Below are 111,017 nucleotides of genomic sequence, written 5' to 3'. Positions count from 1 at the left end.
TCGACATCGCCGTGGGGTTCGATAACTTTGAAGCGGCGCGTCAGATGACGGCGGCGATCATCGCCCGCGGTCATCGCCATGTGGCCTATCTGGGTGCGCGTCTGGATGAACGTACTATCATCAAACAGAAGGGATACGAGCAGGCGATGCTCGACGCCGGTTTAACCCCGTACAGCGTGATGGTGGAGCAATCTTCCTCTTATACGTCGGGTATTGAGCTGATGCGTCAGGCGCGACGCGAGTATCCGCAACTGGACGGTATTTTCTGTACCAACGATGACCTTGCGGTCGGCGCCGCGTTTGAATGTCAGCGTCTGGGTTTAAAAATCCCGGATGATATGGCGATTGCCGGCTTCCACGGCCACGATATTGGCCAGGTGATGGAGCCGCGTCTGGCAAGCGTCCTGACCCCGCGTGAACGCATGGGCCGCATTGGTGCAGAACGCCTGCTGGCGCGCATTCGTGGTGAGGCAGTTACCCCTAAAATGTTAGATTTAGGTTTCACCTTGTCACCGGGTGGATCTATTTAATCCGACAAATTTGAAGTAGCTCACACTTATTCACTTCACGCACGTTTGGATATTGCTTCTCTTATGCCCCGGCAGGACAATGTTACCGATAACTGTTACCCGTAACAATTGACTGAGGGACACCCTTTGAGCACGACTAATCACGATCACCACGTTTACGTCCTGATGGGCGTGTCCGGTAGCGGTAAATCTGCCGTGGCGAGCGAAGTGGCGCATCAACTCCAGGCTGCGTTTCTTGATGGTGACTTCCTCCATCCGCGCAGCAACATCATGAAAATGGCTTCCGGCGAGCCGCTGAATGACGACGACCGCAAACCCTGGTTGCAGGCGCTGAATGATGCCGCGTTCGCGATGCAGCGCACCAATAAAGTCTCCCTGATAGTCTGTTCCGCGCTGAAAAAAACCTATCGCGACCTGCTGCGCGATGGCAACCCGAACCTCTCTTTCATCTACCTGAAAGGCGATTTCGGGGTAATTGAAAGCCGCCTGAAGGCGCGTAAAGGCCACTTCTTCAAAACCCAGATGCTGGTAACGCAGTTCGAAGCGTTGCAGGAGCCGGGGGCTGACGAACAGGATGTCTTAGTGGTTGATATCGATCAGCCGCTGGAAGGTGTTGTTGCCAGCACCATCGAGGTTATTAATAAAAGGCAGTAAGTTTTGAGTACATTAACGCTAGTTTTGACAGCAGTGGGTTCCGTATTGCTGCTGCTGTTTTTAGTGATGAAGGCACGTATGCACGCCTTCGTTGCTTTGATGGTGGTTTCTATTGGTGCCGGTCTCTTTTCCGGAATGCCGCTCGACAAAATTGCGGCGACGATGGAAAAAGGGATGGGCGGCACGCTCGGCTTCCTGGCCATCGTAGTCGCGCTCGGCGCGATGTTTGGCAAGATTTTGCACGAGACGGGCGCGGTCGATCAGATTGCCGTCAAGATGCTGAAATCCTTCGGACACAGCCGTGCGCACTACGCGATTGGTCTGGCTGGTCTGATTTGCGCGCTGCCGCTGTTCTTTGAAGTGGCGGTGGTGCTGCTGATTAGCGTGGCGTTCTCCATGGCACGCCATACCGGTACCAACCTCGTGAAGCTGGTCATTCCGCTGTTTGCGGGCGTGGCGGCGGCGGCGGCGTTTCTGCTGCCGGGGCCTGCGCCGATGCTGCTGGCCTCCCAGATGCATGCTGACTTTGGCTGGATGATCCTGATTGGCCTGTGTGCGGCGATCCCGGGGATGATTATCGCCGGTCCGCTGTGGGGCAACTTCATTAGCCGTTACGTTGAGCTGCACATTCCGGATGACATCTCCGAGCCGCACCTGGGCGAGGGCAAAATGCCGTCCTTCGGCTTCAGTCTGTCGCTGATCCTGCTGCCGCTGGTGCTGGTGGGCCTGAAAACCATCGCTGCCCGCTTTGTGCCGGTGGGGTCAACCGCTTACGAATGGTTCGAATTTATTGGCCATCCGTTCACTGCGATCCTGGTGGCGTGTCTGGTCGCGATTTACGGGCTGGCGATGCGTCAGGGCATGCCAAAAGATCGCGTGATGGAGATATGCGGTGCCGCGCTACAACCGGCGGGGATTATTCTGCTGGTGATCGGGGCGGGCGGCGTGTTCAAGCAGGTGCTGGTGGATTCCGGCGTTGGCCCGGCGCTGGGCGAAGCGCTGACCGGGATGGGCCTGCCGATTGCGGTCACCTGCTTCGTGCTGGCCGCGGCGGTGCGTATCATTCAGGGCTCCGCGACCGTGGCGTGCTTAACCGCGGTGGGGCTGGTGATGCCGGTGATTGAACAGCTGAACTACTCCGGCGCGCAGATGGCGGCGCTCTCTATCTGTATCGCGGGCGGCTCGATTGTGGTATCTCACGTGAACGACGCAGGCTTCTGGCTGTTCGGTAAATTTACCGGCGCAACCGAAGCGCAAACCCTGAAAACCTGGACGCTGATGGAAACCATCCTTGGCACGACGGGTGCGGTTGTCGGGATGATTGCGTTTACGCTGCTGAGCTAACGAGACCGTATTTTGTCGGGTGGCGGCTTCGCCTTACCCGACCTACAAAAAAATCAGGTCCCGTAGGCCGGGTAAGCGTAAGCGCCACCCGGCTTTTTTACATCTTCACCCTTTCATCCATGCCCGGATCCCATCCAGGAACATCTGCGTCGCCATCATCACCAGAATCAGCCCCATCAGGCGCTCGAGGGCGTTCACCCCTTTCTCGCCCAGCAGGCGCAGGAACAGCGACGACTGCAACAGGATAATAAATGTCCCGCCCCAGGCGATCAGCAGGGCAATGACAAGGTGGCTCATCTGATTCGGGTACTGATGCGACAGCAGCATCAGCGTCGCCAGAATCGTTGGCCCGGCGACCAGCGGAATCGCCAGCGGCACGATAAACGGTTCTTCACCCGCAGGCAGGCCGCTGCTGCTGCCTTCCGCGCTCGGGAAAATCATCTTTATGGCAATCAGGAACAAAATGATCCCGCCGGAAATGGAGACCGTTTCGGCACGTAAGTTCAGGAAAGCGAGGATTTTTTCACCGGCGAACAGGAAGATAAACATCACCAGCAGGGCGATGAGCAGCTCGCGGATCATGATCGCCCGACGGCGCTTCGGCTCGGTGTGCTTCAGCACCGACATGAAGATCGGCAGATTACCGAGCGGATCCATAATCAGGATCAATAAAACCGCTGCGGAAATGATTTCACTCATCTTAAATTATCCCTGATACTTATTGTGGTCATTGCGATGATTAGCACTTTTTCTGATTGCCGGGCAATCATCGATTAATTTCGCTTGCGACTTTGGCAGCATTTTGTAATGTGAAGCATATACCAGTTCAATACTGGCTTGCACAATCAGCACACACCCCTTGCAGGAAAAAATGCTATGAAAAACGTTGGTTTTATCGGCTGGCGCGGTATGGTCGGCTCTGTACTCATGCAACGCATGGTTGAAGAGCGCGATTTCGACGCCATCCGCCCGGTCTTCTTCTCCACTTCCCAGCTCGGCCAGGCTGCACCGTCCTTTGGTGGTACCACAGGCACGTTGCAGGATGCTTACGATTTGGAAGCGCTGAAGGCACTCGACATTATTGTGACCTGCCAGGGCGGCGATTATACCAACGAAATTTATCCGAAGCTGCGTGAAAGCGGCTGGCAGGGCTACTGGATTGACGCGGCCTCTTCGCTGCGTATGAAAGACGATGCCATCATCATTCTCGACCCGGTTAACCAGGATGTCATCACCGACGGCCTGAACAACGGCGTGAAAACGTTTGTTGGCGGTAACTGCACCGTCAGCCTGATGCTGATGTCCCTCGGCGGCCTGTTCGCACAGGATCTGGTGGAGTGGGTCTCCGTAGCGACCTACCAGGCGGCGTCCGGCGGCGGCGCGCGACATATGCGCGAGCTGCTGACCCAGATGGGCCAGCTGCACCAGAGCGTCGCGACCGAGCTGGCAAACCCGGCGTCCGCGATCCTCGATATCGAGCGTAAAGTCACTCAGCTCACCCGCAGCGGCGAGTTGCCGGTGGATAACTTTGGCGTACCGCTGGCCGGCGGTCTGATCCCGTGGATCGACAAACAGCTGGATAACGGCCAGACCCGCGAAGAGTGGAAGGGCCAGGCTGAGACCAACAAAATCCTCGCCACCGCGAACACCATTCCGGTTGACGGTCTGTGCGTGCGTATCGGCGCGCTGCGCTGCCACAGCCAGGCTTTCACCATTAAACTGAAAAAAGATGTGTCTATTCCGACCGTGGAAGAGCTGCTGGCCGCGCACAACCCGTGGGCGAAAGTGGTGCCAAACGATCGCGATATCACCATGCGCGAACTGACCCCGGCAGCCGTTACCGGCACGCTGACCACCCCGGTTGGCCGCCTGCGCAAGCTGAACATGGGACCGGAGTACCTCTCCGCGTTCACCGTTGGCGACCAGCTTCTGTGGGGTGCCGCCGAGCCGCTGCGCCGCATGCTGCGCCAGCTGGCGTAATAATTTGTTAAACACCGGGGGTGAATGTCACCCCCTTTTTTTGCGTACTACATGGAGTAAAACGCAGATGTCTTATTTTTTATCAGGAGGGCCCACGACGTTGGCTATGCTTTAAGGAAGATTTATTTCTCACCTGAGGGTAGGGCGGAGCAGAGAGGATTAACTGCACCGTTTAGGTCACATTAAAAGTCGTCCCGGAGCGCGTAAAAAGGGCGACATAAAAAAACAGGATGAATACCATGTCCGATCGTATTTCGAGAGACGTGATTAATGCGCTTATTGCGGGTCACTTTGCCGACCCCTTTTCTGTGCTAGGGATGCACCGTACAGAGGCCGGACTGGAAGTTCGGGCGCTGTTACCGGATGCAACAGAAGTGTGGGTTATCGAACCCAAAACCGGCCGCAAGGTGGGTAATCTGGAATGCCTCGACTCGCGTGGCTTCTTCTCGGGCGTCATGCCCCGCCGTAAAAATCCTTTTCGTTATCAGCTTGCCGTTATCTGGCACGGTCAGCAAAACCTGATTGATGATCCCTATAGCTTCGGCCCGCTCTTAAAAGAGATGGACGCCTGGCTGCTGTCCGAAGGGACCCATTTACGCCCCTACGAAACGCTGGGTGCCCATGCGGATACCATGGACGGTATCACCGGCACGCGCTTTGCCGTATGGGCGCCAAACGCCCAGCGCGTCTCCGTCGTCGGGCAGTTCAACTACTGGGACGGTCGTCGTCACCCCATGCGCCTGCGCCGGGAAACCGGCATCTGGGAGCTGTTTATCCCCGGCGCGCACAACGGTCAGCTCTACAAATTCGAGATGATCGATGCCAACGGCAAGCTGCGTATTAAATCCGACCCGTACGCCTTTGAGGCCGAACTGCGCCCGAATACCGCCTCGCTGATTTGCGGCCTGCCGGAGAAGGTTGTCCAGAGCGAGGAGCGCAAGCAGGCCAACCGCTTTGATGCGCCGATCTCCGTCTATGAAGTGCATCTCGGCTCCTGGCGTCGCCACACCGATAACAACTTCTGGCTGAGCTATCGCGAGCTGGCGGACCAGCTGGTGCCGTACGCCAAATGGATGGGCTTTACCCATCTGGAGCTGCTGCCAATCAACGAACACCCGTTCGACGGTAGCTGGGGCTATCAGCCGACCGGGCTATATGCGCCTACGCGCCGCTTCGGCACGCGCGATGACTTCCGCTATTTCATTGATGCCGCGCACGCCGCCGGACTGAACGTGATCCTCGACTGGGTGCCGGGCCACTTCCCGTCGGATGATTTTGCGCTGGCAGAGTTTGACGGTACGAAGCTGTACGAGCACAGCGATCCGCGCGAAGGCTATCACCAGGACTGGAACACGCTGATCTACAACTACGGTCGCCGTGAAGTGTCAAACTACCTGGTCGGGAACGCGCTGTACTGGATCGAACGTTTCGGCATTGATGCCCTGCGCGTCGATGCGGTGGCGTCGATGATCTACCGCGACTACAGCCGCAAAGAGGGTGAGTGGATCCCAAACGAGTATGGCGGGCGTGAAAACCTCGAAGCGATTGAGTTTCTGCGCAACACCAACCGCATCATCGGCGAGCAGGTGGAAGGCGCCGTGACCATGGCTGAAGAGTCAACCGACTTCCCGGGCGTTTCCCGTCCACCGGCAATGGGCGGCCTGGGCTTCTGGTACAAGTGGAACCTCGGCTGGATGCACGACACGCTCGACTACATGAAGCTTGACCCGGTTTATCGTCAGTATCACCACGATAAGCTCACCTTCGGGCTGCTCTACAACTACACCGAAAACTTCATGCTGCCGCTGTCGCACGATGAAGTGGTACACGGCAAGAAATCCGTTCTCGACCGCATGCCGGGGGACGCGTGGCAGAAGTTTGCCAACCTGCGCGCCTATTACGGCTGGATGTTCGCCTTCCCGGGCAAAAAGCTGCTGTTTATGGGCAACGAATTTGCGCAAGGGCGCGAATGGAACCACGACACCAGCCTTGACTGGCATCTGCTGGAAGGCGCGGACAACTGGCACCACGGCGTGCAGCGTCTGGTTCGCGACCTGAACCTGACCTATCGCCACCACAAAGCGCTGCACGAGCTGGACTTCGATCCGTACGGCTTTGAGTGGCTGGTGGTGGACGACCACGAGCGCTCGGTGTTTATCTTTGTACGACGTGATAAAGCCGGTAACGAGATCATTGTTGCCAGCAACTTCACGCCGATACCGCGCGAACACTACCGCTTCGGCATAAACCAGCCGGGCAAATGGCGCGAAATCCTTAACACCGACTCCATGCACTACCACGGCAGCAACGCCGGTAACGGTGGCCTGGTACAGAGCGACGCCATCGAAAGCCACGGTCGTCCGAACTCCCTTGGCCTGACGCTGCCGCCGCTGAGCACAATCTGGCTGGTGCGGGAGGGAGAATGACGCAGCTCTCGGCAGGTAAACCCGAACCGCTCGGGGCGAGTTTTGACGGAAAGGGGGTGAACTTCACGCTCTTTTCTGCCCACGCTGAGCGGGTGGAACTCTGTGTGTTTGACGGGGAAGGTAACGAGCACCGTTACGATTTACCGGCGCGCACGGGGGATACCTGGCATGGCTACCTGCCCGGAGGACGGCCGGGGGTGCACTACGGTTTTCGCGTTCACGGCCCCTGGGAGCCCTCTCAGGGGCACTGGTTTAACCCGGCGAAACTGCTGATTGACCCATGTGCGCACCGCGTGGACGGCGAGTTTAAAGACGACCCGCTGTTCCACGTTGGCTACGGCGAACCAGACCACCGCGACAGCGCACCCGTCGCGCCCAAAAGCGTGGTGGTACACGATCTCTACGACTGGGAAGACGATGCCCCGCCGCGCACGCCGTGGGGCAACACCGTTATTTATGAAGCCCACGTCAAAGGGCTGACGTATCTGCATCCGTCAATCCCCAAAGAGATGCGCGGTACCTACAAAGCGCTTGGGCATCCGACGATGGTCGCGTACCTGAAGCACTTAGGGATCACCGCCCTGGAGCTGTTGCCCGTGGCGCATTTTGCCAGCGAGCCGCGGCTGCAGCGTCTTGGGTTAAGCAACTACTGGGGCTACAACCCGCTGGCGATGTTCGCCCTCGACCCGCGCTACGCGGTGCATCCGGAGAAGGCGCGGGATGAGTTTCGCGATGCGGTGAAGGCGCTTCACGCGGCGGGTATCGAGGTCATTCTGGACGTGGTGTTGAACCACAGTGCAGAAAGCGATCTTGATGGCCCGACGCTCTCACAGCGCGGAATCGATAACCGTAGCTATTATTGGATCAGGGACGACGGCGATTACGAGAACTGGACCGGGTGCGGTAACACCCTCAACCTCAGTCATCCGGCCGTTACGCATTACGCGTACGCGTGCCTGAAATACTGGGTTGAGACGTTCCACGTGGACGGTTTTCGTTTCGACCTGGCGCCGGTAATGGGGCGCACCCCGGCGTTCAGCCAGCAGGCGCCGCTGTTTGAGGCCATCAAAAACTGTCCGGTGCTTTCAAAGGTGAAGCTGATTGCGGAGCCCTGGGACATCGGCGAGGGCGGTTATCAGGTGGGGAACTTCCCGCCGCTGTTTGCCGAGTGGAACGACCACTTCCGCGATGCCGTCCGCCGCTTCTGGCTGACGCGCGATCTGTCGCTGGGGGAGTTTGCCGGTCGCTTTGCCGGCTCCAGCGATCTCTTTAAGCGTGACGGCAAACGTCCGTCGGCCACCATTAATCTGGTGACGGCGCACGACGGTTTTACGCTGCGCGACTGCGTTTGTTTCAATCAGAAACACAATGAGGCAAACGGCGAAGAGAATCGCGATGGGACTAACAACAACCATAGCTTTAACCATGGTATAGAAGGGTTAGGCGGAAGTCTGGATGTGATCGAGCGGCGACGCGCCAGCGTTCATGCGCTGCTGACGACGCTTTTGTTGTCGCAGGGCACGCCGATGCTGCTGGCGGGCGATGAGCACGGTCACAGCCAGCACGGCAACAACAACGCCTATTGCCAGGACAATACCCTGACCTGGCTCAACTGGGAAGAAGCGAACAGCGGGTTGACCCATTTCACCGCGGCGCTGATCCATCTTCGCCAGCACATCCCCGCGCTCACCGCCGACTGCTGGTGGGAAGAGGGCGACGGCAACGTTCGCTGGCTGAATAAAGACGCGCAACCGTTAAGCGCGCAAGAGTGGCAACACGGCATACCCTGTCTGCAAATCCTGCTTTCGGATGCGTGGCTGGTGACGCTGAACGCGACGGATAACGTCGCAGAGATTGTTTTACCTGACGGGGAATGGCGAGCCATTCCTCCCTTTGCCGGAGCGGATAATCCGGTTGTTATGGCTGTCTGGCACGGGCCTGCGCACGGAGTGTGCGTATTCCAAAGATGATAAAAAAGGAGTTAGTCATGGTTAGATTAGAGAAGAACGATCCGTTAATGTTGGCGCGCCAGCTACCATTAAAAACAGTTGCCCTGATCCTCGCGGGCGGGCGTGGTACCCGTCTGAAAGATTTGACCATCAAGCGCGCCAAACCGGCCGTTCACTTTGGTGGTAAGTTCCGTATTATCGATTTTGCACTGTCCAACTGCCTGAACTCAGGCATTCGCCGTATTGGCGTCATTACCCAGTATCAGTCGCACACGCTGGTGCAGCACATTCAGCGCGGCTGGTCATTCTTCAGCGAAGAGATGAACGAGTTTGTCGATCTGCTCCCGGCGCAGCAGCGCGTTCACGGGGAGAACTGGTACCGCGGCACGGCGGATGCCGTGACCCAGAACCTCGACATCATTCGCCGCTACAACGCGGAATACATCGTTATCCTCGCCGGGGACCACATCTACAAGCAAGATTACTCCCACATGCTGATCGACCACGTCGAAAAAGGTGCGCGCTGCACCGTGGCGTGTCTGCCGGTGCCTGTTGCAGAAGCAACCGCGTTTGGCGTGATGCATGTAGATGGCGACGACAAGATTATCGACTTTGTCGAAAAACCGGCGAATCCGCCAACCATGCCGGGAGACGACACCAAATCGCTCGCCAGCATGGGGATCTATGTCTTTGATGCCGATTATCTTTATGAGCTGCTGGAAGAAGACGACAAAGACGAAAACTCCAGCCACGACTTCGGTAAAGACATCATCCCGAAAATTACCAAAGCTGGCATGGCGTATGCACATCCTTTCCCGTTGTCCTGCGTGCAGTCCGATCCGAATGCGGAACCTTACTGGCGCGACGTCGGCACGCTGGAAGCGTACTGGAAAGCCAACCTCGATTTGGCATCTGTGACGCCTGAACTGGATATGTACGACCAGAACTGGCCGATTCGCACCCATATGGAATCGCTGCCGCCGGCGAAGTTCGTCCAGGATCGCTCCGGCAGCCACGGTATGACGCTGAACTCGCTGGTCTCTGGCGGGTGCATTATCTCCGGTTCGGTGGTGGTGCAGTCCGTGCTGTTCCCGCGCGTGCGTATAAACTCATTCTGTAATATCGATTCGGCAGTCCTGCTGCCGGATGTCTGGGTAGGGCGCTCATGTCGTCTGCGTCGCTGCGTTATCGACCGTGCCTGCGTCATTCCCGAAGGGATGGTGATTGGGGAAAACGCGGAAGAAGATGCACGTCGTTTCTACCGATCGGAAGAGGGGATCGTGTTAGTAACACGGGAAATGTTGCGGAAGCTGCAAATCAAACAGGAGCGATGATGCAGGTTTTACACGTATGTTCTGAGATGTTCCCGTTGTTAAAAACGGGCGGACTGGCGGATGTTCTTGGTGCATTACCGGCGGCGCAAATTGCCGGAGGGGTGGATACCCGCGTGTTGTTACCCGCTTTTCCGGATATCCGGCGTGGTATTCCCGATGCGAAGGTTGTTACCCGCCGCGAGACCTTCGCGGGACGTATCACCCTGCTGTTTGGACATTACAATGGCGTAGGGATTTACCTGATTGATGCGCCGCATTTATACGACCGACCCGGCAGCCCGTATCACGATACCAACCTGTACGCCTATACCGATAACGTGCTGCGCTTTGCCCTGCTCGGCTGGGTGGGGGCGGAGATGGCCGTCGGGCTGGATCCGTTCTGGCGTCCGAACGTGGTGCACGCGCACGACTGGCATGCGGGGCTGGCTCCTGCGTATCTGGCGGCGAAAGGACACCCGGCGAAATCGGTGTTTACGGTGCACAACCTGGCGTATCAGGGCATGTATTACGCGCATCATATGAATGACATCGATCTGCCATGGTCGTTCTTTAACATGCACGGACTGGAGTTTAACGGACAGATTTCGTTCCTGAAGGCCGGTCTGTACTACGCCGACCACATCACGGCGGTCAGCCCAACCTACGCGCGGGAAATTACCCAGCCGGAGTTCGGTTACGGTATGGAAGGGCTACTGCAACAGCGCCACCGTGAAGGTCGTCTGTCGGGCATTCTGAACGGCGTGGATGAACAGATCTGGAATCCGGAAACGGACCTCCTGCTGGCAGCGCGCTATGGTCGCGACTCCGTGGAGGACAAAGCGGAGAACAAGCGTCAGCTACAGATTGCGATGGGGCTGAAGGTCAACGACAAGGTACCGCTGTTTGCGGTGGTCAGCCGCCTGACCAGCCAGAAAGGGCTGGATCTGGTGCTGGAAGCGCTGCCGGGATTACTGGAGCAGGGTGGGCAGCTGGCGCTGCTCGGCGCGGGCGACCCGGTATTGCAGGAAGGTTTCCTCGCGGCCGCGGCGGAACATCCGGGGCAGGTGGGCGTGCAGATTGGCTATCACGAAGCGTTCTCGCACCGCATCATGGGCGGCGCAGACGTGATTCTGGTGCCGAGCCGTTTCGAGCCCTGCGGCCTGACGCAGCTCTATGGTCTGAAATACGGCACGCTGCCGCTGGTACGCCGCACGGGCGGGCTGGCGGATACGGTGTCTGACAGCTCCCTGGAAAACCTGGCGGATGGTATCGCCAGCGGGTTTGTTTTCGAGGACAGTAATGCCTGGTCGCTACTTCGGGCGATCCGGCGTGCTTTCGTCTTGTGGTCCCGTCCATCCCTGTGGCGTTACGTACAACGTCAGGCGATGTCCATGGACTTTGGCTGGCACGTTGCGGCGCAGTCCTACCGCGACCTTTATCAACGCTTGATGTAACGAGGCGAAGTTACTGATATGAATGCTCCATTTAGCTACTCTTCCCCCACGCTCAGCGTTGAGGCGTTGAAACACTCCATCGCCTATAAGCTGATGTTTACCATTGGGAAAGATCCCGTTATTGCCAACAAACATGAGTGGCTGAACGCCACGCTGTTTGCGGTGCGTGACCGTATGGTCGAACGCTGGCTGCGCTCCAACCGCGCCCAGCTCTCGCAGGAGACGCGACAGGTGTATTACCTGTCGATGGAGTTTTTGATTGGTCGCACCCTCTCCAATGCGCTGTTATCGCTCGGGATTTATGACGACGTCAAAAACGCACTGGAAGAGATGGGGCTGGACTTAGAAGAGCTGATTGACGAAGAGAACGACCCGGGGCTGGGTAACGGTGGTCTCGGGCGACTTGCCGCCTGCTTCCTCGATTCACTGGCGACGCTGGCGCTGCCGGGACGCGGGTACGGTATTCGCTACGACTACGGCATGTTCAAGCAGAACATCGTTGATGGGCGTCAGAAAGAGTCGCCGGACTACTGGCTGGAGTACGGTAACCCGTGGGAGTTCAAGCGCCACAACACGCGCTACAAGGTGCGTTTTGGCGGGCGTATTCAGCAGGAAGGGAAAAAATCCCGCTGGGTGGAAACCGAAGAGATCCTCGCCGTGGCCTATGACCAGATTATCCCCGGCTACGACACCGATGCGACCAACACGCTGCGCCTGTGGAACGCGCAGGCCAGTAGCGAGATCAACCTCGGTAAATTCAATCAGGGTGACTACTTCGCGGCGGTGGAAGATAAAAACCACTCTGAGAACGTGTCCCGCGTCCTGTATCCGGATGACTCGACCTACTCGGGCCGCGAGCTGCGTCTGCGTCAGGAGTATTTCCTCGTCTCGGCAACGATTCAGGATATCCTTAGCCGTCACTATCAGCTGCACAAAACCTATGCGAATCTGGCGGAGAAAACGGCGATTCACCTCAACGATACCCATCCGGTGCTGTCGATCCCTGAGCTGATGCGCCTGCTGATTGACGAGCATAAGTTCAGCTGGGATGACGCGTTTGAAGTAACCTGCCAGGTGTTCTCGTACACCAACCATACGCTGATGAGTGAAGCGCTGGAGACGTGGCCGGTGGATATGCTCGGCAAAATTCTGCCGCGTCACCTGCAAATCATCTTCGAGATCAACGACTACTTCCTCAAGACCTTGCAGGAGCAGTACCCGAACGATACCGGCCTGCTGAGCCGCGCCTCGATCATTGATGAATCCAATGGTCGCCGCGTACGCATGGCCTGGCTGGCGGTGGTGATCAGCCATAAGGTCAACGGGGTTTCAGAGCTGCATTCGAACCTGATGGTGCAATCCCTGTTTGCGGACTTTGCGAAGATCTTCCCGACGCGTTTCTGCAACGTGACCAACGGCGTCACCCCGCGCCGCTGGCTGGCGCTGGCGAACCAGCCGCTGTCTGACGTGCTGGACGAAAATATCGGCCGCACCTGGCGCACCGATTTGAGCCAGCTGAGCGAGCTTGAGCAACACATTGATTTTCCGACGGTGAACAAAGCCGTACGGGAAGCCAAGCTGCTGAACAAGAAACGGCTGTCAGTCTGGCTGGCGATGCATCTCAACGTGGTGGCGAACCCGAAAGCGCTGTTCGACGTGCAGATCAAACGTATCCACGAGTACAAGCGTCAGCTGATGAACGTCCTGCACGTCATCACTCACTACAACCGCATTAAGGCTGACCCGACGGCGGAGTGGGTGCCGCGCGTGAAAATCTTTGCCGGTAAGGCGGCCTCCGCGTACTACATGGCGAAGCACATCATTCATCTTATCAACGATGTGGCGAAGGTAGTGAACCAGGATCCGGACATTGGTGACAAGCTGAAAGTGGTGTTTATCCCGAACTACAGCGTAAGCCTGGCGCAGCTGATTATTCCGGCGGCGGATCTCTCAGAGCAGATTTCCACGGCGGGGACGGAAGCATCCGGCACCAGCAACATGAAGTTTGCCCTGAACGGCGCGCTGACCATCGGCACGCTGGACGGCGCAAATGTCGAAATGCTGGAGCATGTGGGCGCGGAGAATATCTTTATCTTCGGGAATACGGCGGAAGAGGTAGAGGCGCTTCGCAAGCAGGGCTACTCGCCGCGTGAGTATTATGAAGAGGATGAAGAGTTACGCCAGGTGCTGACGCAAATCGCCACCGGGGTGTTTAACCCTGAGGAGCCTGGGCGCTATCGTGACCTGGTGGACTCGCTGATTAACTTTGGCGATCACTATCAGGTGCTGGCGGATTACCGCAGCTACGTGGATTGTCAGGATAAGGTGGACGAACTGTACCGTCAGCAGGAGAAGTGGACCAGCGCCGCGATGCATAACATCGCCAACATGGGATACTTCTCGTCAGACAGGACCATCAAAGAGTATGCCGAGAATATCTGGCATATTGATCCGGTGAGGTTGTAAAACAAAGCCGGGTGGCGGCTCCGCCTTACCCGGCCTACTCGATCCTGTAGGCCCGGTAAGCGCAGCGCCACCGGGCATTTTTTGTCACCCTCAGGACGCCAGTGACAATTCACGCTTTCCCGCATGTTGTTGCAACCACTGCGCCACGCGAGACTGCTGCTCGGCATTCAGCCACATCCCTTCTTTAGTACGACGCCAGATGGCATCGTCCAGACGGCGCACCCATTCGTGTTCCACCAGGTAGCGCAGTTCCGCTTCGTACAGCTCATGGCCAAAATGCTCGCCCAGATCGGCAATCTCTTTTGCGTCGCCGAGGAACAGTTCGGTATTGCTGCCGTAGGTGCGGGCGTAGTGGCGCGCCATTCCTTCGGTAATGAACGGGAAGCGGCGACGCAGCTTCGCGGCGTAATCGTCGCGGTTATTGCCGATATCGCCGCCAGGCAGCACGGCGCCTTTCGTCCACGCCGGGCCGATGCCTTTGTAATACGGCGCCAGTTTCTCCAGCGCGTGCTCCGCCAGTTTACGGTAGGTGGTGAGCTTACCGCCAAACACCGACAGCAGCGGCGCCTGACCGTCCACGTCATGAATATCAAGCGTATAGTCACGGGTGATGGCCTGCGGTGAGTCAGACTCGTCATCACACAGCGGACGCACGCCGGAGTAGGTCCAGACCACGTCATCGCGCGCCAGCTGTTTCTTAAAGTGTGCGTTGTACACTTTCAGCAGGTAGCTGACTTCGCTCTCTTCAATCTCAACGTTTTTCGGATCGCCCTTGTACTCCACGTCAGTGGTGCCGATGATGGAGAACTCGTCCATCCACGGGATCACAAACACGATGCGCTTGTCTTCGTTTTGCAGGATATAAGCCTGCTTCTGGGTATGCACGCGCGGCACCACAATGTGGCTGCCCTTGATCAGGCGGATGCCGTACGGAGAAGGCAGGTGCATACCGTCATCGAAGAACTGTTTCACCCACGGGCCGGTGGCGTTCACCAGGCCGCGCGCTTTCCAGCTAAACTTCTCGCCGGTATCCACGTCTTCCGCTTCCACGATCCACAGGCCGTTTTCGCGGCGCGCGGCGATCGCGCGGGTACGGGTTTTCACCTCGCCGCCTTTCTTCTCGACCATCTGCGCGTTAGCCAGCACCAGACGCGCATCGTCCACCCAGCAGTCGGAATATTCGAAACCGCGCACGATTTCAGGCTTAAGGACCGATTCTGAGCCAAAACGCAAACCGGTCGAACCCGGCAGGCTGGTGCGTTTACCCAGATGATCGTACATGAACAGGCCGATGCGGATCATCCACGCCGGACGCAGGTGCGGGCGGTGAGGCAGGCGGAAGCGCATCGGGATCGCCAGATGCGGAGCCATTTTCAGCAGCACTTCGCGTTCGGCCAGCGCTTCGCTGACCAGGCGGAATTCGTAGTGTTCCAGGTAGCGCAGGCCTCCGTGGATCAGCTTGGAGCTGGCGGACGACGTCGCGCAGGCGAGATCGTTAGCTTCCAGCATCAGCACGGATAAACCGCGTCCTGCGGCATCAACCGCAATACCGGCACCGTTGATGCCCCCGCCTATCACAATCAGATCTTTGGTTTCCATAACACCCTCATGCACTTTCGTTAAAGCTCAAAAATGTTCGATATCGCTCATAATAGCAAAGGAACGCGCTTTTGGTAACATCAAAAAAACAATTTAGAGTGATATGGATAACATAATGGCGTTTACCCGCCGCCAGGACGTACACTACGGGGTAAAATAGTGCGGTCTGATGCCCTCACCCCAGCCCTCTCCCACGGGGAGAGGGTGATCCGTTTCCCTCTCCCTCCGGGAGAGGGTAGGGTGAGGGGAAAACCGCACCACACCTGAATATAAGATGAGAACACCATGGATCAGTTTGAATGTATTAACGTAGAAGAAGCCCATCAGAAGATGCACCAGAAAACCGCGGTGCTGGTGGATATCCGCGATCCGCAGAGCTTTGCGATGGGCCACACGCCGGGCGCGTTCCATCTCACCAACGACACGCTGGGCGCGTTTATGCGCGATAACGACTTCGACACGCCGGTGATGGTGATGTGCTATCACGGCAACAGCAGTAAAGGCGCGGCGCAGTATCTGCTCCAGCAGGGTTACGACGCGGTATACAGCGTCGACGGCGGCTTTGATGCATGGCATCGTCATTTCCCGGCAGAAGTTGAATACGCGTTTGAGCGCTGATCCCGCTATACTGTCCCCTTTTGTGTGGAAATAAGCGACCGCTGCCCATGTTGATGATCACCTCTTTTAGCAACCCGCGCGTCGCCCAGGCGTTTGTCGACTATATGGCGACGCAGGGCATTATCCTGACTATTCAGCAGCATACACAGACGGATGTCTGGCTGGCAGACGAAAGCCAGGCTGGGCGCGTGAACGCCGAGCTGGCGCGTTTCCTGGAAAACCCGGGCGACCCGCGTTATCTGGCAGCAAGCTGGCAATCTGGCCAGACCGACAGTGGCCTGCACTATCAACGTTTTCCGTTTCTCGCCACCCTCCGCGAGCGCGCAGGACCGTTTACGCTGCTTTTGATGGCAGCCTGCATCATCGTCTTCATTATTATGAGCGTGGTGGGCGACCAGAGCGTGATGATTGCCCTCGCATGGCCGTACGATCCCTCCCTGCAATTTGACGTCTGGCGCTACTTCACGCATGCGCTGATGCACTTCTCGGTGATGCATATCCTCTTTAACCTGCTGTGGTGGTGGTATCTCGGCGGGGCGGTGGAGAAGCGGCTCGGCAGCGGCAAGCTGATTGTGATCACCCTTATCAGCGCCCTGTTAAGCGGCTATGTGCAGCATAAATTCAGCGGTCCGTGGTTTGGCGGGTTATCCGGCGTGGTGTACGCCCTGATGGGTTACGCCTGGCTCAGAGGCGAGCGCGACCCGGAAAGCGGCATCTATTTACAACGTGGATTAATAACCTTTGCGTTAATATGGCTTATTGCCGGATGGTTTGATCTGTTTGGTATGTCTATCGCCAATGGTGCGCACGTTACCGGCCTGGCGGTCGGGCTGGCGATGGCGCTGGCCGATACGCTCCATGCGCGAAAACGAACATAATTCCCAGGGATATTTCATGAAACAAACACAACGTCATGACGCCATTATCGAACTGGTAAAAAAACAGGGATACGTCAGTACTGAAGAGCTGGTGGAGCAGTTTGCCGTCAGCCCGCAAACCATCCGTCGTGACCTCAACGACCTGGCCGATCAGAACCGTATTCTGCGCCATCACGGCGGCGCGGCGCTGCCGTCCAGCTCGGTGAACACCTCATGGCATGACCGTAAGGCGACGCAAACGGCAGAGAAAGAGCGTATCGCCCGTAAAGTGGCGAGCCAGATCCCGAACGGCGCGACGCTGTTTATTGATATCGGCACCACGCCGGAAGCGGTCGCCCATGCGCTGCTGAATCACGAGAACCTCCGCGTGGTGACCAACAACCTGAACGTGGCCAACACGTTGATGCAGAAAGACGATTTTCGCATCATCCTCGCGGGCGGCGAACTGCGCAGCCGCGACGGGGGCATTATCGGCGAAGCGACGCTCGATTTTATCTCTCAGTTCCGCCTCGACTTCGGCATTCTGGGGATCAGCGGCATCGACACCGACGGCTCGCTGCTGGAGTTTGATTACCACGAGGTGCGCACCAAGCGCGCGATTATTGAGAACTCGCGCCATGTGATGCTGGTGGTGGATCACTCGAAATTTGGCCGCAATGCGATGGTCAACATGGGCAGCATTAGCATGGTGAATGCGGTCTACACCGACGAGATGCCGCCGGCGGGCGTGTTGCAGGTGATTAAGGATAACAATTTGCAGCTGGAGTTGTGCTAGCGGTTGTGTCGGGTGGCGCTGCGCTTACCCGACCTACAAATTGTTCTCCCTCTCCCTGTGGGAGAGGGCCGGGGTGAGGGCATCAGGCCGCACAAAACTAAACTCCGTACCCCATCATCTTCAACAACTGCTGCGCATGCTGCACCGCGTCCTGACGGTGCGCCACGCCCAGCTTCTGATACAGATTGCGAATGTGCGTTTTGATGGTGGTTGCCGCCACCGCCAGCTCACCGGCTATCTGCTCGTTGCTGTAGCCTGAATAGATCAGCCCCAGCACCTGCCATTCACGCTGTGTGAGCGGGCTGGTGCGGATAAGCTCCGGCACTTCCGGATGGTTCAGCAGACGTTCAACAAAGTTCTCATCGAAGTGCGCAAACTTGTGGCGATGGTGCTGGTTGATCTCGCGCAGAATGCGCTGGGCGCGATGCTGATCGAGTTCCGGCAGCGTGTTGAGCTGAATCAGCTGGCGCAACTGCTGGGCCATCACTTCACCCTCAATCACAAAGTGGCTGATAAACCCGGTGCGGTTCGCCAGCTGCAACGCTTCCAGCAGCACGCGCTGGGCATCGTTTTTACGTCCCGCCTGCCAGTAAAGCTGGTTTAACAGCAGCAGGTTACGGTTTAAATCGCTCATCAGGCGCAGGCTACGGGCGTTTTCGTTTAACTCTTCCAGCACGATTTCGGCAGGCTCGAAGTCACCCAGCAGGATCTGCACGCGGGCAATATTGCGCCACTGGCTTTGCAGGAAGTGGTTATTGGCAAATTCTGGTTTAGGCGTGTGACGCAGCCAGTTGGCGGCGGACTTTTTATCGCCGGTCATCTGCCAGTAAATCACCCGGACCTTATCGGCGTTGGAGACCCAGTCGCTATGGTACTGTCCGTTGCCAAGCAGGTTTTCCAGGCGGTTAAGGTGGTTGCGGGCATTATCCAGGTCGCCTCGCGCCAGCGAGCACTGCACCAGCAGGGCCAGGCACTGGAGTTGCTGCTGCGGCTGGAAGCTCGAAAGCACATTCAGGCCCTGGCGGGCGCAGCTTTCTGCTTCATCCAGACGCGACCATGCCCAGAGCAGCTGAGCGCGAATACGCAACAGGAACTCGTGCATCGGCAGCTGTTCCAGATGCTGTTCACGGATCAGCTGGAACGCTTTCTCCTGGTTTTCCCAGGCGGCCTGCAGGAACCCCTGAGCAAATAAAATCTCGCTTTGCTGGATCAGGCTCCACAGTGCGTAATGCCAGACATCGTGGCGGCGGGCCATCTGTTCGGTTTGCTGCATGAGCGAAAGCGAACGCGTGAGGTCGCCCTTACAGTGCAGCACTTCGCCGTGTACCGAGGTGGCCACAATACGGCTGTAGAAATTCGCCAGCGGCAGCTCATCCAGCGCGACCATCGCCAGCCGTTCGGCTTCTTCCGGGTCGCCGTCGTTAATCGCCACCTGCGCACGCAGGGCGTTAAATTCGCCGTGCAGGGTGGCATCCATCTCGCTTTCCATTTCCTGCTCGGCGCGCGCCAGCAGGGTGTTCACTTCGCTGTAGCGATGCTGGCTCTGCATCAGCCAGGCCTGGAGAAGCACCAGACGCGGATTCTCCAGCAGGCTCTCCCACGGCAGCGCTTTTAACGACTCTTCCAGCAGCGTCAGTTCGCTGTGGTTGAACAGTCCCCACGCGTGGTTGAGCAGAATATCGCGCAGCATACCGGCATCTCCGGCGGCCAGCGCATGGTGGATAGCCTCGCTCGGGAAACCTTGCGCCATCCAGCTTTCGGCGGCGGCGCGGTGAATTTCTGGCAGCTCTGCGGCCATCTCCCACTGGCAACGCTGGCGCAGGAAGCTGCCAAACAGCGGATGGTAGCTAAACCATTCGCCGGGATCGTCCATTCGCGTCAGGAACAAACCCTGACGTTCAATCTCTTCGAGCTGAAGCTGCCCGTTTTCAATACCGGTGACGCGCACAATCAGCGCATCGTTCATCGAACGTAGCAGGGAGCTTTTCAGCAGGAAATGGCGGGTAGTGAGGTCTACGCTGTTGAGTACCTCATCCACCAGATAATCCGACAGGTGGCTGGCGTTGATGCCCGCCAGGCGGCGCGCGGACTGGTGCGTTGGGCTATTGTTTTGCCGCGCGGAAAGGGCAATCAGCTGAAGCGCCGTGGCCCAGCCTGCAACGTCATCACACAGGCGGCTGCTTTCCGACGCCTCAATCGGAGAAGTCAGACGGCAGTCAAAGAACTGTTTCGCTTCCTGATGGGTAAAGGCCAGCTGCTGACTGCCAATTTCCAGTAGCTGATCGCGCACCCGCAGGTTGGCAATGCCCAGCTGCGGAAGGTTGCGCGACAGGACGACCAGCGTCAGGTTTTCCGGCTGATGGCGCAGGAAGAACCGCATCGACTCGTGAATAACCGGGTTGGTGATCAGATGATAATCATCAATCACCACATACAGCGGGCGATGCCATTCGGCCAGTTCGATAAACAGCTGGGAGAACAGAGAGGACAGGCTGGCGTACTGGCGCTTTTGCACCATCACCTCGCTGGTGACGCAGTGTCCGTTGGTTGCCTGCTGAATCGCGGCAATTAAATAGCTGGCAAAACGCTCCTGCTGGTTATCACCTTCATCCAGGGAGTACCAGCCAAGATCGCTTTTACCTGCCGCCCATTGCGAAATGAGCGTTGTTTTTCCATAACCCGCAGGACTCGTAACCAGCGCCAGTCGGAAATTATGCGCACCGGAAAGTTTAGCCAGCAGGCGCTCGCGGACCACAGTATGGTCAAGACGAACCGGGCGACTTAATTTGGACGGAATCAACATAGTTTTCACTTCACTGTGGGGAACGAGAGAATTTATTTTTTTTGCGCTTCGTAATTAATATCTATAAGTTCGGCCAATAGAGGAACTATTGCAAGTTATGTCTGGGTTTGGAGGCTCTGAATTTGCACTCTGTCACAAAACATTCTCATCATTGGTGGAACTTTTCATAAATGGCTGGATGCCGCGCTGTTACTGGCTTGTCTGCATGGCGCGCGGTTGCGCTGAAACTGGTTTCAGAAAGAGATAATGACGGTGAAGTTAATTAACTTTGGGGAAAGTTGCTCTGGCTTAATAGTGTTGCTGGAAAGCCGCTGTACGTGAGAAATATTATTCTACGTAAGTAATCATTTCAGCGATGATTAATTTCCTCCGAAACTGCATTTCATTTCTTTGACGCTCTTCCGGGATCGCTTTTTCAGCGAAGCGCACACTTACACAGTGGCCTCGATCACACTTTTATGCTCATCCCCGCTACTCCTCCCTGCCTAATCCCCGACAGGAGGAGGAAGAGGCGCAATGAGCCAGGCACACTAGCGCCAAATGTGTTTTCTCTCTACAGGATGCCGATTCCCTATGTCACAGCCTACTTTCAACAAAGCTCAATTCCAGGCTGCCCTGACGCGTCAGTGGCAGCGTTTTGGCCTTCATGCTGCAAACGAGATGACGCCTCACCAGTGGTGGCAGGCGGTGAGCGGGGCGCTCGCAGAGCAGCTGGACGCTCAGCCCGCGACGAAGCCTGTGAAAGGCCAGCGTCACGTCAACTACATTTCGATGGAGTTCCTGATTGGCCGTCTGACGGGTAACAATCTGCTGAACCTTGGCTGGTATCAGGACGTCGGCGATGTGCTAAAAGAACACGACATCAACCTGACCGATCTGCTGGAAGAAGAGATTGATCCGGCGCTGGGTAACGGCGGTCTGGGACGTCTGGCAGCCTGCTTCCTGGATTCCATGGCAACCGTGGGCCAGTCGGCCATTGGCTATGGTCTGAACTACCAGTACGGTCTGTTCCGCCAGTCGTTCGCTGACGGCCACCAGATGGAAGCGCCGGACGACTGGCATCGTAATACTTACCCGTGGTTCCGCCACAACGCACAGCTGGATGTGCAGGTCGGGATTGGCGGGAAAGTCACGAAGCAGGGGCTCTGGGAACCAGCGTTCACCATTACCGGTGAAGCCTGGGATCTGCCGGTGCTCGGCTACCGTAACGGCGTGGCGCAGCCGCTGCGTCTGTGGCAGGCGAAGCACGCGCATCCATTCAACCTGACTAAATTCAATGACGGTGATTTCCTGCGCGCCGAGCAGCAGGGTATCGACGCCGAGAAGCTGACCAAAGTGCTCTACCCGAACGACAACCATCTGGCGGGTAAAAAGCTGCGCCTGATGCAGCAATACTTCCAGTGCGCCTGCTCCGTGGCGGACATTCTGCGCCGCCACCACCTGGCGGGCCGCAAGCTGGCGCAGCTGCCGGACTTCGAAGTTATTCAGCTCAACGACACGCACCCAACCATTGCCATCCCGGAACTTCTGCGCGTGCTGATCGACGAGCATCAGCTGAGCTGGGACGACGCCTGGGCCATCACCAGCCGCACCTTCGCCTACACCAACCACACCCTGATGCCGGAAGCGCTGGAGTGCTGGGATGAGAAGCTGGTGAAAACGCTGCTGCCGCGCCATATGCAGATCATCAATAAGATTAACGACCAGTTCAAAACGCTGGTGGAGAAAACCTGGCCGGGCGACAAAGCCGTCTGGGCGAAGCTGGCCGTGGTACACAACAAACAGGTGCGCATGGCAAACATGTGCGTGGTAAGCGGCTTTGCGGTGAACGGCGTGGCCGCGCTGCACTCGGATCTGGTGGTGAAAGACCTCTTCCCGGAATACCACCAGCTGTGGCCGACCAAATTCCACAACGTGACCAACGGCATTACGCCGCGTCGCTGGATCAAACAGTGCAACCCGCTGCTGGCCGGTCTGCTGGACAAGACCCTGAAGAAAGAGTGGGCCAACGATCTGGACCAGCTCATCAACCTGGAAAAATACGCTGACGACGCGAAGTTCCGCGAGCAGTACCGCGCCATTAAGCTGGAGAACAAGGTACGTCTGGCCGAGTTCGTGAAAATGCGTACCGGAATTGAAATTAACCCAAATGCGATTTTCGATATCCAGATCAAACGCCTGCACGAGTACAAACGTCAGCACCTGAACCTGCTGCACATTCTGGCGCTGTACAAAGAGATCCGCGAGAACCCTCAGGCCGACCGCGTCCCGCGCGTGTTCCTGTTCGGTGCGAAAGCGGCGCCGGGCTACTACCTGGCGAAAAACATTATCCTTGCCATTAATAAAGTGGCGGCGGCGATCAACAACGATCCGAAAGTGGGCGACAAGCTGAAGGTGGTGTTCCTGCCGGACTACTGCGTCTCTGCGGCTGAAATGCTGATCCCGGCGGCGGATATTTCCGAGCAGATCTCTACCGCCGGTAAAGAAGCGTCCGGCACCGGCAACATGAAGCTGGCCCTGAACGGCGCGCTGACCGTCGGCACGCTGGACGGTGCGAACGTCGAAATTGCCGAGAAGGTCGGCGAAGAGAACATCTTTATCTTCGGCCATACTGTTGAAGAAGTGAAAGCCATCAAAGCCAAAGGGTATGACCCGGTGAAATGGCGTAAAAAAGACAAAGTGCTGGATGCGGTGTTGAAAGAGCTGGAAAGCGGGAAGTACAGCGACGGCGACAAGCACGCGTTTGACCAGATGCTGCACAGCATGGACAAACAGGGCGGCGACCCGTACCTGGTGATGGCGGACTTTACCGCTTACGTTGAAGCGCAGAAGCAGGTCGACGTGCTGTACCGTGACCAGGATGCCTGGACTCGCGCATGTATCCTGAACACCGCGCGCTGCGGTATGTTCAGCTCTGACCGCTCAATCCGTGATTATCAGGCTCGTATCTGGCAGGCAAAACGCTAAGGAAGCGCGATGGAGAGTAAACGTCTGGACAGTGCCGCGCAGGCGGCGGGAATTAGCCTCAGTTACATCAATGCGCACGGCAAACCGCAGTCTATTGGTGCGGACACCAAAAGACGTTTGCTGGATGCCATGCACAAAACCGACGCGAAAGCGTCGGGAGCGCCGGTGCCGAACGTGAAGGTCTTTACCGCGGGCAAAAAGATGCCGCTGGCGGTGGAAGGACGCGGCGAGTTCAGCTGGCTGCTCACCACCGAAGAGGGGCATCAGCATAAAGGCCATGCCACCGGCGGCAAAACCCTCACCCTTCCGGCGAAGCTGCCGGAGGGCTATCACAGCCTGACGCTCACCCAGAATGACAGCCGCTTCCACTGTCGGGTGATCGTCGCGCCGAAGCGCTGCTATGAGCCGCAGGCGCTACTCGAAGGCAAAAAGCTGTGGGGCGCCTGTGTGCAGCTTTACACCTTGCGTTCAGACAGCAACTGGGGCATTGGCGATTTTGGTGACCTGAAAAAGATGCTGGCATCTGTTGGTGAGCGCGGCGGGGCATTTATCGGCCTCAACCCGATCCACGCCCTTTATCCGGCGAATCCGGAAAGCGCCAGCCCGTACAGCCCGTCTTCCCGCCGCTGGCTGAACGTGATCTACATCGACGTTAACGCATTAGACGATTTCAAAAACAGCAAAGAGGCGCAGGCGTGGTGGAAGCTGGACACCACCCAACAGCTGCTGAAACAGGCCCGCAATGCGGACTGGGTCGATTATGCCTCCGTGACCGCGCTGAAAATGGCGGCGCTGCGTCTGGCCTGGAAGGGCTTTGCGAAGCGTGACGACGAGCAGATGGCAGCCTTCCGCCAGTTTGTGATGCAGGAAGGCGAGAGCCTTTACTGGCAGGCTGCGTTTGATGCGCTGCATGCGTATCAGGTCCAGGAGGATGAGATGCGCTGGGGCTGGCCGGTGTGGCCGGAAGCGTATCAGTCCGTGGATACCCCGGAAGTGAAGGCGTTTTGTGAGACGCATGCCGACGAGGTGGACTTCTATCTCTGGTTGCAGTGGCTGGCGTACAGCCAGTTTGCTGCCTGCTGGCAGGTGAGTCAGGGCTATAACATGCCGATCGGTCTGTATCGCGATCTGGCCGTCGGCGTGGCGGAAGGCGGGGCGGAGACCTGGTGTGACCGTGAACTTTACTGTCTGAAAGCCTCCGTCGGTGCGCCGCCGGATATTCTGGGCCCGCTTGGTCAGAACTGGGGCTTGCCGCCGATGGATCCGCACGTGATGGCGGCGCGTGCCTACGAGCCGTTTATCGATCTGCTGCGCGCTAACATGCAGAACTGCGGCGCGTTGCGTATCGACCATGTCATGTCTGTGCTGCGTCTGTGGTGGATCCCGTACGGTGAAACGGCCGATCACGGGGCGTACGTGCAGTATCCGGTGGACGATCTGCTCTCAATCCTCGCGCTGGAGAGTAAACGTCATCAGTGCATGGTGATTGGCGAAGATCTCGGTACCGTGCCGGTTGAGATTGTCAGCAAGCTCCGCGACAGCGGGGTTTACTCCTACAAAGTGCTCTATTTTGAAAACGACCATGAGAAAACCTTCCGCGCGCCGAAAGCGTACCCTGAACAGTCAATGGCAGTCGCGACGACGCATGATCTTCCTACGCTCAGAGGCTACTGGGAAAGCGGCGACCTGACGCTCGGCAAAACGCTGGGTCTCTACCCGGATGAAGAGGTTCTGCGTGGGTTGTATCAGGATCGCGAGCTGGCGAAACAGGGGCTGCTGGATGCGCTGCATAAGCATGGCTGTCTGCCGAAGCGCGCCGGGCATAAGGCGGCGCTGATGTCGATGACGCCAACGCTTAACCGTGGCTTACAGCGCTATATTGCCGACAGCAACAGCGCGTTGCTCGGTCTGCAACCGGAAGACTGGATTGATATGGCGGAGCCGGTAAACATTCCCGGCACCAGCTATCAGTACAAAAACTGGCGTCGCAAGCTGTCCACTACGCTTGAAGCGATGTTCGCCGATGACGGGGTGAACAGGCTGATTAAGGATTTGGATAAACGGCGAAAAGCAGCCGGTAAGAAGTAATAAAAAACCCGCCAGTGGCGGGTTTTTTATTATCAGGTCGTGCTCATGTAGGTCGGGTAAGGCGTAGCCGCCTCCCGACTCATGGCATTAAATCACCATATTCAACAGCAGCACCCCGACCAGACCGCACACCGAAATAATGGTCTCCAACGCGGACCAGGACTTGATGGTTTCACCGATGGTCAGGTTGAAGTACTCCTTGAACAGCCAGAAGCCCGGATCGTTCACGTGGGAGAAAATCACGCTGCCCGAACCGACCGCGATAACCATCAGCTCAGGGCTTACGCCCGTGGTCGCAATCAGCGGCGCAACGATACCACCCGCGGTAATCGCCGCAACGGTTGCAGAGCCCAGCGCGATACGCAGCACCGCGGCAATAGACCATGCCATCAGGAGCGGCGATACGTTGGTTTCATGCATCATGGCAGCAATGTATTTATCCACGCCGCTGTCGACCAGCACCTGCTTAAACGCGCCGCCACCGCCGATGATCAGCAGCATCATGGCAATGATTTTGATGGAAGAGGTCAGCGTGTCGTTGATCTGATCCATGGAACGACCACGGTTAAGACCGAAGGTGAACATGGCGATCAGGACCGCAATCAGCGTTGCCATCACCGGGTCGCCCAGGAACTCCGCAACGGACAGGAACGCGTGACCTTTCGGCAGAACCATCTCTGCTACGGCACGCATTGCCATCAGGATCACCGGCACCAGAGAGGTCCAGACGCTGACGCCAAAGCCAGGCATCTCTGCATCTGTGAAGGTTTTGGCGCTGTACAGGCCTTCCGGGATGGGCTTATCAATGCCTTTCAGGAAGCGCGCATAAACAGGACCGGCCAGGATAACCGTTGGGATCGCCAGAATCGTACCGAACAGCAGGGTTTTACCCATGTCGGCGTGGAAGATGGTGGCGATAGCCGTTGGACCCGGATGCGGCGGCAGGAAGCCGTGGGTGACGGACAGCGCCGCAGCCATCGGTACGCCTACGAACAGCAGCGGGATGTTGGCGGCAGCGGCGATGGTGAACACCAGCGGCAGCATCAGGACGAAGCCCACTTCATAGAACAGTGCGAAACCGACGGTAAAACCGGTTAACACCACCGCCCACTGGATGTGCTGCTTGCCAAATTTATCGATAAGGGTAGTGGCAATACGCTGCGCGCCACCGCAGTCCGCGAGCATTTTACCGAGCATGGCGCCGAAGCCCATGATCAGCGCCAGGCTGCCGAGCGTACCGCCGACACCGGCTTTAATGGAGCTGATAACTTTAACCAGCGGCATTCCCTGCATCAGACCGACTGCAAGTGCCACCAGAACCAGAGCGATAAATCCGTTCATTTTGAAGCGGATCATCAAGAGCAGTAATAACACAACACCGATAGCGACGATGACTAATGGCATGATTGACCTGGCCTTTGAATTGTTATGGGTAACGTCATTGTTTCAACGACAAATTCCGGTTGTCCCAACTGGGAACAGAGTATTAACGGCACTCATACTGATGCCTGCGAAAACGATAAGTTTAGTCGGCTGTTATAAGGGTGTTGAGTGCCCATGGGAATGATACGGGTAACATGACGTGATTGAGAATCACCCAGGGAGGCAAAATTTGAATTATGAGACGCAGGTCAACATATAGAGGGGGAGGCAAGAAAAAGCAGGCCCGGTAAGCGCAGCGCCACCGGGCAATACAGACGGGCACTGAATTAGTAGTAAGAGTGCTCGCCGCGCTGGTGTTCGGTCAGATCGCGCACGCCTTTCAGTTCCGGGAATTCGTTCAGCAGCTGCTTCTCGATCCCTTCTTTCAGGGTTACATCGACCATGGAGCAGCCGTTACAGCCGCCGCCGAATTGCAGGATCGCCAGACCATCTTCGGTGATTTCCATCAGGGAAACACGTCCACCGTGGCCGGCCAGCTGCGGGTTGATCTGCGATTGCAGCAGATATTCCACACGCTCCATCAGCGGGGCATCGTCAGAGACTTTACGCATCTTCGCGTTTGGCGCCTTCAGCGTCAGCTGAGAACCCAGCTGGTCGGTGACGAAATCAATCTCCGCATCTTCAAGATACGGCGCGCTCAGCTCATCAACGTATGCGGTGAGCTGTTCAAATTTAAGGGCAGTGTCAGTTGCTTCCACAGCATCCGGAGGACAATAAGAGACACCACATTCTGCATTCGGAGTGCCTGGATTGATCACAAACACGCGGATCTGCGTCCCTTCTTCCTGATTTGCCAGCAGTTTGGCAAAGTGCGCTTGTGCAGAATCGGAAATACGGATCATAGCTTTGGCCTAATAGTTGACTAAATTACCTGGGTATAATCATACGCCCATTGAAGAAGGGCTACAAGGTACGGCACAGACACCATACCTGAACTGACGCGGCGCCGCTTTGCAAAAGCAGTCGGGAAAGTTCAGCCACGGTACTGCCCGTGGTGACGACATCATCCACAATCGCGATATGGAGACCGTTGACCGGCAATTCAAGGCGAAAGGCGTTTTTCAGGTTTCTTTTGCGCGACCGGGCGTTGAGCCGGTGCTGAACGGCAGTGGCATGAATACGTTTCAGCGCAGAGGCGGGGTACCGGCAACCCAGCCAGCGGGCGAGCGGACGGCACAGCAGGTCGCTCTGATTGTATCCCCGCCGCCAGTGCCGACGCTGAAAGAGTGGCACGTTCACGAGCGTGTCGACCGACGGTAGCCCACGCGTTCTTCGCGCCTGCAATACCGCCAGTAATAACAGACGTGCCAGTGGCTGCGCCAGCGCGAACTGGCTGGAAAACTTAAACTGATGAACCAGACGACTCAGCGGCAAAACGTAATCATCCACCGCCACCAGCGCGCTCCACGGCGGCGCTTTTTTCAGGCATCGACCACAGGGGAGCGTCTGGCTTACGGCAGGCAAGCCGCATTGCGGACAGCCCTTCAGGTAACCCAGCGCTCCCGTGCAAACGGAACAGACGCCCCACGCGCTCAGCGCAAGTGGCATTCGGCATAGCCAGCACAAGCCGGGCACTGTTAGCATACGCAACCTCCATGTGAAAAAAGAGAACGTTAACTGATGAAGACGCTGTGGTGGCAGACCGTTGGGATGGGAAATTGTCATCTTGTGCTGCTGCACGGATGGGGACTGAACGCCGAAGTGTGGCGTTGCATAAGTGAGGAACTGGCCTCGCAATTTACGGTACACCTGGTGGATCTGCCGGGGTATGGCCGTAGCCACGGCTACGGCGCGATGACGCTCGAGGACATGGCGGAGCAGGTTCTGGAAGCGGCACCGCAAAAAGCCGTCTGGCTCGGCTGGAGCCTGGGCGGGCTGGTGGCAAGCCAGATTGCGCTGCGCCATCCTGAGCGGGTGCAGGCGCTGATCACCGTTGCCTCATCACCCTGTTTCAGCGCCCGCGAGGCGTGGCCGGGCATCAAACCCGAGGTGCTGGCCGGGTTCCAGCACCAGTTGAGCGAAGATTTCCAGCGGACGGTGGAGCGTTTCCTGGCGTTGCAGACGATGGGAACTGAAACCGCCCGTCAGGACGCGCGGATGCTGAAGCAGACGGTGCTTTCCCTGCCGATGCCGGAGGTTGAGGTGCTGAACGGTGGACTGGAGATCCTGAAAACGGCCGATCTGCGTGAGCCGCTGGCGTCACTGACGGTGCCGCATCTGCGTATTTATGGCTATCTGGATGGGCTGGTCCCGCGCAAGGTGGTTCCGCTGCTGGATGCGCTGTGGCTGGAGAGTGAATCAATGGTGGTTGCCAAAGCGGCACATGCGCCGTTCATCTCTCATCCTGCTGAGTTTTGTTCGGCGCTGTCCAATTTTATCAGCGAAGCGTCCACCACTCCCTGAGGCAGGCTTTACCTTCCGGACAACTTTTACAACTGCCGGACAGACAACTGTCCGGCTCTTCCTGAATGCGCACGGCTTTCCCCATCGCCTCCAGCCTTTCCAGCATGGCATCGATCATCGGCTGCGGCGTATGCAGGCTGAGGCTGAGCTGCTTCGCCTCCATTCGTCCCTGTAACGCCAGTAAGTCACGGACCTGAATCAACGATGCCATCTTTTTTCCCCTCAGTGACAGTCGCCCGCAGGGCTACTACAGCAGGTCGTTGGGGTTTTGCGCGTTGCCAGCAGGTTAACGTCAACGCGGCTACGCGCCCGGCGCAGCAGGCCAATCACCATCACGTTAAACAGGATCACCGCGAGGATACAGACCAGGCTGTAGCGCGGATGCTGGCTGTAATTGACGGTTTGATAAAACACGGTCGCCAGCGAGTAGGCAATGTTCAGCCCCCACAGAATGGAGAAGCCCATCCAGCCGCGGCTGGACTCACGGGCAATGGCGCCCATGACCGAGATGCACGGAATATAGAGCAGGACGAAGATCAGGTAGCTGTAGGCCGCCGACGCGCTGCCAAATTTCTGGCCCATTACGCCCATTGCTCCGGTCGCCATTACGCCGTCGCCTTTGCTGGCTTCAATCGGGTTCGCCAGCACGCTCAGGCTGAAGGTGTCTTTCAGGCTCTGCCAGGTCTCTTCTACTGCACCCAGAAGTTCGTCACCGAGGCTGAACTCAGCTGGGTTGAACTCCTCTTCCTGGATGTTTTCCGCGGTGTAGAGCGTGTTCAGGGTGCCGACAACCACCTCTTTTGCCATCGCGCCGGTGAACAGGCCCACGGTTGCCTGCCAGTTGTCTTCCTGTACGCCAATCGGTTTGAAGATCGGCGTAATGATCCGGCTGACGGAGGCAAGGGCAGAGTCATTAATGTTGTCCGCTGCCTGGCCGCTCAGGGTGAAGCTGTTCAGGGCGCTCAGGAAAATGCTGACCACTACAATCACCTTACCGGCGCGCAGAACAAAGCCCTTCAGGCGCTGCCAGGTTTGAATAATCAGGCTTTTCAGATGCGGAACGTGATAAACCGGCAGTTCCATCACGAACGGCGACGCTTCGCCACGCATGATGGTGTGCTTCAGCATCAGGCCGGTGAGAATAGCCATCACGATACCCAGCACATACAGGGAGAAGACGGCCAGCGCCCCTTCCTGACCAAAGAACGCCGCGGCAAAGACCGCGAAGATCGCCAGACGTGCGCCGCAGGACATGAACGGCGCCATCATGATGGTCATCAGGCGTTCGCGCGGTGCGTCCAGCGTACGCGCGCCCATGACTGACGGCACGTTACAGCCAAAACCGACAATCAGCGGCACGAAGGATTTCCCCGGCAGCCCCAGCGCCTGCATCAGGCGGTCCATCACGAAGGCGGCGCGTGCCATGTAACCGGAATCCTCAAGGAAGGAGAGGAACAGGTACATCATGCCGATCTGCGGTACCAGCGGCAGGACGGTGTTGATCCCGCCGCCGATCCCCTGCGCAAGGAAGATGGTCAACCATTCCGGGAAGTGGAGGGTGTAGCCCAGCCACTGAATACCGTGCACGAAGATAGCGACAGAGCCGCCATCAAAGATGGGTTGTAATGCACCGCCGATGTTTATAGCGAGCAGGAACATTACGTACATCACCAGTAAAAAGATTGGCAAACCGAGGAAGCGGTTGAGCACAATCTTATCCACGGCGGCGGTGAAGCGGCTGGGTTCAGCGGTTAATGCATTGCTGACCACGTCACAGATAGCGGCGATGGCCTGATAGCGCGCATCCGCAATATGCAGGGCCGGGTCGTCGAGCTCGTCGCTCAGGCGAGCCTGTGCAACGCTCAGTTTATCCGCCGCATCGCCTGCGTAGGCGCGGCTGTAGATATCGCCTTCCAGCATTTGCAGGCCAAGCCACAGGCGCTGTCTGGCGGGCATGGCGTTGTCCATCTCCTGCGCCAGCTGCCCGGCCTCGCGCAGCAGCGGCTGGGCGTAGTGCACCAGTTCGACGTCGGCATTGCCCGTGTGGCGGTCAATTGCCAGCTTCAGGGCGTCAATGCCGCGCGCGCGGGTAGAAACCAGCGGGACCACCGGGCAGCCCAGACGGGCGGAGAGGGCGTCGACGTCGATGCGCAGCTTTTGCTTCTCGGCGATGTCGAGCATGTTAAGCGCTACGATGCAGGGAATCCCCAGCTCCAGCAGCTGTAGCGTGAGGTACAGATTTCGTTCGAGATTGGAGGCATCCACCACATTGATGAGCAGATCCGCGTCGCCGCTCAGAATATAGTGGCAGGCAATTTGCTCATCGAGAGAGGTCTGAGATGAAATTGTGGTGAGTGAATAGGTCCCCGGTAAATCAACCAGCGTGACCTGATTATCTGTCGTTGTGAACTGGCCTTCTTTGCGTTCAACCGTTACGCCTGCCCAATTTCCCACACGCTGGCGTGCGCCGGTTAACTGATTAAATAAGGTTGTCTTGCCGGAATTAGGATTGCCAATTAAGCCAATAGTTAATTTTTTCATTGTTTTAGACTCACTGAAACCGCTGGCTTGTTAACGGGATAAAGATTCAACTTCAATTAATGCGAGGTCTTTTTTACGCAGAACCAGATTAACGCGTCGGGTTTCGATATGAACAGGATCGCCCAACGGCGCCACGCGCACCACCTGGAATGATGAGCCGGGTAGCATGCCCAGTGACAGTAGCTTCTGCCGATAGGCCGGGCTTATCTCACGGGTAAAACCGATAATTTTCCACGCACTTTCTGGAGTGAATTGCATAGCGCCTGATTCCACGAGAGGTTAAATAATCAACACTGCGATGATAATGAGAATAGTTTTTATCAGCAATAATAAAAATGTGACGGGATGTTGTTAATCGTATTAATTTGCGGTCTGCTTGACCTTGCTCAATATTTGCGGGAATAGCCGGGAAGGAATAAAAAGCGTATTTGTTAATGGAGTGATAAGTAGCGGTTTAAATATGGATATGCAATCGGTTTCATATTTTACGATATAATTTTTCCCCTCACCCCGGCCCTCTCCCCAAAGGGGCGAGGGTGTTCAAGTTCCCTCTCCCCTTTGGGGAGAGGGTTAGGGTGAGGGGCATTTACAGGATTAGCGTTTCTTACCCATCGCCGCTGCCAGAGCATCCATCATCGCGCTGTTGCCTGCTGGCTGTGCGTCACGTCCGCGTGGCTTCGCGGCTTTCTGCTGCCGGACGCTGCTGTTCACGGCCACCGCCATTACCGCCACGGCGCGCGTTAGTGTCGCCCGGCTGCTCGTCCAGACGCATGGTCAGGGCGATACGCTTACGCTCAAGATCCACTTCCAGCACTTTCACCTTCACAATGTCGCCCGCTTTGACCACGGTGTGCGGATCTTCAACGAACTTGTCGGCGAGGGAAGAGATATGCACCAGACCGTCCTGATGCACGCCGATATCCACAAACGCGCCAAAGTTGGTGACGTTGGTTACCGCCCCTTCCAGCACCATGCCCGGCAGCAGGTCGTTCATGGTTTCCACGCCGTCAGCAAAGGTCGCGGTTTTAAACTCAGGACGCGGATCGCGGCCCGGTTTTTCCAGCTCTTTGATGATGTCAGTGACCGTCGGCACGCCGAACTGTTCGTCGGTAAAATCCACCGCTTTCAGGTTACGCAGCGCGCTGCTGTCGCCCATCAGGTCTTTCAGCGCCTGCTGGGTGGCGGCCAGGATACGCTCGACAACCGGATAGGCTTCCGGGTGAACGGTAGAGGCATCCAGCGGGTTATCGCCGTGGTTGATGCGCAGGAAGCCCGCGCACTGCTCAAAAGCTTTCGGCCCCAGACGGCTCACCTTCAGCAGCTGCTGGCGGTTCTGGAACTGACCGTTCTCATCACGCCAGGCGACGAGTATCTGCTATCATACGGGTCAGGCCTGCTACGCGGGTCAGCAGCGGAACGGAAGCGGTGTTCAGGTCCACGCCGACGGCGTTAACGCAGTCTTCCACCACCGCATCCAGCTTGCGCGCCAGTTGCGTCTGGCTCACGTCGTGCTGATACTGGCCCACGCCGATGGATTTCGGGTCAATTTTCACCAGCTCCGCCAGCGGATCCTGCAAACGACGGGCGATAGAGACCGCACCGCGCAGGGAAACGTCCAGTTCCGGGAACTCCTGCGCTGCCAGCTCAGAGGCGGAATAGACAGATGCCCCCGCTTCGCTGACGATCACTTTCTGCGCCGTCACTTTCGGGAACTGCTTCTGCACGTCGAGATAGAAACGTTCGGTTTCGCGGGACGCCGTACCGTTACCGATGGCAACCAGCTCAACGTTGTACTTCTCGCACAGCGCGGCGACCACGACAGCCGCTTTCGCTGCCTGACCGGTGTGCGGGTAAATGGTGTCGGTGGCAACCAGCTTGCCGGTGCCGTCAACCACGGCCACCTTCACGCCGGTGCGCAGACCCGGATCGAGACCCATGGTGGCGCGCAGGCCAGCCGGCGCAGCCATCAGCAGGTCGTGCAGGTTACGGGCGAAGACGTTGATCGCTTCGTCTTTGGCGCGCTCGCGCACGGTGCCCATCAGCTCGGTTTCGAGGTGCATGAGCACCTTGATGCGCCAGGTCCAGCTCACCACGCCTTGCGCCAGCTGTCCGCCGGGGCGTTGTTCAGGCGCAGACCGAGGTGATCCATAATGATCTGCTCACAGTGGCTCTCTTTAGGCGGCTCGTCAAACTGCGGATCGGCATTCAGGGAGAGTTGCAGCACGCCTTCGTTACGACCGCGGAACATCGCCAGCGCACGGTAGACGGCGCGGTCAGAGATCGGGTTCGTGGTGATCGAAGTAGTCGCGGAATTTCGCGCCTTCGTCCTCTTTGCCGGACACCAAGGTGGAGACGATATGGGCGTTCTTCCACAGGTAATCACGCACTTTGGCCAGCAGTGCCGCGTCTTCGGCGAAGCGCTCCATCAGAATGTAGCGAGCGCCGTCCAGCGCGGCTTTGGTGTCCGCTACGCCTTTTTCGGCGTCGATAAATCTGGCGGCTTCGGTTTCCGGATCGTGAGACGGCTCGTTCCACAGCAGGTCGGCCAGCGGCTCAAGGCCAGCTTCGATCGCAATCTGCCCGCGCGTGCGGCGCTTCGGTTTGTACGGCAGATAGAGATCTTCAAGTTCGGTTTTGCTCAGGGTACCGTTAATGGCTTTTTCCAGGGTCACTGGTCAGCTTGCCCTGCTCGCCGATAGATTTGAGGATCGCCTGACGTCGGTCTTCCAGCTCGCGCAGATAGCCCAGACGGGTCTCAAGGTTACGCAGCTGCGTGTCATCCAGACCGCCGGTGACTTCCTTACGATAACGTGCAATAAACGGCACGGTGTTCCCTTCATCAAGCAGACGAACGGCAGCTTCTACCTGTTCGGCTCTGGCCTGAATATCACCCGCAATAATGCGGCAGAGCGACTCTTTCATCATGGTCAGTTCATCTTGTTGGAATAGAAAATCAGGGGGATAGTTATACGGGCTGACACCAAAAAATGCCAGCCGGGGAGGGCGCTCTCGGACTATTTAACATACTCGATTTCGTTGACGTACCAGCTTGCTTCACCCGCGGGCGTCTGGACAACGGCTAAATCGCCCACCTCTTTTTTCAGCAGGGCGCGGGCCATGGGTGAATCAATGACGAAATGTAATCCTTACGACCGAAAATTTCATCATAGCCAACGATACGAAAACGCAGGGTGTCGCCGTTGTCGTTTTCAATTTCGACCCACGCGCCGAAAAACACTTTACCTTCCTGCTGCGGGGAGTAATCGACAATTTTGAGATTCTCGAGGCACTTCGTCAGGTAGCGTACCCGGCGATCGATTTCGCGCAGTCGCTTTTTATTGTACTGATAGTCCGCATTCTCGCTGCGGTCGCCCAGACTTGCGGCCCAGGTGACTTTTTTGGTCACTTCCGGACGCTCTTCGCGCCACAGGTAATCCATCTCTTTTTTGAGTTTCTCATACCCTTCGCGGGTGATCAGAGGCGTTTTCATGGTGCTGCCTTTAATGCCGGTTAACTGTCTTTGCGCACAATACGTAGCGCACAGTGTAACAGACAAGATTAATAATGATTTATGTGATGAAATGAACAGATAAGCTGCTGTTAAATATGCTTTGTAACAATTTCGTCTAGAATTTATACCAGAATTTGCTGGTCGAACCCGTGCACTTTTTTAGAATACGCTGTTCCAGGCTTATCCGAACCTTTGGGAGTACACACAATGCAAGAGAACTACAAATTACGTGGGCGTAGATGACGACATGCGCCTGCGTGCGCTGCTGGAACGTTATCTGACCGAGCAGGGCTTCCAGGTTCGTAGCGTCGCGAACGCGGAACAGACACTGGATCGTCTGCTGACGCGTCAATCCTTCCACCTGATGGTGTTGGACCTGATGCTGCCTGGCGAAGATGGGCTCTCTATTTGCCGTCGTCTGCGTAGCCAGAGCAACCCGATGCCAATCATCATGGTGACGGCGAAGGGTGAAGAAGTTGACCGTATCGTCGGCCTTGAGATTGGCGCTGATGACTACATTCCTAAGCCGTTCAACCCGCGTGAACTGCTGGCGCGTATTCGCGCTGTGCTGCGCGTCGTCAGGCGAACGAGCTGCCGGGCGCGCCGTCTCAGGAAGAGGCCGTCATTGCATTCGGTAAGTTCAAGCTGAACCTCGGCACCCGTGAAATGTTCCGTGAAGATGAGCCAATGCCGCTCACCAGCGGCGAGTTTGCGGTACTGAAAGCGCTGGTCAGCCACCCGCGTGAACCGCTTTCACGTGACGAGCTGATGAACCTGGCGCGCGGCCGTGATTACTCCGCAATGGAACGTTCTATCGACGTGCAGATCTCTCGTCTGCGCCGCATGGTGGAAGAAGATCCGGCGCATCCTCGTTATATTCAGACCGTGTGGGGTCTGGGCTACGTGTTTGTCCCGGACGGCTCTAAAGCATGAGGCGAATGCGCTTCTCGCCGCGAAGTTCGTTTGCCCGCACGCTGTTATTGATCGTCACCCTGCTGTTTGTCAGCCTGGTGACGACCTACCTGGTGGTGCTGAACTTTGCGATCCTGCCGAGCCTTCAGCAGTTTAATAAGGTGCTGGCATACGAAGTGCGTATGCTGATGACCGACAAACTGCAACTGGAGGACGGCACGCAGTTGGTTGTTCCCCCGGCATTCCGTCGGGAAATCTACCGTGAGTTGGGCATTTCTCTCTATTCGAACGAAGCGGCGGAAGAGATCCCCGGCCTGCGCTGGGCGCAGCACTATGAATTCCTTAGCCAGCAGATGGCGCAGCAGCTTGGCGGCCCGACGGAAGTGCGCGTTGAGGTCAATAAAAGCTCGCCGGTTGTCTGGCTGAAAACCTGGCTGTCACCCAACATCTGGGTGCGTGTTCCCGCTCACCGAGATTCATCAGGGCGACTTCTGGCCGCTGTTCCGATACACCCTGGCGATCATGCTGCTGGCCATCGGTGGCGCATGGCTGTTTATTCGTATCCAGAACCGACCGCTGGTCGACCTGGAGCATGCGGCATTGCAGGTTGGTAAAGGTATTATCCCACCGCCGCTGCGCGAGTATGGCGCATCGGAAGTGCGCTCGGTAACGCGTGCTTTTAACCACATGGCGGCAGGCGTTAAACAGCTGGCTGACGACCGTACGCTGCTGATGGCGGGGGTTAGCCATGACCTTCGCACCCCGCTGACACGTATCCGGCTGGCAACAGAGATGATGGGCGAGCAGGATGGTTATCTTAGAGTCCATCAACAAGGATATCGAAGAGTGTAACGCCATCATCGAGCAGTTTATCGACTACCTGCGTACCGGGCAGGAGATGCCGATGGAGATGGCGGATCTGAACGCGGTTCTGGGCGAAGTTGTTGCCGCCGAAAGCGGCTACGAACGTGAAATTGCGACCGACCTTCAGGCGGGCGAGATTCAGGTACGTATGCACCCGCTCTCCATCAAACGCGCGGTGGCGAATATGGTGGTCAACGCGGCGCGCTACGGCAACGGTTGGATCAAAGTCAGCAGCGGTACGGAACTCAACCGCGCCTGGTTCCAGGTGGAAGACGATGGCCCGGGCATCAAGCCTGAGCAGCGTAAGCACCTGTTCCAGCCGTTTGTGCGCAGCAACAGCGCGCGCAGCACCAGCGGAACCGGCTTAGGCCTGGCGATTGTGCAGCGTATTGTTGATAACCATAACGGACTGCTGGAAATTGGCACCAGCGAACGGGGTGGTTTGAGCATTCGCGCATGGTTACCGGTGCCGGTTTTACGGGGGCAGGTAAAAGAGGTTGAAAAAGGGTGGGGCCTGATGCCCTCGCCCGGCCCTCTCCCACGGGGCTGAGGGTTCCCCACAAATTAATGCGAGCACTGAGCAATCCCCTCGCCCCTCCGGGGAGAGGGTTAGGGTGAGGGGAATATACGGCGGTGGTGGTCATTCCGTTCACTTAATGTTCCTTGCTACTCTGTAACGACATGACCGGTGAACGTGCCAGGGTGGCTCAGTCGCCACCACCCTGGCGACCCGGGCTCCCGGCGGTAAATCGCCGCTTCGCGGTGCCCTCGGCTTATTCCTTCTGGCTTATCGGGTACGGGCGGAGGCAACGTCCCTGTAAAGCCGCCCTCTCGGCGCATCCCTGCGCCTCGCCCCGGCCTGCAGGAAACGCCTCAGCGATTTACAGCCGGACCAGGGCATCGCTGACAGCCCTCAGTCATTTAGAAAGCAACTTTATTGCTTCTGCATAAAAAAATTACTGGGGAACCCTCAGCCCACGGGGAGAGGGAGAAAACATTAAAAAAGGCAACTTTCGTTGCCTTTTTGCTTTTACCTTGGTCCCGCACTCACCAGCGCAGCACCCGCCGGGGTGTCGGTATACTTCTCGAAGTTTTCGATAAACAGTTTCGCCAACGATTCTGCCTTCTCACGCCACTGTTCCGGTGAACCATAGGTGTTGCGCGGATCGAGGATACGCGTATCCACGCCAGGCAGCTCTGTTGGGATCGCCAGATTGAACATCGGCAGCGTAAAGGTCTCGGCGTTATCCAATGAACCATCCAGAATCGCGTCGATGATGGCGCGTGTATCTTTGATGGAGATACGTTTGCCCGTCCCGTTCCAGCCGGTGTTCACCAGGTATGCCTGTGCGCCGGATGCCTGCATGCGTTTCACCAGCACTTCCGCATACTGCGTTGGGTGTAGCGACAGGAACGCCGCGCCGAAGCAGGCGGAGAAGGTTGGGGTTGGCTCGGTCACACCGCGCTCGGTACCCGCCAGTTTAGCGGTAAAGCCGGAGAGGAAATGGTACTGAGTCTGGCTGGCGGTCAGGCGGGAAACCGGTGGCAGCACGCCGAACGCGTCTGCGGTCAGGAAAATCACCTTCGTGGCGTGGCCCGCCTTCGACACCGGCTTCACGATGTTGTCGATGTGGTAAATCGGGTAAGAGACGCGGGTGTTTTCGGTTTTGGACGCATCGTCGAAGTCGACAGAGCCATCGGCACGCACGGTGACGTTTTCCAGCAGCGCATCGCGGCGAATCGCGTGGTAGATATCCGGCTCTGCCTCTTCCGACAGGCGAATGGTCTTCGCGTAGCAGCCGCCTTCAAAGTTAAACACACCGTCGTCGTCCCAGCCGTGCTCGTCGTCGCCAATCAGACGACGTTTTGGATCGGTGGACAGCGTCGTTTTACCGGTGCCGGAAAGGCCGAAGAACACCGCTACGTCACCTTTTTCACCGACGTTCGCCGAGCAGTGCATGGAGGCGATACCGCGCAGCGGCAGCAGGTAGTTCATGACCGAGAACATCCCTTTCTTCATTTCGCCGCCGTACCAGGTACCGCCGATCAGCTGGATACGCTCGGTCAGGTTGAAGGCGATGAAGTTTTCGGAGTTCAGACCCTGCTCTTTCCACTGCGGGTTGGTGCATTTCGCGCCGTTCATCACGATAAAGTCAGGGGTGAAGTTTTGCAGTTCTTCATCGGTCGGACGAATGAACATGTTCTTCACGAAATGCGCCTGCCAGGCCACTTCAGTGATAAACCGAACGGAGAGACGGGTGTCGGCGTTAGCGCCGCAGAAAGCATCGACGATGAACAGACGCTTGCCGGAAAGCTGATGGGTGACGAGCCCTTTCAGATGCTGCCAGGTTTCAGGAGAGAGCGGTTTGTTATCGTTCTTCCCTTTGCCTTTATCGGCCCACCACAGCGTATCGCGGGTGGTATCATCTCGGACGATGTATTTATCTTTCGGCGAACGGCCGGTAAAAATACCGGTATCGACGGCGATAGCACCAAGATTCGTCAACACACCTCGCTCGTACCCTTCCAGTGCCGGATTGAGCTCTTCCTGATACAGCGTATCGTAATCGGGGTTGTAGACCACTTCCTGGACGTCGTGAATACCATAAGCCTTGAGATCTTGCGGGGTTAAACCATTAACACGCATATCACTGCTCCTTAGCCAATATGTACTGCCTGAAATTGTAGGGTTTTTCTGGGGATGTTAACCGCGACGGGGCTCATAGATTTACGTATCTGGTCAAAACCCTTACTAACGGAAAACGCTGCGACTCCAGTCACAGGGCGGGCAGATTATCGCAGGAATCGCTTTTTGGTTGGGGAAAATGTTCTTAAAAGGTTAATCTCTGGTGAATTTATCCAGAAGAATGTGAATGTAATCGCATACATGAAAGAAAATTACGTAAGAGTTACATTGGGAAAACGATTCAGGTCTCTTGGGTCAGCTATTTTCAGAGTTTGGTAATGACAACCACGTTGTCTCTTGCCATGACGTCATTCAGAAAGCCATTTTTGTGGCTGTCACTCGGGATGATCGGCGCGGCAGTCGCGGGTATGGGCGGCTGGCTTAAGTGGAGCGTTGCAGGACTCGAAAGCTGGAATCTCAGAGATGAGATGCTCGTTTTCGGCTTTCATCTGCTGCTGATGACGCTGTTCGTGTTGCCATGGCTTCAGCGGCGTCTGGATCCCGTCCCGACTACCTCGTTCTACAGCGACTTTTATCAACGAAACTGGCATAACGCGCTGACGCTGCTCATTATTTTTGTTTCGAATGGTCTCTTCTGGCTGGTGCTTTTCCTCTGGGCCGAGCTTTTCGAACTTATCGGCATCGGCTTTTTTGATCGGCTTTTCTTTCATTCTGACGGATTTATTTCAGTGGCGATTGGCGTGGTTTCAGCCAGTGCGGCCGTGCTCACGCGTATGCAGGTAAGGTTAATCCTTGCCCTGCAAAATCTGCTGACCCTCATAGCCACCGGTCTGCTTCCCCTGATGGCGGCGCTGGCGCTGCTCTTTATTGGCGCGTTGCCTTTTGTCGGCTTTGAATCCATTTCAGCCAGAATATCCGCCGCGGGCTTGCTGACCACCTTAGCGCTGCTGCTGTTATTCCTGGTGACGATAGTGTGGCATCCACAGCGTCAAACGCTGCCTTACTATGCCCCGCTGCGAGGGATGATTCGCCTTGCTGTGGCTATCGTACCCGCGTACCCGGTTCTGGCGGGGTGGGCGCTGTGGCTACGCATTTCGCAATACGGCTGGTCACCCGAGCGTCTGTACGGGGTATTGATAACCATCGTGGCGCTGGTCTGGGCGGTCGGTTTTTGCGCCAGCGTTCTGATTCAGCGCCGTGAGCCGCAGAAGATCCATGCGTACGTCATCCCGACGACCGGGCTGCTTTCCCTCATCTTCCTGGCGTTGATCCATACCCCCGTGCTGGATCCGTGGCGAATAAGCGTTGCAAGCCATATGGCCCGCTATCAGGACGGCAGAATAACGGCGGATCAAGTCAGCCTGTATATGCTCAGTAACGCTGGACGAAAGGGGCGGGAGGCGATGCTCACGCTGCAAAACGATCCGCAGTTTATCTCTAACCCAAAACGCCAGCGTGAAATAAATGGTCTTCTCTCCAGGAACGCTGGCGGAGCAGGTAAGATGACCGCCGCGATGCTGGAAAAACAGGTCCAGCTCGCACCGGGAATGGCTCGTCCTGATAAGACATTGTGGCAAGCCATGCTCAGCAATCAGTATCGCTTTGAGAGCTGCGATAGCGCCCAGAGTAACTGTTTACTCATGCCGCTGGATCTTAACGGCGACGGCAAGCCTGAGGCCGTGCTATTTCAATTTACCGATCGCACGATCGTGGCTTACACACAAACCAACACGGGCTGGAGGATCGCCGGGGACGCGTGGAAAATGCCGGAGGCATTGACCAGAGAAGAACTTGACCGCGCATTAAGGCAGAGGAAAGTGAAATCTGTCGTGAAGCCCTGGGCGGATATTGAGATTTTTGGGGAGCGTGTCGATATGAGCTACGACAGTTACAATAATGCGCGGCGGCGTTAGTGCTCTTGCTTGCCGGGTGGCGCTACGCTTACCCGGCCTACAATTAGCAATCATATCAAAAAATTGCACAATTCATTGTAGGCCCGTGCGAGCATAGCGCCGCCGGGCAACAGGCTCAGAGCTTAGTGAACCTGCGGATCCGCCGGAGAGGCGTTATTGCGGATCTCCGCGATATCCATCGAATTGAACACGTAGTGCGTACCACAGTAGTCACAGTGCATATCGATTTCACCGTCTTCCGCCATGATGCTGTCGATCTCTTCATCCGGCAGCGTTTTCAGGGCGCCAGCACAACGCTCGCGGGAGCAGGTGCACTTAAATTCCACCGCCTGCGGATCGTAAACCGTCACTTCTTCTTCGTGGTAGAGACGCCACAGCACGTCGGTCGCCGACAGGGTGAACAGCTCTTCCGCTTTGATGGTTTCCGTCAGCGTTGCCAGATGCTCGAAATCATTGGTCTGCGCATCCTGCGCAGGCAGAACCTGAAGCAGCATACCACCGGCAGCAGGCTGGCCATCCACTTCACCGGTGCGGATGAACAGACGGGTTGGCAGCTGTTCGGAACGCATGAAGTAATCTTCCAGGCAGGCGGCAAGCGTATCGCCTTCCAGACCGACAACGCCCTGATAGCGTTCCCCCTCTTCAGGCGAAATCGTGATGACCAGGTAGCCGTTACCGACCAGCGTTTTCAGATCCGCATTTTCAGGGATATCGCCCTGAACGCGCGCCACGCCGCGCATCTGCTGCTGGTTATTGCCGTTGATCACCGCCAGCGACATTGGGCCATCGCCCTGCAACTGGACGGTAATATCGCCAGCGAACTTCAGCGTGGCGGTCAGCAGGCTGGTGGCAACCAGCAGTTCGCCCAACAGGGTTTTTACTGGCAGCGGGTAGTTGTGGTTTTCCAGAATCTGTTTCCAGGTTTCGGATACGGTGACCAGCTCGCCGCGCACGGCGAATTGTTCAAACAGATAGCGGTGTAATTGGTCGTGTTGGGCCATTTTCATCTCTCATGCAGGTGAGGGTTACTCGCTCTCACCGTGTTTAAATTTCATCAGATCGCGGCGCTCTTTTTTATCCGGTCGCCGGTCCGGGTGAGGCATCGTCAGCGCGTTCATTTTGCGCGCCAGCGCGGTTTTCTCGCGCTTCTCTATGCTTTCGGCCGTCTCTTCATACAGCAAAACGGCTTCGGTTGCGGGCCGCCGCTGTTCGGTAATGGCTTTCACCACCACCGTTTTCTCATCGTTGCCCTGGCGAAGCGTTAACGTGGCATTCAGTTCAACCAGCTTGCTCGGTTTGCTGCGCTGACCGTTGTAATGCACCTTTCCGCCGTCAACCATTTCACGGGCAAGGGCGCGCGTTTTGTAAAAACGGGCGGCCCACAGCCATTTATCCAGTCTTACCCCATCAGAGGGTTTTTCTTTCATGGCGTCTCCTTCACGGTGAGTGAGGGGATCATCCGGCGATAGTCGTTCAGCCCCGGATGTCGCAGATAGCTTTTTTCAGCCAGGCCGGAATCAGGATTGGTCACGCCAAGGCAATAGCGAATGCCAAATGCGGCCGCAGAATCCAGAATCGGCTCGCTGTCGTCAATGAACAGCGTGCGTTCCGGCTGTAAACCGGTCTCTTCCACCACGGCATGCCACAACCGCTGATCCTCTTTCGGATAACCAAATGTGTGGGTGGAAAGCAATAAATCAAGGTGCGAAGCAAGACCGGTATGTTCCAGCTTCACGGCCAGGTTATGGGGATGCGCATTTGTCAGCAAAATACGGCGCTTACCGCAGGCTTTCAGCGCGTCCAGGAACGGGACCGTATCGTCGCGCAGTACGGCGCGTGCGCCCTGGGCGGTGGTCATGGCGCAAATATCCAGACCGAGTCGCTCGCTCCAGTAGTCAAGACAGTACCAGTTTAGCGTATGCTGCACCGCGCTATATTGCGAACGAATGAATTCCTGCGCTTCCGCCGGGGAGATCCCCTGCTGTTCACCGTACGTTTCCGGAACCAGCTTTTGCCAGAAATAGTTATCAAAGGCGAGATCAAGCAGCGTGCCGTCCATATCAAGCAGGACGGTATCGACCGCCTGCCAGTCGATATTAAGATGCATAAGGGGGAACTCCAGCCAGAAGAAACGTGCGCGACAGGGTAGCACAACTTGTCGCGCAGGGACGTTAACCGATCAGGCTCTCAGAAGAGGAGATCAGTTTCGGGTTTAGGCAATTTTCGTAGTAGGCCTGGATTTCTGCCAGTCGCGTGCGGGAGCGCTGATAGCGGCGTACGGCCTGATAACCGTTCCAGACAATACACGCCAGCATCGCAATCAGCAGCAGGGATGTCCCTACATAGCGCCACAGGCCAGCGCTGTCCGGCATGCGGTGCAGGCCAATATGACGCGTGCCGTTGGCGTCGGTAAACAGGGTAGTGACGATCCCTTCTGCGCTGAACGGCGTTCGCATCAGCATCTGCGCCAGACGCTGAAATTCGCTCCACTGTTCCTGAGCAGGATAGTCATACAGCGAAACCTGCGGATAGGGTTGATCCACCAGGTCGCTGCCTTCATCGCTGGCAATCACAAATCCGCCTGGCGCCGGGCTGTTAAGCGCCTGGGCGGCACGGGTGGTTTCACGCATCACGAAGGGGGCGGTAGAGGTCGCCACCAGGTTATCCAGCGACTCGGCGCTGACCGGACGCAGAAGCACATTCACACCATCGAGGCGTCCCGCTTCGGCGCGTTTCACCAGCGCGTCCCAGTCTTTGCTGTTGCCGAGGTTGACCAGCGCGTTCTTCAGCCGGATACAGTCATCCTGAGCTGAGCAGAGATCTTCTGTTTTCAGGACGATTTCGCCAAAGTCATCCAGCAGCACCATGCCGGACTTCTGAATGGCCGAACGCAGGGCAGGGCTGACGCGAGAATCATCATCCGGTTTTGGATGGAGCTGGCGATTAATCGTCTGGGTGAGCGCGGTGGCCTTATTGACCACATCCGATTCCGGAAGCGGCAGCGGAGAGGCGTCATTCCAGATGATCTGAGAGCAGTCGAACGGCGCGAACGGCGAGTTCTGGCGCGTGTTCCAGGCGCCCGGTGAGTGGATATTACACATCCCGGTGCCTTTCAGCCGCAACGTATCCCCCACGCGTACACCCGCTTCTTCGAGCTGCTGTACGCTGGTGGCTTCCACGGTTTGCGCCCCTTTGATCCATGACAGGGTAAATTTAATCGGCATATCCAGCGGCACGAAAAGCAGCAGCATGAGGAAGATTAACGCGGCGCCACCGGCAATCACCGCGCTGCGAAGCCAGTGCTGAAGCGGGAAGTTTTTTACTTCGTCGTGCAGGGATAAGTAACGTCCCTGGCGTACAACGTGGCGGTCGAGATAGATATCAATATCCGTTTTGTGGCCCAGGTCCTGCGCAATCCACGGCTGCCAGTGGCGCGGATAGATGAGATCGATGATCCCGAGCGAGATATTGTTGATATGTTCCTGATCGTTTTCGCCGAACAGTCCCCAGCGTTTTGGGGTTCCGCGCAGGCAGTGAATTTCGCGTAATGACGTTTTTGCCGGCGGGGCAAATATGCCCCACAGCCCGGCGGCCAGAAGCAGCACCGCGCCGCCCGCGAGCCACGGAACAAACACGTCCGGCGTCAGCAGGCAGATGAAAAAGAGCAGGAACGAGACGACAATCAGCACCGCTTCGCGAATGCCATCCGGGCGGCTCAGGACGTACTCTTCATGCGTTTCCTGGCGGATGTTGAGCAGTTCAATCTGCTCTGTCTCTTCACCGCGAATAGAGGCCTGCGTTCCGCTCGCGCGTTCCAGCGCAAAGCGTGGCGCTTCCTGAACATATTCGCTCAGAGTATGACCATTAAGGGAGATAACCAGCGGCAGCGTATCGGTATGGATGAGCTCGACGCTGTTTTCGTCGTTGATATACTGCTCCCAGAAGGGAGGCAGGTGCACTTCAACAGAGTCGAGATAGTAACGCCATTTGTTGGGATCGTCGGTTGTGATGCCGTAGCGGGTAATAGAGCGCGTTACGCACAAAACGGTGTCGCTTTGTGCGTTAAGGTTGAGCGATACGGGGGCGGCGCTGGCGCCGGTAGGGCCAGGCGAAAGCCGGGATCGGTTCAGCGTGTCGAGATACTGCTCAACGGTGCTGCGTTCCTCTGGCGAAAGCTTGCGCGTGTTTGCCCCGGCAAACGCGTTCAAAAAGGGCAGCCGATAACGGCGATGTACGCGGCGCCTGAATACCCACACCGCAATCGACGCGCAGGCCAGCACAGCAGCGAGAAAAATCAAAATGGTGCTCATGCTTTCCCCATCTTACTTATCTTCTTACAGGTGTTGTCAGTCGCACCTTTTGTACAATGAATGAGATTCTGTGGTCGGCTATCGGCAAGTATGGAGTCTAACTTGAGCATGTTGACGCGCATCCCAGTGGCCGGTAATGATAACAAAGCCTGTTCCGGCGCGATATCAGCAAATTCCTGGAAACTTTTCAACCTCTTGACATTTGTTTTGAAATGAGAATTGCCTACAGTTACGTTGCATAAATGTAAATAAAGAGCAATTGACATTGCCGAAACCGTGCGGCGTATCGCACAATAAAGCCAGTTCACCCAGCAAAGACCCGTCAAGATGACCAAACCCTTACAAAAGCCCACCATTCTGAATGTTGAAACCGTCGCAAAATCGCGTCTGTTTAATGTTGAAAGTGTGGATCTGGAGTTCAGCAACGGTGTGCGTCGTGTTTATGAGCGTATGCGCCCCTCCTCGCGTGAAGCGGTGATGATAGTGCCTATCGTCGACGAGCACCTGATCCTCATTCGTGAATACGCTGTGGGCACAGAATCCTACGAGCTGGGCTTCTCCAAAGGACTGATCGATCCGGGCGAAACGGTGTTTGAAGCGGCAAACCGGGAGCTGAAAGAAGAGGTCGGCTTTGGCGCGAAAGAGCTGACGTTCCTGAAAAAGCTGAGCATGGCGCCGTCCTATTTCTCCAGCAAAATGAACATTGTTGTCGCGGAAGATCTCTATCCTGAATCGCTGGAAGGAGACGAGCCGGAACCGCTGCCGCAGGTTCGCTGGCCGCTGGCTCATCTGATGGATTTGCTGGAAGATCCTGACTTTAACGAGGCACGCAACGTGAGCGCACTTTTCCTGGTGCGGGAGTGGCTGAAGGGGCAGGGGCGTTTGTAGCGCCACCCGTAAAAACGGCAACCGATGGTTGCCGTTTTGCATTACGCTGTAGGCCGGGACAGGCGTCGCCACCGCCCGGCTTTTTTGTTGGCGTCAGAACAGTTCGTGCGTTTCGCCGTTATCAATGATTTCGGTACCCACCTCATGCACCGCCTGCGTGGTTGGCTGCGTACCCTCGATGAAATACTCGGCACGGCTGTTGCCGCCATTCGCGAGCTGTCCGGTGCTGCGGTCAATATTGATCGTGACAATGCCCGGTGGAGGCGTTAGCGGCTGCTCCGGCACGCCCTCGAGAGCGGCCTTCATGTAAGCATCCCAGGCCGGTTGCGCACTCTTAGCCCCACCCTCGTAACCGGAAATCTGATCTTTAATTGCGCCAGAAGCGGTTGTGCGTCCCAGAGTGCGGCGGTGATCGTCAAAACCAATCCAGACCGAGGTGACAACGCCCGGGCCATAACCTGAGAACCAGGCATCTTTTGAGCTGTTGGTTGTGCCTGTTTTGCCGCCGATGTCGCGGCGCTGCAAATCGCGGCCCGCTCGCCAGCCGGTGCCTTGCCAGCCCGGTTCGCCAAAGATGTTGGTGTTCAGCGCGCTCTTAATCAGGAACGACAGCGGCGTGCTGATCACGTGCGGAGCATACTCCTGCGCGCCACTCTGGGCGACCAGCGCCTGATTGGCCTGTTCCAGCTGAGGCTGCGGCACCGCCAGATTCTGACGTTCCTGAGAGATGGCAACATCTTCCATATCCTTGTTTTCAAGGACATTGGATTTTGGCGTGTCGCCGTAAATCACCGGAATATCGCATTCAGGGCAGGCAATTTTCGGCTTCGCTTCAAACAGTACGCCGCCCTGATCGTTCTCGATTTTGCTGATGAAATACGGATCGACCAGGAAGCCGCCGTTTGCCATAACCGAGTAGCCACGCGCGACCTGGAGCGGCGTGAAGGACGCGGAGCCGAGCGCCAAAGATTCGGTATGAACGATGTTTTGCGCCGGGAAGCCGAAGCGTTGCAGATACTCTGCCGCATAATCAACGCCCATCGCACGCATCGCGCGAACCATGACCACGTTCTTCGACTGGCCAAGGCCCTGACGCAGACGGATAGGGCCAGCGTATTGCGCCGGAGAGTTCTTCGGCTGCCAGTCAGAGCCCGCACCGGCATCCCATCGGGAAATTGGCACGTCGTTGAGAATGCTGGCGAGCGTTAGCCCCTTGTCCATCGCCGCGGTATACAGGAACGGTTTGATGTTCGAACCGACCTGACGCAGCGCCTGGGTTGCGCGGTTAAATTTGCTCTGGTTGAAATCGAACCCGCCAACCAGCGCCATCACGGCACCGTTCTGCGGATTGATGGAGACCAGGGCAGAGTTGACGTCCGGCACCTGTGCCAGCCACCAGGCATCGCCTACCTGACGCACCCAGATTTGTTGTCCGGTTTGTACCACATCCGTCACTTTACGTGGAGTAGGCCCCTGAAGGGTGTCAGAACGGTACGGACGCGCCCAGCGGATACCCTCCATACGCAGCGAAACGGATGTACCATCGGCCATCATCGCCACCGCTTCCTGCGGATCGGCCTGGGTGACCACAGCCGGACGCAGCGGGCCATAGGTCGGCAGCGCTTTCAGGGAATCAGTAATTTTTTTGCTGTCCCATGCGCCTTCGCCCACTCTCCACAGCACGTTGGACGGGCCGCGATAGCCGTGGCGCATATCGTAATCCATCACGTTATTACGCACCGCCTGCTGGGCAGCCTGCTGCACCTTGCGGGTCACGGTGGTGTAAACGCGATAGCCGTCTTCATATGCTTTGTCGCCGTAGCGGCGCACCATCTCCTGGCGAACCATTTCCGTCAGATACGGCGATGAGAAAGCAATTTCCGGTGCATGGTAATTGGCATCAATCACATCGCTGCGTGCCCGATCGTACTCATCCTGGCTGATGTAGCCTTCGCTCAACATACGCGATAGCACAACGTTACGGCGCGCGGTGGCGCGGTCCAGCGAGTAGAGCGGGTTAAACGTTGATGGTGCTTTTGGCAGGCCGGCAATGGTCGCCATTTCGCTCAGCGTGAGCTGATCGATCGACTTACCGAAATAGACCTGAGCCGCAGCCCCTACACCATAGGCGCGGTAGCCCAGATAGATCTTGTTGAGGTAAAGCTCGAGGATCTCGTCTTTGCTCAGCAGTTGCTCAATGCGGATCGCGAGGAACACTTCTTTGATCTTACGTATCAGCGTCTTTTCCGGGCTGAGGAAGAAGTTACGCGCCAGCTGCTGGGTAATGGTACTTGCCCCCTGAGAGGCATGACCGGAGAACAGCGCCACGCTTGCCGCACGGAAAATACCGACCGGATCGACACCGTGGTGCTCGTAAAAACGGCTGTCCTCGGTGGCGATAAAAGCCTTCACCATCACGGGTGGAATTTGATTTAAGGTCAGTGGGATACGACGTTTCTCGCCGTATTGCGCCATCAGTTCACCATCGGCGCTATAGACCTGCATAGGGATCTGAAGCCGCACATCACGAAGTGTGGCGACATCAGGGAGTTGCGGCTCGACATATTTGTACAAACCAATAATCGAGCCTGCTCCCAGCAGAATGCAACAGACTGCAAGGATCAATAAATACTTTACGAACTTCACCGGAGATTTCCCATTTGGTTTAGCCTGGGCAGTTTCTAAACAATCGCGCGGTAGTATAAAGGCAAGCCTGATTCATTGATATAGCCGTCACTCCGACGGGCGATAAGGAGATCGTGAAGTATGGCTTTTAAAACGTGGCAAACAGGCGTTCATATTCAACAGGATAAGGTGATTGCCGTGGCGCTGACCAGAGAGCGGGCCGGCTGGCGTTTACGGCGCTGGTGGGCGGTGCCGCTGTCGGACGGGGTTATCGGTGAAGGCAAAATACTTAAGCCAGAACAACTGGTTAACGCATTACGTGGCTGGCGGAAAACATTGCCGCACTCGCATCGGGTATTTCTCTCATTTCCGGCAACCCGCGTTCTGCAACGCGCGTTGCCCCGTCCATCCGTTAACTTGCGTGACAGCGAACAGCTCACCTGGGTAGGCGCCGCATTAGCGCGTGAGCTGGAGATGCCTCCCGATACGCTCTGCTTTGACTACGCGCAGGATACGTTCAGCAACACTTTTCAGGTTACCGCCGCGCAAAACAGAGAGGTCGATACCCTGTTGTCGCTGGCGAAAGCGCTGCGTTTGCGCCTGGCCGCAATCGTCCCGGATGCCGGCGCACTGGCTAATCTTCTCTCTGCTGTTGCCCCCGTCCGGTGCGTAGCCTGGAGGGATAAAGACCAGTGGCTGTGGGCGATGCGTCACCAGTGGGGGCGGCGCTACACCACAGAAGCGGCGACGGTGAATGAGCTGGCGGCGTTGCTTGCACTTTCTCCTTCTGATATCGCCGTGTTTGATGCTGCCCGCGATCCGTGGGAAGCGGTGACGCTGTGTCAGCCGCCGTTGCCAGAATGTGGTGCTGATTACACCGTCGCCCTGGCGCTGGCCATGAGCGAGGCGCCGTAATGAGCATGCCCAATCTTTTACCCTGGCGTCGGCAGCAACGTAATCAGCGCCTGCGTTTTTGGGGGCTGCTGTTTACCGCCTCATTGTTGGTGATGCTGGCGGGAGGCGTCAGCCTTCGGGCGACGCAGACTCTCGCGTCACAGGCGTTGCAGAGCGATCTGGCGGGAACGCGTGCGGTGCAGAAGGTATTGAAAGCCCGTCAGCCGCAGTCTGCGGGGCTGGAACCCCTTTCGCAGCCGCCTGAGACGGTGGCATGGCAACCCGCGCTTGAATCCCTTGCCAGTGCAATGCCCCGGCAGGCGTGGCTGACGGCGCTGCGTTATCAGCCACCCTCGCTGATCCTGACGGGCTATACCACCTCACTCCCGACGCTCTCCGCCATGACCGATGCGCTGAAAAGGGTGACGGGGTTTAACCCCGGACCGGCAGGCGAATTGCAACAGGATAGCCAGGGGCGATGGATGTTCTCTTTTCAACTGCATAGCCGGAGGTAGCCAGTGGGCATCTGGTATCAACGCTGGACAGATGCACGTCCTTCCCGGCGCGTCCTTTGCTGGTTGATCGCGTCGGGGATCGTTGCGTTTGCGATTTGGGGAGCGCTGCTCAGACCCGCTGCTCTGTGCTACGCCGATATTCAGGTGCAGGCCAGCAGTGCGAAGCGAATCAACGCCTCGCTGTGGCCAAAGGCTGGGCGGCGACCTGTGGTTACGCAAGTGAAGCCGGTGCAGCCCTTTTCTCCGCTGGCATTTCAGCGTGAGGACGCAAGGCTGGTGTACTGGAAACCGCAGCAGAGTGGGGGAGAGCTGGCGCTGGATGCCTTATGGGGCGCAGTTCCGGCGCTCTTTTCCCGGCTGGCGCTTGAGAACGTGCGGGTGAGCGCGTTTTCCATCACCCCACAGGGAAAACAGCTACGCCTTAGCCTGCAACTGGAGATCGGTCATGCGCAGTAAAACCCGTTTGCTGATCCTGCTTTCTCCGCTTTTCCTGACCGGGATGCGGGATCCCTTCTCCGTGCCGGAAGAGCGTTGCGCAGCAGGGCAACTCAGCCAGTGGCGGTATCAGGGAGTCGTCAGCGGCAGCAGGGATATCGGCCTTATGCAGGACGGGCAGAACCGCTGGCACCGGGTAAAAACGCAGATGCGGTTACCGCCAGGCTGGCGGGTGAGTGCGATAGATACACAACAACTGACCGTTGATGTCGGCGAGATGTGCGAGCCGAAACGATGGACATGGCAGCGAGAAGGAACGAAAAAAAGTGAAGATATGGATAGGGCTGTTACTGGCGGCACTCAGCCAGCCCCTGTGGGCCGCGACGCCAAAACCGGTCACCCTGCTGGTGGATGATGTCCCGGTGGTGCAGGTATTACAGGCGATGGTAGCGCAGGAGGATCGCAATCTGGTGGTGTCGCCGGATGTCAGCGGTTCGCTTTCGCTGAATCTAACGCGGGTGCCCTGGAGGCAGGCGCTTCAGACGGTAGTGAACAGTGCCGGGCTGGTATTGCGGGAAGAGGGCGGCATTTTTTATGTGCATACGGCGGCCTGGCAGCGGGAGCAACAGACGCGTAAAGCGCAGGAGCGGGCCCAGCGTCTGCTCGACGCTCCGCTGCTCTCTCACAGCATTCCGTTTGCTTATGCGGATGCGGCCGAATTGCAAAAAGCGGCGGAAAAGCTCTTAAGCCCGAAAGGCAGTCTCGCCGTCGACAAGCGCACCAACCGTCTCCTGGTCAGGGATAACAAGTCGGTGGTGGATATGCTCCAGCGCTGGGCAGCGCAGATGGATCTGCCCGTCGAGCAGGTAGAACTGGCGGCGCAGATTGTGACCATTAGTGAAAAAAGCCTGCGTGAACTGGGGGTGAAATGGAACCTCGCTGACGCAACGGAGGCCGGTAAGGTGGGTCAGGTCACGACGTTGGGCGCTGACCTGTCGGTGGCCAGTGCAACCACACACGTTGGGTTTAATATCGGGCGCATCAACGGCAGGATGCTGGATCTTGAGTTGTCGGCGCTTGAGCAAAAGCAGCAGGTGGATATCATCGCCAGCCCGCGGCTACTGGCGTCGCACATGCAGCCGGCCAGCATCAAGCAGGGCAGCGAAATCCCGTATCAGGTTTCCAGCGGCGAAAGCGGGGCGACCTCCGTTGAGTTCAAAGAGGCGGTATTAGGCATGGAGGTCACGCCGGTGGTGCTCCCGGGCGGCCGCGTTCGACTGAAGCTGCATATCAGTGAAAATATGCCTGGCCAGGTGCTGCAACAGGCGGACGGCGAAACGCTGGCGATTGATAAGCAGGAGATCGAAACGCAAGTAGAAGTAAAAAGTGGGGAAACGCTCGCGCTGGGCGGGATCTTTTCGCAAAAGAATAAAACCGGACGCGACAGCGTGCCCGTGCTGGGCAACATTCCGTGGCTGGGTCAGTTGTTCCGCCATGACGGAAAAGATAACGAACGGCGCGAGTTAGTGGTGTTTATCACGCCACGTCTGGTCAGTATTCATTAATGGGTAACGATCCCCGCAATGATTTTGCATTCAGTTTGTTGCAGATGTTTGACGTGGGGCATGAATTAGCATACAAGGAGTACCGATTTGAGTTGGACTTACGTCTTATTTCCTTATGCGCCGGGAACGGTGATTTAATCAGTTGCCAAACAAGCCGGAGTATTGAGATAATTTTTCGTCTGACTCTCGCTCTATTGCAAATGAGGTTTCAGTTCATGTCCTGCTACGCCGGGTGTCTGCGCAGCGGGGATTACCATTAACGAATAGTCTTAGTAGTACCGAAAAAATGGCAGAGAAACGCAATATCTTTCTGGTTGGGCCTATGGGTGCCGGCAAAAGCACTATTGGGCGTCAGTTAGCTCAACAACTCAATATGGAATTTTACGATTCTGATCAAGAGATTGAGAAACGAACCGGAGCGGATGTGGGCTGGGTCTTCGACGTAGAAGGCGAAGAAGGTTTCCGTGACCGAGAAGAAAAAGTGATCAACGAACTCACGGAAAAACAGGGCATTGTGCTGGCAACAGGCGGCGGCTCTGTAAAATCTCGCGAAACCCGCAACCGTCTCTCCGCCCGTGGCGTAGTGGTCTATCTTGAGACGACCATCGAAAAACAGCTGGCACGCACGCAGCGTGATAAAAAGCGCCCGTTGTTGCAGGTTGAAACACCGCCACGTGAAGTTCTGGAAGCTTTGGCCGATGAACGCAATCCTCTGTACGAAGAGATTGCTGATGTGACCATTCGTACTGACGATCAAAGCGCTAAAGTGGTTGCAAACCAGATTATTCATATGCTGGAAAGCAACTGATTCTGGCTTTATATACACTCGCCTGCGGGTAAAAGCATTTAAGGTGGATGTCGCGTCATGGAGAGGATTACAGTTACTCTCGGGGAACGTAGTTACCCTATCACCATCGCGGCTGGTTTGTTTAACGATCCAGCTTCCTTCTTACCACTGAAAGCGGGTGATCAGGCGATGCTGGTCACCAACGAGACGCTGGCTCCGCTTTATCTCGACCGTGTACGCCACCTGCTTGAGCAGGCGGGCGTGAAGGTCGACAGTGTGATTCTGCCCGATGGCGAGCAGTACAAAAGCCTGACGGTACTGGATACCGTCTTTACCGCACTTCTGCAAAAACCGCACGGTCGTGATACAACACTGCTTGCCCTGGGCGGCGGCGTTGTGGGCGATCTGACCGGTTTTGCAGCCGCCAGCTACCAGCGCGGTGTGCGCTTTATTCAAATTCCAACCACGTTGCTCTCACAGGTCGATTCTTCTGTGGGCGGTAAAACGGCGGTTAACCATCCGCTCGGCAAAAACATGATTGGCGCGTTCTACCAGCCTGCATCGGTGGTGGTGGATCTCGACTGTCTGCAAACCTTGCCAGCGCGCGAACTGGCGTCCGGCCTTGCAGAAGTGATCAAATACGGCATTATTCTTGACGGTGAGTTCTTCACCTGGCTGGAAGAGAATATGGATGCGCTGCTGCGCCTCGATGGGCAGGCAATGGCCTACTGTATTCGCCGTTGCTGTGAGCTGAAAGCAGAAGTCGTTGCCGCAGATGAGCGTGAAACCGGCTTACGTGCTTTACTGAATCTGGGGCATACGTTTGGTCATGCGATCGAAGCCGAAATGGGCTACGGTAACTGGCTTCACGGTGAAGCTGTCGCTGCCGGAATGGTCATGGCGGCCCGTGCCTCTGAACGTCTGGGGCAGTTCAGGCCGGAAGAGACAGCACGTATCATCACGTTGCTTAAACGTGCTGGCTTGCCGGTGAGTGGTCCGCAGGAAATGTCTGCGCAAGCGTACCTTCCCCACATGATGCGCGATAAAAAAGTATTGGCAGGTGAGATGCGTCTGGTACTCCCGCTTGCAATAGGGAAAAGTGAAGTGCGCGGCGGAGTGCCGCACGAAGTCGTACTTGGCGCTATTGCTGATTGTCAGCAGGCGTAACAACTAGAAAGGTCAGGCTGCTGTAACAGGTGGTCGTTTTAGCTTCAGGTAAATGCAGAGTCGTTGGCAGAAGCCTTTGAGTGGGGTGTTAAATGGATGAATTCAAACCAGAAGACGAGCTGAAACCCGATCCCAGCGATCGTCGTACTGGTCGTTCTCGTCAATCTTCAGAACGTGATAACGAGCCGCAGATCAACTTTGACGATGTCGATCTGGATGCAGACGATCGTCGCCCTTCGCGTAGCCGTAACGCGCGAAATGAGCGTGAAGACGAGGAGTATGAATCCGAAGAAGAGTTAATGGATGAACAGCCTGTTGAACGTCGTCCGCGCAAACGTAAAAAAGCGGTAGCGGCAAAACCGGCCTCCCGTCAGTACATCATGATGGGCCTTGGCGTTTTGGTTCTGGTATTGCTGATTGTCGGCATTGGTTCCGCGCTAAAAGCACCTTCTACCCATTCTACCGAGCAGACAGCGTCTGCCGAGAAGAGCATCGACCTGTCTGGTAACGATGCGAGCAACCAGGCGAATGGCGCTCAGCCAGCGCCGGGCACCACTTCCGCAGAGCAGACCGCAGGTAACACCAGCGCCGGTCAGGATATCTCTCTGCCGCCCGTCTCTGCGACCCCAACTCAGGGCCAGGCGCCTGTTACGCCGGAGGGCCAGCAGCGTGTTGAAGTTCAGGGCGATCTGAATAACGCGCTGACGCAGCCGCAGAATCAGGAGCAGGTTAACGCTGCCGTGGTGAACTCCACGCTGCCTACTGAACCTGCCACCGTTGCGCCAGTTCATGGCAGCAATGCCCAGCAGCAAACGGCGGCAACGGAAACCAAACCGCGCCATACCCAGACTGCGCCGCGTCAGGAGCGTAAGCAGGCTGTGATTGAGCCGAAGCGTGAGACGAAACCGCAGACCGTGGCAAAAGCGCCAGAAACGAAAGCGCCAGCGCAGACAAAACCTGCGGTGAGCCAACCGGTTAAAGCGCCAACGCCTGCGGCAACCGCTGCACCTAAAGCAACGGCGACCACAACCGCGCCTGCTGCAACTGCGGCACCGGCTGCTACGCCAACCGCTAGCGCATCCAGCACCGCGGCAGGTAAAACGACGGGTAACGTGGGTTCTCTGAAATCCGCATCATCCAGCAACTACACGTTGCAGCTGAGCAGTTCGTCTAACTACGACAACCTCAACGCCTGGGCGAAGAAATCGAATCTGAAAAACTATGTGGTTTATCAGACGACCCGTAACGGACAGCCTTGGTACGTTCTGGTAAGCGGAGTTTATGCCTCAAAAGATGAAGCAAAACGAGCCGTCTCCACGCTGCCTGCCGATGTGCAGGCGAAAAACCCGTGGGCGAAGCCAATTCATCAGGTGCAGGCCGATCTGAAGTAATGTTTAAAGCGCAGGATGCTGTCGGAGCTTTCTCCACAGCCGGAGAAGGTGTAATCAGTTAGTCAGCATGAAAAAAAATCGCGCTTTTCTTAAATGGGCAGGGGGGAAATACCCCCTGCTCGACGATATTAAAAAGCACCTGCCGAAAGGCGAGTGTCTTATCGAGCCCTTCGTGGGTGCTGGATCGGTATTCCTGAATACCGATTTTTCTCGTTATATCCTGGCGGATATCAACAGCGACCTTATCAGCCTCTATAACATCGTGAAACTGCGTACCGATGAGTATGTGGAAGAGGCGCGGAAGCTGTTTACGCCAGAGAACAACAACCCGGATATTTACTATCAGTTCCGCGCTGAGTTTAATCAGAGCCAGGACCCGTTCCGTCGCGCGCTGTTGTTTCTTTATCTCAACCGCCATGGCTACAACGGTCTGTGCCGGTATAATCTGCGTGGCGAGTTTAACGTGCCGTTTGGCCGCTATAAGCGTCCCTATTTCCCGCAGGACGAGCTGTATCACTTTGCTGAAAAAGCGCAGAATGCCGAGTTCTACTGTCTCTCCTATGAAGAGTGCATGGAGCTGGCGGGCGTAAACTCGGTGGTCTACTGCGACCCGCCTTACGCGCCGCTGTCTGCCACGGCAAATTTCACCGCCTACCACACCAACAGCTTCAGCCCGGCCGAGCAGGCGCGTCTGGCTGAGATGGCGGAAAAGCTGGTCAGCAAAAGAATTCCGGTGTTAATTTCGAATCACGACACGCCTGATACGCGCGAATGGTACAAAGCCGCGAAGCATTTTCAGGTAAAAGTGCGGCGTAGCATTAGTAGCAATGGCGGCACACGTAAAAAGGTGGACGAACTTCTGGCGCTTTATCGACCCTGAGCCTTTGCCCGCCGGTAAACACATTTCAAGGAGATGCGGATGAAACAGTTTTTGATTGCCCCCTCAATTCTGTCGGCCGATTTTGCCCGCCTGGGTGAGGACACTGCCAAAGCTCTCGCGGCTGGCGCGGATGTCGTCCATTTCGACGTTATGGATAACCACTACGTTCCCAACCTGACCATCGGTCCGATGGTGCTTAAAGCGCTGCGTAACTACGGGATCACCGCGCCCATTGACGTGCATCTGATGGTGAAACCGGTTGACCGCATCGTGCCTGATTTCGCCGCGGCGGGTGCCAGCATCATCACTTTCCACCCGGAAGCCTCCGAACACGTTGACCGCACGCTACAGCTGATCAAAGAGAACGGCTGTAAGGCGGGGCTGGTCTTTAACCCGGCGACCCCGCTGAGCTATCTCGACTACGTGATGGACAAGCTGGACGTGATCCTGCTGATGTCCGTCAACCCGGGCTTTGGCGGCCAGTCGTTTATTCCTCAGACGCTCGACAAGTTGCGTGAAGTGCGCCGCCGCATTGATGAGTCTGGCTATGATATTCGTCTGGAAGTGGACGGCGGCGTGAAGGTCAATAACATCGGTGAGATTGCGGCGGCAGGGGCGGATATGTTCGTCGCAGGCTCCGCCATCTTCGATCAACCGGATTACAAAAAAGTCATTGATGAAATGCGCCGTGAACTGGCGAAGGTAAGTCATGGATAAATTGCAGGCTATTCGGGGTGTAGCATTTGACCTCGACGGCACGCTGGTCGACAGCGCGCCAGGATTAACCCGCGCCGTCGATCAGGCGCTGTATGCCCTTGAACTCCCCGTTGCGGGCGAAGAGCGCGTCGTGACGTGGATTGGTAACGGTGCAGACGTGCTGATGGAGCGCGCGCTGACCTGGGCTCGTCAGGAACGTGCCTCTCAGCGTTCTGCGCAAGGGAAACCGAGTGTTGACCACGCGGATATTCCCCAGGATGAGCAGCAGCGTATTCTGCGCAAACTGTTCGACCGTTTCTACGAAGAGACCGTCGAAGAGGGCAGCTTCCTGTTCCCGGATGTCGCTGAAACGCTGAGCGCGCTACATGCGAAAGGCATCCCGCTGGGGCTGGTGACCAACAAGCCAACACCGTTCGTTGCGCCTCTGCTGGAAGCGCTGGATATCGCGAAATACTTCTCCGTAATTGTGGGCGGCGATGACGTGCAGAATAAAAAGCCGCATCCGGAACCGCTATTGCTGGTGGCAGGAAAATTATCCTTAGCGCCTGCGGAGCTGCTCTTTGTCGGGGATTCCCGCAATGATATTCTGGCTGCCAGAGCGGCAGGTTGCCCGTCTGTTGGGTTGACCTACGGCTACAACTACGGTGAAGCCATTACGCTGAGTGAGCCGGACGTTGTGTTCGACCACTTCAAAGATTTGTTGCCCGCACTCGGGCTCTCGCACAGTGAACATCAGGAATTGAATAATGACTAAGCCCATCGTTTTTAGTGGCGCACAGCCTTCAGGTGAACTGACCATTGGTAACTACATGGGTGCGTTACGTCAGTGGGTGAGCATGCAGGATGACTACCACTGCATTTACTGCATCGTGGATTTGCATGCTATCACCGCGCGTCAGGATCCCGAGAAGCTGCGCAAGGCGACGCTCGATACGCTGTCGCTGTACCTGGCGTGCGGTATCGATCCCGAGAAGAGCACCATTTTCGTTCAGTCTCACGTGCCAGAGCACGCGCAGCTGGGCTGGGCGCTGAACTGCTACACCTATTTCGGCGAGCTGAGCCGCATGACCCAGTTCAAGGATAAATCTGCGCGCTACTCTGAAAACATCAACGCCGGTCTGTTTGATTATCCGGTGCTGATGGCGGCAGATATTCTGCTGTACCAGACCAACCAGGTACCAGTGGGCGAAGATCAGAAGCAGCACCTGGAGCTGAGCCGCGATATCGCCCAGCGCTTCAATGCGCTTTACGGCGACGTGTTCAAAGTGCCTGAGCCGTTTATTCCGAAATCCGGCGCGCGCGTGATGTCGCTGCTGGAGCCGACCAAAAAGATGTCCAAGTCTGACGATAACCGCAACAACGTTATCGGCCTGCTGGAAGATCCGAAATCGGTGGTGAAAAAGCTCAAGCGTGCGGTGACCGACTCCGACGAGCCGCCAGTGGTGCGCTACGACGTGCAGAACAAAGCGGGCGTATCCAACCTGCTGGACATTCTCTCCGGTGTGACCGGACAGAGCATCCCTGAGCTGGAAAAACACTTTGAAGGCAAAATGTACGGCCACCTGAAAGGCGAAGTGGCAGACGCCGTTTCCGGCATGCTGACCGAGTTGCAGGAGCGCTATCACCGTTACCGTAACGACGAAGCTTTCCTGCAAAAAGTGATGAAAGAGGGCGCGGAAAAAGCCAGCGCGCGCGCCTCCGAAACCCTGAAAGCGGTGTACGACGCGATTGGGTTTGTGGCGAAACCTTAAGCCGCTTTGCCGGGTGGCGCTTACGCTTACCCGGCCTACGGGACCGTGTAGGTCGGGTAAGGCGGAGCCGCCACCCGACAAAACTGACGAAAAAAAACCGGGAAATCCCCGGTTTTTTTACGCCTGAAAAACGCTTACTGCTGTGCCGCCGGGCCGCAACCGCCAATGATCTTCGAAATGGAGATCGCCGGGTGAAGCAGGTAATCGTAGCTGCAATTATTTTTAGTATTTTGAACGTGACCGGTGCAGGCCGTCAGAGTTGTTAACAGGCCGACCAGAACGGCAGCTTTTGCCAGTTTGAACATACGCATTCCTTGTCAATAAAATCAAAAAATTGGATGTAACACGAGGGAATAAATGGAAAAGTTCCATTACGCGGGCGGTATGTTATCGACTGAGGTAAGAAGGGAGTAGTCCGCTTCAAGACTACTCCCGGGAGAGAGATTGTGCGTTAGTGGCTGGAGAACCAGTTCAGTTTTTCACGCAGTGCTACCACGCGGCCCACCACGATCAGCGCCGGGCTTTCAACCTGCTGCGCCAGCTCGCCCAGCTGCGTCAGTACGCCATCGACCACGCGCTGCGTAATGGCGGTACCGTTTTCTACCAGTGCGACCGGCATATCTGCTTCCATGCCGTGCTCCAGCAGTTTCGCCTGAATCGTGGCTGCCTGATTTAGCCCCATATAAAAGACCAACGTCTGCTTTTCAGCGGCCAGATTATGCCAGTCCAGTTCGCTGCCGGTTTTCAGGTGGCCTGTCACCAGGCGCACGCTCTGGGCATAGTCGCGATGGGTTAACGGAATGCCGGAATAGGCAGAACAGCCGGATGCCGCCGTAATTCCCGGCACCACGGAGAACGGAATGCCCGCGTTGCAGAGAGTTTCCAGCTCCTCGCCGCCGCGACCAAAGATAAACGGATCGCCCCCTTTCAGACGCACCACACGCTTACCTTTTTGCGCTTCCCGCAGCAGGATCTGGTTGATCTCCTCCTGCGGTACGCAGTGATAACCTGCCCGTTTGCCGACGAATACGCGGTCAGCATCGCGGCGCACCAGATTCATGATGTCATCAGAGACCAGACGGTCATATACCACGATGTCCGCCTGCTGGATCTGCTGGAGACCCTTCAGCGTCAGCAAGCCCGCATCGCCGGGACCTGCGCCCACCAGTACCACTTCACCGCGATGATCCAGCGGTTCAGAGAGGAGTTGCTCGGTCGTCTCTTCAACCGCTTTGGCGTCCTGATTGGCCAGCGACTGCGCCAGCCTGTCGTTGACAAAGAACTTCTCCCAGAAGCGACGGCGTTCGCCCACGGTTGCGAAGGTTTGCTTCACGCGGGAACGCAGCTGCCCGGCATAATGCGCAATCTGACCAAGGTGTTGAGGCAGCACGGCTTCCAGTTTTTCCCGCAGCAGACGGGCAAGAACGGGCGAGCGGCCACCGGACGACACCGCAATCATCAGCGGCGAGCGGTCGATAATGGATGGCATGATAAAGCTCGCCTCTTTCGGCGCATCCACCACGTTACAGAAGATGCGGCGCGCTTCGCAGGCGTCGCTGACGCGCTGGTTAACGTCATCGTTATCCGTTGCGGCGATGGTCAGCCAGCAGGTATCCAGCAGGGATTCATCAAATTCGCCCTGCACTTGCGTGAGCATCCCTTCCTGCGCCCAGACGTCAAACTGTGGGGCGAAGGTGAGGGCGTTAACGGTCAGTCTGGCGCCCGCCTCTAACAGCAGGCGCGCCTTGCGTTCAGCCACATCGCCGCCGCCCACGAGCAGGCAGTCGCGGTTGCGTAATTGACAAAAAATCGGCAGGTGATCCACGACGTTACCTCACAGCATTCATGGCGGGGGAAGAATTGACGTCAGGATAACAGCAGGAATCGTACAGAACATACGGTTTTTCCTGCCGTTACCCATAAGGGGTCATAAGCCTTTCCTATTGAAAAGGCGAGGGGTTACGCTTTCAGCTGCACCTCGCCGTCCTTCACGCGGACGTCGTAGTGTTTGACCGAGAAGCTTTCATCTTCCATGCAGCGCCCGTCGGTTAAGCGGAAGCGCTGCTTTTTCAGCGGGCTGGCAACCCACAGTTCGCCCTGGTGCTCCGCAATCAGACCGCGGGAGAGCACGCTGGCCTCGAAAAACGGGTCGATATTGCTGATGGCAAAAACCTGTTCATCGTGGCGAGGGCGGAAAATCGCTACCTGCTCGTTGCCCAGCAGGGCACAGACGCCGGTTGCTGGCAGAATGTCGTTAATGTTGCAGATGTTTACCCACTGGCTCATGCGTTTTCCTCCACCAGCATCACCGGAATACGTTCATACGGGGTCGCTGGACGATGCTGTTCGCGCTCCGGCACCACCTGCACGTTCGGGTCGCGCTGGGTGCTGTTGATAAAGTGTTTGAAGCGCGTCTGCGCCGCTGGCGTGTTCACGGTTTCGGTCCACTCGCAGATAACCGCCTCGCGCAGGCGAGTCATCTCGGATTCCAGCTGTTCATTCAGGCCCAGCTTGTCGTCGATAATGACTGACTTCAGGTAGTCGATGCCGCCTTCGAGATTATCCAGCCAGGACGCGGTACGGGTCAGCTTATCGGCGGTACGAATGTAGAACATCATGAAGCGGTCGAGGTATTTGATCAGCGTATCGCGATCGAGATCGGCAGCCAGCAGATCGGCGTGGCGAGGTTTCATCCCGCCGTTACCGCACACGTACAGGTTCCAGCCTTTCTCGGTGGCGATAATACCCACGTCTTTACCCTGTGCTTCCGCACATTCACGGGTACACCCTGAGACGCCGAACTTCATTTTGTGCGGCGTACGGATGCCTTTGTAGCGGTTTTCCAGCTCGACGCCGAAGCCCACGCTGTCGCCCACGCCGTAGCGGCACCAGGTGCTGCCCACGCAGGTTTTCGCCATGCGCAGCGCCTTGGCGTACGCGTGACCGGTTTCGAAGCCCGCCTCAATCAGCTGACGCCAGATTTCCGGCAGGTCATCTTTCTGCGCACCGAACAGGCCGATACGCTGGGAACCGGTGATTTTAGTGTACAGGTTAAACTCACGGGCGATACGGCCCACGGCGACCAGCCCTTCAGGGGTAATTTCCCCCCCGGCAGAACGCGGGATCACCGAGTAAGTCCCGTCTTTCTGAATATTGGCCAGGAAGTTATCGTTGGTGTCCTGAAGCGGAGTGTGTTCTGGTTTGAGCACATATTCGTTCCAGCAGGACGCCAGCAGGGAACCGACGGTAGGCTTACATACTTCACAGCCGTAGCCCTGGCCGTGTTTCTCCAGCAGTTCGTCGAAGGATTTAATGCCCTCCACGCGGATCAGGTGATACAGCTCCTGGCGAGAGTAAGCGAAGTGCTCGCACAGGTTGTTGTTCACTTCAATGCCCTGTTTTGCCAGCTCGGCGTTCAGCACCTGGGTGACCAGCGGGATACAGCCGCCGCAGCCGGTCCCGGCTTTGGTTTCCGCCTTCAGCGCCGCAACGGTGTGGCAGCCTTTGTTAATGGCGGAGATCAGCATGCCTTTGGTGACGTCGAAGCAGGAGCAGATTTGCGCGCTGTCCGGCAGTTTATCCACGCCAATGGACGGCTTACCGCTGGAGGCGTGCGCCGGGAGGATCAGCGCGTCCGGGTTTTCCGGCAGCTCAATGGCGTTCAGCACCAGCTGGAGCAGGTTGCCGAAGTCGCTGGTGTCGCCCACCAGCACCGCCCCGAGCAGGGTTTTGTTATCCTGGCTGACGATAAGACGTTTGTAGACTTCTTTGCTTTCGTCCAGATAAACATAGCTGCGGGAGTTCGGGGTGCGACCATGCGCATCGCCAATACCGCCCACGTCCACGCCCAGCAGCTTCAGCTTGGCGCTCATGTCTGCGCCGGTGAAGGCATTTTCGCTTCCGAGGATATGGTCAACGGCGACCTGCGCCATTTTGTACCCAGGTGCAACCAGACCGTATACGCGGTTATTCCAGCTGGCGCATTCGCCGATGGCGTAGATGTCCGGATCGGAGGTCTGGCAGGTGTCGTTGATCATGATCCCGCCGCGCTGCGCAACGGCCAGACCGCACTGGGTGGCCAGCTTGTCGCGCGGGCGAATGCCGGTGGAGAAGACGATGAAATCCACTTCCAGCTCGCTGCCGTCGGCAAAGCGCATGGTTTTACGCGCTTCAGTGCCTTCCTGCACGATCTCTTTAGTGTTCTTGCTGGTGTGAACCTTCACGCCCATGCTTTCGATTTTACGGCGTAGCTGGTCGCCACCCATATGGTCCAGCTGTTCCGCCATCAGCATCGGGGCAAATTCGATGACGTGGGTTTCAACGCCGAGGTTTTTCAGTGCGCCTGCGGCTTCCAGACCCAGCAGACCACCGCCGACAACCGCGCCGCGTTTGCTTCGACGTGCGCAGGATTCAATGGCGTTGAGGTCTTCAATGGTACGGTAAACGAAGCAATCCTGGGTTTCCGAGCCTTTAATCGGCGGGATCCACGGATACGAGCCTGTCGCCATGATCAGCTTATCGTAAAAAACCGTACGTCCGGCGCTGGAGTGGATCACTTTCTCCTGACGGTTGATGGTGATAGCGCGTTCGCCCACCAGCACTTTTACGCCATGCTTCTCGTAGAAACCTTCGCGCACCAGAGAGAGTTCTTCGGCGGTATGGTGAGAGAAGTAGGAAGACAAGTGCACACGGTCGTACGCCTTGCGGGGTTCTTCACAGAACACGGTAATATCGAACTGGTTAGCATCGGCTTTATCGAGAAGATCCTCAATAAAGCGGTGGCCGACCATGCCGTTACCGATGATAGCGAGTCTGACTTTGCTCATTTTTGCCTCGATTTCTTTTCTATTACTGCCTACCTTAACGATTCAGCAGGGGCACTTATTGATGCAAATCAAATACACCTTCACCTACCCCTTAGGGGGTATATCTATGATTTGTCAGGATTTTTATAAGTGACGGATATTGTTTGATTTTTGTGCTTGCTTGTTTTTCGCACAATTTTGGTGGGGTTTTTTACCCATCGGCGGGCGGGGCGGGTGAGCAGGGGAAAACCCCTTTGCAGTACGCAAAGGGGTTACGGCGATTAGTGGGTAGCTGTTGCCGGGTTGTGTTGACGGTGACGGGTCACAAAGCCCAGCACGAAGCACATGATGAACACCACGGCGTACAGACCGTTAGCGGTATGCAGCGCCGCCAGCGGGCCGCTGTGCGCCACAATTGGGCCCGTGACCACGAAGGTCAGCATGGTGCCGATGGTGCCGCAGGTCAGCACGAAGTTCACCAGCTTCGGTGAGGCCACTTTGGTCTGAAGAGAGCCAAGGGTGATGATCGAGGTATAAATCGCGCTGGAGAAGAAGCCCAGGGTCAGGATGAACCACGGCATATGCTCCGGGGAACCGTTGATGAACAGATACATCAGCACGGTTGCCAGACCCGCCAGAACGGTCAGGATCCGTTGCAGGTCGAAGAAGCGCAGGATAAAGCTAAACGCCCACATGCCGAACATGTAAGACATCCAGAAATCGCTCACCAGCTTGCCCGCGTCGTTCAGGCTCATGCCCAGACCTTTCGCGTATTCCGGAACCCAGGAGATAAAGCCCAGCTGGCCCAGGATGTAACACAGCGCGGCGATGGAAAGGAACAGTACGCCGATACCCCATTTTTCTTTCGCAACTGGCTCAGACGTGGTCTGCGCTTTTTTGCCCAGCACCGGGAACTCGCAGCCGAAGGTGAGAATAAAGATCGCGACATAGACCAGACCAATGCAGGCGTACACCCAGTACCACTCAATGCTGCGCGCCAGAAGATACGCGGCGACCATCGGGAAAATCATCCCGGCCATGCTGAAGAAGGAGTCGGTGAACAGCAGACGCGCGCCGCGCTGGCGACCTTCATACATATGGGTGATCAGGAACGTACCGATCGACATGGTGATCCCGCTCACCAGGCCCAGCACGAACATGGCGGCAGAGAAGAGGGCGATGCTGTGGCTCAGCACCAGGCCCGCCACGGCGGCAACCATCAGCACGAAGCCGAAGCGCAGCTGGGTTTTCAGCGGCACGATTTCCATCAGCCAGGCATTAAGGAAAATAGAGATCAGGATCCCCGCGTTCAGGAAAGTGAAGGTATTGCTCATGCTGGAAACGGGCAACTGGAAATAGTCTGCGATATTTCCCATCACCATCCCGGTGACGATCACCAACGCGCCGGTCAGGGCGTAGGAGAAGAAGCTGATCCATGTGAGCTTGATGCGATTGCTGTTAGTCATGTCTGGCCTGTTAAAAGTAAAGAAAAACGCAATGACTGCGTTTGAGCGGGCAGATTTTAGTCGCGAAAGTGATCTAATTAAATCTTTTCAGAAAATATTGAGCACAATTGCAGGCTTTAACGTGATGGAGATCACATTATATCGCGGGGTGAACAATCGTTTGCGCGGTAATAATTGTTTCAATTTCGTAAAATTAGGTAAAAGACTGGTCTGGGGTCATACTGCTCTTTAGAATCAAGCCATTCGCTTTTTATACTGCGCTTTGTTAAGGAATTCTCATGCTCAAATCAACACTGGCGGCTGTCGCAGCTGTGTTTGCTCTTTCTGCCGTTTCCCCTGCTGCGCTGGCAGCTAAAGGAGACCCTCACGTCCTGCTGACTACCTCTGCGGGGAATATTGAGCTGGAGCTGGATAGCCAGAAAGCCCCTGTTTCCGTGAAAAACTTCCTCGACTACGTGAACAGTGGTTTTTATAACAACACCACGTTCCACCGCGTGATCCCGGGCTTTATGATTCAGGGCGGCGGTTTCAACGAGCAGATGCAGCAGAAAAAGCCTAACCCGCCAATCAAAAATGAAGCGGATAACGGCCTGCTGAACAAGCGCGGCACCATTTCTATGGCGCGTACGGCGGATAAAGACAGCGCCACCAGCCAGTTCTTCCTCAACGTGGCGGATAACGCCTTCCTGGACCACGGCCAGCGCGACTTTGGCTACGCGGTGTTCGGTAAAGTGGTGAAAGGCATGGACGTGGCGGACAAGATCTCTCAGGTTCAGACTCACGATGTCGGTCCATACCAGAATGTGCCGTCTAAGCCAGTGGTGATTCTCTCCGCGAAAGTGCTGCCGTAATCGTTCCCTCACACGGGCACATCCTGCCCGTGTCTTTCCGCCCTCCCTGCGAAAGCGCGTTTTGCTGCTTATACTTGTGGCAAACGGACTATTCAGGGAGGCGTAGTGAAAAAACTCACCGAAAAGCAAAAATCCCGACTCTGGGAGCAACAGCGTAGCGTCAATCTTCAGGCCAGTTGCCTCCTTGAAAAAGGCAAGGGTCCCGCTGAACCCGATATCGAGACGCTGGCACTGGGGCCTTCTGCACCGGGTTTACCCCATCTGTGCCTTATTCACCGCCATTTATTCCGCAACGAAATGAAAGGCGCTGGCGAGCTGCGCACCGCCGATATCTCCAAGGGCGACATTCCATTTTGCCATTTCGAGTACATCGAGAAGGTGGGTAATGAGCTGATGGCTTCGCTGGAAAGCGATAAATATCTGGTGGGCCTTCAGAAAGAAGAGTTTACAGACAGAATCAGTCATTACTACTGTGAAATCAACATGCTACATCCGTTTATGAGCGGTAATGGCGTGGCTCAGCGCATCTTCTTTGAACAGCTGGCGATCCATGCGGGCTACGTGCTGAACTGGCAGGGGATCGACCCGGACGACTGGGCATCCGCCAACCAGAGCGGGGCGATGGGTGATCTGACCGCCCTGAATGCTATCTTTGCCAAAGTTGTGAGCGAAGCGCGGGGATCTGAGTAAAATAGGACGGCCATTTTTTCAGGAGCCGCCATGATTCTGCTGATTGATAACTACGATTCCTTTACCTGGAACCTTTACCAGTATTTTTGTGAGCTGGGGGCAGAGGTGGTTGTCCGCCGTAACGATGAGATCGCGCTGGCTGACATTGACGCGCTGGCGCCCCAGAAAATCGTGATTTCGCCCGGGCCGTGTACGCCGTCGGAGTCCGGTATCTCGCTGGAGGTAATCCGCCACTATGCGGGCAAGCTGCCGATTCTGGGCGTCTGCCTGGGTCACCAGGCCATTGCGCAGGTCTTTGGCGCCACCATTGTCCGTGCCGCGAAAGTCATGCACGGCAAAACCTCACCGATCACGCACACCGGTACCGGCGTATTCCTGGGGCTAAACAATCCGTTAACCGTGACGCGCTACCATTCTCTGGTGATTGATCCGCCGACCCTGCCCGCAGACTTTGAAGTGACAGCCTGGAGTGAGACCCGGGAAATCATGGGCATTCGCCACCGCGAGTACGATCTGGAAGGGGTGCAGTTCCACCCGGAAAGCATTCTCAGCGAACAGGGGCACGCGCTGCTGGCCAATTTCCTTAATCGCTGAATATCTGTTGCCTTGTTGTGATTTTTTATGCATATTTTGTGATTATATTTTCACAAGCTCTGTGACATAAAAATGGATGGTCATGACATGGCAACTGAACAACCAGCAATTACCCGCGCGACATTCGATGAAGTGATCCTGCCGATTTATGCACCGGCTGAGTTTATCCCGGTGAAAGGGAGAGGCAGCCGCGTCTGGGATCAGCAGGGCAACGAGTATGTTGATTTCGCAGGCGGTATTGCGGTGACGGCGCTGGGCCATTGCCATCCTGCGCTGGTGGACGCGCTGAAAACGCAGGGCGAAACGCTGTGGCACACCAGCAACGTGTTCACTAACGAACCGGCGCTGCGTCTGGGGCGTAAGATCATCGATGCCACCTTCGCCGAACGCGTGCTGTTTATGAACTCTGGCACCGAAGCCAACGAAACCGCCTTTAAGCTTGCGCGCTACTACGCAACCACGCGTCATAGTCCGTACAAAACCAAAATCATCGCCTTCCATAACGCCTTCCACGGTCGCTCGTTCTTTACCGTTTCCGTTGGCGGCCAGCCGAAGTATTCCGACGGCTTTGGTCCGAAACCTGCGGATATCATCCACGTGCCGTTTAACGATCTGCACGCCGTTAAAGCGGTGATGGACGATCACACCTGTGCCGTGGTGGTCGAACCCATTCAGGGGGAAGGCGGCGTCACGGCGGCCACCCCGGAATTTCTGCAAGGTCTGCGTGAGCTGTGCGACGAGCACCAGGCGCTGCTGGTGTTTGATGAAGTGCAGTGTGGGATGGGGCGTACCGGAGACCTGTTCGCTTATATGCACTACGGCGTAACGCCGGATATTCTGACCAGCGCGAAAGCGCTCGGCGGCGGTTTCCCGGTCAGCGCGGTGCTCACCACCCAGGATATTGCTTCCGCATTTCATGTGGGCTCACACGGCTCCACTTACGGCGGTAATCCGCTGGCGTGCGCCGTGGCGGGAGCGGCGTTCGACATCATTAATACGCCGGACGTCCTGAATGGCGTGAATGCGAAACGCGCCCTTTTTGTGAAACATCTTCAGCAGATTGACGAACAGTTTGATGTCTTCAGCGACATCCGCGGAATGGGGCTGCTGATCGGCGCCGAGCTGAAGCCTCAGTACAAAGGCCGCGCGCGTGATTTCCTGCACGCCGCCGCGCACGAAGGCGTCATGGTGCTCAACGCCGGGCCGGACGTGATGCGCTTCGCGCCGTCGCTGGTGGTGGAAGACAAAGACATCGAAGACGGGTTAACCCGTTTTTCCGCGGCGGTGGCGAAGATCGTCAGAGGCTAATACGCGGTTCGTTTTAACCGGCGCGTTAACCAAATCCCGTGATGCGGACGCTGACGCCATGCCACCGACGAAATGGTGTGCATGGTGTTGAGATGCCCGAGAACGCGCTGTAAATGCTGCTCAAGGGTGCTCATCGGCCCGTGGGTCAGCGTCTCCGGCGCTTCCAGAATGTTCGAATCCCCTGACTCGCCCGGCGCGTCGTACTCCAGACGCTGCTGACAGCGCTGGAGGGCAATTTCACACGACTGCAAATAGCGCTGCGCCAGATCCGGCGTCAGCATGGTGTGCTCGCGCGCCAGCGTGGTCATGGCATTGATGTGTTCGACGATAAACTGGCTGTGCGTGACCCACAGCTTCATGTCTGCCAGATAGTGCGAGTTGAAGCCCGGCTCCTGCATGGCCTGGTTAAGGGAGTTGAACAGGGCATTATGCGCCTGGTTGACCTTCATGCGCTCGTAGGCCAGCGGAGACGGCTGCGGGTCGTCGCTCAGGATCAGGCGAATGGCCTGCTGATCCGCCTCCAGCGCGTCGTGGGCGTTTTGCCTCAGTAATCCACTTTGCCACTGCGGCCACAGCCAGACCATGCCGCCAAAGGCGATCAGGCAGCCAATCAGGGTATCGACCAGGCGGGCAATAATTAACTGATCGGCGTTGAGCGTAAGCAACTGCAGGGTGTACACCGCCGTTACCGTAAAGCCCACCGTCGCCCAGCCGTAGTTTTTACGGATGATCAGATAACTCACCATCGTAATCGCCAGCATGCCGACCAGCGTATACCCTTCCGGCACGTGGAAGTGCAACGTTACGCCCGCGATAATCAGCCCCGCCATCGTGCCGCCCGCCCGATGCAGAATGCGCACCCGCGTGGCGCCATAGCCGTTCTGGGTGACAAACAGCACGGTCATTAAGATCCAGTAGGGTTTCGGCAGGTGCAGGGCCATTCCCATCAGGCTGGCGATGCTGAGCATGACGCTAATTCTTGCGGCGTTGCGCAGGGCGGAAGACTTCAGCGACAGGTAGCTTTTGAGCGCAGGCAGCAACGGCAGTCGTTTTTGCTTATCGGCCATCAGGTCCCGAGCATAAAGCGGGCGCTGGGTGCGCAACACCCGGGCGATGCGGCTGAAATGCCAGGCGGCAAACTGCCCGACCGGGTTATCCGCGTGCTGACGCGCAATCTTTTCCAGCGCGCCGAGCTGTTTGTCCATGTTAAAGCGCGTCGGATAGCGGTGATAGAGGATATCGTCAGCCAGCACCCGCAGGCGCGCCGCGACGGTCTGCGCGTTCCAGCGGATCACCGCTTCCGCATGGCTGCGCTCCACCAGCTTTTGCACCTCTTCCGGATTATGAAGGCTGACGGAAATATGCTCCTGCAAATCCAGCCCGACCTGGAAGGTACGCAGCAGCCGCTTATATTCATGATTTTTGTTGGCGGCAAGCATGTGCAACTGCTGATAGCACTGGCTGATCAGATCCACCACTTTTTGCTGGCGTGCCAGCAGCGGCGGCAGGGATTTTTCCGGGTCGGTATGTTGCGTGAGCAGGGTGTATTTTGCTTCACAGTATTCAGCAAGCTGCACGTAGAGCAGGCTCAGGGATTCGCGAAGCGGCTGTTCCCGCCACAACCAGAACCAGAACCAGTTAAACAGCCCGTACCACAGCGTGCCGAGGGCGTAGATCAGCAATGGCTCCCACACCGGCATATTGCCCGCAAGGCTTAAGGTGAAGATGGCGGCAATCAGCGACGCAGGAAGCAGGCGGGCGTGCAGCGAGCTGATTTCAGCGGTTACGCCAAGCGTCATCGCCAGCACGGTCAGGATCAGCGGCAGAGGAATGTCGCGGGCCAGTAAGAGTTGCACGGCAAGGCTACAGCCGGCAAACAGGCAGCCGCCAATAATCAGGCGTTTGAAAAAGCGTTTATGCGGGGTGTCCAGACCGGCAATGTTGCAGCAGGCGGGCACGAGGGAAAACAGCAGGCCTTGCTGAAGATGTCCGAGGATCAGGCCCACGGCCACGGGAAGACACAACACCAGCGTTTGTCGCAGTGCGTAGTTAACTTCCGGGTGATAGATCAGCCTGCGCCACATAAGGAGTAGAGACAAAAACGGCGTGCCACCCTGCGGCGGCACGCCGTTTTACCGGAATTAACGGGTCCCGTAAACCACGATGGTTTTACCGTGGGCGGAGATCAGGTTTTGATCTTCCAGCATCTTCAGGATACGGCCCACTGTTTCACGGGAGCAGCCGACGATCTGACCGATTTCCTGGCGGGTAATTTTAATTTGCATACCGTCAGGGTGGGTCATGGCGTCTGGCTGTTTCGCCAGGTTCAACAGAGTCTGCGCGATACGACCGGTCACGTCCAGGAAGGCGAGGTTACCCACCTTCTCAGAGGTCACTTGCAGACGGCGTGCCATCTGGGAAGAAAGACGCATCAGGATGTCAGGGTTGACCTGAATCAGCTGACGGAATTTCTTGTAAGAAATTTCAGCCACTTCACATGCTGTTTTTGCACGAACCCAGGCGCTACGTTCCTGGCCTTCTTCAAACAGGCCCAGTTCACCGATAAAATCGCCCTGGTTCAGATAAGAAAGGATCATCTCTTTCCCTTCTTCATCTTTGATCAGCACGGCCACCGAGCCTTTAACGATGTAATACAACGTTTCCGCTTTTTCACCCTGGTGAATCAGCGTGCTCTTTGATGGGTACTTATGAATGTGGCAATGAGACAAGAACCATTCGAGAGTCGGGTCTGTTTGCGGTTTGCCAAGCACCATGCGCTGTTATCCTCTGTTATAAGCTGTCACCAGAGTCATAAGATGCATCCGGACTCTGGGGTTGCAATCGAATTCTTACCCATACCTGGGAAGTCGGCTGTCGTAACGTTTCGCAGCCAGTAAAGTTTGATGTCCTCTGCATACATGTGTAACGTCAATGTATTACTGTAGCATCCAGAGTGTTTTAGCATAGCTTTCGCCGCGTGTCTCCTGGTGTCTCGCTTCAGCATGACGCAGGTCGCCTTCCGTTGCGAGAAATGTAACGTACACGTAATCTGTCATAAAAAATGCAACGTTGGAGTGAGTGAATATGCAAGCGCGTGTGAAATGGGTTGAAGGGTTAACGTTCCTGGGCGAGTCTGCCTCCGGGCACCAGGTTTTGATGGATGGCAACTCCGGCGATAAAGCCCCAAGCCCGATGGAAATGGTGCTGATGGCGGCAGGTGGATGCAGCGCGATCGACGTGGTGTCGATCCTGCAAAAAGGCCGTCATGACGTGACCGATTGTGAAGTGAAGCTGACGTCAGAACGTCGCGAAGAGGCGCCACGTCTGTTCACGCATATTAATCTGCACTTTATCGTCACCGGCAAAGAACTGAAGGATGCGGCGGTCTCGCGTGCGGTTGACCTGTCTGCGGAGAAATACTGCTCTGTGGCGCTAATGCTGGAGAAAGCGGTAAACATCACCCATTCGTATGAAGTGATCGAGGCTTAATTTTTGGCGGGTGGCGCTTCGCTTACCCGCCCTACAAAAGCACGCCCGTAGGCCCGGTAAGCGCAGCGCCACCGGGCAAAACAACTCACGCGATTTGCTTTCCTTCCATCAGCCGCTGCACCAGCGGCGTCATGATCAGCTCCATCGCCAGCCCCATTTTTCCGCCCGGTACCACTAACGTATTCATGTGCGAAATAAACGAACCTTGTAGCATCGCCAGCAGCCAGGGGTAATCAATGCCTTCCAGGTTGCGGAAGTGGATCACCACAAAGCTCTCGTCCAGGGAAGGGATGCTTTTTGCGGCGAACGGGTTGGAGGTGTCCACGGTGGGGACGCGCTGGAAGTTAATGTGGGTTCGGGAGAACTGCGGCGTCAGGAAGTTGATGTAATCTTCCATGGAGCGCACCACCGAGTCCATGACCGCCTCTCGCGAATGGCCGCGCTCGCTCATGTCACGCGTCAGCTTCTGGATCCACTCAAGGTTAACAATCGGCACCACCCCCACCAGCAAATCCACATGGCGCGCCACGTCGTGCTGAGGCGTCACCACGCCGCCGTGCAATCCTTCGTAAAACAGCACGTCAGTCGGTTCCGGCAGCGGCTGCCAGGGCGTGAACGTGCCGGGGACCTGGTTCCAGGGCACGGCTTCATCGTAGGTATGGAGATACTTGCGGGACTGCCCGGTGCCGCTCTGCCCGTATTCACGGAAGGTTTGCTCCAGCAGGCCGAAGTCATTGGCCTCCGGGCCAAAATAGCTGATGTGTTTACCCAGATCGCGCGCCTTGCGGATGGCCATATCCATCTCCGGGCGCGTGTAGCGGTGAAAGCTGTCGCCCTCTACCTCTGCCGCCCGTAAGTTAAGCTGGGCGAAAATCTTGCGGAAGGCGAGGCTGGTGGTAGTGGTTCCCGCCCCACTCGAACCCGTAACGGCAATAACCGGATGTCTGGCAGACATAGCAACTCCCTGACTGGAAAAGTGTAAGATCAGCCATGAAACGCGTTGCGGGGCATGATATTCACCGTCTCATGCAGTTCGGACCATACCAGCACCACGTCGCCGCTTTTAAGCTGGCGCTTCACATCGCTGACCTTTTGTTCAAGCGAACGTTCATGTTCACCATAATCGGTGCCTTCGCGCAAGACAAAGCTTTCAATCAGATTATCGAGCGTGTCGGGAGAGAGATCCTGCCAGGGAATAATCATTTTTTACCGTCCAGATAGGCCGTTAACCAGTCGGGTATACGCGTCTCAAGCCACATTTTTGGCCGACGCAGCGTGCCGCCAACAAAGCCCACGTGCCCGCCGAACTCGGTGAGCTGATACTCCACGTTATCCGGCAGATAGTCAGGGGCGGGGATCGAGTGATGATCCATAAACGGATCGTCTTTGGCGTGGATAATCAGCGTGGGTTTCGTGATTTGATTCAGTAAAGGCATGGCGCTGCACTGACGGTAATAGTCAATCGCATCGGCAAAGCCGTGAATTTTAGAGGTGATCAAATCATCAAACTCGCGCAGGCGCTTCACGCGTTTGAGCTGTTGCAGCGTCACAGGCAGCGTATCCGGATAGGCCTTAAGTTTACGTGCGGCGTTGGCTTTCAGCAGGTTGAGCAGGTAGCGCTGATAGACCCGCGAAAACCCTTTTTCCATATGATAACTGCACTGCTCCAGCATAAAGGGCGCAGAGACAATCACCGCCGCATCCAGCGGCACCGCGTCGCTCTCCTTCGCCAGCAGGCAGGCCAGCATATTCCCGCCCAGCGAATACCCCACCGCTGCCGTTGGTGCTTCGCCGAAATTGTCTCTTAGCCAGCGCAGGAACCAGGAGCCGTCCTCGGTTTCACCCGAGTGATAAATGCGTTTCTGACGGTTAGGCTCGCCGCTGCATCCGCGAAAATGCATCACCACCCCAAGCCAGCCGCGGGCTTTCGCCGCCTCAATGAGACCGTGTGCGTAAGGGCTGTGCAGGCTGCCTTCCAGGCCGTGAAAAACCACCAGACGGGGTTTATGTCTGGCCCGATCCGGATCTTCGCTCCAGGCGAGATCCAAAAAGTCACCGTCCGGCAGGTCAATGCGCTGCCAGTGGGGGTTGAACTGCACCTTGCGGCGGATCAGGCGCGGCAGCATGGTTTGCAGGTGAGGGTTAGCCACACCGCGCATGGGCACGAACTCTGCGCTCTCTTCGGCTGCAATGTCGAAGTCTGAGGGAATGATTTGGGTCATAAGGGCGATGCTGATTCTTGTCAGAAATTAACTATACCTTCCGAATTGTACCCCGTTTAGCCCGTTTTTCCGAAACATGAACTGATCCCGATCACATTTCTTTACCTTGATTATTACTCTCAGGCTAATGATTACGTCCTACGCTTAATTGATGCCTTTCTCACCAGAGCGCACACTTTACTCAACGTTAAGCAAATCAGAATGATGTGCTGAATCAGGAGGTTAATAATGTTATCTGGGCAAACACCCACCCGGCAATGGAACACCCGACGCAGCGAGAAAGCGCGTCGTCTGGCGTCCGTACCGGTGCAGGGCAAGGTACTGCCAACCGGCGATCTTGTCGCCATGCTGGAAAAACTGATCGCACCAGGCGACAAAGTCGTTCTGGAAGGCAACAACCAGAAGCAGGCGGATTTCCTTTCCCGTTCACTGGCCGAAGTGAACCCGCAAATCGTGCACGATCTGCATATGATCATGCCGAGCGTGGGCCGCAGCGAACATCTGGACATCTTTGAGAAAGGCATCGCCCGCAAGCTCGACTTCTCCTTCTCCGGTACGCAAAGCCTGCGCATTTCGCAGCTGCTGGAGGATGGTCAGCTCGAAATCGGGGCGATTCACACCTACATCGAACTCTACTCACGTTTATACGTCGACCTTTCGCCAAACGTGGCGCTGATTGCCGGTTTTAAAGCGGACCGTAAAGGTAACCTGTACACCGGGGCGAGTACCGAAGATACCCCGGCGCTGGTGGAAGCCGCCGCGTTCCACGACGGCATCGTCATCGCACAGGTGAACGAGCTGGTGGACGACGAGTGCGACCTGCCGCGCGTCGATATTCCGGGCTCGTGGATCGATTACGTGGTGGTGGCGGACAAGCCGTTCTTTATTGAGCCGCTCTTCACCCGCGACCCGCGCCTGATTAAACAGGAACACATCCTGATGGCGATGATGGCGATTAAAGGCATCTACGCTGAACACCAGGTGCAGTCCCTGAACCACGGGATTGGCTTTAATACCGCAGCGATCGAACTGCTGCTGCCAACCTACGGCGAACAGCTCGGACTCAAAGGCAAAATCTGTAAACACTGGACTTTGAACCCGCATCCAACGCTGATCCCGGCCATCGAAAGCGGCTGGGTGGAGAGCGTCCACTGCTTCGGCGGCGAGCTGGGGATGGAAGAGTACATCCGCGCCCGTCCGGACGTGTTCTTTACCGGTGCTGACGGCTCCATGCGCTCTAACCGCGCCTTCTGTCAGCTGGCTGGTCAGTACGCGGTCGACATGTTTATCGGTTCCACGCTACAGGTTGATGGTTACGCTAACTCCTCAACCGTGACCCGCGGCCGTCTCTCCGGCTTCGGCGGCGCACCAAACATGGGCCACGATCCGCACGGTCGTCGCCACGCCACACCGGCCTGGCTGAACATGATCACCGAGCCTGACCCGATGCAGCGCGGTAAAAAGCTGGTTGTGCAGATGGTGGAAACCTTCCAGGCGGGCGTGAAGCCAACCTTCGTGGAGAAACTCGACGCCGTAGACGTGGCGAAAGCCTCCGGCATGCCGCTGGCGCCGGTTATGATTTACGGCGATGACGTCACCCACGTGCTGACGGAAGAGGGGATTGCTTACCTCTACCGGGCGAAAGATCTGGAAGAGCGTCGCGCCATGGTCGCCGCCGTGGCGGGTATCACCGATATCGGTCTGGGCGTTGACGCCAAACGCGTGGCGGAACTGCGCCAGAGCGGCAAGGTTGTGTATCCGGAAGATATGGGCATTCGTCGTACCGATGCCACCCGCTCTCTGCTGGCTGCGGGCAGCGTGGCTGACCTCGTTGAGTGGTCCGGCGGCCTGTATAACCCACCTGCGAAATTCCGGAGCTGGTAATGAAACTTCTGCCCCAGATCCAGGTTGAAGGCGGTGCCGAATGGCTGGCGCGAACCGCCACGCAGTGTCTGATTGACGAAGCACGTTTAAGCCCGAAGCCCGGTCTGGTGGACAGCCGGGGGAACGGCGCGCATCACGATTTATCGCTTGCGCTGATGGAGCGCTCCGCTCACAGCCTGACCCCCACGTTTCAGGCGCTGGCGCAACAGAGCTGGCAGCGTCCGGCGGATATTGCCCTCAGGCAAACCGTTGGCCGCCTGGGTCGTGAAGGCGAACGGCAGATGATGGCCGCTACCGACGGCGTGAACACACACCGTGGCGCGATCTGGGCGCTGGGATTGCTGGTGAGCGCGGTGGCGATGCTGGGCGGCGATGCCCGGGCGCAAACCGTCGCGAACACCGCCGCTCAGCTGGCGAAACTGCCGGATGACGCGGCGCCGAAAGTATTCAGCAAGGGGTTACGCGTCACGCACCGCTACCGTGTACCGGGCGCGCGTGAAGAGGCTCAGCAGGCGTTTCCGCACATCATGCAGCGCGCGCTGCCGCAGCTTCACCTCAGCCGTCTCAACGGCAGCAGCGAAACGCAGGCCAGACTCGACGCGCTGATGGCGATCATGACCTCGCTCACCGACACCTGCGTGCTGTCGCGCGCCGGCATGGAGGGGCTGGATGCCATGCAGAACGGCGCCCGTGCGGTGCTGAACGCGGGAGGATGCGCAACACTTGCGGGGCAGCAGGCGCTGGCGCGGTTAGACCGTCAGATGCTGACGCTTAACGCCTCGCCGGGCGGAGCCGCAGACCTGCTTGCCGCCACGCTGTTTCTTGACCGCGTCGAAACGCCCTATTCAAAGCATTAAGAGGATGTTATGGAAAAAATCACATTGACCGTGCCCGCCAGCCGCGAAGTAAGCGGCAGGGCGCTGGCAGGGGTAGTCGGTTCCGGGGATATGGAGGTGCTTTTCACCGCCGAACCGGGCCAGACCTTAACCATTGATATCACCACCTCCGTCGACAACAGCCGTGGGCGCTGGGAGGCGTTGTTCAATCGCCTGCAAACCGTCAGCAGCCTGCCCGCAGGTAAGCTGACCATCCACGACTTCGGCGCGACGCCGGGCGTGGCACGCATTCGTATCGAACAGGTTTTTGAAGGGGTGAACCATGCGTGATGACAGCAGCTTTATCGAATTAAAAGCGCGCCAGCGTGCGCAGGCGCTGCTCGACGACGGCAGCTACCGCGAACTGCTGGATCCGTTTGAAGGCATTATCTCTCCGTGGCTTGGGCCACAGGGGATTGTTCCTCAGGCCGATGACGGCATGGTAGTCGCGAAAGGGACCATCAACGGCCAGCCTGCAGTGGTGGTGGCGATTGAAGGCACCTTCCAGGGCGGCAGCATGGGCGAAGTGTCCGGTGCCAAAATGGCGGCGGCGCTGGAGCTGGCTGCGGAAGATAACCGCAACGGCATTCCGACTCAGGCGGTACTGTGCCTCGAAACCGGCGGCGTACGTTTGCAGGAAGCCAACCTTGGCCTGGCGGCGATTGCCGATATCCACGCCGCGATCGTTGACCTGCGTCGCTATACCCCGGTTGTCGGGATTGTCGCCGGGACCGTGGGCTGCTTCGGCGGGATGTCTATCGCCGCGGCGCTGTGCAGCTACCTGATTGTAACCCGCGAAGCGCGTCTTGGCCTCAACGGCCCGCAGGTTATTGAGCAGGAAGCGGGCATTGAAGAATATGACTCCCGCGACCGTCCGTTTATCTGGAGCATGACCGGCGGCGAAGTGCGCTATGAAAGCGGACTGGTGGACGCGCTGGTGGGCGACGGCGTGAACGCGGTGAAAGCCGCGATGAACGAGGCCATCGCCAAAGGCGTACCGGCGAAACATCGCACCGATAACTATGACGATTACCTGAACCGTCTGACGAATTTCGACACCCGCAAACAGGCCGATGCCGAACAGATTAAAGCGCTTTTTGCCCGGGAGGTGAAATGATGACTAACTCAATTAGCCGTGGCGAACTCTGGCTGGAAACTCTGGCCCCGAACGCGAAACGTCTGGAGGGGTTATGCCCGTCCGTGCAGGCGGCAGACGGCGAGCTGAACGGTGAAACGGTGCGCTTTGTCGCCGTGGTGCCGGACGCCAACAACCACTTCCCGCGCGCGGCGCAAGGGGAAGTGGGGCTGCTGGAGGGCTGGACGCTGGCAAAAGTGGTCAGCGAAACCGTCGCCGCTGACGCAGATAAAGCCGTGAAGCGCCCGATTGTGGCGGTGATCGATGTCCCAAGCCAGGCCTATGGCCGTCGCGAAGAGGCGTTTGGTATCCACCAGGCGCTGGCCGGCGCCGCTGCCGCCTATGCCAATGCGCGGCTGGCGGGGCATCCGGTGATTGGTCTTATCGTCGGTAAGGCCATGTCCGGCGCGTTTCTGGCGCACGGCTATCAGGCCAACCGCCTGATTGCCTTCAACGATAAAGGCGTGCTGATCCATGCCATGGGCAAAGAGTCTGCGGCGCGCATTACGCTGCGTACCGTGGAGGCGCTGGAAAAACTGGCGGCAACCATTCCGCCAATGGCGTACGACATCAGCAACTACGCCACGCTGGGGCTGCTCTCCGACCTGCTGGATATCAGCAACCCGGATGCCCCTTCCGAAAGCGATCTGACGCGGGTGAAAACTACCCTGCAACAGGCCATCAGCGACGCTCGTCAGGACACCACGTTGAAAAACCGTCTGGGTGCTGACAACCGCCGCAGCTCGGCGCTCGTACGTGAACGTATGCGAGCCAGCTGGTAAGTAAAAAGAGACCTGCCAGATGCATTACCCCGTGGGCGCGCCCGTTGCGTCCACGCGGGAACCTGCATCCTGAAAATAATAAACATCGCGCCAGTGCTTAAACTTTTTTACTACAGGTGATTTATGACTTACGTAATTGTTCATGCTCTTGCACCGATTTTCGTCATCATGCTGCTGGGATTCTGGGCCGGTAAAGCAAAGATGGTCGATAACAAAAATGTTTCCCTGCTGAATATCTTCGTTATGGATTTTGCACTCCCTGCCGCGCTGTTCAGCGCCACCGTGCAAACCCCGTGGACCGGCATTGTGGCGCAGTCGCCGCTGATCCTGGTGCTCACCCTGGCGATGTGGATCACCTATGCGGCCATCTACTTCCTCGCCACCAAAGTCTTTAAAAAATCTCCGCAGGATGCGGCCGTACTGACGCTGACCGTCGCCCTGCCAAACTATGCGGCGCTCGGCCTGCCGATTCTGGGCAGCGTGCTGGGTGAAAGTTCTTCTACTTCACTCTCCGTGGCGGTCTCCATCGCCTGTGGTTCGGTGCTGATGACCCCGTTCTGCCTGCTTATTCTGGAGCGTGAAAAAGCGCGCGCCGAGGGCAATAACTCCGGTTCAACGCTTTCCATGCTGCCGGTGCTGATGTGGCGCTCCATTAAAAAACCGATCGTGATGGGCCCGCTGCTGGGGGTGATCCTGTCCGCTATCGGCATCAAAATGCCGGAGCTGGTACTGGCGGCGATTAAACCGCTGGGACTGTCCGCGACCGCTGCGGCGCTGTTCCTGACCGGGGTGATCCTCTCCGCGCGTAAGCTTCAGATCAACACCATGGTGATCACATCCACTATCGCCAAGCTGCTGATCCAGCCAGCGATTGCCTGGGGTATCGTTTTAATCTTCGGTCTGCACGGCTCCGTGGCGATCACCGCCATCCTGATGATTGCGCTGTCTGCGGGCTTCTTTGGCGTGGTGTTCGGTAACCGCTTTGGCGTGCAGTCGCCGGATGCTGAAGCCGTGCTGCTGTTGAGCTCCATACTGTGTATCCTGTCGCTGCCGCTGTTTATCTCGCTGACTTCAGGAATGTAATCATGACCGCAACATTACGCCCACACGACCTCATCTGGCTTACCGCGCGCGACGCCCTGGAAGGGATTACCGAATCCTGGGCAGACGCGGCCTGGCATACCGGGCTGCCGGTAGTGGTGCGGCGTGATGTTGATAATGAAGGCCGTATTCCCGTTGGCGTGCGCGGATTGCGCCGCGACCAGCGGGCGGCCGGATGGGTGAAACCTGAGAACGTGTTGCGCGTGGTGTCGCCCGAAGAGTTGAGCGTTGCCGCCGACCTGCTGCGTTCGCCGTTTGTCACTCAGCCGCCGGTTCAGGTGGCGCTTCAGCTTGCGCAGCAGTCGTGGCCGTGGACGTGGGGGATAACCGGCAGTACGGGTTACGCGCTGGCGACCGGCATTCCGGTGATCCACGCCGATAGCGATCTCGATCTGCTGATCCGCGCCCCGCGTACCGTTTCCCCTGAGGCGTTTACTGACTGGCAGGCTCAGCTCAGCCGTGCGTTGTGCCGGGCGGATACGCAGGTGGACACGCCCGAGGGCGGATTCGCGCTGGCAGAATGGTTACGCGACGGCAAAACGCTGCTAAAAACGCAATGTGGACCGCGCCTGGTAGCGGATCCATGGCACAGGGAGGAGTAATGAAAATACTGTTTACCTTTCCGGGGCAGGGCACACAGCACGAAGGTATGCTGCAAAACCTGCCGGGAACGGAGCTGGAGCAGGCCCGTGCTGTGCTGGGGGCGGAAGTCGATACCCTGGACAGCGCATCCTCGTTAACCCACACCCGTGCGGTTCAGCTTTCACTGCTGATTGCCGGCGTGGCCTGGGCGCGCGAGCTGGAACGTCGCGGCGTGTCGCCGGATATTGTCAGCGGTCTGTCCATTGGCGCTTATCCTGCGGCGGTTATCGCAGGCTCGCTGGACTTTACGGATGCGCTGAAGCTGGTGGCGCTGCGCGGTGATTTGATGGAGCAGGCGTATCCGCACGGCTACGGCCTGACGGCGATTATGGGGTTGACCCTGCCGCAGGTGGAAAACCTGATTCAGGGGACTGGAACCTATATCGCTAACCTGAACGCCGAAACGCAGATCGTGATTGCCGGAACCGATGACGGTATGGCGCAGGTGGCGGAGCGCGCGCTGGCGAAGGGTGCAAGCAAGGCCAAACGGCTGGCGGTGAGCGTGCCATCGCACTGCGCGCTGCTGGCGGAACCGGCGAAGAAGCTGGCAGCGGCGTTTGAATCGGTCACGCTTTCCCGTCCCCGCTGCGCGTACCTGAGCGGCAGTACCGGACGCGTGCTCTGGCAGCCGGAGAAAATTGCCGACGATCTGGCAATGAACATGGCGCGAACCGTGCGCTGGCAGGAGGCGGTGATTTCCGCTAACGAGCGTGAAGCGCGGCTGGCGATTGAGATGCCGCCGGGAGGCATATTAACCTGCCTGACGCGGCAGGCGGCGTGGGAAGGCGAATCCATTTCGCTGGAGCGCAGCGGGGTGGACGTGGCGGTGCATCTGGCGGGGCGGCTTCGTGCGTGAGTTTTTTTGCCCGGTGGCGGCTGCGCCTTACCGGGCCTACGGGTTCGGTTGTATTATTTTGTAGGCCGGGTAAGACGCAACGCGTCGCCACCCGGCAAGGCCTCAGGCTCCGTCCTGCAAACTTCTGGCGTACATCCGCCCTTCCGCGGCCAATGCTCGCAGGCTCGGATCCTGCTCGCGGTTGCGGGCGAAGACGATCGCAATCAGCTGCTGCATCTGGTACGGCTGTGCCAGCTTCAGTAGCTGCACCGAATTTTCGTACACTTTCTTCATCCTGCCCGGCATCAGCGTAAACCCGACCCCCGCCTGTACCAGGCTCAGCATCGAGAAAATATCGTTTACCCGCGTCACAATCTCCGGCTCGAAACCGGCAATATGAAACGCTTCCTGAAACCCGGCGTAAGTGGCGAACCCTTCCGCGAGGGCGACAAACTTCTGATCTTTATAGTCACGCAGATCGGCGGGACCGCTGGTATTCAGCGTGGCAGAGGCCGGTGCGGCAAGGAAAATATCGTCATGGAACAGGGGCAGCACTTCGAGGCTGTTACGGTCGATATCGCTCTCGGAGATAGAGATTAAAATCGCATCCAGCGACCCCTCATCCAGCATATGGAGCAGGGTTTCGTTCGAGCCCATCGTCAGATCCATCTCCAGATCCGGACGGCGCAGCTTCATGCCCATTATCAGGCGCGGCACGGTTTCCAGCGTCAGCGAGTAAAGCGTACCGACGCGCAACCGTCCCTGGCCGATACCGGCAATCTTGCGCGACTCTTCCAGCCCGCGCTCCATCACCTGCATCACCTCCTGACAATACTCCAGCAGCGTCCATGCGGAGGGGAGGGCAATCAGGTTACGCCCTTTGTGAGCAAAGAGCGGGCAGCGGACGTTCTCTTCGAGGGTATGCAGCGCGCGGTGCACGCTGACACCGCTCAGGCCGAGCGTTTCGGCGGTACGTGCGATATTGCCCTTGTCCATGAACGTCATGAAGATGCTGAGCTTACGGAATGTAATCTCGCTCGTGGTATCGAAGCCCATAACCCTCCCGGCGTGTTAGTCGGCTTGCAGCATCGCTTCCAGCTGTTCCTGCGCGTCCAGCCATGCCATTTCGCACTCTTCGAGACTGGATTTGGTTTTCGCCTGCGTTTGCAGACAGTCCGTCAGCTCCGCTTTGCGGCTCTGATCGTACAGTTCGCTGTCGCCCAGCTTCTCTTCGACGGCGGCAAGCGTGGCGTTAAGCTTTTCCATCTCTTTTTCGAGGCGGGTAATCTCTTTACGCAGCGGCTGAGTCTGGGTGCGCAGTTCCGCTTCACGGCGCTTCTGGTCTTTACGCGCCTGGGCGCTGTTGGCGTTGTCTTTCGCTGACTCTTCCGGCTGGTTTTCCTGCTTCTGCACGTCCGTCAACCACTGCTGGTAATCTTCCAGATCGCCGTCGAACGGCTCCACTTTGCCGCCGTGAACCAGATAGAGATCGTCGGTGGTGGAGCGGATCAGGTGGCGATCGTGCGAAACGACAACCAGCGCCCCTTCGAACTCGATCAGCGCTTCGGTCAGCGCCTGACGCATGTCGAGATCGAGGTGGTTGGTCGGTTCATCGAGCAGCAGCAGGTTTGGACGCTGCCAGACGATCAGCGCCAGCACCAGACGCGCTTTTTCGCCGCCGGAGAAACGCGCTGTATTTTCAGTCACCTTATCGCCCTGGAAGCCAAAGCCGCCGAGGTAGTCGCGCAGCTTCTGCTCCATCTCCTGCGGCGCCAGGCGCGCCAGGTGCTGGATCGGCGATTCATCGGCGCGTAAAAATTCCAGCTGATGCTGAGCGAAGTAGCCAAGCTTGATGCCCTTCGCCAGCCCGATTTCGCCGCTGACCGGGTTAAGCTCGCCCGCCAGCAGCTTGATCAGCGTCGATTTACCGGCGCCGTTACGCCCCAGCAGACCGATGCGTGAACCCGGCACCAGGTTGAGCTTGATAGAGTCGAGAATAATGCGATCGCCATAGCCCGCGCTCACTTTTTCCATCTTCAGCAGCGGGTTCGGCAGGCTCTCCGGCTCGCGGAAGCTAAAGTGGAACGGGTTATCCACGTGCGCGGGGGCGATCATCTCCATGCGTTCCAGCATTTTGACGCGGCTCTGCGCCTGCTTGGCTTTTGACGCCTTGGCCTTGAAGCGATCCACAAAGCTTTGCAAGTGCGCCACGCGCTGCTGCTGGCTTTCATACATCGCCTGCTGCTGGGCGAGGCGCGTCGCGCGCTGGCGCTCGAAAGAGCTGTAGTTGCCGGTGTACTCGAACAGGCTTTGCTGTTCGATATGAATGATTTTATCCACCACCGGGTCGAGGAAGTCGCGGTCGTGGGAGATCAGAATCAGAGTGCCCTGATAGCTCTTGAGCCACTTCTCCAGCCAAATAACCGCATCGAGATCGAGGTGGTTGGTCGGTTCATCGAGCAGCAGGAGGTCAGAGCGGCAGATCAGCGCCTGCGCCAGGTTAAGGCGCATACGCCAGCCACCCGAGAAATCGCTCACCGGGCGTTCAAGCTGTTCGTTGCTGAAGCCCAGGCCGTGCAGCAGGCTGGAGGCGCGGGAGCGAATGGTCCAGGCGTCGATGGCGTCCAGCTTGCCGTGGACGGTGGCGATGGCGTGGCCGTCGTTGTGCTCGTTGGCGGCGTTGAGCTCCGCTTCGAGCTTGCGGTATTCACGGTCGCCGTCGATAACATAGTCGAGCGCCGGTTCGCTCAGCGCGGGGGTCTCCTGGTTTACCCAGGCGAGCTGCCAGTTGCCCGGGAAGGTAAAGTTCCCGCCATCCGCGCTTATCTCGTTTTTCAGCAGTGCCAGCAGGGTGGATTTACCGCAGCCGTTTTTGCCGACCAGCCCCACTTTCTGGCCCGGGTTGATGGTAGCAGTCGCGTTATCCAGCAGGACGCGCACGCCGCGACGAATTTGTAACGAGGAGAAAACAATCATAGAAGCGCCGTATGTTCCGACTATGTTAATTTGTCATTATGATAATGTAAGGTGTGGGCCAATTTCCCCACCGGGCCGCCATGGTAGCCCAAAACGACAACAATACACAAAAACAGAACCGGGAGGGGAGTGATGTCTCAGACAGCGAAAGTGCTGCTGCTGTATGCCCATCCGGAATCACAGGACTCGGTGGCAAACCGGGTGCTGCTTAAGCCGGCCACACAGCTCAGTAACGTAACGGTGCACGATCTCTACGCGCACTATCCCGATTTCTTTATTGATATTCCTTACGAGCAGGAACTGCTGCGTCAGCACGACGTGATTGTGTTCCAGCATCCGCTTTATACCTATAGCTGTCCGGCGCTGCTGAAAGAGTGGCTGGACCGCGTGCTGAGCCGGGGCTTTTCCAGCGGGGTGGGGGGCAACCAACTGGCGGGAAAGTACTGGCGGAGTGTCATCACCACCGGTGAGCCGGAAAGCGCTTACCGTCACGACGGGCTGAACCGTTACCCCATGAGCGACATTCTGCGGCCGTTTGAGCTGACGGCGGCGATGTGCCGTATGCACTGGATGAGCCCGATTATTATCTACTGGGCACGGCGGCAGGATCCGAAAGCGCTGGCGAGCCATGCCAGGGCCTATGGCGAATGGCTGGCGTCACCGATTCCGGCGGGAGGACGCTAATGGACGGTTCGAATTTACTCCTCGCCGGGGTGCTGTTTTTGTTTGCCGCCGTCGTCGCGGTCCCCCTTGCCGCGCGTCTCGGCATTGGCGCGGTGCTGGGCTATTTGCTGGCGGGGATAGCCATTGGTCCCTGGGGGCTTGGGTTTATCAGCGATGTGGATGAAATTCTCCACTTCTCTGAACTGGGCGTGGTGTTCCTGATGTTTATCATCGGGCTTGAGCTTAATCCGTCCAAGCTGTGGCAACTGCGGCAATCTATTTTTGGCGTCGGGGCGGCGCAGGTATTGCTCAGCGCCGCCATTCTGGCGGGCCTGCTGATGCTGACGCAGTTTTCCTGGCAGGCGGCGGTGATTGGCGGGATCGGTCTTGCGATGTCGTCGACGGCGATGGCGCTTCAGCTGATGCGCGACAAAGGGATGAACCGCAACGAGGCGGGGCAACTGGGCTTTTCGGTGCTGCTGTTCCAGGATTTAGCGGTGATCCCGGCGCTGGCGCTGGTGCCGCTGCTGGCAGGCTCCGGAGACGATCATTTCGACTGGATGAAGATCTCCATGAAGGTGCTGGCCTTCGCGGGGATGCTGATCGGCGGACGGTTTTTACTGCGTCCAGTGTTCCGGTTTATTGCGGCATCCGGCGTACGCGAGGTCTTCACCGCCGCAACGCTGCTGCTGGTGCTTGGTTCAGCGCTGTTTATGGATGCGCTGGGGCTGTCGATGGCGCTCGGGACGTTTATCGCCGGGGTGCTGCTTGCGGAAAGCGAGTACCGCCACGAGCTGGAAACCGCCATCGATCCGTTTAAGGGGCTGCTGTTAGGGCTGTTCTTTATCTCGGTGGGTATGGCGCTTAATCTTGGCGTGCTCTATACCCATCTGCTGTGGGTTATTGCGAGTGTCGCCGTGCTGGTGGCGGTCAAAACGCTGGTGCTGTATCTCCTCGCGCGGATTTACGGGCTGCGCAGCTCGGAAAGGATGCAGTTTTCCAGCGTGTTAAGTCAGGGCGGAGAGTTTGCGTTTGTGCTGTTTTCCACTGCGTCGTCTCAGAAGCTGTTCAAAGATGACCAGATGGCGCTGCTACTGGTGACGGTCACGCTGTCGATGATGACCACGCCGCTGCTGATGAAGCTGGTGGACAAACTGCTGTCGCGCCGCCTGAATCCCGCAGACGATGAAGACGAAGCGCCGTGGGTGGAAGATGATAAACCGCAGGTGATCGTCGTGGGCTTTGGCCGCTTCGGACAGGTGATTGGTCGCCTGTTGATGGCAAATAAAATGCGCATTACGGTGCTGGAGCGCGATATCAGCGCCGTCAACCTGATGCGCAAATATGGTTATAAGGTGTACTACGGGGATGCGACGCAGCTTGAGCTGTTGCGCTCGGCGGGCGCAGAGGCTGCGGAGTCCATCGTCATCACCTGTAACGATCCGGAAGACACAATGAAGCTGGTGGAGCTGTGCCAGCAGCATTTCCCGCATCTGCATATTCTGGCGCGTGCGCGCGGACGTGTTGAGGCTCACGAACTTTTGCAGGCGGGTGTGAAACACTTCTCCCGCGAAACCTTCTCCAGCGCGCTGGAGCTGGGGCGCAAGGCGCTGGTTTCGCTGGGTATGCATCCTCACCAGGCGCAACGCGCCCAGATGCATTTCCGCCGGCTGGATATGCGAATGCTGCGTGAACTGATGCCTGTGCACAGCGACACGGCGCAGATCTCCCGCGTGCGGGAAGCGCGTCGCGAACTGGAGGAGATCTTCCAGCGTGAGATGCAACAGGAACGACGCCAGCTCGACGGCTGGGATGAATTTGAATAAAGGGTAACGAAAGATGGCTTTACGTAAACGCTTTATCGCGGGCGCAAAATGCCCGTCCTGCCAGGCGCAAGATACGCTGGCCATGTGGCGGGAGAATAATATCGATATTGTTGAATGTGTTAAGTGCGGTCACCAGATGCGTGAGGCCGACAAAGAAGCCCGCGATCACGTTCGCAAAGAAGAGCAAGTGATCGGCATTTTTCATCCAGACTAGCGATATGCTCTGAGTTTTTTTAAGCTTAAGGGTACACGGGTGCAGAATTCCGCTACAATCTGCGCCAGCAATTTTCCCACGCTCAGGAGATATCATGAAAGTAGCAAAAGACCTGGTGGTCAGCCTGGCCTATCAGGTACGTACAGAAGACGGTGTGTTGGTTGATGAGTCTCCGGTGAGTGCGCCGCTGGACTACCTGCATGGTCACGGTTCCCTGATTTCCGGCCTGGAAACGGCGCTGGAAGGTCATGAAGTTGGCGACAAATTCGACGTTGCTGTCGGCGCGAACGACGCTTACGGTCAGTATGATGACAACCTGGTTCAGCGCGTTCCTAAAGACGTGTTCATGGGCGTTGACGAGTTGCAGGTTGGCATGCGCTTCCTGGCTGAAACTGACCAGGGTCCGGTTCCGGTTGAAATCACAGAAGTTGAAGACGACCACGTTGTGGTTGACGGCAACCACATGCTGGCTGGTCAGAACCTGAAGTTCAACGTAGAAGTTGTTGCTATCCGTGAAGCGACCGAAGAAGAGCTGGCTCATGGCCACGTTCATGGTGCGCACGGTCACGACCATGACCACGATCACGGCCACGACGGCTGCTGCGGTGGTCACGGCCACGATCATGGTCATGACCACGGCCACGGTAAAGGTGGTTGCGGTAACGGCGGCTGCGGCTGCCACTGATTCCGTACTGCGGAAAATAAAAAAGCGGGATAATCCCGCTTTTTTTACGCCTCAATAATGAGGTGGTGGCGTCTCTTCAGCCTGAGAGGCGATGTGCGACGACTGCGTTGCCTTCACTTTTTCAGTGAGAAGTCGCATCAAATCGCGCATTTTTGCCATTTCAAGCTCATGAGCCGTCACGGTCTGGTTCAGTTCTTCGATGGTGATGTCCTGAAAAGCCAGGCGGCTTTCCAGCTCAGCCAGTCTCGCTTCGATCGTTGTATCCTTCATCATTCACCTCGTTTATCTCTCATGCGCCATAATGGACCAGCGGCGGCGAAGTTTATCTGACTTTTTCCTTAAGTACAGTATCCATCTCCCTGACAAGAAACTTATTTAAACAAAAATAGTCTGAAAAGAAGCGACATTCGGGGGAGTCTGTCTGTAGATTTCTTCCACAACGTTTTATAGTACGTCACTCATTTACGTTTAACACTGGGGTGAGAGACCTCAGGTCCTGGAGATATGGATGAAATCACTGTTTAAAGTTACGCTGCTGGCGACCACTATGGCTGTAGCGCTCAATGCGCCGCTGTCTTTCGCTGCTGAAACTGCTGCGAAGCCTGCTGCGACTACAGACAGCAAAGCGGCATTCAAGAATGACGACCAGAAATCCGCCTACGCACTTGGCGCGTCTCTGGGCCGTTACATGGAAAACTCTCTGAAAGAACAAGAGAAACTGGGCATCAAACTGGACAAAAACCAGCTGATCGCAGGGGTTCAGGATGCGTTCGCAGACAAGAGCAAACTGTCTGACCAGGAAATCGAGCAGACTCTGCAAGCGTTTGAAGCGCGCGTGAAAGGCGCCGCTCAGACCAAGATGGAAGCAGACGCTAAAGATAACGAAGCGAAAGGCAAAGCCTACCGCGATAAGTTCGCTAAAGAGAAAGGCGTTAAAACGTCTTCTACTGGCCTGATCTATAAAGTTGAGAAAGAAGGTACCGGCGACGCGCCTAAAGACAGCGACACCGTTGTAGTTAACTACAAAGGTACGCTGATCGACGGTAAAGAGTTCGATAACTCTTATACTCGCGGTGAGCCTCTCTCCTTCCGTCTGGACGGTGTGATCCCGGGCTGGACCGAAGGCCTGAAGAACATCAAGAAAGGCGGTAAAATCAAGCTGGTCATCCCACCGGATCTGGCTTACGGCAAAACCGGCGTTCCGGGTATCCCGGCTAACTCTACGCTGGTATTTGATGTAGAACTGCTGGACATCAAACCGGCGCCGAAAGCGGATGCGAAAACAGACGCACCGGCTGACGACAAAGCCGCAGCAGCTAAGAAGTAATGCTGAAAAAAACCGCCGCCTTTACAGGCGGCGGTTTTTTTATTGTGGGGCAGATATAATTAACACTGGAAAGCGTTATACACGCTGTATTAATTTAGTTGTCCGTGTAGATAATGAGCCTGCCCTGAAAACCTAACGACAGGCTCCTGAAAAGGAGTGTTTTTTTCATGTCCAGGTCGCTTTTAACCAACGAAACCAGTGAACTTGATTTGCTGGATCAACGTCCATTTGACCAGACCGACTTCGATATTCTGAAATCCTACGAAGCGGTAGTGGACGGGTTAGCGATGCTCATTGGTTCCCACTGCGAAATCGTATTGCATTCCCTGCAAGATCTTAAGTGTTCCGCTATCCGCATTGCGAATGGTGAGCACACTGGCCGTAAAATTGGTTCGCCAATCACCGACCTTGCATTGCGTATGTTGCATGACATGACCGGCGCGGACAGCAGCGTCTCAAAATGCTATTTCACCCGCGCCAAAAGCGGCGTGCTGATGAAATCAGAAACTATCGCGATTCGAAACCGCGAACACCGGGTGATCGGTCTGCTGTGCATCAACATGAACCTTGATGTGCCATTCTCGCAAATCATGAGCACTTTCATTCCGCCAGAAACGCCGGACGTGGGCTCATCGGTGAACTTTGCCTCTTCTGTTGAGGATCTCGTGACACAGACGCTGGAGTTCACCATTGAAGAGGTGAATGCCGATCGCAACGTATCCAACAACGCCAAGAATCGTCAGATCGTCCTGAACCTCTATGAGAAAGGGATTTTTGATATCAAAGATGCCATCAACCAGGTGGCCGATCGCCTGAATATCTCCAAACACACGGTTTACCTCTATATTCGCCAGTTCAAAAGCGGCGACTTCCTGGGGCAAGACAAGTAATGCGTTTTGCGTTAATGGTGACGGGCCCGGCGTACGGTACCCAGCAGGCCAGCAGCGCGCTACAGTTTGCCCATGCGCTGCTTGATGCCGGTCATGAACTGGCAAGCGTCTTCTTCTATCGTGAAGGGGTCTATAACGCGAACCAGTTTACGTCCCCGGCGAGCGATGAGTTTGACCTTGTGCGCGCCTGGCAAAAATTAAACGAAACGCAGGGCGTCGACCTGCATATCTGCGTCGCGGCGGCACTGCGTCGCGGCGTGACGGATGCGACTGAAGCCGAACGCCTTGGTCTGGCGGGGGCTAACCTGCAACCGGGCTTTTCGCTCAGCGGATTAGGCGCATTAGCACAGGCGGCGTTGACCTGCGACAGAGTGGTGCAATTTTGATGAAGCGCGTAGCGTTTGTTTTTACTTCTGCCCCGCATGGCAGCGCTTCAGGCCGGGAAGGGCTGGATGCATTGCTCGCGACCTCGGCTTTAACCGAAGATATTGGCGTCTTCTTTTTAGGCGATGGCGTATTCCAGCTTCTGGCAGGCCAACAACCGCAGGCTATTCTTGCGCGCGACTACATTGCGACCTTTAAAGTTCTGCCGCTCTATGACATTGAAACCTTCTATGTGTGCGCCGACTCGCTGGCCGCTCGTGGGTTAAATGAGAAAATACCGTTCGTGCTGGACGTGACGATCCTGACATCTTCTGCGCTGCGCGAACAACTTTCTCACTACGATACCGTTCTGACTTTCTGAGGCTATCATGCTCCATACTCTGAGACGTTCACCGTGGCAATGCGATATCGACACGTTACTGAGCATGCTGCGCGAAGGCGATGATCTGCTGCTGATTCAGGATGGCGTGCTCGCGGCGCTTGATGGCAGCCGTTTTGTTGAAATCCTCGCTAATGCCCCCATAACAGTCTCTGCGCTTAAAGAGGATCTGGATGCGCGGGGTCTTTCTGGTCAAATTTCAGCCAAAATTGACGTGGTTGGCTATACTGATTTCGTCAATCTTACTGTGACGCACGCCAGTCAAATGAACTGGTGATTTGAGATCGCTGTATATTTCTTGACACCTTTTCGACGTAGCCCTAAAATTTCGCGTCCTCATATTGTATGAGGTCGTTTTATTACGTGTTTACGAAGCAAAAGCTAAAACCAGGAGCTATTTAATGGCAACAGTTAACCAGCTGGTACGCAAACCACGTGCACGCAAAGTTGCAAAAAGCAACGTGCCTGCGCTGGAAGCCTGCCCGCAGAAACGTGGCGTATGTACTCGTGTATATACCACCACTCCTAAAAAACCAAACTCCGCACTGCGTAAAGTATGCCGTGTGCGTTTGACTAACGGTTTCGAAGTGACTTCCTACATCGGTGGTGAAGGTCACAACCTTCAGGAGCACTCCGTGATCCTGATCCGTGGCGGTCGTGTTAAAGACCTTCCGGGTGTTCGTTACCACACCGTTCGTGGTGCGCTGGACTGCTCAGGTGTTAAAGACCGTAAGCAGGCTCGCTCCAAGTACGGCGTGAAGCGTCCTAAGGCTTAATGGTTCTCCGTTAAGTAAGGCCAAACTGATTTATCTTAATGTCAAACTAAACTCGTAGAGTTTTGGACAATCCTGAATTAACAACGGAGTAATCCCATGCCACGTCGTCGCGTCATTGGTCAGCGTAAAATTCTTCCAGATCCGAAATTCGGATCAGAACTGCTGGCAAAATTTGTAAATATCCTGATGGTAGATGGTAAAAAATCTACTGCAGAAGCAATCGTATACAGCGCGCTGGAGACCCTGGCTCAGCGTTCTGGTAAAAATGAACTGGAAGCTTTCGAAGTCGCTCTCGACAACGTGCGCCCGACTGTAGAAGTTAAGTCTCGCCGCGTTGGTGGTTCTACTTATCAGGTTCCAGTTGAAGTTCGTCCGGTTCGTCGTAATGCTCTGGCAATGCGTTGGATCGTTGAAGCTGCTCGTAAACGCGGTGATAAATCCATGGCTCTGCGTCTGGCGAACGAACTTTCTGATGCTGCAGAAAACAAAGGTACTGCAGTTAAGAAACGTGAAGACGTTCACCGTATGGCAGAAGCCAACAAGGCGTTCGCACACTACCGTTGGTAATCCCTTCGGAGTCGTAGTCACCAGGCGGGCGCTTCAGAGAAGCCGCCCGCTCTGGGTAACTTAACTGAACGCCTAAAGATATAAACGAGGAATCAAATGGCTCGTACAACACCCATCGCACGCTACCGTAACATCGGTATCAGTGCGCACATCGACGCCGGTAAAACCACTACTACCGAACGTATTCTGTTCTACACCGGTGTAAACCATAAAATCGGTGAAGTTCATGACGGCGCAGCCACCATGGACTGGATGGAACAGGAGCAGGAGCGTGGTATTACTATCACCTCCGCAGCGACTACTGCTTTCTGGTCAGGTATGGCTAAGCAGTACGAACCGCATCGCGTAAACATCATCGACACCCCAGGGCACGTTGACTTCACCATCGAAGTAGAACGTTCCATGCGTGTTCTTGACGGCGCGGTAATGGTTTATTGCGCAGTTGGTGGTGTTCAGCCACAGTCTGAAACCGTATGGCGTCAGGCTAACAAATATAAAGTTCCACGCATCGCGTTCGTTAACAAAATGGACCGTATGGGTGCTAACTTCCTGAAAGTTGTTGGCCAGATCAAAACCCGTCTGGGCGCGAACCCTGTTCCGCTTCAGCTGGCAATTGGTGCTGAAGAAGGCTTCACCGGTGTTATCGACCTGGTGAAAATGAAAGCCATCAACTGGAACGAAGCAGATGCGGGCGTTACCTTCGAATACGAAGATATCCCGGCAGAGATGCAGGACCTGGCTGACGAATGGCACCAGAACCTGATCGAATCCGCAGCAGAAGCTTCTGAAGAGCTGATGGAGAAATACCTGGGTGGTGAAGAACTGACTGAGCAAGAGATCAAATCTGCTCTGCGTCAGCGTGTTCTGAACAACGAAATCATCCTGGTAACCTGTGGTTCTGCGTTCAAGAACAAAGGTGTTCAGGCAATGCTGGATGCGGTAGTTGACTACCTGCCATCCCCGGTTGACGTTCCTGCGATCAACGGCATCCTGGACGACGGTAAAGATACTCCGGCTGAGCGTCACGCAAGTGATGACGAGCCGTTCTCTGCGCTGGCGTTCAAAATTGCTACCGACCCATTCGTGGGTAACCTGACCTTCTTCCGCGTTTACTCTGGTGTGGTTAACTCCGGTGACACCATCCTGAACTCCGTGAAATCGGCGCGTGAACGTTTTGGCCGTATCGTACAGATGCACGCTAACAAACGTGAAGAGATCAAAGAAGTTCGTGCGGGCGACATCGCTGCTGCTATCGGTCTGAAAGACGTGACTACTGGTGACACCCTGTGTGACCCGGATCACCCGATCATTCTGGAGCGTATGGAATTCCCTGAGCCGGTAATCTCCATCGCGGTTGAACCAAAAACCAAAGCTGACCAGGAAAAAATGGGTCTGGCTCTGGGCCGTCTGGCGAAAGAAGACCCATCATTCCGCGTATGGACTGATGAAGAATCTAACCAGACCATCATCGCTGGTATGGGTGAACTGCACCTGGACATCATCGTTGACCGTATGAAGCGTGAATTCAACGTTGAAGCGAACGTGGGTAAACCTCAGGTTGCTTACCGCGAAGCGATTCGCGCGAAAGTTACCGATGTTGAAGGTAAACACGCTAAGCAGTCTGGTGGTCGCGGTCAGTACGGTCACGTTGTGATCGACATGTACCCACTGGAGCCGGGCTCTAACCCTAAAGGTTACGAGTTCATCAACGACATCAAAGGTGGTGTAATTCCTGGCGAATACATCCCTGCCGTTGATAAAGGTATCCAGGAGCAGCTGAAAGCTGGTCCTCTGGCTGGTTACCCGGTTGTAGACATGGGTGTTCGTCTGCACTTCGGTTCTTACCACGACGTTGACTCCTCTGAACTGGCGTTTAAACTGGCTGCGTCTATTGCCTTTAAAGAAGGCTTTAAGAAAGCAAAACCAGTTCTGCTTGAGCCAATCATGAAGGTTGAAGTAGAAACTCCGGAAGAGAACACCGGTGACGTTATCGGTGACTTGAGCCGTCGTCGCGGTATGCTGCGTGGTCAGGAATCCGAAGTAACTGGCGTTAAGATCCACGCTGAAGTTCCGCTGTCTGAAATGTTCGGATATGCAACTCAGCTGCGTTCTCTGACCAAAGGTCGTGCATCATACACTATGGAATTCCTGAAGTATGATGATGCGCCGAACAACGTTGCTCAGGCCGTTATCGAAGCCCGTGGTAAGTAATCCACAGGATTAAAACCTAAGTCCCGTGCTCTCTCCGAAGGGGAGAGCACTATAGTAAGGAATATAGCCGTGTCTAAAGAAAAATTTGAACGTACAAAACCGCACGTCAACGTTGGTACTATCGGCCACGTTGACCATGGTAAAACTACCCTGACTGCTGCAATCACTACCGTACTGGCTAAAACCTACGGCGGTGCTGCTCGTGCTTTCGACCAGATCGATAACGCACCAGAAGAAAAAGCTCGTGGTATCACCATCAACACCTCTCACGTTGAGTATGACACCCCGACTCGCCACTACGCACACGTAGACTGCCCAGGCCACGCCGACTATGTTAAAAACATGATCACCGGTGCTGCGCAGATGGACGGCGCGATCCTGGTTGTTGCTGCGACTGACGGCCCTATGCCTCAGACTCGTGAGCACATCCTGCTGGGTCGTCAGGTAGGCGTTCCTTTCATCATCGTGTTCCTGAACAAATGCGACATGGTTGATGACGAAGAGCTGCTGGAACTGGTAGAGATGGAAGTTCGTGAACTGCTGTCTCAGTACGATTTCCCAGGCGACGATACCCCAATCGTTCGTGGTTCCGCGCTGAAAGCGCTGGAAGGCGAAGCAGAGTGGGAAGAGAAAATCATCGAACTGGCTGGCTACCTGGATTCTTACATCCCAGAACCAGAGCGTGCGATTGACAAGCCATTCCTGCTGCCAATCGAAGACGTATTCTCCATCTCCGGTCGTGGTACCGTTGTTACCGGTCGTGTAGAGCGCGGTATCATCAAAGTTGGTGAAGAAGTTGAAATCGTTGGTATCAAAGAGACTGCGAAGTCTACCTGTACTGGCGTTGAAATGTTCCGCAAACTGCTGGACGAAGGCCGTGCTGGTGAGAACGTTGGTGTTCTGCTGCGTGGTATCAAACGTGAAGAAATCGAACGTGGTCAGGTTCTGGCGAAGCCAGGCTCAATCAAGCCACACACCAAGTTCGAATCTGAAGTGTACATTCTGTCCAAAGACGAAGGCGGCCGTCATACTCCGTTCTTCAAAGGCTACCGTCCACAGTTCTACTTCCGTACAACTGACGTGACCGGTACCATCGAACTGCCAGAAGGCGTAGAGATGGTAATGCCAGGCGACAACATCAAGATGGTTGTGACTCTGATCCACCCAATCGCGATGGATGACGGTCTGCGTTTCGCAATCCGTGAAGGCGGCCGTACCGTTGGCGCGGGCGTTGTTGCTAAAGTTCTGGGCTAATTAATTATCCCTGAAATAAAAAGGACGCTTCGGCGTCCTTTTTTGTTTTCTGCCGTTGGGCATTATCATAAAAATTCGCATTTTTTGCTTTCTCCCGCCACGTATTCCGACGCCCGTGCTATTGTAATCATAACCATTCTCATTTACACTTTGCGCATATTTTGAACGGGAGTCTTTATGTACGTTTGTTTATGTAATGGTGTAAGCGACAAAAAAATTCGTCAGGCCGTTCGCCAGTTTCAACCACAATCTTTCCAGCAGCTTCGTAAGTTTGTTCCGGTGGGAAATCAATGCGGTAAATGCGTTCGCGCAGCGCGTGAGATCATGCAGGACGAACTGATGCAGATCCCGGAATTCAAAGAGATCGCGTAAGCCTCCATCTTTTTTTTGACATCCCTGTAGCCCGATCTACGCTTCAATGAGTGGAAGCGGAGGGACTATATAATGAAAGGTGATGTTAAAATCATAAGTTATCTCAATAAATTATTGGGAAATGAGCTTGTCGCAATCAATCAGTATTTTCTCCATGCAAGAATGTTCAAAAACTGGGGACTGACTCGCCTCAACGATGTTGAATACCATGAGTCCATTGATGAAATGAAACACGCCGATAAATATATTGAGCGTATTTTATTCCTCGAAGGCATTCCTAACCTACAGGATCTCGGAAAACTGGGCATCGGAGAAGATGTTGAAGAGATGTTGCGTTCTGATCTCCGGCTGGAGCTGGAGGGTGCAAAAGACCTGCGTGAAGCCATTGCCTATGCGGACAGCGTACATGACTACGTCAGCCGGGATATGATGATCCAGATCCTGGCCGATGAAGAAGGGCACATCGACTGGCTTGAGACCGAACTGGATCTCATTAGCAAAATTGGCCTACAGAACTACCTTCAGTCTCAGATCAAAGTGGAAAGTTAATCAGGCTTTCCCAGCCAACGCATAAACCCGCTGCCGCCAGAAATGGCCCAAAAGGCAGTGGGTTTTTTAATGCCTGCTTATCAGGGTTGAACAACGAGAAACCAACCAGATACAGCAGAGCCATTAACGCGGCCACTAATGCCAGTACTGGCAGTACACACCAGCCATGCCATGCTCCCAGCGCCGCAAGATATTTTATGTCGCCATACCCCATCCCTTCACATCGGCAGATGAGTCGATATCCCCAATATATAACGGCGAATCCGGCGTATCCTGCCGTCGCACCCACTACCGCGCTCGGCAAAAAATCAGGATGAAGACAAAGCTGGTAGAGCAGGCCCGTCCATAGCAGCGGGCAAAGGAATTTATCGGGAAGCAGCCCCGTGCGAATATCGGTGCGTACAAGCAAGGCCGATAACGCAAAATAGATCAGCAGAAAGGGGAGGGACATTAGCATAGCGAGAGCCTCAAAATGGTTTGAGCGCATACTCGTAATAATCTGCATGCCCGGCAATGTGTAAAAACACCAATTGCGCAGCGGCTTCAGACAAAGAGTTGAGAAGGGATACTTTGCATAAAAAATTGCGAGGCCTTACGCAGAGTACGACTTTGGCGCTTAATTTCTAAACGGCACTTGCGTCTTTCGCTGATTTACGTATAATGCGCGGGCTTGTCGTAATTGACGGCGGGTTCAATCTGAACCAGAGTAGCTCACTTTGTTACTCAACAATGCTCCCAATTGGGGAGCTACGTAAGAACGGTTACACTCTCCCATCAATCGTAATGGGTTTGAGGAGTAATCATTTTCGTTTATAAAATAATTGGAGCTCTGGTCTCATGCAGAACCAAAGAATCCGTATCCGCCTTAAAGCGTTTGATCATCGTCTGATCGATCAATCAACCGCGGAAATCGTCGAGACTGCTAAGCGCACTGGTGCGCAAGTCCGTGGTCCGATCCCGCTGCCGACCCGCAAAGAGCGCTTTACCGTTCTGATCTCTCCGCACGTTAACAAAGATGCGCGTGATCAGTACGAGATCCGCACTCACAAGCGTCTGGTTGACATCGTTGAGCCAACTGAGAAAACCGTTGATGCTCTGATGCGTCTGGATCTGGCTGCCGGTGTAGACGTGCAGATCAGCCTGGGTTAATCAGGTCATCGAGCGATTGAGAGGTTGATACAATGATTGGTTTAGTCGGTAAAAAAGTGGGCATGACCCGCATCTTCACTGAAGATGGCGTTTCAATCCCAGTAACCGTAATCGAAGTTGAAGCAAACCGCGTTACCCAGGTTAAAGATCTGGCTAACGATGGCTACCGCGCTGTTCAGGTGACCACTGGTGCTAAAAAAGCTAACCGTGTAACCAAACCAGAAGCGGGTCACTTCGCTAAAGCTGGCGTAGAAGCTGGCCGTGGTCTGTGGGAATTCCGTCTTGCTGAAGGCGAAGAGTTCACCGTAGGTCAGGACATTAGCGTTGAGCTGTTTGCTGACGTTAAAAAAGTTGACGTAACCGGTACCTCTAAAGGTAAAGGTTTTGCTGGTACCGTTAAGCGCTGGAACTTCCGTACCCAGGACGCTACTCACGGTAACTCCTTGTCTCACCGCGTTCCGGGTTCTATCGGTCAGAACCAGACTCCGGGCAAAGTGTTCAAAGGCAAGAAAATGGCAGGTCAGCTGGGCAACGAACGTGTAACCGTTCAGAGCCTGGACGTAGTACGTGTTGACGCTGAGCGCAACCTGCTGCTGGTTAAAGGTGCGGTCCCGGGTGCAACCGGTAGCGACCTGATCGTTAAACCAGCTGTGAAGGCGTAAGGGGATAGCAATGGAATTAGTATTGAAAGACGCGCAGAGCGCGCTGACTGTTTCCGAAACTACCTTCGGTCGTGATTTCAACGAAGCGCTGGTTCACCAGGTTGTTGTTGCTTATGCAGCTGGTGCTCGTCAGGGTACTCGTGCTCAGAAGACTCGTGCTGAAGTAACTGGTTCAGGCAAAAAGCCATGGCGCCAGAAAGGTACCGGCCGTGCGCGTTCAGGTTCTATCAAGAGCCCGATCTGGCGTTCAGGTGGCGTGACCTTCGCTGCGCGTCCACAGGACCACAGTCAAAAAGTTAACAAAAAGATGTACCGCGGCGCGCTGAAAAGCATCCTGTCCGAACTGGTACGTCAGGATCGTCTGATCGTTGTCGAGAAGTTCTCTGTTGAAGCGCCTAAAACTAAGCTGCTGGCACAGAAACTGAAAGACATGGCTCTGGAAGATGTGCTGATCATCACCGGTGAGCTGGACGAGAACCTGTTCCTGGCCGCGCGTAACCTGCACAAGGTTGACGTACGCGACGCGACTGGTATCGACCCGGTTAGCCTGATCGCCTTCGACAAAGTCGTAATGACTGCTGATGCTGTTAAGCAAGTTGAGGAGATGCTGGCATGATTCGTGAAGAACGTCTGCTGAAGGTGCTGCGCGCACCGCACGTTTCTGAAAAAGCGTCTACTGCGATGGAAAAAACAAACACCATCGTTCTCAAAGTTGCTAAAGACGCGACCAAAGCAGAGATTAAAGCTGCTGTGCAGAAACTGTTTGAAGTCGAAGTCGAAGTCGTTAACACCCTGGTAGTTAAAGGGAAAGTTAAACGTCACGGACAGCGTATCGGTCGTCGTAGCGACTGGAAAAAAGCTTACGTCACCCTGAAAGAAGGCCAGAACCTGGACTTCGTTGGCGGCGCTGAGTAAGTCGGAGGAGTAATACAATGGCAGTTGTTAAATGTAAACCGACATCTCCGGGTCGTCGCCACGTAGTTAAAGTGGTTAACCCTGAGCTGCACAAGGGCAAACCTTTTGCTCCGTTGCTGGAAAAAAACAGCAAATCCGGTGGTCGTAACAACAATGGCCGTATCACCACTCGTCACATCGGTGGTGGCCACAAGCAGGCTTATCGTATTGTTGACTTCAAACGCAACAAAGACGGTATCCCAGCAGTTGTTGAGCGTCTTGAGTACGATCCGAACCGTTCCGCGAACATCGCGCTGGTTCTGTACAAAGATGGCGAACGCCGTTACATCCTGGCCCCTAAAGGCCTGAAAGCTGGCGACCAGATTCAGTCTGGCGTTGATGCTGCAATCAAAGCAGGCAACACCCTGCCGATGCGCAATATCCCGGTTGGTTCTACCGTTCATAACGTAGAAATGAAACCAGGTAAAGGCGGTCAGCTGGCGCGTTCCGCGGGTACTTACGTTCAGATCGTTGCGCGTGACGGTGCTTATGTCACCCTGCGTCTGCGTTCTGGTGAAATGCGTAAAGTCGAAGCAGACTGCCGCGCTACTCTGGGCGAAGTTGGCAATGCTGAGCATATGCTGCGCGTTCTGGGTAAAGCTGGTGCTGCACGCTGGCGTGGTGTTCGTCCTACCGTTCGCGGTACTGCGATGAACCCAGTCGATCACCCACATGGTGGTGGTGAAGGTCGTAACTTTGGTAAGCACCCGGTAACTCCGTGGGGCGTTCAGACCAAAGGTAAGAAGACCCGCAGCAACAAGCGTACTGATAAATTTATCGTACGTCGCCGTAGCAAATAATTTTAGAGGATAAGCCATGCCACGTTCTCTCAAGAAAGGTCCTTTTATTGACCTGCACTTGCTGAAGAAGGTAGAGAAAGCGGTGGAAAGCGGAGACAAGAAGCCCCTGCGCACTTGGTCCCGTCGTTCAACGATCTTTCCTAACATGATCGGTTTGACCATCGCTGTCCATAATGGTCGTCAGCACGTTCCAGTCTTTGTTACCGACGAAATGGTTGGTCACAAACTGGGTGAATTCGCACCGACTCGTACTTATCGCGGCCACGCTGCTGATAAAAAAGCGAAGAAGAAATAAGGTAGGAGGAAGAGATGGAAACTTTAGCTCAACATCGCCATGCTCGTTCTTCTGCACAGAAGGTTCGCCTTGTTGCTGACCTGATTCGCGGTAAGAAAGTGTCGCAGGCCCTGGACATCCTGACCTATACCAACAAGAAAGCTGCGGTATTGGTCAAGAAAGTACTGGAATCTGCCATTGCTAACGCTGAACACAACGATGGCGCTGACATCGACGATCTGAAAGTCGCGAAAATTTTCGTAGATGAAGGCCCAAGCATGAAGCGCATTATGCCGCGTGCGAAAGGTCGTGCAGATCGCATCCTGAAGCGCACCAGCCACATTACTGTGGTTGTGTCCGATCGCTGAGACTCTGGAGACTAGCAATGGGTCAGAAAGTACATCCTAATGGTATTCGCCTGGGTATTGTAAAACCATGGAACTCTACCTGGTTTGCGAACACCAAAGAATTCGCTGACAACCTGGACAGCGATTTTAAAGTACGTCAGTACCTGACTAAGGAACTGGCTAAAGCGTCTGTATCTCGTATCGTTATCGAGCGTCCAGCTAAGAGCATCCGTGTGACTATTCACACTGCTCGCCCTGGTATCGTTATCGGTAAGAAAGGCGAAGACGTAGAAAAACTGCGCAAGGTCGTAGCGGATATCGCTGGCGTTCCTGCACAGATCAATATCGCTGAAGTTCGTAAGCCTGAACTGGACGCTAAATTGGTTGCTGACAGCATCACTTCTCAGCTGGAACGTCGTGTTATGTTCCGTCGTGCTATGAAGCGTGCTGTACAGAACGCAATGCGTCTGGGCGCTAAGGGTATCAAAGTTGAAGTTAGCGGCCGTCTGGGCGGCGCGGAAATCGCACGTACCGAATGGTACCGCGAAGGTCGCGTACCGCTGCACACTCTGCGTGCTGACATCGACTACAACACCTCTGAAGCGCACACCACTTACGGTGTAATCGGCGTTAAGGTATGGATCTTCAAAGGTGAGATCCTGGGTGGTATGGCTGCTGTTGAACAACCGGAAAAACCGGCTGCTCAACCTAAAAAGCAGCAGCGTAAAGGCCGTAAATAAGGAGCGTCGCTGATGTTACAACCAAAGCGTACAAAATTCCGTAAAGTGCACAAAGGCCGCAACCGTGGTCTGGCGCAGGGTACGGATGTTAGCTTCGGCACTTTCGGTCTGAAAGCTGTTGGCCGTGGTCGTCTGACTGCACGTCAGATCGAAGCAGCACGTCGTGCAATGACCCGTGCAGTTAAGCGTCAAGGTAAGATCTGGATCCGTGTATTCCCGGACAAACCGATCACCGAGAAGCCACTGGAAGTTCGTATGGGTAAAGGTAAAGGTAACGTGGAGTACTGGGTTGCCTTGATCCAACCGGGCAAAGTCCTTTATGAAATGGACGGTGTTCCGGAAGAGCTGGCCCGTGAAGCCTTCGGCCTGGCAGCAGCGAAACTGCCTATCAAAACCACCTTTGTAACTAAGACGGTGATGTAATGAAAGCAAAAGAGCTGCGTGAAAAAAGCGTTGAAGAGCTGAACGCTGAGCTGCTGAACCTGCTGCGTGAGCAGTTCAACCTGCGTATGCAGGCTGCAAGTGGCCAGCTGCAACAGACTCACCTGCTGAAGCAAGTGCGTCGCAATGTTGCGCGCGTTAAGACTTTACTGACTCAGAAGGCGGGTGCGTAATGACCGATAAAATCCGTACTCTGCAAGGTCGTGTTGTTAGCGATAAAATGGAGAAATCCATTGTTGTAGCTATCGAACGTTTTGTGAAACACCCGATCTACGGTAAATTCATCAAGCGTACGACCAAACTGCACGTACATGACGAGAACAACGAATGTGGTATCGGCGACAAGGTTGAAATCCGTGAATGCCGTCCACTGTCCAAGACTAAGTCCTGGACGCTGGTTCGCGTTGTAGAGAAAGCGGTTCTGTAATAGAGTACGCATTCTCAATACGAATAAACGGCTCAGCAATGAGCCGTTTATTTTTTCTACCCATATTGCAGAAGCGGTGTTATAATGCCGCGCCCTCGATATGGGGCTTTTTAACGGCTCTGATTTTAGAGTCTCAGGTAGTAGTTGACATTAGCGGAGCACTAAAATGATCCAAGAACAGACTATGCTGAACGTCGCCGACAACTCCGGTGCACGTCGCGTAATGTGTATCAAGGTTCTGGGTGGCTCGCACCGTCGCTACGCAGGCGTAGGCGACATCATCAAGATCACCATCAAGGAAGCAATTCCACGTGGTAAGGTCAAAAAAGGTGATGTGCTGAAGGCGGTAGTGGTGCGCACCAAGAAGGGTGTTCGTCGCCCTGACGGTTCTGTCATTCGCTTCGATGGTAATGCATGCGTTATTTTAAACAATAACAGCGAGCAGCCTATCGGCACGCGTATCTTTGGGCCGGTAACTCGTGAACTTCGTACTGAGAAGTTCATGAAAATTATCTCTCTGGCACCAGAAGTACTCTAAGGAGCGAATCATGGCAGCGAAAATCCGTCGTGATGACGAAGTTATCGTGTTAACCGGTAAAGATAAAGGTAAACGCGGTAAAGTAAAAAATGTTCTGTCTTCCGGCAAACTCGTCGTTGAAGGTATCAACCTGGTTAAGAAACATCAGAAGCCGGTTCCGGCCCTGAACCAACCAGGCGGCATCGTTGAAAAAGAAGCTGCTATTCAGGTTTCTAACGTTGCAATCTTCAATGCGGCTACCGGTAAGGCTGACCGTGTAGGCTTTAGATTCGAAGACGGCAAAAAAGTCCGTTTCTTCAAGTCTAACAGCGAAACTATCAAGTAATTTGGAGTAGTACGATGGCGAAACTGCATGATTACTACAAAGACGAAGTAGTTAACAAACTCATGACTGAGTTTAGCTACAATTCTGTCATGCAAGTCCCTCGGGTCGAGAAGATCACCCTGAACATGGGTGTTGGTGAAGCGATCGCTGACAAGAAACTGCTGGATAACGCAGCAGCTGACCTGACAGCAATCTCCGGTCAAAAACCGCTGATCACCAAAGCACGCAAATCTGTTGCAGGCTTCAAAATCCGTCAGGGCTATCCGATCGGCTGTAAAGTAACTCTGCGTGGCGAACGCATGTGGGAGTTCCTTGAGCGCCTGATCACTATTGCTGTTCCACGTATCCGTGACTTCCGTGGCTTGTCCGCTAAGTCTTTCGACGGTCGTGGTAACTACAGCATGGGTGTCCGTGAGCAGATCATCTTCCCAGAAATCGACTACGATAAAGTCGACCGCGTGCGTGGTTTGGATATTACCATTACCACTACTGCGAAATCTGATGAAGAAGGCCGTGCTCTGCTGGCTGCCTTTGACTTCCCGTTCCGCAAGTAAGGTAGGGTTACTGAATGGCTAAGCAATCAATGAAAGCACGCGAAGTAAAGCGCGTAGCTTTAGCTGATAAATTCTTCGCTAAACGCGCTGAACTGAAAGCGATCATTTCTGATGTGAACGCTTCCGACGAAGATCGTTGGAATGCGGTTCTCAAGCTGCAGTCTCTGCCGCGTGATTCCAGCCCGTCTCGTCAGCGTAACCGCTGTCGTCAAACAGGTCGTCCACATGGTTATGTGGGCAAGTTTGGGTTGAGCCGTATCAAACTGCGTGAAGCCGCCATGCGCGGTGAAGTACCAGGCTTGAAAAAGGCTAGCTGGTAATTACCAATTGAATCACGGGAGTAAAGACAGATGAGCATGCAAGATCCGATCGCGGATATGCTGACCCGTATCCGTAACGGTCAGGCCGCGAACAAAGTTGCGGTCACCATGCCTTCCGCCAAGCTGAAAGTGGCAATTGCCAACGTGCTGAAGGAAGAAGGTTTTATCGAAGATTTTAAAGTTGAAGGCGACACCAAGCCGGAACTGGAACTTACTCTCAAGTATTTCCAGGGTAAAGCTGTTGTAGAAAGCATTCAGCGTGTCAGCCGCCCAGGCCTGCGCATCTATAAGAAAAAAGATGAGCTGCCAAAAGTAATGGCTGGTCTTGGTATCGCAGTTGTTTCTACCTCTAAAGGTGTTATGACTGATCGTGCAGCGCGCCAGGCTGGTCTTGGTGGCGAAATTATCTGCTACGTAGCCTAATCGGAGGAAAGAATGTCTCGTGTTGCTAAAGCACCGGTCGTTATTCCTGCCGGCGTTGATGTCAAAATCGACGGTCAGGTTATTACGATCAAAGGTAAAAACGGCGAGCTGACTCGTACCCTCAACAAAGCTGTTGAAGTTAAACATGCAGATAACGCTCTGACCTTCGGTCCACGTGATGGTTTCGTGGATGGATGGGCTCAGGCTGGTACCGCGCGTGCCCTGCTGAACTCAATGGTTGTTGGTGTTACCGAAGGCTTCACTAAAAAGCTTCAGCTGGTTGGTGTAGGTTATCGTGCAGCTATCAAAGGGAATGCAGTAGGCCTGTCTCTGGGCTTCTCACACCCTGTTGAGCATCCGCTGCCGGCCGGAATCACTGCAGAATGCCCGACTCAGACTGAAATCGTGCTGAAAGGCGCTGATAAACAGCTGATCGGTCAGGTTGCAGCAGATCTGCGTGCCTACCGTCGTCCTGAGCCTTATAAAGGCAAGGGTGTTCGTTACGCCGACGAAGTCGTGCGTACCAAAGAGGCTAAGAAGAAGTAAGGTAACACTATGGATAAGAAATCTGCTCGTATCCGTCGTGCGACCCGCGCACGCCGCAAGCTCAAAGAGCTGGGTGCAACTCGCCTGGTGGTACATCGTACCCCGCGTCATATTTACGCACAGGTAATTGCACCGAACGGTTCTGAAGTTCTGGTAGCTGCTTCTACTGTAGAAAAAGCTATCTCAGAACAATTGAAGTATACCGGTAACAAAGACGCCGCTGCAGCTGTAGGTAAAGCTGTTGCAGAACGCGCTCTGGAAAAAGGCATCAGCAATGTTTCCTTTGACCGTTCCGGGTTCCAATATCATGGTCGTGTCCAGGCACTGGCAGATGCTGCCCGTGAAGCTGGCCTTCAGTTCTAAGGTAGAGGTGTAAGATGGCTCACATCGAAAAACAGGCTGGCGAACTGCAGGAAAAGCTGATCGCGGTAAACCGCGTATCTAAAACCGTTAAAGGTGGTCGTATTTTCTCCTTCACAGCTCTGACTGTAGTGGGTGATGGTAACGGTCGCGTTGGTTTTGGTTACGGTAAAGCGCGTGAAGTTCCAGCAGCGATCCAGAAAGCGATGGAAAAAGCCCGTCGCAATATGATTAACGTCGCGCTGAACAACGGTACCCTGCAACACCCAGTTAAAGGTGTTCACACGGGTTCTCGTGTATTCATGCAGCCAGCTTCCGAAGGTACCGGTATCATCGCCGGTGGTGCAATGCGCGCCGTTCTGGAAGTTGCTGGAGTTCATAACGTTCTGGCTAAAGCATATGGTTCCACCAACCCGATCAACGTGGTTCGTGCAACTATTGATGGCCTGGAAAATATGAATTCTCCAGAAATGGTCGCTGCCAAGCGTGGTAAATCCGTTGAAGAAATTCTGGGGTAATTGACCATGGCAAAGACTATTAAAATCACTCAAACCCGCAGTGCAATCGGTCGTCTGCCGAAACACAAGGCAACGCTGCTTGGCCTGGGTCTGCGTCGTATTGGTCATACCGTTGAGCGCGAGGATACTCCTGCTGTTCGTGGTATGGTCAACGCGGTTTACTTCATGGTTAAAGTTGAGGAGTAAGAGATGCGTTTAAATACTCTGTCTCCGGCCGAAGGCTCTAAAAAGGCGGGTAAACGCCTGGGTCGTGGTATCGGTTCTGGCCTCGGCAAAACCGGTGGTCGTGGTCACAAAGGTCAGAACTCTCGTTCTGGCGGTGGCGTACGTCGCGGTTTCGAGGGTGGCCAGATGCCACTGTACCGTCGTCTGCCGAAGTTCGGCTTCACCTCTCGCAAAGCAGCGATTACAGCGGAAATCCGTCTGTCTGACCTGGCGAAAGTTGAAGGCGGCGTTGTAGACCTGAATACGCTGAAAGCAGCTAACATTATCGGTATCCAGATCGAGTTCGCGAAAGTGATCCTGTCTGGTGAAGTTTCTACTCCGGTAACTGTTCGTGGCCTGCGTGTTACTAAAGGTGCTCGTGCTGCTATCGAAGCTGCTGGCGGTAAAATTGAGGAATAAGTAGCAGATGGCTAAGCAACCGGGATTAGATTTTCAAAGTGCCAAAGGTGGATTTGGCGAGCTGAAACGCAGACTGCTGTTTGTAATCGGCGCGCTGATTGTGTTCCGTATTGGCTCTTTTATTCCGATCCCTGGTATTGATGCCGCTGTACTTGCCAAACTGCTTGAGCAACAGCGAGGCACCATCATTGAAATGTTCAACATGTTCTCTGGTGGTGCTCTCAGCCGTGCTTCTATTTTCGCACTGGGTATTATGCCGTACATTTCGGCATCGATTATTATCCAGCTGCTGACGGTCGTTCATCCGGCCCTGGCAGAGTTGAAGAAAGAAGGGGAGTCTGGACGTCGTAAGATTAGCCAGTACACCCGTTACGGCACTCTGGTGCTGGCAATATTCCAGTCGATCGGTATTGCTACCGGTCTTCCGAATATGCCTGGTATGCAGGGCCTGGTATTAAACCCAGGCTTTGCATTCTATTTCACCGCTGTTGTAAGTCTGGTCACAGGGACCATGTTCCTGATGTGGCTCGGCGAACAGATTACTGAACGAGGTATCGGTAACGGTATCTCAATCATTATCTTCGCCGGTATCGTTGCGGGTCTCCCGCCGGCCATCGCCCATACTATCGAGCAAGCGCGTCAAGGCGACCTGCACTTCCTCCTGTTGCTGTTGGTTGCAGTATTAGTATTTGCAGTGACGTTCTTTGTTGTCTTCGTTGAACGTGGTCAACGCCGCATTGTGGTGAACTACGCTAAACGTCAGCAGGGTCGTCGTGTCTATGCTGCACAGAGCACACATTTACCGCTGAAAGTGAATATGGCGGGGGTTATCCCGGCTATCTTCGCTTCCAGTATTATTCTGTTCCCGGCAACCATCGCGTCATGGTTCGGGGGCGGTACTGGTTGGAACTGGCTGACAACAATTTCGCTGTATTTGCAGCCTGGGCAACCACTTTATGTGTTACTCTATGCGTCTGCGATCATCTTCTTCTGTTTCTTCTACACGGCGTTGGTCTTCAACCCGCGTGAAACAGCAGATAACCTGAAGAAGTCCGGTGCATTTGTACCAGGAATTCGTCCGGGAGAGCAAACGGCGAAGTATATCGATAAAGTAATGACTCGCCTGACTTTGGTTGGTGCGCTTTATATTACTTTTATCTGCCTGATCCCGGAGTTCATGCGTGATGCAATGAAAGTACCGTTCTACTTCGGTGGGACCTCACTGCTTATCGTTGTTGTCGTGATTATGGACTTTATGGCTCAAGTGCAAACTCTGATGATGTCCAGTCAGTATGAGTCTGCATTGAAGAAGGCGAACCTGAAAGGCTACGGCCGCTAAATGGTCGTCTGAGAAGTTACGGAGAGTAAAAATGAAAGTTCGTGCTTCCGTCAAGAAATTATGCCGTAACTGCAAAATCGTTAAGCGTGATGGTGTCATCCGTGTGATTTGCAGTGCCGAGCCGAAGCATAAACAGCGCCAAGGCTGATTATTTCGCATATTTTTCTTGCAAAGTTGGGTTGAGCTGGCTAGATTAGCCAGCCAATCTTTTGTATGTCTGTACGTTTCCATTTGAGTATCCTGAAAACGGGCTTTTCAGCATGGTGCGTACATATTAAATAGTAGGAGTGCATAGTGGCCCGTATAGCAGGCATTAACATTCCTGATCAGAAACATGCTGTGATCGCATTAACTTCGATCTACGGCGTCGGCAAGACCCGTTCCAAAGCCATTCTGGCTGCAGCGGGTATCGCTGAAGATGTTAAGATCAGTGAGCTGTCTGAAGAACAAATCGACACGCTGCGTGACGAAGTTGCCAAATTTGTCGTTGAAGGTGATCTGCGCCGTGAAATCAGCATGAGCATCAAGCGCCTGATGGATCTTGGTTGCTATCGCGGTTTGCGTCATCGTCGTGGTCTGCCAGTGCGCGGTCAGCGTACTAAGACCAACGCACGTACCCGTAAGGGTCCGCGCAAACCGATCAAGAAATAATCGGGGTGATTGAATAATGGCAAAGGCACCAGTTCGTGCACGTAAACGTGTAAGAAAACAAGTCTCTGACGGCGTGGCTCATATCCATGCTTCTTTCAACAACACCATCGTTACTATTACTGATCGTCAGGGTAACGCATTGGGTTGGGCAACAGCCGGTGGTTCCGGTTTCCGTGGTTCTCGCAAATCCACTCCGTTCGCAGCTCAGGTTGCAGCAGAGCGTTGCGCTGAAGCCGTAAAAGAATACGGCATCAAGAATCTGGAAGTTATGGTTAAAGGTCCGGGTCCGGGTCGTGAATCTACTGTTCGCGCTCTGAACGCCGCTGGTTTCCGCATCACGAATATTACTGATGTGACTCCGATCCCTCATAACGGTTGTCGTCCGCCGAAAAAACGTCGCGTATAACGCTCGTTTTTTAGGTTAGTTGGAGATAGAAAATGGCAAGATATTTGGGTCCTAAGCTCAAGCTGAGCCGTCGTGAGGGCACCGACTTATTCCTTAAGTCTGGCGTTCGCGCGATCGATACCAAGTGTAAAATTGAACAAGCTCCTGGCCAGCACGGTGCGCGTAAACCGCGTCTGTCTGACTATGGTGTGCAGTTGCGTGAAAAGCAAAAAGTTCGCCGTATCTACGGTGTGCTGGAGCGTCAGTTCCGTAACTACTATAAAGAAGCAGCACGTCTGAAAGGCAACACAGGTGAAAACCTGCTGGCTCTGCTGGAAGGTCGTCTGGACAACGTTGTATACCGTATGGGCTTCGGCGCGACTCGTGCTGAATCACGCCAGTTGGTTAGCCATAAAGCAATCATGGTAAACGGTCGTGTTGTTAACATCGCTTCTTATCAGGTTAAAGCGAATGACGTTGTTAGCATTCGTGAGAAAGCGAAAAAGCAATCTCGCGTGAAAGCCGCTCTGGAGCTGGCTGAGCAGCGTGAAAAGCCAACCTGGCTGGAAGTTGATGCTGGCAAGATGGAAGGTACGTTCAAGCGTCAGCCTGAGCGTTCTGATCTGTCTGCGGACATTAACGAACACCTGATCGTCGAGCTTTACTCCAAGTAAAGCTTAGTACCAAAGAGAGGACACAATGCAGGGTTCTGTGACAGAGTTTCTAAAACCGCGCCTGGTAGATATCGAGCAAGTGAGTTCGACGCACGCCAAGGTGACCCTTGAGCCTTTAGAGCGTGGCTTTGGCCATACTCTGGGTAACGCACTGCGCCGTATTCTGCTCTCATCGATGCCGGGTTGCGCGGTGACCGAGGTTGAGATTGAT

119 protein-coding genes and 3 pseudogenes (2 of these 122 running past the window's edge) are annotated in these 111,017 nt (G+C 55.8%); 87 read left to right on the top strand and 35 right to left on the bottom strand.

Annotation, left to right across the window (positions count from 1 at the left end):
- The 3 genes from gntR to gntU form a co-directional block, all read left to right on the top strand.
- A protein-coding gene (gene gntR / locus ACQG03_RS20270; protein WP_003861567.1) for a gluconate operon transcriptional repressor GntR crosses the window boundary here: on the top strand, positions 1-530 show its 3' portion. It extends 466 nt beyond the left edge of the window; the window shows 530 of its 996 coding nt (coding positions 467-996); its start codon lies off the left edge, out of view; it ends in the stop codon at positions 528-530.
- Between the two features lie 126 nt (positions 531-656).
- A complete protein-coding gene (gene gntK, locus ACQG03_RS20265) occupies positions 657-1,184 on the top strand; it encodes a gluconokinase (protein ID WP_003861569.1) in 528 nt (175 codons plus the stop codon).
- Positions 1,185-1,187: 3 nt separating this feature from the next.
- Positions 1,188-2,528, top strand: a complete 1,341-nt coding sequence (gene gntU / locus ACQG03_RS20260; protein ID WP_017693851.1) for a gluconate transporter — start codon at positions 1,188-1,190, stop codon at positions 2,526-2,528.
- A 105-nt stretch (positions 2,529-2,633) separates the two neighbouring features.
- On the opposite strand, the gene yhgN is transcribed toward gntU, so the two are convergent.
- The gene (gene yhgN, locus ACQG03_RS20255; protein ID WP_003861574.1) at positions 2,634-3,227 is read right to left on the bottom strand and encodes an NAAT family transporter YhgN; all 594 of its coding nucleotides are present in this window, start codon (positions 3,225-3,227) and stop codon (positions 2,634-2,636) included.
- A 177-nt stretch (positions 3,228-3,404) separates the two neighbouring features.
- Here yhgN and asd point away from each other — a divergent pair, with 177 nt between their 5' ends.
- The 6 genes from asd to glgP all read left to right on the top strand — a co-directional run bounded on the left by asd (position 3,405) and on the right by glgP (position 14,116).
- Complete coding sequence (gene asd / locus ACQG03_RS20250; protein ID WP_022649649.1) at positions 3,405-4,508, top strand: aspartate-semialdehyde dehydrogenase; 1,104 nt, start codon at positions 3,405-3,407, stop codon at positions 4,506-4,508.
- 239 nt (positions 4,509-4,747) lie between these two features.
- On the top strand, positions 4,748-6,934 hold the full coding sequence (glgB, locus tag ACQG03_RS20245; protein ID WP_063163684.1) for a 1,4-alpha-glucan branching enzyme: 2,187 nt from the start codon (positions 4,748-4,750) through the stop codon (positions 6,932-6,934).
- On the top strand, positions 6,931-8,904 hold the full coding sequence (gene glgX / locus ACQG03_RS20240) for a glycogen debranching protein GlgX (protein WP_063163683.1): 1,974 nt from the start codon (positions 6,931-6,933) through the stop codon (positions 8,902-8,904). Before glgB ends, glgX begins: the two co-directional genes overlap by 4 nt.
- Positions 8,905-8,921: 17 nt before the next feature.
- Positions 8,922-10,217, top strand: a complete 1,296-nt coding sequence (gene glgC, locus ACQG03_RS20235; protein ID WP_003861582.1) for a glucose-1-phosphate adenylyltransferase — start codon at positions 8,922-8,924, stop codon at positions 10,215-10,217.
- Positions 10,217-11,650 (top strand): glycogen synthase GlgA, encoded by a 1,434-nt coding sequence (gene glgA, locus ACQG03_RS20230; RefSeq protein WP_022649646.1) that lies wholly within the window; start codon positions 10,217-10,219, stop codon positions 11,648-11,650. Before glgC ends, glgA begins: the two co-directional genes overlap by 1 nt.
- A gap of 18 nt (positions 11,651-11,668) precedes the next feature.
- Positions 11,669-14,116 (top strand): glycogen phosphorylase, encoded by a 2,448-nt coding sequence (gene glgP / locus ACQG03_RS20225; protein ID WP_023307123.1) that lies wholly within the window; start codon positions 11,669-11,671, stop codon positions 14,114-14,116.
- 90 nt (positions 14,117-14,206) lie between these two features.
- Here glgP and glpD read toward each other — a convergent pair whose 3' ends face one another.
- Positions 14,207-15,715, bottom strand: a complete 1,509-nt coding sequence (glpD, locus tag ACQG03_RS20220) for a glycerol-3-phosphate dehydrogenase (RefSeq protein ID WP_022649644.1) — start codon at positions 15,713-15,715, stop codon at positions 14,207-14,209.
- Between the two features lie 285 nt (positions 15,716-16,000).
- On the opposite strand from glpD, the gene glpE reads away from it, so the two are divergent.
- Genes glpE through ACQG03_RS20205 form a run of 3 tightly spaced genes read left to right on the top strand, consistent with a single transcriptional unit; the run spans position 16,001 to position 17,986 of the window.
- The gene (gene glpE, locus ACQG03_RS20215; RefSeq protein ID WP_022649643.1) at positions 16,001-16,333 is read left to right on the top strand and encodes a thiosulfate sulfurtransferase GlpE; all 333 of its coding nucleotides are present in this window, start codon (positions 16,001-16,003) and stop codon (positions 16,331-16,333) included.
- A 47-nt stretch (positions 16,334-16,380) separates the two neighbouring features.
- Entirely contained in the window at positions 16,381-17,211 is an 831-nt protein-coding gene (glpG, locus tag ACQG03_RS20210; RefSeq protein WP_022649642.1) for a rhomboid family intramembrane serine protease GlpG, read from the top strand.
- A 16-nt stretch (positions 17,212-17,227) separates the two neighbouring features.
- Positions 17,228-17,986: a DeoR/GlpR family transcriptional regulator gene (locus ACQG03_RS20205; RefSeq protein WP_022649641.1), complete on the top strand. Its 759-nt coding sequence runs from the start codon at positions 17,228-17,230 to the stop codon at positions 17,984-17,986.
- A gap of 97 nt (positions 17,987-18,083) precedes the next feature.
- Here the strand turns inward: ACQG03_RS20205 and malT are convergent, their stop codons facing one another.
- Complete coding sequence (malT, locus tag ACQG03_RS20200) at positions 18,084-20,789, bottom strand: HTH-type transcriptional regulator MalT (protein ID WP_022649640.1); 2,706 nt, start codon at positions 20,787-20,789, stop codon at positions 18,084-18,086.
- A 573-nt stretch (positions 20,790-21,362) separates the two neighbouring features.
- On the opposite strand from malT, the gene malP reads away from it, so the two are divergent.
- Together malP and malQ are read left to right on the top strand one after the other, a co-directional pair.
- A complete protein-coding gene (malP, locus tag ACQG03_RS20195) occupies positions 21,363-23,756 on the top strand; it encodes a maltodextrin phosphorylase (protein ID WP_022649639.1) in 2,394 nt (797 codons plus the stop codon).
- Between the two features lie 9 nt (positions 23,757-23,765).
- Complete coding sequence (malQ, locus tag ACQG03_RS20190; protein WP_400169022.1) at positions 23,766-25,844, top strand: 4-alpha-glucanotransferase; 2,079 nt, start codon at positions 23,766-23,768, stop codon at positions 25,842-25,844.
- 87 nt (positions 25,845-25,931) lie between these two features.
- Here the strand turns inward: malQ and gntT are convergent, their stop codons facing one another.
- From gntT to gntX, 3 genes are all read right to left on the bottom strand, one after another.
- The gene (gene gntT, locus ACQG03_RS20185) at positions 25,932-27,248 is read right to left on the bottom strand and encodes a gluconate transporter (RefSeq protein WP_023298788.1); all 1,317 of its coding nucleotides are present in this window, start codon (positions 27,246-27,248) and stop codon (positions 25,932-25,934) included.
- Positions 27,249-27,553: 305 nt separating this feature from the next.
- Entirely contained in the window at positions 27,554-28,129 is a 576-nt protein-coding gene (nfuA, locus tag ACQG03_RS20180; RefSeq protein WP_003861601.1) for a Fe-S biogenesis protein NfuA, read from the bottom strand.
- 61 nt (positions 28,130-28,190) lie between these two features.
- A complete protein-coding gene (gntX, locus tag ACQG03_RS20175) occupies positions 28,191-28,871 on the bottom strand; it encodes a DNA utilization protein GntX (RefSeq protein WP_023298787.1) in 681 nt (226 codons plus the stop codon).
- A gap of 36 nt (positions 28,872-28,907) precedes the next feature.
- Between gntX and bioH the strand changes: the two genes are divergently transcribed.
- Entirely contained in the window at positions 28,908-29,690 is a 783-nt protein-coding gene (gene bioH, locus ACQG03_RS20170; RefSeq protein ID WP_063163680.1) for a pimeloyl-ACP methyl ester esterase BioH, read from the top strand.
- Here the strand turns inward: bioH and feoC are convergent.
- The 9 genes and pseudogenes from feoC to greB all read right to left on the bottom strand — a co-directional run bounded on the left by feoC (position 29,665) and on the right by greB (position 35,721).
- Complete coding sequence (gene feoC / locus ACQG03_RS20165; RefSeq protein ID WP_015571443.1) at positions 29,665-29,901, bottom strand: [Fe-S]-dependent transcriptional repressor FeoC; 237 nt, start codon at positions 29,899-29,901, stop codon at positions 29,665-29,667. The genes bioH and feoC overlap by 26 nt on opposite strands.
- A gap of 11 nt (positions 29,902-29,912) precedes the next feature.
- Positions 29,913-32,231 carry a Fe(2+) transporter permease subunit FeoB gene (gene feoB / locus ACQG03_RS20160; RefSeq protein WP_063151001.1) on the bottom strand — a complete coding sequence of 773 codons (2,319 nt, stop codon included), beginning with the start codon at positions 32,229-32,231 and terminating at the stop codon, positions 29,913-29,915.
- 30 nt (positions 32,232-32,261) lie between these two features.
- A complete protein-coding gene (feoA, locus tag ACQG03_RS20155) occupies positions 32,262-32,489 on the bottom strand; it encodes a ferrous iron transporter A (RefSeq protein ID WP_022649633.1) in 228 nt (75 codons plus the stop codon).
- A 403-nt stretch (positions 32,490-32,892) separates the two neighbouring features.
- Positions 32,893-33,543, bottom strand: a complete 651-nt coding sequence (locus ACQG03_RS20150) for a S1 RNA-binding domain-containing protein (RefSeq protein ID WP_426726150.1) — start codon at positions 33,541-33,543, stop codon at positions 32,893-32,895.
- 40 nt (positions 33,544-33,583) lie between these two features.
- Positions 33,584-34,168: a helix-hairpin-helix domain-containing protein gene (locus tag ACQG03_RS20145; protein WP_426726155.1), complete on the bottom strand. Its 585-nt coding sequence runs from the start codon at positions 34,166-34,168 to the stop codon at positions 33,584-33,586.
- 114 nt (positions 34,169-34,282) lie between these two features.
- A pseudogene (locus ACQG03_RS20140) lies at positions 34,283-34,479 on the bottom strand (hypothetical protein); the annotation flags it as partial.
- Between the two features lie 25 nt (positions 34,480-34,504).
- Positions 34,505-34,903: a hypothetical protein gene (locus tag ACQG03_RS20135; RefSeq protein WP_426726149.1), complete on the bottom strand. Its 399-nt coding sequence runs from the start codon at positions 34,901-34,903 to the stop codon at positions 34,505-34,507.
- A complete protein-coding gene (locus tag ACQG03_RS20130) occupies positions 34,881-35,156 on the bottom strand; it encodes a Tex-like N-terminal domain-containing protein (RefSeq protein ID WP_426726148.1) in 276 nt (91 codons plus the stop codon). The genes ACQG03_RS20135 and ACQG03_RS20130 overlap by 23 nt, the downstream gene beginning before the upstream one ends.
- Before the next feature lie 89 nt (positions 35,157-35,245).
- Positions 35,246-35,721: pseudogene (gene greB / locus ACQG03_RS20125) on the bottom strand (transcription elongation factor GreB).
- Between the two features lie 250 nt (positions 35,722-35,971).
- Between greB and ACQG03_RS20120 the strand changes: the two are divergent.
- The 3 genes and pseudogenes from ACQG03_RS20120 to envZ all read left to right on the top strand — a co-directional run bounded on the left by ACQG03_RS20120 (position 35,972) and on the right by envZ (position 38,068).
- Positions 35,972-36,391 (top strand): response regulator, encoded by a 420-nt coding sequence (locus ACQG03_RS20120; protein WP_426726147.1) that lies wholly within the window; start codon positions 35,972-35,974, stop codon positions 36,389-36,391.
- Between the two features lie 17 nt (positions 36,392-36,408).
- Positions 36,409-36,675: a winged helix-turn-helix domain-containing protein gene (locus tag ACQG03_RS20115; RefSeq protein ID WP_426726146.1), complete on the top strand. Its 267-nt coding sequence runs from the start codon at positions 36,409-36,411 to the stop codon at positions 36,673-36,675.
- Positions 36,672-38,068 (top strand): annotated as a pseudogene (gene envZ, locus ACQG03_RS20110) (two-component system sensor histidine kinase EnvZ). Before ACQG03_RS20115 ends, envZ begins: the two are co-directional and overlap by 4 nt.
- 480 nt (positions 38,069-38,548) lie before the next feature.
- Here envZ and pckA read toward each other — a convergent pair.
- The gene (pckA, locus tag ACQG03_RS20105) at positions 38,549-40,165 is read right to left on the bottom strand and encodes a phosphoenolpyruvate carboxykinase (ATP) (RefSeq protein ID WP_046620356.1); all 1,617 of its coding nucleotides are present in this window, start codon (positions 40,163-40,165) and stop codon (positions 38,549-38,551) included.
- Between the two features lie 317 nt (positions 40,166-40,482).
- On the opposite strand from pckA, the gene ACQG03_RS20100 reads away from it, so the two are divergent.
- The gene (locus tag ACQG03_RS20100) at positions 40,483-42,078 is read left to right on the top strand and encodes a DUF4153 domain-containing protein (RefSeq protein WP_080465273.1); all 1,596 of its coding nucleotides are present in this window, start codon (positions 40,483-40,485) and stop codon (positions 42,076-42,078) included.
- Positions 42,079-42,200: 122 nt separating this feature from the next.
- On the opposite strand, the gene hslO is transcribed toward ACQG03_RS20100, so the two are convergent.
- From hslO to ACQG03_RS20080, 4 genes are all read right to left on the bottom strand, one after another.
- Positions 42,201-43,085 (bottom strand): Hsp33 family molecular chaperone HslO, encoded by an 885-nt coding sequence (gene hslO, locus ACQG03_RS20095; RefSeq protein WP_006812239.1) that lies wholly within the window; start codon positions 43,083-43,085, stop codon positions 42,201-42,203.
- 18 nt (positions 43,086-43,103) lie between these two features.
- Positions 43,104-43,505, bottom strand: coding sequence for a ribosome-associated heat shock protein Hsp15 (gene hslR, locus ACQG03_RS20090; protein ID WP_003861618.1), 402 nt, complete (start codon positions 43,503-43,505; stop codon positions 43,104-43,106).
- Positions 43,502-44,185: a GMP/IMP nucleotidase gene (yrfG, locus tag ACQG03_RS20085; protein ID WP_000550486.1), complete on the bottom strand. Its 684-nt coding sequence runs from the start codon at positions 44,183-44,185 to the stop codon at positions 43,502-43,504. The genes hslR and yrfG overlap by 4 nt, the downstream gene beginning before the upstream one ends.
- Positions 44,186-44,249: 64 nt before the next feature.
- A complete protein-coding gene (locus tag ACQG03_RS20080; protein WP_063163904.1) occupies positions 44,250-46,388 on the bottom strand; it encodes an intracellular growth attenuator family protein in 2,139 nt (712 codons plus the stop codon).
- 327 nt (positions 46,389-46,715) lie between these two features.
- Between ACQG03_RS20080 and nudE the strand changes: the two genes are divergently transcribed.
- Complete coding sequence (gene nudE, locus ACQG03_RS20075; protein ID WP_003861622.1) at positions 46,716-47,276, top strand: ADP compounds hydrolase NudE; 561 nt, start codon at positions 46,716-46,718, stop codon at positions 47,274-47,276.
- Positions 47,277-47,369: 93 nt separating this feature from the next.
- Here nudE and mrcA read toward each other — a convergent pair whose 3' ends face one another.
- A complete protein-coding gene (mrcA, locus tag ACQG03_RS20070) occupies positions 47,370-49,922 on the bottom strand; it encodes a peptidoglycan glycosyltransferase/peptidoglycan DD-transpeptidase MrcA (RefSeq protein ID WP_045308980.1) in 2,553 nt (850 codons plus the stop codon).
- A gap of 120 nt (positions 49,923-50,042) precedes the next feature.
- On the opposite strand from mrcA, the gene pilM reads away from it, so the two are divergent.
- From pilM to trpS, 12 genes are all read left to right on the top strand, one after another.
- Entirely contained in the window at positions 50,043-50,816 is a 774-nt protein-coding gene (gene pilM / locus ACQG03_RS20065) for a pilus assembly protein PilM (protein WP_063152853.1), read from the top strand.
- Complete coding sequence (locus ACQG03_RS20060; RefSeq protein WP_023307110.1) at positions 50,816-51,310, top strand: PilN domain-containing protein; 495 nt, start codon at positions 50,816-50,818, stop codon at positions 51,308-51,310. Before pilM ends, ACQG03_RS20060 begins: the two co-directional genes overlap by 1 nt.
- Before the next feature lie 3 nt (positions 51,311-51,313).
- Positions 51,314-51,766 carry a hypothetical protein gene (locus tag ACQG03_RS20055; protein ID WP_022649624.1) on the top strand — a complete coding sequence of 151 codons (453 nt, stop codon included), beginning with the start codon at positions 51,314-51,316 and terminating at the stop codon, positions 51,764-51,766.
- Positions 51,756-52,160 carry a HofP DNA utilization family protein gene (locus ACQG03_RS20050; protein ID WP_032621951.1) on the top strand — a complete coding sequence of 135 codons (405 nt, stop codon included), beginning with the start codon at positions 51,756-51,758 and terminating at the stop codon, positions 52,158-52,160. The genes ACQG03_RS20055 and ACQG03_RS20050 overlap by 11 nt, the downstream gene beginning before the upstream one ends.
- Positions 52,072-53,310: a DNA uptake porin HofQ gene (hofQ, locus tag ACQG03_RS20045; protein WP_058677383.1), complete on the top strand. Its 1,239-nt coding sequence runs from the start codon at positions 52,072-52,074 to the stop codon at positions 53,308-53,310. The genes ACQG03_RS20050 and hofQ overlap by 89 nt, the downstream gene beginning before the upstream one ends.
- A gap of 286 nt (positions 53,311-53,596) precedes the next feature.
- Positions 53,597-54,118, top strand: a complete 522-nt coding sequence (gene aroK / locus ACQG03_RS20040; protein WP_003861630.1) for a shikimate kinase AroK — start codon at positions 53,597-53,599, stop codon at positions 54,116-54,118.
- A 57-nt stretch (positions 54,119-54,175) separates the two neighbouring features.
- The gene (aroB, locus tag ACQG03_RS20035; protein WP_022649622.1) at positions 54,176-55,264 is read left to right on the top strand and encodes a 3-dehydroquinate synthase; all 1,089 of its coding nucleotides are present in this window, start codon (positions 54,176-54,178) and stop codon (positions 55,262-55,264) included.
- Positions 55,265-55,356: 92 nt separating this feature from the next.
- A complete protein-coding gene (gene damX / locus ACQG03_RS20030) occupies positions 55,357-56,655 on the top strand; it encodes a cell division protein DamX (protein ID WP_022649621.1) in 1,299 nt (432 codons plus the stop codon).
- A gap of 67 nt (positions 56,656-56,722) precedes the next feature.
- A complete protein-coding gene (dam, locus tag ACQG03_RS20025) occupies positions 56,723-57,535 on the top strand; it encodes an adenine-specific DNA-methyltransferase (RefSeq protein ID WP_022649620.1) in 813 nt (270 codons plus the stop codon).
- Positions 57,536-57,574: 39 nt separating this feature from the next.
- The gene (gene rpe / locus ACQG03_RS20020) at positions 57,575-58,252 is read left to right on the top strand and encodes a ribulose-phosphate 3-epimerase (protein ID WP_003861634.1); all 678 of its coding nucleotides are present in this window, start codon (positions 57,575-57,577) and stop codon (positions 58,250-58,252) included.
- Entirely contained in the window at positions 58,245-59,006 is a 762-nt protein-coding gene (gene gph, locus ACQG03_RS20015; protein WP_017384158.1) for a phosphoglycolate phosphatase, read from the top strand. Before rpe ends, gph begins: the two co-directional genes overlap by 8 nt.
- Entirely contained in the window at positions 58,999-60,003 is a 1,005-nt protein-coding gene (gene trpS / locus ACQG03_RS20010; protein WP_032626783.1) for a tryptophan--tRNA ligase, read from the top strand. Before gph ends, trpS begins: the two co-directional genes overlap by 8 nt.
- A gap of 134 nt (positions 60,004-60,137) precedes the next feature.
- Here trpS and ACQG03_RS20005 read toward each other — a convergent pair whose 3' ends face one another.
- The 5 genes from ACQG03_RS20005 to tsgA form a co-directional block, all read right to left on the bottom strand.
- On the bottom strand, positions 60,138-60,308 hold the full coding sequence (locus ACQG03_RS20005) for a YhfL family protein (RefSeq protein WP_003861638.1): 171 nt from the start codon (positions 60,306-60,308) through the stop codon (positions 60,138-60,140).
- Between the two features lie 146 nt (positions 60,309-60,454).
- Positions 60,455-61,828, bottom strand: a complete 1,374-nt coding sequence (gene cysG, locus ACQG03_RS20000; protein ID WP_022649618.1) for a siroheme synthase CysG — start codon at positions 61,826-61,828, stop codon at positions 60,455-60,457.
- Between the two features lie 134 nt (positions 61,829-61,962).
- Positions 61,963-62,289 carry a nitrite reductase small subunit NirD gene (gene nirD / locus ACQG03_RS19995; protein ID WP_022649617.1) on the bottom strand — a complete coding sequence of 109 codons (327 nt, stop codon included), beginning with the start codon at positions 62,287-62,289 and terminating at the stop codon, positions 61,963-61,965.
- Positions 62,286-64,829 carry a nitrite reductase large subunit NirB gene (gene nirB / locus ACQG03_RS19990; RefSeq protein ID WP_022649616.1) on the bottom strand — a complete coding sequence of 848 codons (2,544 nt, stop codon included), beginning with the start codon at positions 64,827-64,829 and terminating at the stop codon, positions 62,286-62,288. The genes nirD and nirB overlap by 4 nt, the downstream gene beginning before the upstream one ends.
- A gap of 260 nt (positions 64,830-65,089) precedes the next feature.
- A complete protein-coding gene (gene tsgA / locus ACQG03_RS19985) occupies positions 65,090-66,274 on the bottom strand; it encodes an MFS transporter TsgA (RefSeq protein WP_022649615.1) in 1,185 nt (394 codons plus the stop codon).
- A gap of 278 nt (positions 66,275-66,552) precedes the next feature.
- Between tsgA and ppiA the strand changes: the two genes are divergently transcribed.
- The 4 genes from ppiA (at position 66,553) to argD (ending at position 69,717) form a co-directional block, all read left to right on the top strand.
- Positions 66,553-67,125, top strand: a complete 573-nt coding sequence (gene ppiA / locus ACQG03_RS19980) for a peptidylprolyl isomerase A (RefSeq protein WP_022649614.1) — start codon at positions 66,553-66,555, stop codon at positions 67,123-67,125.
- A 105-nt stretch (positions 67,126-67,230) separates the two neighbouring features.
- Entirely contained in the window at positions 67,231-67,815 is a 585-nt protein-coding gene (locus tag ACQG03_RS19975; protein WP_063163902.1) for a putative adenosine monophosphate-protein transferase Fic, read from the top strand.
- Positions 67,816-67,845: 30 nt separating this feature from the next.
- Positions 67,846-68,409, top strand: a complete 564-nt coding sequence (gene pabA, locus ACQG03_RS19970) for an aminodeoxychorismate synthase component 2 (protein WP_023307105.1) — start codon at positions 67,846-67,848, stop codon at positions 68,407-68,409.
- Between the two features lie 87 nt (positions 68,410-68,496).
- Positions 68,497-69,717: a bifunctional acetylornithine/succinyldiaminopimelate transaminase gene (gene argD, locus ACQG03_RS19965; protein WP_179954859.1), complete on the top strand. Its 1,221-nt coding sequence runs from the start codon at positions 68,497-68,499 to the stop codon at positions 69,715-69,717.
- On the opposite strand, the gene ACQG03_RS19960 is transcribed toward argD, so the two are convergent.
- Together ACQG03_RS19960 and crp are read right to left on the bottom strand one after the other, a co-directional pair.
- Complete coding sequence (locus tag ACQG03_RS19960) at positions 69,714-71,801, bottom strand: YccS/YhfK family putative transporter (protein WP_046620320.1); 2,088 nt, start codon at positions 71,799-71,801, stop codon at positions 69,714-69,716. The two genes, argD and ACQG03_RS19960, sit on opposite strands and share 4 nt — an antisense overlap.
- Positions 71,802-71,858: 57 nt before the next feature.
- On the bottom strand, positions 71,859-72,491 hold the full coding sequence (crp, locus tag ACQG03_RS19955) for a cAMP-activated global transcriptional regulator CRP (protein ID WP_000242758.1): 633 nt from the start codon (positions 72,489-72,491) through the stop codon (positions 71,859-71,861).
- Between the two features lie 310 nt (positions 72,492-72,801).
- On the opposite strand from crp, the gene ACQG03_RS19950 reads away from it, so the two are divergent.
- Complete coding sequence (locus ACQG03_RS19950; RefSeq protein WP_022649609.1) at positions 72,802-73,206, top strand: OsmC family protein; 405 nt, start codon at positions 72,802-72,804, stop codon at positions 73,204-73,206.
- Positions 73,207-73,291: 85 nt separating this feature from the next.
- On the opposite strand, the gene ACQG03_RS19945 is transcribed toward ACQG03_RS19950, so the two are convergent.
- Genes ACQG03_RS19945 through ACQG03_RS19935 form a run of 3 tightly spaced genes read right to left on the bottom strand, consistent with a single transcriptional unit; the run spans position 73,292 to position 75,428 of the window.
- Positions 73,292-74,161 (bottom strand): phosphoribulokinase, encoded by an 870-nt coding sequence (locus ACQG03_RS19945; RefSeq protein WP_003861663.1) that lies wholly within the window; start codon positions 74,159-74,161, stop codon positions 73,292-73,294.
- Between the two features lie 29 nt (positions 74,162-74,190).
- Complete coding sequence (locus tag ACQG03_RS19940; RefSeq protein WP_022649608.1) at positions 74,191-74,409, bottom strand: YheU family protein; 219 nt, start codon at positions 74,407-74,409, stop codon at positions 74,191-74,193.
- A complete protein-coding gene (locus ACQG03_RS19935) occupies positions 74,406-75,428 on the bottom strand; it encodes a hydrolase (protein WP_048966613.1) in 1,023 nt (340 codons plus the stop codon). The genes ACQG03_RS19940 and ACQG03_RS19935 overlap by 4 nt, the downstream gene beginning before the upstream one ends.
- Before the next feature lie 228 nt (positions 75,429-75,656).
- Here ACQG03_RS19935 and mdcA point away from each other — a divergent pair, with 228 nt between their 5' ends.
- The 8 genes from mdcA to mdcH all read left to right on the top strand — a co-directional run bounded on the left by mdcA (position 75,657) and on the right by mdcH (position 82,703).
- On the top strand, positions 75,657-77,312 hold the full coding sequence (gene mdcA, locus ACQG03_RS19930; RefSeq protein ID WP_023298766.1) for a malonate decarboxylase subunit alpha: 1,656 nt from the start codon (positions 75,657-75,659) through the stop codon (positions 77,310-77,312).
- Positions 77,312-78,169, top strand: coding sequence for a triphosphoribosyl-dephospho-CoA synthase (locus tag ACQG03_RS19925; RefSeq protein ID WP_022649605.1), 858 nt, complete (start codon positions 77,312-77,314; stop codon positions 78,167-78,169). The genes mdcA and ACQG03_RS19925 overlap by 1 nt, the downstream gene beginning before the upstream one ends.
- Positions 78,170-78,178: 9 nt before the next feature.
- On the top strand, positions 78,179-78,478 hold the full coding sequence (gene mdcC, locus ACQG03_RS19920; RefSeq protein ID WP_000411786.1) for a malonate decarboxylase acyl carrier protein: 300 nt from the start codon (positions 78,179-78,181) through the stop codon (positions 78,476-78,478).
- On the top strand, positions 78,471-79,304 hold the full coding sequence (locus ACQG03_RS19915) for a biotin-independent malonate decarboxylase subunit beta (protein WP_003861672.1): 834 nt from the start codon (positions 78,471-78,473) through the stop codon (positions 79,302-79,304). The genes mdcC and ACQG03_RS19915 overlap by 8 nt, the downstream gene beginning before the upstream one ends.
- Positions 79,304-80,104 (top strand): biotin-independent malonate decarboxylase subunit gamma, encoded by an 801-nt coding sequence (mdcE, locus tag ACQG03_RS19910; RefSeq protein WP_003861675.1) that lies wholly within the window; start codon positions 79,304-79,306, stop codon positions 80,102-80,104. The genes ACQG03_RS19915 and mdcE overlap by 1 nt, the downstream gene beginning before the upstream one ends.
- A 123-nt stretch (positions 80,105-80,227) precedes the next feature.
- Positions 80,228-81,187 carry an AEC family transporter gene (locus tag ACQG03_RS19905; protein ID WP_023307100.1) on the top strand — a complete coding sequence of 320 codons (960 nt, stop codon included), beginning with the start codon at positions 80,228-80,230 and terminating at the stop codon, positions 81,185-81,187.
- 2 nt (positions 81,188-81,189) lie between these two features.
- Positions 81,190-81,807, top strand: coding sequence for a malonate decarboxylase holo-ACP synthase (locus tag ACQG03_RS19900; protein WP_063149302.1), 618 nt, complete (start codon positions 81,190-81,192; stop codon positions 81,805-81,807).
- On the top strand, positions 81,807-82,703 hold the full coding sequence (gene mdcH, locus ACQG03_RS19895; protein WP_022649600.1) for a malonate decarboxylase subunit epsilon: 897 nt from the start codon (positions 81,807-81,809) through the stop codon (positions 82,701-82,703). The genes ACQG03_RS19900 and mdcH overlap by 1 nt, the downstream gene beginning before the upstream one ends.
- A gap of 102 nt (positions 82,704-82,805) precedes the next feature.
- Here mdcH and ACQG03_RS19890 read toward each other — a convergent pair whose 3' ends face one another.
- Both ACQG03_RS19890 and ACQG03_RS19885 read right to left on the bottom strand, forming a co-directional pair.
- A complete protein-coding gene (locus ACQG03_RS19890) occupies positions 82,806-83,738 on the bottom strand; it encodes a LysR substrate-binding domain-containing protein (RefSeq protein ID WP_022649599.1) in 933 nt (310 codons plus the stop codon).
- A gap of 15 nt (positions 83,739-83,753) precedes the next feature.
- Positions 83,754-85,658, bottom strand: a complete 1,905-nt coding sequence (locus ACQG03_RS19885; protein ID WP_063163901.1) for an ABC transporter ATP-binding protein — start codon at positions 85,656-85,658, stop codon at positions 83,754-83,756.
- A 132-nt stretch (positions 85,659-85,790) separates the two neighbouring features.
- Here ACQG03_RS19885 and kefG point away from each other — a divergent pair, with 132 nt between their 5' ends.
- From kefG to slyD, 4 genes are all read left to right on the top strand, one after another.
- Entirely contained in the window at positions 85,791-86,342 is a 552-nt protein-coding gene (gene kefG, locus ACQG03_RS19880; RefSeq protein ID WP_003861686.1) for a glutathione-regulated potassium-efflux system ancillary protein KefG, read from the top strand.
- Complete coding sequence (kefB, locus tag ACQG03_RS19875) at positions 86,342-88,147, top strand: glutathione-regulated potassium-efflux system protein KefB (protein WP_003861688.1); 1,806 nt, start codon at positions 86,342-86,344, stop codon at positions 88,145-88,147. Before kefG ends, kefB begins: the two co-directional genes overlap by 1 nt.
- A 13-nt stretch (positions 88,148-88,160) precedes the next feature.
- On the top strand, positions 88,161-88,361 hold the full coding sequence (locus tag ACQG03_RS19870) for a YheV family putative zinc ribbon protein (RefSeq protein WP_022649597.1): 201 nt from the start codon (positions 88,161-88,163) through the stop codon (positions 88,359-88,361).
- 94 nt (positions 88,362-88,455) lie between these two features.
- Complete coding sequence (slyD, locus tag ACQG03_RS19865; protein WP_003861691.1) at positions 88,456-89,046, top strand: peptidylprolyl isomerase; 591 nt, start codon at positions 88,456-88,458, stop codon at positions 89,044-89,046.
- Positions 89,047-89,097: 51 nt separating this feature from the next.
- On the opposite strand, the gene ACQG03_RS19860 is transcribed toward slyD, so the two are convergent.
- Positions 89,098-89,316 carry a protein SlyX gene (locus tag ACQG03_RS19860; RefSeq protein ID WP_023298761.1) on the bottom strand — a complete coding sequence of 73 codons (219 nt, stop codon included), beginning with the start codon at positions 89,314-89,316 and terminating at the stop codon, positions 89,098-89,100.
- Between the two features lie 238 nt (positions 89,317-89,554).
- Between ACQG03_RS19860 and fkpA the strand changes: the two genes are divergently transcribed.
- The 11 genes from fkpA (at position 89,555) to bfr (ending at position 97,755) form a co-directional block, all read left to right on the top strand.
- A complete protein-coding gene (gene fkpA, locus ACQG03_RS19855) occupies positions 89,555-90,373 on the top strand; it encodes an FKBP-type peptidyl-prolyl cis-trans isomerase (RefSeq protein WP_063163900.1) in 819 nt (272 codons plus the stop codon).
- Between the two features lie 167 nt (positions 90,374-90,540).
- On the top strand, positions 90,541-91,263 hold the full coding sequence (locus tag ACQG03_RS19850) for a helix-turn-helix transcriptional regulator (protein WP_003861697.1): 723 nt from the start codon (positions 90,541-90,543) through the stop codon (positions 91,261-91,263).
- Positions 91,263-91,649 (top strand): sulfurtransferase complex subunit TusD, encoded by a 387-nt coding sequence (gene tusD / locus ACQG03_RS19845; protein WP_003861699.1) that lies wholly within the window; start codon positions 91,263-91,265, stop codon positions 91,647-91,649. The genes ACQG03_RS19850 and tusD overlap by 1 nt, the downstream gene beginning before the upstream one ends.
- Complete coding sequence (gene tusC / locus ACQG03_RS19840) at positions 91,649-92,008, top strand: sulfurtransferase complex subunit TusC (RefSeq protein ID WP_023298759.1); 360 nt, start codon at positions 91,649-91,651, stop codon at positions 92,006-92,008. Before tusD ends, tusC begins: the two co-directional genes overlap by 1 nt.
- 7 nt (positions 92,009-92,015) lie before the next feature.
- Entirely contained in the window at positions 92,016-92,303 is a 288-nt protein-coding gene (gene tusB / locus ACQG03_RS19835; RefSeq protein ID WP_063163899.1) for a sulfurtransferase complex subunit TusB, read from the top strand.
- 124 nt (positions 92,304-92,427) lie between these two features.
- Entirely contained in the window at positions 92,428-92,802 is a 375-nt protein-coding gene (gene rpsL, locus ACQG03_RS19830) for a 30S ribosomal protein S12 (protein ID WP_000246815.1), read from the top strand.
- Between the two features lie 96 nt (positions 92,803-92,898).
- Complete coding sequence (gene rpsG, locus ACQG03_RS19825; RefSeq protein WP_003861706.1) at positions 92,899-93,369, top strand: 30S ribosomal protein S7; 471 nt, start codon at positions 92,899-92,901, stop codon at positions 93,367-93,369.
- A 96-nt stretch (positions 93,370-93,465) separates the two neighbouring features.
- Positions 93,466-95,580, top strand: a complete 2,115-nt coding sequence (fusA, locus tag ACQG03_RS19820) for an elongation factor G (protein WP_022649591.1) — start codon at positions 93,466-93,468, stop codon at positions 95,578-95,580.
- Between the two features lie 69 nt (positions 95,581-95,649).
- The gene (tuf, locus tag ACQG03_RS19815; RefSeq protein WP_017693880.1) at positions 95,650-96,834 is read left to right on the top strand and encodes an elongation factor Tu; all 1,185 of its coding nucleotides are present in this window, start codon (positions 95,650-95,652) and stop codon (positions 96,832-96,834) included.
- Between the two features lie 177 nt (positions 96,835-97,011).
- Entirely contained in the window at positions 97,012-97,206 is a 195-nt protein-coding gene (gene bfd, locus ACQG03_RS19810) for a bacterioferritin-associated ferredoxin (protein ID WP_003863268.1), read from the top strand.
- A gap of 72 nt (positions 97,207-97,278) precedes the next feature.
- Complete coding sequence (bfr, locus tag ACQG03_RS19805) at positions 97,279-97,755, top strand: bacterioferritin (RefSeq protein WP_003863270.1); 477 nt, start codon at positions 97,279-97,281, stop codon at positions 97,753-97,755.
- Here bfr and ACQG03_RS19800 read toward each other — a convergent pair.
- Positions 97,739-98,212 carry a prepilin peptidase gene (locus ACQG03_RS19800; protein ID WP_022649590.1) on the bottom strand — a complete coding sequence of 158 codons (474 nt, stop codon included), beginning with the start codon at positions 98,210-98,212 and terminating at the stop codon, positions 97,739-97,741. The two genes, bfr and ACQG03_RS19800, sit on opposite strands and share 17 nt — an antisense overlap.
- Positions 98,213-98,592: 380 nt before the next feature.
- Here ACQG03_RS19800 and rpsJ point away from each other — a divergent pair, with 380 nt between their 5' ends.
- The 27 genes from rpsJ to ACQG03_RS19665 all read left to right on the top strand — a co-directional run.
- Complete coding sequence (gene rpsJ / locus ACQG03_RS19795) at positions 98,593-98,904, top strand: 30S ribosomal protein S10 (protein ID WP_001181005.1); 312 nt, start codon at positions 98,593-98,595, stop codon at positions 98,902-98,904.
- A 32-nt stretch (positions 98,905-98,936) separates the two neighbouring features.
- Positions 98,937-99,566 (top strand): 50S ribosomal protein L3, encoded by a 630-nt coding sequence (gene rplC, locus ACQG03_RS19790; protein ID WP_006178923.1) that lies wholly within the window; start codon positions 98,937-98,939, stop codon positions 99,564-99,566.
- A gap of 10 nt (positions 99,567-99,576) precedes the next feature.
- A complete protein-coding gene (rplD, locus tag ACQG03_RS19785) occupies positions 99,577-100,182 on the top strand; it encodes a 50S ribosomal protein L4 (protein ID WP_000424395.1) in 606 nt (201 codons plus the stop codon).
- On the top strand, positions 100,179-100,481 hold the full coding sequence (gene rplW, locus ACQG03_RS19780) for a 50S ribosomal protein L23 (RefSeq protein WP_000617546.1): 303 nt from the start codon (positions 100,179-100,181) through the stop codon (positions 100,479-100,481). The genes rplD and rplW overlap by 4 nt, the downstream gene beginning before the upstream one ends.
- Before the next feature lie 17 nt (positions 100,482-100,498).
- Entirely contained in the window at positions 100,499-101,320 is an 822-nt protein-coding gene (rplB, locus tag ACQG03_RS19775; protein WP_000301859.1) for a 50S ribosomal protein L2, read from the top strand.
- Positions 101,321-101,336: 16 nt separating this feature from the next.
- Positions 101,337-101,615 (top strand): 30S ribosomal protein S19, encoded by a 279-nt coding sequence (rpsS, locus tag ACQG03_RS19770; RefSeq protein WP_001138117.1) that lies wholly within the window; start codon positions 101,337-101,339, stop codon positions 101,613-101,615.
- A gap of 14 nt (positions 101,616-101,629) precedes the next feature.
- The gene (gene rplV, locus ACQG03_RS19765) at positions 101,630-101,962 is read left to right on the top strand and encodes a 50S ribosomal protein L22 (protein ID WP_002919773.1); all 333 of its coding nucleotides are present in this window, start codon (positions 101,630-101,632) and stop codon (positions 101,960-101,962) included.
- Positions 101,963-101,979: 17 nt separating this feature from the next.
- Positions 101,980-102,681, top strand: a complete 702-nt coding sequence (gene rpsC, locus ACQG03_RS19760) for a 30S ribosomal protein S3 (protein ID WP_000529945.1) — start codon at positions 101,980-101,982, stop codon at positions 102,679-102,681.
- Between the two features lie 12 nt (positions 102,682-102,693).
- A complete protein-coding gene (gene rplP, locus ACQG03_RS19755) occupies positions 102,694-103,104 on the top strand; it encodes a 50S ribosomal protein L16 (RefSeq protein WP_002919759.1) in 411 nt (136 codons plus the stop codon).
- Positions 103,104-103,295, top strand: coding sequence for a 50S ribosomal protein L29 (gene rpmC / locus ACQG03_RS19750; protein ID WP_003863282.1), 192 nt, complete (start codon positions 103,104-103,106; stop codon positions 103,293-103,295). The genes rplP and rpmC overlap by 1 nt, the downstream gene beginning before the upstream one ends.
- The gene (gene rpsQ / locus ACQG03_RS19745; RefSeq protein WP_002438707.1) at positions 103,295-103,549 is read left to right on the top strand and encodes a 30S ribosomal protein S17; all 255 of its coding nucleotides are present in this window, start codon (positions 103,295-103,297) and stop codon (positions 103,547-103,549) included. Before rpmC ends, rpsQ begins: the two co-directional genes overlap by 1 nt.
- 166 nt (positions 103,550-103,715) lie before the next feature.
- A complete protein-coding gene (rplN, locus tag ACQG03_RS19740; RefSeq protein ID WP_002919748.1) occupies positions 103,716-104,087 on the top strand; it encodes a 50S ribosomal protein L14 in 372 nt (123 codons plus the stop codon).
- Between the two features lie 10 nt (positions 104,088-104,097).
- Positions 104,098-104,412 carry a 50S ribosomal protein L24 gene (rplX, locus tag ACQG03_RS19735; protein WP_003863287.1) on the top strand — a complete coding sequence of 105 codons (315 nt, stop codon included), beginning with the start codon at positions 104,098-104,100 and terminating at the stop codon, positions 104,410-104,412.
- 14 nt (positions 104,413-104,426) lie between these two features.
- Positions 104,427-104,966, top strand: a complete 540-nt coding sequence (gene rplE, locus ACQG03_RS19730) for a 50S ribosomal protein L5 (RefSeq protein WP_022649589.1) — start codon at positions 104,427-104,429, stop codon at positions 104,964-104,966.
- 14 nt (positions 104,967-104,980) lie between these two features.
- Positions 104,981-105,286: a 30S ribosomal protein S14 gene (rpsN, locus tag ACQG03_RS19725; protein ID WP_003863291.1), complete on the top strand. Its 306-nt coding sequence runs from the start codon at positions 104,981-104,983 to the stop codon at positions 105,284-105,286.
- 30 nt (positions 105,287-105,316) lie between these two features.
- Positions 105,317-105,709, top strand: a complete 393-nt coding sequence (rpsH, locus tag ACQG03_RS19720) for a 30S ribosomal protein S8 (protein ID WP_006178918.1) — start codon at positions 105,317-105,319, stop codon at positions 105,707-105,709.
- A gap of 12 nt (positions 105,710-105,721) precedes the next feature.
- On the top strand, positions 105,722-106,255 hold the full coding sequence (gene rplF, locus ACQG03_RS19715) for a 50S ribosomal protein L6 (RefSeq protein ID WP_003863296.1): 534 nt from the start codon (positions 105,722-105,724) through the stop codon (positions 106,253-106,255).
- Positions 106,256-106,264: 9 nt separating this feature from the next.
- Complete coding sequence (gene rplR / locus ACQG03_RS19710) at positions 106,265-106,618, top strand: 50S ribosomal protein L18 (protein WP_003863297.1); 354 nt, start codon at positions 106,265-106,267, stop codon at positions 106,616-106,618.
- A 14-nt stretch (positions 106,619-106,632) separates the two neighbouring features.
- A complete protein-coding gene (rpsE, locus tag ACQG03_RS19705; protein ID WP_003863299.1) occupies positions 106,633-107,133 on the top strand; it encodes a 30S ribosomal protein S5 in 501 nt (166 codons plus the stop codon).
- A 6-nt stretch (positions 107,134-107,139) separates the two neighbouring features.
- Positions 107,140-107,319, top strand: coding sequence for a 50S ribosomal protein L30 (gene rpmD, locus ACQG03_RS19700; RefSeq protein WP_003863301.1), 180 nt, complete (start codon positions 107,140-107,142; stop codon positions 107,317-107,319).
- A gap of 3 nt (positions 107,320-107,322) precedes the next feature.
- Entirely contained in the window at positions 107,323-107,757 is a 435-nt protein-coding gene (gene rplO / locus ACQG03_RS19695; protein WP_014885468.1) for a 50S ribosomal protein L15, read from the top strand.
- A 7-nt stretch (positions 107,758-107,764) separates the two neighbouring features.
- Positions 107,765-109,096, top strand: a complete 1,332-nt coding sequence (gene secY / locus ACQG03_RS19690) for a preprotein translocase subunit SecY (protein ID WP_003863305.1) — start codon at positions 107,765-107,767, stop codon at positions 109,094-109,096.
- Between the two features lie 31 nt (positions 109,097-109,127).
- Positions 109,128-109,244: a 50S ribosomal protein L36 gene (rpmJ, locus tag ACQG03_RS19685; protein WP_000868187.1), complete on the top strand. Its 117-nt coding sequence runs from the start codon at positions 109,128-109,130 to the stop codon at positions 109,242-109,244.
- 146 nt (positions 109,245-109,390) lie between these two features.
- On the top strand, positions 109,391-109,747 hold the full coding sequence (rpsM, locus tag ACQG03_RS19680; protein WP_003863308.1) for a 30S ribosomal protein S13: 357 nt from the start codon (positions 109,391-109,393) through the stop codon (positions 109,745-109,747).
- A gap of 16 nt (positions 109,748-109,763) precedes the next feature.
- On the top strand, positions 109,764-110,153 hold the full coding sequence (gene rpsK / locus ACQG03_RS19675) for a 30S ribosomal protein S11 (protein ID WP_003863312.1): 390 nt from the start codon (positions 109,764-109,766) through the stop codon (positions 110,151-110,153).
- 32 nt (positions 110,154-110,185) lie between these two features.
- Positions 110,186-110,806 carry a 30S ribosomal protein S4 gene (rpsD, locus tag ACQG03_RS19670; RefSeq protein WP_003863314.1) on the top strand — a complete coding sequence of 207 codons (621 nt, stop codon included), beginning with the start codon at positions 110,186-110,188 and terminating at the stop codon, positions 110,804-110,806.
- A gap of 25 nt (positions 110,807-110,831) precedes the next feature.
- Positions 110,832-111,017, top strand: the 5' portion of a protein-coding gene (locus ACQG03_RS19665) for a DNA-directed RNA polymerase subunit alpha (protein WP_002919219.1). 804 nt of this gene lie beyond the right edge of the window; the window shows 186 of its 990 coding nt (coding positions 1-186); its start codon is at positions 110,832-110,834; its stop codon lies off the right edge, out of view.

Origin of the sequence: Enterobacter cloacae complex sp. 342H5 (genome assembly GCF_050030905.1) — a bacterium.
Lineage (GTDB): Bacteria > Pseudomonadota > Gammaproteobacteria > Enterobacterales > Enterobacteriaceae > Enterobacter > Enterobacter intestinihominis.
This window is presented reverse-complemented; position numbering and strand designations above follow the sequence as displayed.

What these genes read in the sequence shown, in the direction of transcription:
- yhgN (WP_003861574.1), bottom strand. Translation starts at nt 3,227, where the DNA reads ATGAGTGAAATCATTTCCGCAGCGGTTTTATTGATCCTGATTATGGAT.
- asd (WP_022649649.1), top strand. Translation starts at nt 3,405, where the DNA reads ATGAAAAACGTTGGTTTTATCGGCTGGCGCGGTATGGTCGGCTCTGTA.
- glgB (WP_063163684.1), top strand. Translation starts at nt 4,748, where the DNA reads ATGTCCGATCGTATTTCGAGAGACGTGATTAATGCGCTTATTGCGGGT.
- glgX (WP_063163683.1), top strand. Translation starts at nt 6,931, where the DNA reads ATGACGCAGCTCTCGGCAGGTAAACCCGAACCGCTCGGGGCGAGTTTT.
- glgC (WP_003861582.1), top strand. Translation starts at nt 8,922, where the DNA reads ATGGTTAGATTAGAGAAGAACGATCCGTTAATGTTGGCGCGCCAGCTA.
- glgA (WP_022649646.1), top strand. Translation starts at nt 10,217, where the DNA reads ATGCAGGTTTTACACGTATGTTCTGAGATGTTCCCGTTGTTAAAAACG.
- glgP (WP_023307123.1), top strand. Translation starts at nt 11,669, where the DNA reads ATGAATGCTCCATTTAGCTACTCTTCCCCCACGCTCAGCGTTGAGGCG.
- glpD (WP_022649644.1), bottom strand. Translation starts at nt 15,715, where the DNA reads ATGGAAACCAAAGATCTGATTGTGATAGGCGGGGGCATCAACGGTGCC.
- glpE (WP_022649643.1), top strand. Translation starts at nt 16,001, where the DNA reads ATGGATCAGTTTGAATGTATTAACGTAGAAGAAGCCCATCAGAAGATG.
- glpG (WP_022649642.1), top strand. Translation starts at nt 16,381, where the DNA reads ATGTTGATGATCACCTCTTTTAGCAACCCGCGCGTCGCCCAGGCGTTT.
- ACQG03_RS20205 (WP_022649641.1), top strand. Translation starts at nt 17,228, where the DNA reads ATGAAACAAACACAACGTCATGACGCCATTATCGAACTGGTAAAAAAA.
- malT (WP_022649640.1), bottom strand. Translation starts at nt 20,789, where the DNA reads ATGTTGATTCCGTCCAAATTAAGTCGCCCGGTTCGTCTTGACCATACT.
- malP (WP_022649639.1), top strand. Translation starts at nt 21,363, where the DNA reads ATGTCACAGCCTACTTTCAACAAAGCTCAATTCCAGGCTGCCCTGACG.
- malQ (WP_400169022.1), top strand. Translation starts at nt 23,766, where the DNA reads ATGGAGAGTAAACGTCTGGACAGTGCCGCGCAGGCGGCGGGAATTAGC.
- gntT (WP_023298788.1), bottom strand. Translation starts at nt 27,248, where the DNA reads ATGCCATTAGTCATCGTCGCTATCGGTGTTGTGTTATTACTGCTCTTG.
- nfuA (WP_003861601.1), bottom strand. Translation starts at nt 28,129, where the DNA reads ATGATCCGTATTTCCGATTCTGCACAAGCGCACTTTGCCAAACTGCTG.
- gntX (WP_023298787.1), bottom strand. Translation starts at nt 28,871, where the DNA reads ATGCTAACAGTGCCCGGCTTGTGCTGGCTATGCCGAATGCCACTTGCG.
- bioH (WP_063163680.1), top strand. Translation starts at nt 28,908, where the DNA reads ATGAAGACGCTGTGGTGGCAGACCGTTGGGATGGGAAATTGTCATCTT.
- feoC (WP_015571443.1), bottom strand. Translation starts at nt 29,901, where the DNA reads ATGGCATCGTTGATTCAGGTCCGTGACTTACTGGCGTTACAGGGACGA.
- feoB (WP_063151001.1), bottom strand. Translation starts at nt 32,231, where the DNA reads ATGAAAAAATTAACTATTGGCTTAATTGGCAATCCTAATTCCGGCAAG.
- feoA (WP_022649633.1), bottom strand. Translation starts at nt 32,489, where the DNA reads ATGCAATTCACTCCAGAAAGTGCGTGGAAAATTATCGGTTTTACCCGT.
- ACQG03_RS20145 (WP_426726155.1), bottom strand. Translation starts at nt 34,168, where the DNA reads ATGGGTCTCGATCCGGGTCTGCGCACCGGCGTGAAGGTGGCCGTGGTT.
- ACQG03_RS20130 (WP_426726148.1), bottom strand. Translation starts at nt 35,156, where the DNA reads ATGATGAAAGAGTCGCTCTGCCGCATTATTGCGGGTGATATTCAGGCC.
- ACQG03_RS20115 (WP_426726146.1), top strand. Translation starts at nt 36,409, where the DNA reads ATGTTCCGTGAAGATGAGCCAATGCCGCTCACCAGCGGCGAGTTTGCG.
- pckA (WP_046620356.1), bottom strand. Translation starts at nt 40,165, where the DNA reads ATGCGTGTTAATGGTTTAACCCCGCAAGATCTCAAGGCTTATGGTATT.
- ACQG03_RS20100 (WP_080465273.1), top strand. Translation starts at nt 40,483, where the DNA reads ATGACAACCACGTTGTCTCTTGCCATGACGTCATTCAGAAAGCCATTT.
- hslO (WP_006812239.1), bottom strand. Translation starts at nt 43,085, where the DNA reads ATGAAAATGGCCCAACACGACCAATTACACCGCTATCTGTTTGAACAA.
- hslR (WP_003861618.1), bottom strand. Translation starts at nt 43,505, where the DNA reads ATGAAAGAAAAACCCTCTGATGGGGTAAGACTGGATAAATGGCTGTGG.
- yrfG (WP_000550486.1), bottom strand. Translation starts at nt 44,185, where the DNA reads ATGCATCTTAATATCGACTGGCAGGCGGTCGATACCGTCCTGCTTGAT.
- ACQG03_RS20080 (WP_063163904.1), bottom strand. Translation starts at nt 46,388, where the DNA reads ATGAGCACCATTTTGATTTTTCTCGCTGCTGTGCTGGCCTGCGCGTCG.
- nudE (WP_003861622.1), top strand. Translation starts at nt 46,716, where the DNA reads ATGACCAAACCCTTACAAAAGCCCACCATTCTGAATGTTGAAACCGTC.
- pilM (WP_063152853.1), top strand. Translation starts at nt 50,043, where the DNA reads ATGGCTTTTAAAACGTGGCAAACAGGCGTTCATATTCAACAGGATAAG.
- ACQG03_RS20060 (WP_023307110.1), top strand. Translation starts at nt 50,816, where the DNA reads ATGAGCATGCCCAATCTTTTACCCTGGCGTCGGCAGCAACGTAATCAG.
- ACQG03_RS20050 (WP_032621951.1), top strand. Translation starts at nt 51,756, where the DNA reads ATGCGCAGTAAAACCCGTTTGCTGATCCTGCTTTCTCCGCTTTTCCTG.
- aroK (WP_003861630.1), top strand. Translation starts at nt 53,597, where the DNA reads ATGGCAGAGAAACGCAATATCTTTCTGGTTGGGCCTATGGGTGCCGGC.
- aroB (WP_022649622.1), top strand. Translation starts at nt 54,176, where the DNA reads ATGGAGAGGATTACAGTTACTCTCGGGGAACGTAGTTACCCTATCACC.
- damX (WP_022649621.1), top strand. Translation starts at nt 55,357, where the DNA reads ATGGATGAATTCAAACCAGAAGACGAGCTGAAACCCGATCCCAGCGAT.
- dam (WP_022649620.1), top strand. Translation starts at nt 56,723, where the DNA reads ATGAAAAAAAATCGCGCTTTTCTTAAATGGGCAGGGGGGAAATACCCC.
- rpe (WP_003861634.1), top strand. Translation starts at nt 57,575, where the DNA reads ATGAAACAGTTTTTGATTGCCCCCTCAATTCTGTCGGCCGATTTTGCC.
- gph (WP_017384158.1), top strand. Translation starts at nt 58,245, where the DNA reads ATGGATAAATTGCAGGCTATTCGGGGTGTAGCATTTGACCTCGACGGC.
- trpS (WP_032626783.1), top strand. Translation starts at nt 58,999, where the DNA reads ATGACTAAGCCCATCGTTTTTAGTGGCGCACAGCCTTCAGGTGAACTG.
- ACQG03_RS20005 (WP_003861638.1), bottom strand. Translation starts at nt 60,308, where the DNA reads ATGTTCAAACTGGCAAAAGCTGCCGTTCTGGTCGGCCTGTTAACAACT.
- nirD (WP_022649617.1), bottom strand. Translation starts at nt 62,289, where the DNA reads ATGAGCCAGTGGGTAAACATCTGCAACATTAACGACATTCTGCCAGCA.
- nirB (WP_022649616.1), bottom strand. Translation starts at nt 64,829, where the DNA reads ATGAGCAAAGTCAGACTCGCTATCATCGGTAACGGCATGGTCGGCCAC.
- tsgA (WP_022649615.1), bottom strand. Translation starts at nt 66,274, where the DNA reads ATGACTAACAGCAATCGCATCAAGCTCACATGGATCAGCTTCTTCTCC.
- ppiA (WP_022649614.1), top strand. Translation starts at nt 66,553, where the DNA reads ATGCTCAAATCAACACTGGCGGCTGTCGCAGCTGTGTTTGCTCTTTCT.
- pabA (WP_023307105.1), top strand. Translation starts at nt 67,846, where the DNA reads ATGATTCTGCTGATTGATAACTACGATTCCTTTACCTGGAACCTTTAC.
- argD (WP_179954859.1), top strand. Translation starts at nt 68,497, where the DNA reads ATGGCAACTGAACAACCAGCAATTACCCGCGCGACATTCGATGAAGTG.
- ACQG03_RS19960 (WP_046620320.1), bottom strand. Translation starts at nt 71,801, where the DNA reads ATGTGGCGCAGGCTGATCTATCACCCGGAAGTTAACTACGCACTGCGA.
- crp (WP_000242758.1), bottom strand. Translation starts at nt 72,491, where the DNA reads ATGGTGCTTGGCAAACCGCAAACAGACCCGACTCTCGAATGGTTCTTG.
- ACQG03_RS19950 (WP_022649609.1), top strand. Translation starts at nt 72,802, where the DNA reads ATGCAAGCGCGTGTGAAATGGGTTGAAGGGTTAACGTTCCTGGGCGAG.
- ACQG03_RS19945 (WP_003861663.1), bottom strand. Translation starts at nt 74,161, where the DNA reads ATGTCTGCCAGACATCCGGTTATTGCCGTTACGGGTTCGAGTGGGGCG.
- ACQG03_RS19940 (WP_022649608.1), bottom strand. Translation starts at nt 74,409, where the DNA reads ATGATTATTCCCTGGCAGGATCTCTCTCCCGACACGCTCGATAATCTG.
- ACQG03_RS19935 (WP_048966613.1), bottom strand. Translation starts at nt 75,428, where the DNA reads ATGACCCAAATCATTCCCTCAGACTTCGACATTGCAGCCGAAGAGAGC.
- mdcA (WP_023298766.1), top strand. Translation starts at nt 75,657, where the DNA reads ATGTTATCTGGGCAAACACCCACCCGGCAATGGAACACCCGACGCAGC.
- ACQG03_RS19925 (WP_022649605.1), top strand. Translation starts at nt 77,312, where the DNA reads ATGAAACTTCTGCCCCAGATCCAGGTTGAAGGCGGTGCCGAATGGCTG.
- mdcC (WP_000411786.1), top strand. Translation starts at nt 78,179, where the DNA reads ATGGAAAAAATCACATTGACCGTGCCCGCCAGCCGCGAAGTAAGCGGC.
- ACQG03_RS19915 (WP_003861672.1), top strand. Translation starts at nt 78,471, where the DNA reads ATGCGTGATGACAGCAGCTTTATCGAATTAAAAGCGCGCCAGCGTGCG.
- mdcE (WP_003861675.1), top strand. Translation starts at nt 79,304, where the DNA reads ATGACTAACTCAATTAGCCGTGGCGAACTCTGGCTGGAAACTCTGGCC.
- ACQG03_RS19905 (WP_023307100.1), top strand. Translation starts at nt 80,228, where the DNA reads ATGACTTACGTAATTGTTCATGCTCTTGCACCGATTTTCGTCATCATG.
- ACQG03_RS19900 (WP_063149302.1), top strand. Translation starts at nt 81,190, where the DNA reads ATGACCGCAACATTACGCCCACACGACCTCATCTGGCTTACCGCGCGC.
- mdcH (WP_022649600.1), top strand. Translation starts at nt 81,807, where the DNA reads ATGAAAATACTGTTTACCTTTCCGGGGCAGGGCACACAGCACGAAGGT.
- ACQG03_RS19890 (WP_022649599.1), bottom strand. Translation starts at nt 83,738, where the DNA reads ATGGGCTTCGATACCACGAGCGAGATTACATTCCGTAAGCTCAGCATC.
- ACQG03_RS19885 (WP_063163901.1), bottom strand. Translation starts at nt 85,658, where the DNA reads ATGATTGTTTTCTCCTCGTTACAAATTCGTCGCGGCGTGCGCGTCCTG.
- kefG (WP_003861686.1), top strand. Translation starts at nt 85,791, where the DNA reads ATGTCTCAGACAGCGAAAGTGCTGCTGCTGTATGCCCATCCGGAATCA.
- kefB (WP_003861688.1), top strand. Translation starts at nt 86,342, where the DNA reads ATGGACGGTTCGAATTTACTCCTCGCCGGGGTGCTGTTTTTGTTTGCC.
- ACQG03_RS19870 (WP_022649597.1), top strand. Translation starts at nt 88,161, where the DNA reads ATGGCTTTACGTAAACGCTTTATCGCGGGCGCAAAATGCCCGTCCTGC.
- slyD (WP_003861691.1), top strand. Translation starts at nt 88,456, where the DNA reads ATGAAAGTAGCAAAAGACCTGGTGGTCAGCCTGGCCTATCAGGTACGT.
- ACQG03_RS19860 (WP_023298761.1), bottom strand. Translation starts at nt 89,316, where the DNA reads ATGAAGGATACAACGATCGAAGCGAGACTGGCTGAGCTGGAAAGCCGC.
- fkpA (WP_063163900.1), top strand. Translation starts at nt 89,555, where the DNA reads ATGAAATCACTGTTTAAAGTTACGCTGCTGGCGACCACTATGGCTGTA.
- ACQG03_RS19850 (WP_003861697.1), top strand. Translation starts at nt 90,541, where the DNA reads ATGTCCAGGTCGCTTTTAACCAACGAAACCAGTGAACTTGATTTGCTG.
- tusD (WP_003861699.1), top strand. Translation starts at nt 91,263, where the DNA reads ATGCGTTTTGCGTTAATGGTGACGGGCCCGGCGTACGGTACCCAGCAG.
- tusC (WP_023298759.1), top strand. Translation starts at nt 91,649, where the DNA reads ATGAAGCGCGTAGCGTTTGTTTTTACTTCTGCCCCGCATGGCAGCGCT.
- tusB (WP_063163899.1), top strand. Translation starts at nt 92,016, where the DNA reads ATGCTCCATACTCTGAGACGTTCACCGTGGCAATGCGATATCGACACG.
- rpsL (WP_000246815.1), top strand. Translation starts at nt 92,428, where the DNA reads ATGGCAACAGTTAACCAGCTGGTACGCAAACCACGTGCACGCAAAGTT.
- rpsG (WP_003861706.1), top strand. Translation starts at nt 92,899, where the DNA reads ATGCCACGTCGTCGCGTCATTGGTCAGCGTAAAATTCTTCCAGATCCG.
- fusA (WP_022649591.1), top strand. Translation starts at nt 93,466, where the DNA reads ATGGCTCGTACAACACCCATCGCACGCTACCGTAACATCGGTATCAGT.
- bfd (WP_003863268.1), top strand. Translation starts at nt 97,012, where the DNA reads ATGTACGTTTGTTTATGTAATGGTGTAAGCGACAAAAAAATTCGTCAG.
- bfr (WP_003863270.1), top strand. Translation starts at nt 97,279, where the DNA reads ATGAAAGGTGATGTTAAAATCATAAGTTATCTCAATAAATTATTGGGA.
- ACQG03_RS19800 (WP_022649590.1), bottom strand. Translation starts at nt 98,212, where the DNA reads ATGCTAATGTCCCTCCCCTTTCTGCTGATCTATTTTGCGTTATCGGCC.
- rpsJ (WP_001181005.1), top strand. Translation starts at nt 98,593, where the DNA reads ATGCAGAACCAAAGAATCCGTATCCGCCTTAAAGCGTTTGATCATCGT.
- rplC (WP_006178923.1), top strand. Translation starts at nt 98,937, where the DNA reads ATGATTGGTTTAGTCGGTAAAAAAGTGGGCATGACCCGCATCTTCACT.
- rplD (WP_000424395.1), top strand. Translation starts at nt 99,577, where the DNA reads ATGGAATTAGTATTGAAAGACGCGCAGAGCGCGCTGACTGTTTCCGAA.
- rplW (WP_000617546.1), top strand. Translation starts at nt 100,179, where the DNA reads ATGATTCGTGAAGAACGTCTGCTGAAGGTGCTGCGCGCACCGCACGTT.
- rplB (WP_000301859.1), top strand. Translation starts at nt 100,499, where the DNA reads ATGGCAGTTGTTAAATGTAAACCGACATCTCCGGGTCGTCGCCACGTA.
- rpsS (WP_001138117.1), top strand. Translation starts at nt 101,337, where the DNA reads ATGCCACGTTCTCTCAAGAAAGGTCCTTTTATTGACCTGCACTTGCTG.
- rplV (WP_002919773.1), top strand. Translation starts at nt 101,630, where the DNA reads ATGGAAACTTTAGCTCAACATCGCCATGCTCGTTCTTCTGCACAGAAG.
- rpsC (WP_000529945.1), top strand. Translation starts at nt 101,980, where the DNA reads ATGGGTCAGAAAGTACATCCTAATGGTATTCGCCTGGGTATTGTAAAA.
- rplP (WP_002919759.1), top strand. Translation starts at nt 102,694, where the DNA reads ATGTTACAACCAAAGCGTACAAAATTCCGTAAAGTGCACAAAGGCCGC.
- rpmC (WP_003863282.1), top strand. Translation starts at nt 103,104, where the DNA reads ATGAAAGCAAAAGAGCTGCGTGAAAAAAGCGTTGAAGAGCTGAACGCT.
- rpsQ (WP_002438707.1), top strand. Translation starts at nt 103,295, where the DNA reads ATGACCGATAAAATCCGTACTCTGCAAGGTCGTGTTGTTAGCGATAAA.
- rplN (WP_002919748.1), top strand. Translation starts at nt 103,716, where the DNA reads ATGATCCAAGAACAGACTATGCTGAACGTCGCCGACAACTCCGGTGCA.
- rplX (WP_003863287.1), top strand. Translation starts at nt 104,098, where the DNA reads ATGGCAGCGAAAATCCGTCGTGATGACGAAGTTATCGTGTTAACCGGT.
- rplE (WP_022649589.1), top strand. Translation starts at nt 104,427, where the DNA reads ATGGCGAAACTGCATGATTACTACAAAGACGAAGTAGTTAACAAACTC.
- rpsN (WP_003863291.1), top strand. Translation starts at nt 104,981, where the DNA reads ATGGCTAAGCAATCAATGAAAGCACGCGAAGTAAAGCGCGTAGCTTTA.
- rpsH (WP_006178918.1), top strand. Translation starts at nt 105,317, where the DNA reads ATGAGCATGCAAGATCCGATCGCGGATATGCTGACCCGTATCCGTAAC.
- rplF (WP_003863296.1), top strand. Translation starts at nt 105,722, where the DNA reads ATGTCTCGTGTTGCTAAAGCACCGGTCGTTATTCCTGCCGGCGTTGAT.
- rplR (WP_003863297.1), top strand. Translation starts at nt 106,265, where the DNA reads ATGGATAAGAAATCTGCTCGTATCCGTCGTGCGACCCGCGCACGCCGC.
- rpsE (WP_003863299.1), top strand. Translation starts at nt 106,633, where the DNA reads ATGGCTCACATCGAAAAACAGGCTGGCGAACTGCAGGAAAAGCTGATC.
- rpmD (WP_003863301.1), top strand. Translation starts at nt 107,140, where the DNA reads ATGGCAAAGACTATTAAAATCACTCAAACCCGCAGTGCAATCGGTCGT.
- rplO (WP_014885468.1), top strand. Translation starts at nt 107,323, where the DNA reads ATGCGTTTAAATACTCTGTCTCCGGCCGAAGGCTCTAAAAAGGCGGGT.
- secY (WP_003863305.1), top strand. Translation starts at nt 107,765, where the DNA reads ATGGCTAAGCAACCGGGATTAGATTTTCAAAGTGCCAAAGGTGGATTT.
- rpmJ (WP_000868187.1), top strand. Translation starts at nt 109,128, where the DNA reads ATGAAAGTTCGTGCTTCCGTCAAGAAATTATGCCGTAACTGCAAAATC.
- rpsK (WP_003863312.1), top strand. Translation starts at nt 109,764, where the DNA reads ATGGCAAAGGCACCAGTTCGTGCACGTAAACGTGTAAGAAAACAAGTC.
- rpsD (WP_003863314.1), top strand. Translation starts at nt 110,186, where the DNA reads ATGGCAAGATATTTGGGTCCTAAGCTCAAGCTGAGCCGTCGTGAGGGC.